General features: G+C 46.5%; 97 protein-coding genes, 2 rRNA genes, 1 pseudogene and 3 riboswitches (2 of these 103 only partly in view). Of the genes and pseudogenes, 64 read left to right on the top strand and 36 right to left on the bottom strand.

Annotated features, from left to right (window positions below; genetic code table 11):
• Positions 1–1,205 (top strand): 23S ribosomal RNA (locus ACYCS5_RS16805) (it extends 1,723 nt beyond the left edge of the window).
• Between the two features lie 149 nt (positions 1,206–1,354).
• Positions 1,355–1,471 (top strand): 5S ribosomal RNA (gene rrf, locus ACYCS5_RS16810).
• A 180-nt stretch (positions 1,472–1,651) separates the two neighbouring features.
• Here the strand turns inward: rrf and ACYCS5_RS16815 are convergent.
• Positions 1,652–1,810 (bottom strand): hypothetical protein, encoded by a 159-nt coding sequence (locus tag ACYCS5_RS16815; protein ID WP_165147892.1) that lies wholly within the window; start codon positions 1,808–1,810, stop codon positions 1,652–1,654.
• 295 nt (positions 1,811–2,105) lie between these two features.
• On the opposite strand from ACYCS5_RS16815, the gene ACYCS5_RS16820 reads away from it, so the two are divergent.
• The 5 genes from ACYCS5_RS16820 (at position 2,106) to ACYCS5_RS16840 (ending at position 8,387) form a co-directional block, all read left to right on the top strand.
• Entirely contained in the window at positions 2,106–3,437 is a 1,332-nt protein-coding gene (locus tag ACYCS5_RS16820) for an extracellular solute-binding protein (RefSeq protein ID WP_459759806.1), read from the top strand.
• Positions 3,438–3,665: 228 nt separating this feature from the next.
• Positions 3,666–4,556: a carbohydrate ABC transporter permease gene (locus ACYCS5_RS16825; RefSeq protein WP_029514651.1), complete on the top strand. Its 891-nt coding sequence runs from the start codon at positions 3,666–3,668 to the stop codon at positions 4,554–4,556.
• A 5-nt stretch (positions 4,557–4,561) separates the two neighbouring features.
• On the top strand, positions 4,562–5,395 hold the full coding sequence (locus ACYCS5_RS16830) for a carbohydrate ABC transporter permease (RefSeq protein WP_459759807.1): 834 nt from the start codon (positions 4,562–4,564) through the stop codon (positions 5,393–5,395).
• A 30-nt stretch (positions 5,396–5,425) separates the two neighbouring features.
• Positions 5,426–7,222: a cache domain-containing sensor histidine kinase gene (locus tag ACYCS5_RS16835; protein ID WP_459759808.1), complete on the top strand. Its 1,797-nt coding sequence runs from the start codon at positions 5,426–5,428 to the stop codon at positions 7,220–7,222.
• Positions 7,203–8,387, top strand: a complete 1,185-nt coding sequence (locus ACYCS5_RS16840) for a response regulator (protein WP_029514654.1) — start codon at positions 7,203–7,205, stop codon at positions 8,385–8,387. The genes ACYCS5_RS16835 and ACYCS5_RS16840 overlap by 20 nt, the downstream gene beginning before the upstream one ends.
• A gap of 72 nt (positions 8,388–8,459) precedes the next feature.
• Here ACYCS5_RS16840 and ACYCS5_RS16845 read toward each other — a convergent pair whose 3' ends face one another.
• Complete coding sequence (locus tag ACYCS5_RS16845; protein ID WP_029514655.1) at positions 8,460–9,365, bottom strand: LysR family transcriptional regulator; 906 nt, start codon at positions 9,363–9,365, stop codon at positions 8,460–8,462.
• Between the two features lie 160 nt (positions 9,366–9,525).
• Between ACYCS5_RS16845 and ACYCS5_RS16850 the strand changes: the two genes are divergently transcribed.
• The 6 genes from ACYCS5_RS16850 to ACYCS5_RS16875 all read left to right on the top strand — a co-directional run bounded on the left by ACYCS5_RS16850 (position 9,526) and on the right by ACYCS5_RS16875 (position 16,241).
• Complete coding sequence (locus ACYCS5_RS16850) at positions 9,526–10,116, top strand: flavin prenyltransferase UbiX (protein ID WP_029514656.1); 591 nt, start codon at positions 9,526–9,528, stop codon at positions 10,114–10,116.
• A 28-nt stretch (positions 10,117–10,144) separates the two neighbouring features.
• The gene (locus tag ACYCS5_RS16855; RefSeq protein WP_029514657.1) at positions 10,145–11,563 is read left to right on the top strand and encodes a non-oxidative hydroxyarylic acid decarboxylases subunit C; all 1,419 of its coding nucleotides are present in this window, start codon (positions 10,145–10,147) and stop codon (positions 11,561–11,563) included.
• Between the two features lie 42 nt (positions 11,564–11,605).
• A complete protein-coding gene (locus tag ACYCS5_RS16860; RefSeq protein WP_029514658.1) occupies positions 11,606–11,830 on the top strand; it encodes a non-oxidative hydroxyarylic acid decarboxylases subunit D in 225 nt (74 codons plus the stop codon).
• A 71-nt stretch (positions 11,831–11,901) separates the two neighbouring features.
• Complete coding sequence (locus ACYCS5_RS16865) at positions 11,902–12,363, top strand: hypothetical protein (RefSeq protein WP_029514659.1); 462 nt, start codon at positions 11,902–11,904, stop codon at positions 12,361–12,363.
• Positions 12,364–12,527: 164 nt separating this feature from the next.
• Positions 12,528–13,688, top strand: a complete 1,161-nt coding sequence (locus ACYCS5_RS16870) for a serine hydrolase domain-containing protein (RefSeq protein ID WP_029514660.1) — start codon at positions 12,528–12,530, stop codon at positions 13,686–13,688.
• 216 nt (positions 13,689–13,904) lie between these two features.
• Positions 13,905–16,241: an Ig-like domain-containing protein gene (locus tag ACYCS5_RS16875; protein ID WP_029514661.1), complete on the top strand. Its 2,337-nt coding sequence runs from the start codon at positions 13,905–13,907 to the stop codon at positions 16,239–16,241.
• A 160-nt stretch (positions 16,242–16,401) separates the two neighbouring features.
• Here ACYCS5_RS16875 and sdaAA read toward each other — a convergent pair whose 3' ends face one another.
• Both sdaAA and sdaAB read right to left on the bottom strand, forming a co-directional pair.
• Positions 16,402–17,301 (bottom strand): L-serine ammonia-lyase, iron-sulfur-dependent, subunit alpha, encoded by a 900-nt coding sequence (gene sdaAA / locus ACYCS5_RS16880; RefSeq protein ID WP_459759809.1) that lies wholly within the window; start codon positions 17,299–17,301, stop codon positions 16,402–16,404.
• On the bottom strand, positions 17,291–17,980 hold the full coding sequence (sdaAB, locus tag ACYCS5_RS16885) for an L-serine ammonia-lyase, iron-sulfur-dependent subunit beta (protein WP_069010729.1): 690 nt from the start codon (positions 17,978–17,980) through the stop codon (positions 17,291–17,293). Before sdaAB ends, sdaAA begins: the two co-directional genes overlap by 11 nt.
• 211 nt (positions 17,981–18,191) lie before the next feature.
• A riboswitch (glycine riboswitch) is annotated at positions 18,192–18,307 on the bottom strand.
• A gap of 337 nt (positions 18,308–18,644) precedes the next feature.
• Here sdaAB and ACYCS5_RS16890 point away from each other — a divergent pair.
• The 7 genes from ACYCS5_RS16890 (at position 18,645) to ACYCS5_RS16920 (ending at position 27,298) form a co-directional block, all read left to right on the top strand.
• Positions 18,645–20,249 carry a DUF6359 domain-containing protein gene (locus tag ACYCS5_RS16890; protein WP_459759810.1) on the top strand — a complete coding sequence of 535 codons (1,605 nt, stop codon included), beginning with the start codon at positions 18,645–18,647 and terminating at the stop codon, positions 20,247–20,249.
• A gap of 328 nt (positions 20,250–20,577) precedes the next feature.
• A complete protein-coding gene (locus ACYCS5_RS16895; protein ID WP_069010731.1) occupies positions 20,578–21,609 on the top strand; it encodes an ABC transporter ATP-binding protein in 1,032 nt (343 codons plus the stop codon).
• The gene (locus ACYCS5_RS16900) at positions 21,587–22,513 is read left to right on the top strand and encodes an ABC transporter ATP-binding protein (RefSeq protein WP_209949239.1); all 927 of its coding nucleotides are present in this window, start codon (positions 21,587–21,589) and stop codon (positions 22,511–22,513) included. Before ACYCS5_RS16895 ends, ACYCS5_RS16900 begins: the two co-directional genes overlap by 23 nt.
• Positions 22,514–22,526: 13 nt before the next feature.
• A complete protein-coding gene (opp4B, locus tag ACYCS5_RS16905; RefSeq protein WP_459759811.1) occupies positions 22,527–23,495 on the top strand; it encodes an oligopeptide ABC transporter permease in 969 nt (322 codons plus the stop codon).
• A gap of 28 nt (positions 23,496–23,523) precedes the next feature.
• Positions 23,524–24,432, top strand: a complete 909-nt coding sequence (locus ACYCS5_RS16910; protein ID WP_029514668.1) for an ABC transporter permease — start codon at positions 23,524–23,526, stop codon at positions 24,430–24,432.
• 42 nt (positions 24,433–24,474) lie between these two features.
• The gene (gene opp4A, locus ACYCS5_RS16915; protein ID WP_318627675.1) at positions 24,475–26,295 is read left to right on the top strand and encodes an oligopeptide ABC transporter substrate-binding protein; all 1,821 of its coding nucleotides are present in this window, start codon (positions 24,475–24,477) and stop codon (positions 26,293–26,295) included.
• A gap of 43 nt (positions 26,296–26,338) precedes the next feature.
• Entirely contained in the window at positions 26,339–27,298 is a 960-nt protein-coding gene (locus ACYCS5_RS16920; protein WP_459759812.1) for a LysR family transcriptional regulator, read from the top strand.
• Positions 27,299–27,325: 27 nt separating this feature from the next.
• Here the strand turns inward: ACYCS5_RS16920 and ACYCS5_RS16925 are convergent, their stop codons facing one another.
• From ACYCS5_RS16925 to ACYCS5_RS16940, 4 genes are all read right to left on the bottom strand, one after another.
• Positions 27,326–27,976: an amino acid ABC transporter permease gene (locus ACYCS5_RS16925; protein WP_340884134.1), complete on the bottom strand. Its 651-nt coding sequence runs from the start codon at positions 27,974–27,976 to the stop codon at positions 27,326–27,328.
• A gap of 14 nt (positions 27,977–27,990) precedes the next feature.
• Positions 27,991–28,650: an amino acid ABC transporter permease gene (locus tag ACYCS5_RS16930; protein WP_307351781.1), complete on the bottom strand. Its 660-nt coding sequence runs from the start codon at positions 28,648–28,650 to the stop codon at positions 27,991–27,993.
• Positions 28,651–28,721: 71 nt separating this feature from the next.
• The gene (locus ACYCS5_RS16935) at positions 28,722–29,552 is read right to left on the bottom strand and encodes a transporter substrate-binding domain-containing protein (protein ID WP_459759813.1); all 831 of its coding nucleotides are present in this window, start codon (positions 29,550–29,552) and stop codon (positions 28,722–28,724) included.
• Positions 29,553–29,595: 43 nt separating this feature from the next.
• Positions 29,596–30,354: an amino acid ABC transporter ATP-binding protein gene (locus ACYCS5_RS16940; protein ID WP_069010735.1), complete on the bottom strand. Its 759-nt coding sequence runs from the start codon at positions 30,352–30,354 to the stop codon at positions 29,596–29,598.
• A 305-nt stretch (positions 30,355–30,659) separates the two neighbouring features.
• On the opposite strand from ACYCS5_RS16940, the gene ACYCS5_RS16945 reads away from it, so the two are divergent.
• Positions 30,660–31,127 carry a cupin domain-containing protein gene (locus ACYCS5_RS16945; RefSeq protein ID WP_029514674.1) on the top strand — a complete coding sequence of 156 codons (468 nt, stop codon included), beginning with the start codon at positions 30,660–30,662 and terminating at the stop codon, positions 31,125–31,127.
• Between the two features lie 89 nt (positions 31,128–31,216).
• On the opposite strand, the gene ACYCS5_RS16950 is transcribed toward ACYCS5_RS16945, so the two are convergent.
• The 3 genes from ACYCS5_RS16950 to ACYCS5_RS16960 form a co-directional block, all read right to left on the bottom strand.
• Complete coding sequence (locus ACYCS5_RS16950) at positions 31,217–31,882, bottom strand: class D sortase (RefSeq protein WP_029514675.1); 666 nt, start codon at positions 31,880–31,882, stop codon at positions 31,217–31,219.
• A gap of 116 nt (positions 31,883–31,998) precedes the next feature.
• Positions 31,999–35,508 carry a collagen binding domain-containing protein gene (locus ACYCS5_RS16955; protein WP_029514676.1) on the bottom strand — a complete coding sequence of 1,170 codons (3,510 nt, stop codon included), beginning with the start codon at positions 35,506–35,508 and terminating at the stop codon, positions 31,999–32,001.
• Between the two features lie 194 nt (positions 35,509–35,702).
• Positions 35,703–35,783, bottom strand: a riboswitch (cyclic di-GMP riboswitch).
• A 50-nt stretch (positions 35,784–35,833) separates the two neighbouring features.
• Entirely contained in the window at positions 35,834–36,715 is an 882-nt protein-coding gene (locus tag ACYCS5_RS16960) for an AraC family transcriptional regulator (protein ID WP_029514677.1), read from the bottom strand.
• 594 nt (positions 36,716–37,309) lie between these two features.
• On the opposite strand from ACYCS5_RS16960, the gene ACYCS5_RS16965 reads away from it, so the two are divergent.
• The gene (locus ACYCS5_RS16965; RefSeq protein WP_069290903.1) at positions 37,310–38,566 is read left to right on the top strand and encodes a DUF445 domain-containing protein; all 1,257 of its coding nucleotides are present in this window, start codon (positions 37,310–37,312) and stop codon (positions 38,564–38,566) included.
• 33 nt (positions 38,567–38,599) lie between these two features.
• Complete coding sequence (locus ACYCS5_RS16970) at positions 38,600–38,980, top strand: TIGR02328 family protein (protein WP_029514679.1); 381 nt, start codon at positions 38,600–38,602, stop codon at positions 38,978–38,980.
• A 102-nt stretch (positions 38,981–39,082) separates the two neighbouring features.
• Here the strand turns inward: ACYCS5_RS16970 and ACYCS5_RS16975 are convergent, their stop codons facing one another.
• Positions 39,083–39,757, bottom strand: coding sequence for an NAD(P)H-dependent oxidoreductase (locus ACYCS5_RS16975; RefSeq protein WP_029514680.1), 675 nt, complete (start codon positions 39,755–39,757; stop codon positions 39,083–39,085).
• 188 nt (positions 39,758–39,945) lie between these two features.
• On the opposite strand from ACYCS5_RS16975, the gene ACYCS5_RS16980 reads away from it, so the two are divergent.
• Positions 39,946–40,329, top strand: coding sequence for a winged helix-turn-helix transcriptional regulator (locus ACYCS5_RS16980; protein WP_023986690.1), 384 nt, complete (start codon positions 39,946–39,948; stop codon positions 40,327–40,329).
• Between the two features lie 99 nt (positions 40,330–40,428).
• On the opposite strand, the gene ACYCS5_RS16985 is transcribed toward ACYCS5_RS16980, so the two are convergent.
• Positions 40,429–41,676 (bottom strand): stalk domain-containing protein, encoded by a 1,248-nt coding sequence (locus tag ACYCS5_RS16985; RefSeq protein WP_459759814.1) that lies wholly within the window; start codon positions 41,674–41,676, stop codon positions 40,429–40,431.
• Positions 41,677–41,939: 263 nt separating this feature from the next.
• On the opposite strand from ACYCS5_RS16985, the gene ACYCS5_RS16990 reads away from it, so the two are divergent.
• The 4 genes from ACYCS5_RS16990 to ACYCS5_RS17005 all read left to right on the top strand — a co-directional run bounded on the left by ACYCS5_RS16990 (position 41,940) and on the right by ACYCS5_RS17005 (position 45,891).
• On the top strand, positions 41,940–42,074 hold the full coding sequence (locus tag ACYCS5_RS16990; protein ID WP_256026043.1) for a hypothetical protein: 135 nt from the start codon (positions 41,940–41,942) through the stop codon (positions 42,072–42,074).
• 72 nt (positions 42,075–42,146) lie between these two features.
• Entirely contained in the window at positions 42,147–43,622 is a 1,476-nt protein-coding gene (locus ACYCS5_RS16995; protein WP_459759815.1) for a radical SAM protein, read from the top strand.
• Positions 43,619–44,128, top strand: coding sequence for a hypothetical protein (locus ACYCS5_RS17000; protein WP_069010745.1), 510 nt, complete (start codon positions 43,619–43,621; stop codon positions 44,126–44,128). Before ACYCS5_RS16995 ends, ACYCS5_RS17000 begins: the two co-directional genes overlap by 4 nt.
• A gap of 20 nt (positions 44,129–44,148) precedes the next feature.
• Positions 44,149–45,891, top strand: a complete 1,743-nt coding sequence (locus tag ACYCS5_RS17005; protein ID WP_459759816.1) for an ABC transporter ATP-binding protein — start codon at positions 44,149–44,151, stop codon at positions 45,889–45,891.
• 106 nt (positions 45,892–45,997) lie between these two features.
• On the opposite strand, the gene ACYCS5_RS17010 is transcribed toward ACYCS5_RS17005, so the two are convergent.
• The 4 genes from ACYCS5_RS17010 to ACYCS5_RS17025 form a co-directional block, all read right to left on the bottom strand.
• Entirely contained in the window at positions 45,998–46,744 is a 747-nt protein-coding gene (locus ACYCS5_RS17010) for a YcnI family copper-binding membrane protein (RefSeq protein WP_459759817.1), read from the bottom strand.
• 55 nt (positions 46,745–46,799) lie between these two features.
• On the bottom strand, positions 46,800–48,518 hold the full coding sequence (locus ACYCS5_RS17015) for a copper resistance CopC/CopD family protein (protein ID WP_459759818.1): 1,719 nt from the start codon (positions 48,516–48,518) through the stop codon (positions 46,800–46,802).
• Between the two features lie 272 nt (positions 48,519–48,790).
• On the bottom strand, positions 48,791–50,641 hold the full coding sequence (locus ACYCS5_RS17020; RefSeq protein ID WP_459759819.1) for a bifunctional diguanylate cyclase/phosphohydrolase: 1,851 nt from the start codon (positions 50,639–50,641) through the stop codon (positions 48,791–48,793).
• 282 nt (positions 50,642–50,923) lie between these two features.
• Entirely contained in the window at positions 50,924–51,517 is a 594-nt protein-coding gene (locus ACYCS5_RS17025) for a DUF5317 domain-containing protein (RefSeq protein WP_069010750.1), read from the bottom strand.
• A 201-nt stretch (positions 51,518–51,718) separates the two neighbouring features.
• Here ACYCS5_RS17025 and ACYCS5_RS17030 point away from each other — a divergent pair, with 201 nt between their 5' ends.
• Complete coding sequence (locus tag ACYCS5_RS17030; protein ID WP_459759820.1) at positions 51,719–52,948, top strand: multidrug effflux MFS transporter; 1,230 nt, start codon at positions 51,719–51,721, stop codon at positions 52,946–52,948.
• A 69-nt stretch (positions 52,949–53,017) separates the two neighbouring features.
• On the opposite strand, the gene ACYCS5_RS17035 is transcribed toward ACYCS5_RS17030, so the two are convergent.
• Positions 53,018–53,476 carry a hypothetical protein gene (locus tag ACYCS5_RS17035; RefSeq protein ID WP_069010752.1) on the bottom strand — a complete coding sequence of 153 codons (459 nt, stop codon included), beginning with the start codon at positions 53,474–53,476 and terminating at the stop codon, positions 53,018–53,020.
• A 264-nt stretch (positions 53,477–53,740) separates the two neighbouring features.
• Here ACYCS5_RS17035 and ACYCS5_RS17040 point away from each other — a divergent pair, with 264 nt between their 5' ends.
• The 6 genes from ACYCS5_RS17040 (at position 53,741) to nfsA (ending at position 59,455) form a co-directional block, all read left to right on the top strand.
• Positions 53,741–54,322, top strand: coding sequence for a sigma-70 family RNA polymerase sigma factor (locus ACYCS5_RS17040; protein ID WP_238794844.1), 582 nt, complete (start codon positions 53,741–53,743; stop codon positions 54,320–54,322).
• On the top strand, positions 54,312–55,112 hold the full coding sequence (locus tag ACYCS5_RS17045) for a DUF3600 domain-containing protein (protein ID WP_165147927.1): 801 nt from the start codon (positions 54,312–54,314) through the stop codon (positions 55,110–55,112). Before ACYCS5_RS17040 ends, ACYCS5_RS17045 begins: the two co-directional genes overlap by 11 nt.
• Before the next feature lie 130 nt (positions 55,113–55,242).
• Positions 55,243–55,593, top strand: a complete 351-nt coding sequence (locus tag ACYCS5_RS17050; RefSeq protein WP_029514687.1) for a metal-sensitive transcriptional regulator — start codon at positions 55,243–55,245, stop codon at positions 55,591–55,593.
• A gap of 55 nt (positions 55,594–55,648) precedes the next feature.
• Positions 55,649–55,849 (top strand): copper ion binding protein, encoded by a 201-nt coding sequence (locus ACYCS5_RS17055; RefSeq protein WP_165147930.1) that lies wholly within the window; start codon positions 55,649–55,651, stop codon positions 55,847–55,849.
• 115 nt (positions 55,850–55,964) lie between these two features.
• The gene (locus ACYCS5_RS17060) at positions 55,965–58,421 is read left to right on the top strand and encodes a heavy metal translocating P-type ATPase (RefSeq protein WP_318627666.1); all 2,457 of its coding nucleotides are present in this window, start codon (positions 55,965–55,967) and stop codon (positions 58,419–58,421) included.
• 290 nt (positions 58,422–58,711) lie between these two features.
• Positions 58,712–59,455 (top strand): oxygen-insensitive NADPH nitroreductase, encoded by a 744-nt coding sequence (gene nfsA / locus ACYCS5_RS17065; protein WP_029514690.1) that lies wholly within the window; start codon positions 58,712–58,714, stop codon positions 59,453–59,455.
• Between the two features lie 179 nt (positions 59,456–59,634).
• Here nfsA and ACYCS5_RS17070 read toward each other — a convergent pair whose 3' ends face one another.
• The 5 genes from ACYCS5_RS17070 to ACYCS5_RS17090 all read right to left on the bottom strand — a co-directional run bounded on the left by ACYCS5_RS17070 (position 59,635) and on the right by ACYCS5_RS17090 (position 64,142).
• A complete protein-coding gene (locus ACYCS5_RS17070) occupies positions 59,635–60,447 on the bottom strand; it encodes a TatD family hydrolase (RefSeq protein ID WP_459761321.1) in 813 nt (270 codons plus the stop codon).
• Between the two features lie 55 nt (positions 60,448–60,502).
• Positions 60,503–61,453, bottom strand: coding sequence for an ABC transporter ATP-binding protein (locus ACYCS5_RS17075; RefSeq protein WP_459759821.1), 951 nt, complete (start codon positions 61,451–61,453; stop codon positions 60,503–60,505).
• Positions 61,454–61,497: 44 nt separating this feature from the next.
• On the bottom strand, positions 61,498–62,274 hold the full coding sequence (locus ACYCS5_RS17080) for an ABC transporter permease (RefSeq protein WP_029514693.1): 777 nt from the start codon (positions 62,272–62,274) through the stop codon (positions 61,498–61,500).
• Positions 62,271–62,564: an MTH1187 family thiamine-binding protein gene (locus ACYCS5_RS17085; protein WP_016818835.1), complete on the bottom strand. Its 294-nt coding sequence runs from the start codon at positions 62,562–62,564 to the stop codon at positions 62,271–62,273. Before ACYCS5_RS17085 ends, ACYCS5_RS17080 begins: the two co-directional genes overlap by 4 nt.
• Positions 62,565–63,098: 534 nt before the next feature.
• Complete coding sequence (locus ACYCS5_RS17090; RefSeq protein WP_459759822.1) at positions 63,099–64,142, bottom strand: ABC transporter substrate-binding protein; 1,044 nt, start codon at positions 64,140–64,142, stop codon at positions 63,099–63,101.
• A 193-nt stretch (positions 64,143–64,335) separates the two neighbouring features.
• Positions 64,336–64,445: riboswitch (TPP riboswitch) on the bottom strand.
• 270 nt (positions 64,446–64,715) lie between these two features.
• Between ACYCS5_RS17090 and ACYCS5_RS17095 the strand changes: the two genes are divergently transcribed.
• The 6 genes from ACYCS5_RS17095 to ACYCS5_RS17120 all read left to right on the top strand — a co-directional run bounded on the left by ACYCS5_RS17095 (position 64,716) and on the right by ACYCS5_RS17120 (position 72,298).
• Positions 64,716–65,150: a pyridoxamine 5'-phosphate oxidase family protein gene (locus ACYCS5_RS17095; protein WP_029514695.1), complete on the top strand. Its 435-nt coding sequence runs from the start codon at positions 64,716–64,718 to the stop codon at positions 65,148–65,150.
• Between the two features lie 222 nt (positions 65,151–65,372).
• The gene (locus tag ACYCS5_RS17100; RefSeq protein WP_459759823.1) at positions 65,373–67,475 is read left to right on the top strand and encodes a bifunctional 2',3'-cyclic-nucleotide 2'-phosphodiesterase/3'-nucleotidase; all 2,103 of its coding nucleotides are present in this window, start codon (positions 65,373–65,375) and stop codon (positions 67,473–67,475) included.
• Between the two features lie 269 nt (positions 67,476–67,744).
• Positions 67,745–68,806: an EAL domain-containing protein gene (locus tag ACYCS5_RS17105; RefSeq protein WP_029514697.1), complete on the top strand. Its 1,062-nt coding sequence runs from the start codon at positions 67,745–67,747 to the stop codon at positions 68,804–68,806.
• A gap of 360 nt (positions 68,807–69,166) precedes the next feature.
• Positions 69,167–70,180 carry a zinc-dependent alcohol dehydrogenase family protein gene (locus ACYCS5_RS17110; RefSeq protein WP_069010760.1) on the top strand — a complete coding sequence of 338 codons (1,014 nt, stop codon included), beginning with the start codon at positions 69,167–69,169 and terminating at the stop codon, positions 70,178–70,180.
• Positions 70,181–70,333: 153 nt separating this feature from the next.
• Entirely contained in the window at positions 70,334–71,491 is a 1,158-nt protein-coding gene (locus ACYCS5_RS17115) for an SMP-30/gluconolactonase/LRE family protein (RefSeq protein WP_069010761.1), read from the top strand.
• Between the two features lie 18 nt (positions 71,492–71,509).
• Positions 71,510–72,298: an SDR family oxidoreductase gene (locus ACYCS5_RS17120; RefSeq protein ID WP_459759824.1), complete on the top strand. Its 789-nt coding sequence runs from the start codon at positions 71,510–71,512 to the stop codon at positions 72,296–72,298.
• 302 nt (positions 72,299–72,600) lie between these two features.
• On the opposite strand, the gene ACYCS5_RS17125 is transcribed toward ACYCS5_RS17120, so the two are convergent.
• Positions 72,601–73,692 carry a hypothetical protein gene (locus ACYCS5_RS17125; RefSeq protein ID WP_459759825.1) on the bottom strand — a complete coding sequence of 364 codons (1,092 nt, stop codon included), beginning with the start codon at positions 73,690–73,692 and terminating at the stop codon, positions 72,601–72,603.
• A gap of 272 nt (positions 73,693–73,964) precedes the next feature.
• On the opposite strand from ACYCS5_RS17125, the gene ACYCS5_RS17130 reads away from it, so the two are divergent.
• Positions 73,965–75,665 carry a glycoside hydrolase family 13 protein gene (locus ACYCS5_RS17130; RefSeq protein WP_029514702.1) on the top strand — a complete coding sequence of 567 codons (1,701 nt, stop codon included), beginning with the start codon at positions 73,965–73,967 and terminating at the stop codon, positions 75,663–75,665.
• Between the two features lie 152 nt (positions 75,666–75,817).
• Here ACYCS5_RS17130 and pdaA read toward each other — a convergent pair whose 3' ends face one another.
• Positions 75,818–76,615, bottom strand: a complete 798-nt coding sequence (gene pdaA, locus ACYCS5_RS17135; protein WP_459759826.1) for a delta-lactam-biosynthetic de-N-acetylase — start codon at positions 76,613–76,615, stop codon at positions 75,818–75,820.
• 262 nt (positions 76,616–76,877) lie between these two features.
• On the opposite strand from pdaA, the gene ACYCS5_RS17140 reads away from it, so the two are divergent.
• Both ACYCS5_RS17140 and ACYCS5_RS17145 read left to right on the top strand, forming a co-directional pair.
• A complete protein-coding gene (locus ACYCS5_RS17140; RefSeq protein WP_025722905.1) occupies positions 76,878–77,900 on the top strand; it encodes a methionine ABC transporter ATP-binding protein in 1,023 nt (340 codons plus the stop codon).
• Positions 77,897–78,562, top strand: a complete 666-nt coding sequence (locus tag ACYCS5_RS17145; protein ID WP_029514704.1) for a methionine ABC transporter permease — start codon at positions 77,897–77,899, stop codon at positions 78,560–78,562. The genes ACYCS5_RS17140 and ACYCS5_RS17145 overlap by 4 nt, the downstream gene beginning before the upstream one ends.
• A gap of 1 nt (position 78,563) precedes the next feature.
• Here the strand turns inward: ACYCS5_RS17145 and ACYCS5_RS17150 are convergent.
• Positions 78,564–78,853 (bottom strand): annotated as a pseudogene (locus ACYCS5_RS17150) (MerR family transcriptional regulator).
• 99 nt (positions 78,854–78,952) lie between these two features.
• A complete protein-coding gene (locus ACYCS5_RS17155; RefSeq protein WP_165147951.1) occupies positions 78,953–79,933 on the bottom strand; it encodes an aldo/keto reductase in 981 nt (326 codons plus the stop codon).
• A 273-nt stretch (positions 79,934–80,206) separates the two neighbouring features.
• Between ACYCS5_RS17155 and ACYCS5_RS17160 the strand changes: the two genes are divergently transcribed.
• The 3 genes from ACYCS5_RS17160 to ACYCS5_RS17170 all read left to right on the top strand — a co-directional run bounded on the left by ACYCS5_RS17160 (position 80,207) and on the right by ACYCS5_RS17170 (position 88,021).
• Positions 80,207–83,407 (top strand): S-layer homology domain-containing protein, encoded by a 3,201-nt coding sequence (locus tag ACYCS5_RS17160; protein WP_459759827.1) that lies wholly within the window; start codon positions 80,207–80,209, stop codon positions 83,405–83,407.
• Between the two features lie 159 nt (positions 83,408–83,566).
• Positions 83,567–86,713, top strand: a complete 3,147-nt coding sequence (locus tag ACYCS5_RS17165; protein ID WP_459759828.1) for an ATP-binding protein — start codon at positions 83,567–83,569, stop codon at positions 86,711–86,713.
• Between the two features lie 156 nt (positions 86,714–86,869).
• Positions 86,870–88,021, top strand: coding sequence for a response regulator (locus tag ACYCS5_RS17170; protein ID WP_069010770.1), 1,152 nt, complete (start codon positions 86,870–86,872; stop codon positions 88,019–88,021).
• A 141-nt stretch (positions 88,022–88,162) separates the two neighbouring features.
• Here the strand turns inward: ACYCS5_RS17170 and rpoN are convergent, their stop codons facing one another.
• Positions 88,163–89,482, bottom strand: coding sequence for an RNA polymerase factor sigma-54 (rpoN, locus tag ACYCS5_RS17175; RefSeq protein WP_459759829.1), 1,320 nt, complete (start codon positions 89,480–89,482; stop codon positions 88,163–88,165).
• A gap of 251 nt (positions 89,483–89,733) precedes the next feature.
• On the opposite strand from rpoN, the gene ACYCS5_RS17180 reads away from it, so the two are divergent.
• The 6 genes from ACYCS5_RS17180 (at position 89,734) to ACYCS5_RS17205 (ending at position 95,891) form a co-directional block, all read left to right on the top strand.
• On the top strand, positions 89,734–92,526 hold the full coding sequence (locus ACYCS5_RS17180) for a sigma-54-dependent transcriptional regulator (RefSeq protein WP_459759830.1): 2,793 nt from the start codon (positions 89,734–89,736) through the stop codon (positions 92,524–92,526).
• A 200-nt stretch (positions 92,527–92,726) separates the two neighbouring features.
• Positions 92,727–93,146 (top strand): PTS sugar transporter subunit IIA, encoded by a 420-nt coding sequence (locus ACYCS5_RS17185; protein ID WP_013369099.1) that lies wholly within the window; start codon positions 92,727–92,729, stop codon positions 93,144–93,146.
• A gap of 2 nt (positions 93,147–93,148) precedes the next feature.
• Entirely contained in the window at positions 93,149–93,637 is a 489-nt protein-coding gene (locus tag ACYCS5_RS17190) for a mannose/fructose/sorbose PTS transporter subunit IIB (RefSeq protein ID WP_013369100.1), read from the top strand.
• Positions 93,638–93,668: 31 nt separating this feature from the next.
• Positions 93,669–94,439, top strand: coding sequence for a PTS mannose/fructose/sorbose transporter subunit IIC (locus ACYCS5_RS17195; RefSeq protein ID WP_459759831.1), 771 nt, complete (start codon positions 93,669–93,671; stop codon positions 94,437–94,439).
• An 11-nt stretch (positions 94,440–94,450) separates the two neighbouring features.
• Entirely contained in the window at positions 94,451–95,293 is an 843-nt protein-coding gene (gene manZ / locus ACYCS5_RS17200; protein WP_269203258.1) for a PTS mannose transporter subunit IID, read from the top strand.
• Between the two features lie 445 nt (positions 95,294–95,738).
• Positions 95,739–95,891 (top strand): hypothetical protein, encoded by a 153-nt coding sequence (locus ACYCS5_RS17205; RefSeq protein ID WP_176715694.1) that lies wholly within the window; start codon positions 95,739–95,741, stop codon positions 95,889–95,891.
• A 131-nt stretch (positions 95,892–96,022) separates the two neighbouring features.
• On the opposite strand, the gene ACYCS5_RS17210 is transcribed toward ACYCS5_RS17205, so the two are convergent.
• Entirely contained in the window at positions 96,023–97,825 is a 1,803-nt protein-coding gene (locus ACYCS5_RS17210) for an alpha-glycosidase (protein ID WP_459759832.1), read from the bottom strand.
• 151 nt (positions 97,826–97,976) lie between these two features.
• On the opposite strand from ACYCS5_RS17210, the gene ACYCS5_RS17215 reads away from it, so the two are divergent.
• The 5 genes from ACYCS5_RS17215 to ACYCS5_RS17235 are packed head-to-tail and all read left to right on the top strand — an operon-like array spanning position 97,977 to position 102,499.
• Positions 97,977–98,651 (top strand): response regulator transcription factor, encoded by a 675-nt coding sequence (locus ACYCS5_RS17215; protein WP_459759833.1) that lies wholly within the window; start codon positions 97,977–97,979, stop codon positions 98,649–98,651.
• Positions 98,651–100,081, top strand: coding sequence for a HAMP domain-containing sensor histidine kinase (locus ACYCS5_RS17220; protein ID WP_459759834.1), 1,431 nt, complete (start codon positions 98,651–98,653; stop codon positions 100,079–100,081). Before ACYCS5_RS17215 ends, ACYCS5_RS17220 begins: the two co-directional genes overlap by 1 nt.
• Before the next feature lie 59 nt (positions 100,082–100,140).
• Positions 100,141–101,058, top strand: a complete 918-nt coding sequence (locus ACYCS5_RS17225) for an ABC transporter ATP-binding protein (RefSeq protein ID WP_459759835.1) — start codon at positions 100,141–100,143, stop codon at positions 101,056–101,058.
• Positions 101,055–101,771, top strand: coding sequence for an ABC transporter permease (locus tag ACYCS5_RS17230; protein WP_029514716.1), 717 nt, complete (start codon positions 101,055–101,057; stop codon positions 101,769–101,771). Before ACYCS5_RS17225 ends, ACYCS5_RS17230 begins: the two co-directional genes overlap by 4 nt.
• Positions 101,771–102,499 carry an ABC transporter permease gene (locus tag ACYCS5_RS17235; RefSeq protein ID WP_165147975.1) on the top strand — a complete coding sequence of 243 codons (729 nt, stop codon included), beginning with the start codon at positions 101,771–101,773 and terminating at the stop codon, positions 102,497–102,499. The genes ACYCS5_RS17230 and ACYCS5_RS17235 overlap by 1 nt, the downstream gene beginning before the upstream one ends.
• A 71-nt stretch (positions 102,500–102,570) precedes the next feature.
• On the opposite strand, the gene ACYCS5_RS17240 is transcribed toward ACYCS5_RS17235, so the two are convergent.
• Positions 102,571–103,527 (bottom strand): L-lactate dehydrogenase, encoded by a 957-nt coding sequence (locus ACYCS5_RS17240; RefSeq protein WP_165147978.1) that lies wholly within the window; start codon positions 103,525–103,527, stop codon positions 102,571–102,573.
• A gap of 534 nt (positions 103,528–104,061) precedes the next feature.
• Here ACYCS5_RS17240 and ACYCS5_RS17245 point away from each other — a divergent pair.
• The 3 genes from ACYCS5_RS17245 (at position 104,062) to ACYCS5_RS17255 (ending at position 105,855) form a co-directional block, all read left to right on the top strand.
• Positions 104,062–104,883: a MerR family transcriptional regulator gene (locus tag ACYCS5_RS17245; RefSeq protein ID WP_340884179.1), complete on the top strand. Its 822-nt coding sequence runs from the start codon at positions 104,062–104,064 to the stop codon at positions 104,881–104,883.
• Positions 104,884–105,022: 139 nt separating this feature from the next.
• Entirely contained in the window at positions 105,023–105,589 is a 567-nt protein-coding gene (locus tag ACYCS5_RS17250) for an RNA 2'-phosphotransferase (RefSeq protein WP_459759836.1), read from the top strand.
• Between the two features lie 146 nt (positions 105,590–105,735).
• Positions 105,736–105,855 carry a hypothetical protein gene (locus tag ACYCS5_RS17255; protein ID WP_013369112.1) on the top strand — a complete coding sequence of 40 codons (120 nt, stop codon included), beginning with the start codon at positions 105,736–105,738 and terminating at the stop codon, positions 105,853–105,855.
• Between the two features lie 162 nt (positions 105,856–106,017).
• On the opposite strand, the gene gntK is transcribed toward ACYCS5_RS17255, so the two are convergent.
• From gntK to ACYCS5_RS17270, 3 genes are all read right to left on the bottom strand, one after another.
• Entirely contained in the window at positions 106,018–107,565 is a 1,548-nt protein-coding gene (gene gntK / locus ACYCS5_RS17260) for a gluconokinase (RefSeq protein ID WP_459759837.1), read from the bottom strand.
• A gap of 41 nt (positions 107,566–107,606) precedes the next feature.
• Positions 107,607–108,968, bottom strand: a complete 1,362-nt coding sequence (locus ACYCS5_RS17265) for a GntP family permease (RefSeq protein ID WP_318627650.1) — start codon at positions 108,966–108,968, stop codon at positions 107,607–107,609.
• Positions 108,969–109,099: 131 nt separating this feature from the next.
• Positions 109,100–109,798, bottom strand: coding sequence for a GntR family transcriptional regulator (locus ACYCS5_RS17270; RefSeq protein ID WP_165147990.1), 699 nt, complete (start codon positions 109,796–109,798; stop codon positions 109,100–109,102).
• A 193-nt stretch (positions 109,799–109,991) separates the two neighbouring features.
• Between ACYCS5_RS17270 and map the strand changes: the two genes are divergently transcribed.
• Positions 109,992–110,738 (top strand): type I methionyl aminopeptidase, encoded by a 747-nt coding sequence (gene map, locus ACYCS5_RS17275; RefSeq protein ID WP_013308498.1) that lies wholly within the window; start codon positions 109,992–109,994, stop codon positions 110,736–110,738.
• 831 nt (positions 110,739–111,569) lie between these two features.
• Positions 111,570–112,532, top strand: coding sequence for a glycoside hydrolase family 26 protein (locus ACYCS5_RS17280; RefSeq protein WP_318627649.1), 963 nt, complete (start codon positions 111,570–111,572; stop codon positions 112,530–112,532).
• Between the two features lie 156 nt (positions 112,533–112,688).
• Here ACYCS5_RS17280 and ACYCS5_RS17285 read toward each other — a convergent pair whose 3' ends face one another.
• Both ACYCS5_RS17285 and ACYCS5_RS17290 read right to left on the bottom strand, forming a co-directional pair.
• On the bottom strand, positions 112,689–113,186 hold the full coding sequence (locus ACYCS5_RS17285) for a CcdC family protein (RefSeq protein ID WP_459759838.1): 498 nt from the start codon (positions 113,184–113,186) through the stop codon (positions 112,689–112,691).
• Between the two features lie 167 nt (positions 113,187–113,353).
• Positions 113,354–113,830 carry a disulfide oxidoreductase gene (locus tag ACYCS5_RS17290; protein ID WP_039270297.1) on the bottom strand — a complete coding sequence of 159 codons (477 nt, stop codon included), beginning with the start codon at positions 113,828–113,830 and terminating at the stop codon, positions 113,354–113,356.
• Between the two features lie 236 nt (positions 113,831–114,066).
• Between ACYCS5_RS17290 and ACYCS5_RS17295 the strand changes: the two genes are divergently transcribed.
• Positions 114,067–114,693 (top strand): nitroreductase family protein, encoded by a 627-nt coding sequence (locus tag ACYCS5_RS17295; protein WP_069010781.1) that lies wholly within the window; start codon positions 114,067–114,069, stop codon positions 114,691–114,693.
• A gap of 105 nt (positions 114,694–114,798) precedes the next feature.
• Here ACYCS5_RS17295 and mprF read toward each other — a convergent pair whose 3' ends face one another.
• On the bottom strand, positions 114,799–115,343 hold the 3' portion of the coding sequence (gene mprF / locus ACYCS5_RS17300) for a bifunctional lysylphosphatidylglycerol flippase/synthetase MprF (protein ID WP_459759839.1). Its footprint extends 2,098 nt past the window's final position; 545 of the gene's 2,643 nt are visible here — the last part of the coding sequence; its start codon lies off the right edge, out of view; it ends in the stop codon at positions 114,799–114,801.

The raw sequence follows: 115,343 nt of genomic DNA on the forward strand, positions 1-115,343 counted from the left end.
AAAATGACCCCGTAACTTCGGGAGAAGGGGTGCCTCGGTAGGGTGAATAGCCCGAGGGGGCCGCAGTGAAAAGGCCCAAGCGACTGTTTAGCAAAAACACAGGTCTGTGCGAAGCCGCAAGGCGAAGTATACGGGCTGACGCCTGCCCGGTGCTGGAAGGTTAAGGGGAGTGGTAAGCCCTTCGGGGCGAAGCTATGAACCGAAGCCCCAGTAAACGGCGGCCGTAACTATAACGGTCCTAAGGTAGCGAAATTCCTTGTCAGGTAAATTCTGACCCGCACGAATGGCGTAACGACTTGGGCGCTGTCTCAACGAGAGATCCGGTGAAATTTTAATACCTGTGAAGATGCAGGTTACCCGCGACAAGACGGAAAGACCCCATGGAGCTTTACTGCAGCTTGATATTGAATTTGGGTACGATCTGTACAGGATAGGTGGGAGCCGTTGAGCCTTGAGCGCCAGCTTGAGGGGAGGCATCCTTGGGATACCACCCTGATCGTATCTAGGTTCTAACTTGGTACCGTGAACCGGTGCGAGGACAGTGTCAGGTGGGCAGTTTGACTGGGGCGGTCGCCTCCTAAAGAGTAACGGAGGCGCCCCAAGGTTCCCTCAGAATGGTTGGAAATCATTCGAAGAGTGCAAAGGCAGAAGGGAGCTTGACTGCGAGACCTACAAGTCGAGCAGGGACGAAAGTCGGGCTTAGTGATCCGGTGGTACCGCATGGAAGGGCCATCGCTCAACGGATAAAAGCTACCCTGGGGATAACAGGCTTATCTCCCCCAAGAGTCCACATCGACGGGGAGGTTTGGCACCTCGATGTCGGCTCATCGCATCCTGGGGCTGAAGTAGGTCCCAAGGGTTGGGCTGTTCGCCCATTAAAGCGGTACGCGAGCTGGGTTCAGAACGTCGTGAGACAGTTCGGTCCCTATCTGTCGTGGGCGTAGGAAATTTGAGAGGAGCTGTCCTTAGTACGAGAGGACCGGGATGGACGTACCGCTGGTGTACCAGTTGTTCCGCCAGGAGCACCGCTGGGTAGCTATGTACGGAAGGGATAAGCGCTGAAAGCATCTAAGCGTGAAGCCCCCCTCAAGATGAGATTTCCCAATTAGTAAGACCCCTTGAAGACGACGAGGTAGATAGGTTGGGGGTGGAAGTGCAGTAATGCATGGAGCTGACCAATACTAATCGGTCGAGGGCTTATCCTAAGATAAAACGCAAATAAGTTTCGGATCCAGTTTTCAAGGTGTAACCTTGAAGGTATGTAGAAATACATACGAAATACGCATTGAAATTCATTCACACAGCTGTGATGAATCGAGTTTCAATACGGTAGAATTTGCATAGCAAATTCATGTTTGGTGGCGATAGCGGAGGGGTTCCACACGTACCCATCCCGAACACGACCGTTAAGCCCTCCAGCGCCGATGGTACTTGGATCGCAGGGTCCTGGGAGAGTAGGACGTCGCCAAGCACGATAAAAAGAGCACAGCCCGTTAAGGCTGTGCTCTTTTTCCTATAACCGATTTATTTATCATTCACCTGAAAGATCATCATCATGGATTCGGTCAAAAGTTTTACGGTATCTTGGTTGTCCTTTATATAGTGGTGCCTAGTCAGCATTTTTAACTGAGGACAGTATTAACTGGGGGAGTTAATCTATTTCAACCTGTTCTGTCTGAAGGACACTCAAGGCTTGAAGTTTACGGGTAATTTCTTTTTGCCACTTGGTATCTCCGACTTGTACGGCAAGATTGAGAAGGTCCAAATAATCATCAATATGCAGGGAGGTTTTACTGAAAGTTTCTTTCACTGCGGTCCTTCCTCCTTTAAAGTCTATGTGTATTTATCATTTAATAATGATAATCATTATCAAAAAAACGATCTTATTCATATTATGCCTGTGTTCTAGATAAATTGCAAGTTATGATATGAATGAATTTTGAAGCACGCAAATGAGGGCTTGAAAAAACAAACCCTTCTCCTTAAGTTCACGCATTGTTCACGTCTTTTCTATGGAACATAATGAAAAGAACAAGCGGGCATTGAGTGTCCACCAATAAGGAGGGCAAATTGCGCAATGCTTCAACAAGAGGAGGAAAAAGACCATGAGCAGAACAAAAATGAAAGCGTTTGCTATTATGATGGCGAGCGCCTTGGCATTGACGCTGGCAGCTTGTAATAACGGACAAAGCGCAAGTCAGGGAAATTCAGGAGAACCGAGCAAAGGCACCGCAACGAAAGATGTTACGATTACCTTTCAGAACATCAATCCTGATCCGAGCACCCCTTCGTACAAAATGATTAAGCAAATTGTAGGTCAATACGAGCAGGATCATCCTCATGTCAAAATTGAATTGGATTCGCTAAATACAGATCAACAAAAGCTTAAGCTGAAAACACAGGCAGCGGCGAAGGAAGTGCCTGATATCACGATTGTAAACCCTGCTGCACAGATGAAGCCATTCGTAGATGCCGGGCTGCTAGCTCCATTAAACGATGTGGCTGATAAAGAGGGGTTAAAAGATACGTTCCAGAATGGACTTCTTAATTACTATAGCTTCGATGATAAGCTCTACGCTTTTCCGGACGGCAACAATATAGAAGTGGTGTTTTACAATAAGGAACTGTTCAAGCAGGCGGGAATCCAGAAGTTGCCGACCACCTTTGACGAGCTGATTACGACGGTCAAAACGCTGAAGGCGAAGGGAATTACTCCGATTGCCATTGGGGAAAAGGATTCATGGACGGGGTCCCTCCTTTTTATGAACATTTTGTTGCGTACGAATGAAGGACCGAATTTTCTCAATGATGTATTGGACGGTAAGAAGACGTTTAACGACCCGGCTTTTGTGGAAGCGGTGGATGCATTTCAGGAATTGGTGCAGGCAGGAGCTTTCCCGGATGGAGCTACGTCTATTGACTACAATGCAGGTGGTAATATTTTTAAAACAGGAAAAGCCGCGATGTATATCATGGGTACATGGGAAACGGGGTCAATTGATGCTTCTTCGGTAGCGGGTAAGGTAGGAGCGTTTCAATTCCCTACGGTGAATGGCAAGGGTGATGTGAATGAGTATGTAATTGCGCCGGGCAGCGCATTTGCGGTATCTGCGAACAGTGAACATTTACAGGAGACGAAGGATTTTCTGCATTATTTTGTTAAGGAGATGCCCAAAATTCAGTTTGATCTGAAAAATGCGATTGGCAGCGGTCAGAAAATGAAAGGTGATCTGAAGGAAGCGGGCTACTCCGAGTTAGCGATTAGTCTTAATGAGCTGTTCAAGAATGTAAAAGGGGGCGATCTCGCTTTTGATAATACGATGAATCCGGCTATTGCGCAGGCGCATCTGAGTAGCATTCAAAACCTGTTCGTACAAAAAGAAGACTCCGCACAAGTTGCCAAGGAACATCAAAACACTTTTGAAGCGAATAAATAAGTGAGGATTTTACAAAAATCCAGTAAGCGACTTCCGATGAACAGTATATAGATCGAAATGGCCTAGTTCATCTAGATATTGCACTTTGGAATGACTGGAATGGAATTTTGCAAAATCCCGAAGTAGCAGGCACTAGGGAGGGGGCGGAATGCTTCTTCCCTGATCGGAAATCATGTAGGTTGTACATCCTCAGAAGATGTTCAGAATCAACATAAAGGAGATTAGAGCATGAATGTACTGAAGGTGCCAGCACGTACCATTGCCGTTTTCGTGCTACCCTGCCTGTTGTTGTATACCTGTATGGTATTTGTTCCAATTTTGGTGTCGGTATATTGCGGATTGCTGGATTGGAACGGAATCGCCAAGGCAAAGTTTGTGGGGCTGGCTAATTTTGAGCGGATTTTCACATCAGATTCAGTGTTCTGGCCATCCGTGAAACGGACTATGATGTTCGCTGTGTTTTCCATGCTGGAAATTCCGTTTTGTCTGCTGCTGGCGATCTTGCTTAATCGCTATGTGCGTAAGGCCAATACGCTGGTAACGATGTATTTTCTGCCGGTTATTCTGTCGGTGGTCATTATCGGGCAGCTGTGGAAGACGATCTATAATCCAGCCTCGATGGGTGGAATGCTGAACGGTATTTTGCTGGCGATTGGGCTGGAAAGCTGGACACGCTCATGGCTGACGGAACCGCAGATCGCGATGTACGCCCTCTATTTTGTATCGTTATGGCAGTATTTTGGCTATCATTTGCTTATCCAGTTTACCGGGGTACAAAATATACCGAATGAGCTGTACGAAGCAGCCAAAATTGATGGAGCTGAAGGATTCAAAGCAGACCGCTATATTACGCTGCCGCTCATTGTACCTATTTTCAAGATATCAATTGTATTAGCATTTATCGGCTCCCTGCAATCGTTTGATTTGATTTGGGTGATGACGGGTGGAGGACCAGCCCATGCGACGGATACAGTATCTACGTATATGTACAATATGTCCTTTTTATCGATGAAATACGGATATGGCAGTGCATTGGCTTCAATTCTCGTAGTGATTTGCTTGTCATTTACAATTGTGATAAATTTTGTTTTCAAACGAATCGAAAATAAGGTAAGCTAAAGGAGATGGAACTGTTGAATGTCTTGAAGAAAACGGGAGTCTTTTCCTTATTGGCAATCTTGATTGTCACGCAGCTGTATCCACTCTTTTGGCTTCTGACCTATTCGTTGAAGACAAATGAAGAGATATTGAGCTCAAGCTTCTTTGCACTCCCTCAAGTGCCTCAGTGGCAGAACTATCAGGAAGCCTATGAATCAGGGAGCTACTTGCGTTATTTAGGAAACAGTGTGCTGGTAACCGGGGTTACGATGATTTTCGTCATTTTATTAAGCTCGATGACTGCTTATGCGATTACACGTTTTCGTTGGCGCTTCGGGGCTGTTGTGCTGACCATGTTTCTAATCGGGATGATGATCCCGATGCAAGCTACACTGCTGCCGCTGATGGTGATGTTTAAAAATGTCCATATTCTGAATACGTATTTCTCACTGATTTTACCCTACATTGCTTTTCAGACACCGATTGCGGTCTTCATCCTATCCGGCTTTATGCGGTCCATTCCCCACGAAATTGAAGAGTCCGCTTACATTGACGGAGCGAGCATTTATCGTATTTTCCGCAGTGTAATCTTACCCATCTCGATTCCGCCTACCATGACGGTATGTATTTTAACTTTCATTAATATCTGGAATGAATACATTATGGCTGCCACCTTTATCTCGTCCGAGAAGCTCAAAACTCTCCCTTTCGGCGTATATACGTTCGTCAGCCAGTATTCTGTGAACTACGGTAATATTGGTGCTTTTCTAGTCATGGGTGCCTTACCGGTCATTATTATTTATTTTGTTCTGTCCGAAAATATCACCAAGGGCATGGTTGCGGGAGCGGTTAAAGGATAGGCGGCCGATGCGAAAGGAGCGCAGGGAGGTATGATGCGCCGTTTTCAATCCATTCAATACCGCTTGTTTGTTCTGTTCCTATTAAGCATGTCGGGCATTGTGCTGGCGGTCAGTCTATTATTTTACAATCGTACTACGGTGCAGTTCCATGATAAGGTCAGCGAGCTGGCGCGTAAAAATGTATCCCAGACGGCAGGACTGTTCGAATTGTTGCTCGGCAGCTATAATAGTCTCTCCAAATCAATCAGCAACAATATGGATTTGGTTCGTCTGTTGACGACGGATAATAGTGATTTACCTGCTGTCAATTACATCAACGAACGTACGATTACGAATATTCTGGGGGCTATCTATTATTCGCGTGAAGATCTGATTGGCATCCATGTCATCACAGACACAGGCAAGGTATATAACTATGGCAATTATATGAATGTCATTGATACTCATTACGAACAGACGGAATGGTATAAGGAAATTCGAAAGTCGGCGGGAAAAATTGCATGGCTGGGCGTGTATCCTCACTCTGTCATTGATCAGGTGGAAACCAGACCCGTGTTTGCGTTTGGACGGCAGCTCTATGATTTGGATGAGCACAAGCCGATTGGTATTGTCCTGTTTGAGGCTGAGCCGGGTTCTGTTTTGTCGGCTCTCCACAATTTGCGGTTAGGTACCAATAGTCAGGTATATCTGCTGGGTCATGAAAATCGAATTGTGTCGGCCACTTCCCCTGATCCGCCACCGGATTTGCGAAATCTAGAGCAGCAGGTGCCAGAGGGGGAAGTTATTGTAAATCGAAGTAATGAGAATGTTGTAATCGCTTCCAAGTTGCCGTTTGCCGATTGGTCTGTGATTAGTGTGACACCTAGTGAGGATCTGAACGTGGAGCTGGTGCAAAATCAAAGGTACCTATTTATCGTGGTACCTATACTTATTATTGTGTCGGCGTTAATTGCGTCCATCGTCTCCAGAAGCATTTCCCTTCCGCTCAAGCGAGTCATTCGGGAGATGAAGCGAGTAGAGACAGGGAATTTCCGCCATACGGTAAACACCAAATCCTATGAAGAAATCAATCAGTTAGCTACTTCCTTTAACCATATGGTAAGACGAATTGCAGAGCTAATCGAGCTGGTGCGTATATCATCGGTCAGTGAAAAAAATGCGGAGCTACACGCGCTACAGACGCAGGTCAATCCACATTTTCTGTATAATACGCTGGATATGATCTATTGGATGCTGGACGAAGAGGGACAGGATCAGCTCGGAGAGGTGATCCTGTCCTTATCCCATATGTTCCGTTACAGTAGCCATTGGGAAGAGGGGGCTGATGTAAGCCTTCGTGAAGAAGTGGAGCAGGTTGGCCACTATCTCACCATTATTCAAGCTCGGCTGGAGGGCAGGGTATCTGTAGACATTAGCATTAATGAACGATGGATGGATATCCGCTTGCCAAAAATGACCTTACAGCCCTTGATTGAAAATGCGGTGAAGCACGGACTGGAGCCTCTTCATGCGAATACAGGTGGCAAGCTGCTCGTCAGAGCGGAGGAATATGAGGGTGTATTGAGCCTGCACATCATCGACAACGGTGCAGGGATGGAGTACGAACGATGGGAGGTGGTCCAGGTCTCTTTGGCAGAACCCGGCAAACAGGCGGGCAGCGGGCAGGCGGGAGGCATCGGCCTGCAAAACCTAAATTTACGGCTACGGCACATGTTCGGAGAAGAGTACGGCCTACGGATCTCTAGCGCACCTGGGGCCGGAACAACAGCCACTGTAAGTGTGCCTCTGCCACAGAAGGAGGAGAAACATGAATATTCTGATAGCTGACGATGAAAGTATGATACGGCAGGGGATTCGGCGTACCATTGGCCAAGCTCTACCCACCTGCGGCATTCATCTCGCTGCTTCCACCGAGGAAGCAGCAGGCATTCTGGCGGAGCATCCTGTAGATATTGTATTAACTGATATCCTGATGCCTGGCATGGATGGTCTGGAATTCATGCGTATTTCTAAGCGAAAGCATCCTCATCTGCAGTGGGTTGTCATTTCGGCCCATTCCGACTTCCATTATGCACAAAGAGCAGTAAAGCTGGGTGCCAAAGACTACCTGTTAAAGCCGATTGGTAAAAGAAAGCTGCTGGAATGCATTGAAATGTTGGCAGCCGAGGCGCTTGTAGCCTCGCAGCAGGCGAACGAGGGTAGGCTTCTCAAATCCAATATGGTTTATTTGCGTGAGGCCGTTTTCCAGCGCTATGCCCTTGGATTGGATACTGGTAAGCTGGATATACAGCCTTTTGTCGAAAATTATCCGGAATTCCATCTCTTCATGGTTCGCATGGAACCTGATCACAAGCAGACACATCTGGAGCATTTTATGATTGAAAATGTACTGTCCGAACTCGTTGAGGCAGGGGGCAGCGGCTTTGTCGTTAGTCTAGACCGCCATAGTCTGCTGGGCATTGCAAGGCTAAGGAGTGAGGCAGAGGCCGCACGGCTAGAGACGTTGCTCGAATCCCATTTGAAGCGTTATGTGAAGGTGCCCCTACAAATTACACGTTCGGGTGTTCATCACAATTTTGCTTCCATACCTGAAGAGGTGGCGCGGCTAAGACGTACGCCAGAGGAGATTGCAGCCGCAGCAACGGATACAGGAGAATGTCTCCGCAAAGGCATGCATACGGTAGATGTGGCGTTGCAATACATTCGGGCTCACTTTACAGAGGAGCTGTCACTTGAAAAAGTGGCCTCAATTGTATTTTTAAATCCGGTGTATTTTAGCCAGTTATTTAAGCAAAAGACGGGACAAGGCTATAAGGATTACGTCATTTCCTTGCGTATGGAGGAGGCGAAGCGGTTGCTCAGTGATCCTCATTTGCGGCTGGCTGATATTTCAGAGCGGATCGGCTATCAGGATATGCGGCATTTTACACAGGTATTCCGGCGCAAATGTGGAATGACTCCAACCGAGTATCGACATCAGGGAGTCAAGTAAGGCGATATCAACGACCGAATGAAGGAAGTTTATCCAGCATCAGACTGTTTCAGGAGTAGAGCGGTAGAGCATCTACTCGGGAACAGTCTTTTTTGTGTTTTCAGCTTGTAGCAGTTCAACCAATTTGCGAGCTGCATTGGATAAATAACGATCCTTGCGCCATACGACGGCAGGCCGTGTGAAGGGGAACGGCTCCTTAATGGAGAGTGTGCGAAATCTGTCCCCGTATTCTTGTCCCAAGCCAGCGTCTGGAATGATGGTAATTCCCATGCCTGTGGAAACGAGCGAGAGAATGGTCGATATTTCAGGACAGTCCAATACGACGCGCGGAACAAGATGGTGTTCCTGAAATTTGCGTATGACGGTTTCGTATAGTCCGTGTCCCTCTGTTCGGCGTCCCAGCAAGAGGTCATAGTTGGCAGCTTCTTGTAACGTAATTTCCCCACTGGGATGACGATCTGCCCATTCAGACGGAAGTACGGCAACAAAGGAAACGCCCTCCAACTCAATTGAATGGTACGATTTGTCATCTACCGGAAGCAGCAACAGGGCCAGATCCACTTTATTTTGGTGCAGCAGCTCTTCCAGATGATGTGTGTCTCCGTGTCCTATTTTAATGTATACCTCTGGATAATCCTGATGAAAGCGGCTGAGTTGTTCAGTAATCAGAGACATACAGGCGGATGACGTGCCTATAGCAAGTGTGCCGGTTACTTTGTTTTCAAACTCCCCAATTTCTCTACAGGTGTCCTCCATTTCAGCCAATAATCGTTTGGCGCGTGTATACAGTGTATACCCGGCCTCGGTAACTTCCCACTTCTTTCCTTCACGGTAAATCAGCTTTACGCCAAGCTCGTCCTCCATATTTTTGAGTTGTTGACTCAGTGGAGGCTGGGCCATGTTGAGCGTTCTGGCAGCCTTGGTGATTTGCCCATCCTCCACGATGACACAAAAGTAATGCAGATGCTTCATATCCATTGGGATTCCTCCTTATTTCTAAACAACGCTTCAATTAGGATACTTTTAAAGTATGTATTACATATATTATATATATTTTTCGTGTGCAGGGAACAGGCGTATAATTTTTGACAGTAATGCATGGGTGAACATAAAACGATGGAGTGGAAGGAGGGGACATATGAAAAAAATGATTGTAGGAATATCGGGAGCGACAGGGTCGATCTTTGGTATCCGTATATTGCAACAATTACGAGAGGCTGGAGTTCAAAGCCATCTGGTACTATCCCCGTGGGCTATCGCGAACATTCCCTATGAGACAGGCTATACGGTGAAGGAAGTGGAGGCAATGGCGGATGCAGTCTACTCGTATAAGGATCAGGCTGCGCGTATTTCCAGCGGCTCCTTTCGGGTAGACGGTATGGTCGTCGCTCCTTGCAGCATGAAGACTCTTGCCTCTATTCGTATCGGTATGGCGGACAACCTGCTCACCCGATCAGCGGATGTGATGCTGAAGGAGCGAAAGAAGCTACTGCTCATGACCAGGGAAACACCATTAAGCAGTATCCATCTGGAAAATATGCTGGAGCTGTCACGTATGGGCGTGATGATCCTGCCGCCGATGCCTGCCTTTTATAATCATCCTGCAAGTATCGAGGAATTGGTAGATCATATTGTTTTTCGCGTATTAGATCAGTTCGGTATCGTCACAACCGCAGCCAAACGATGGGATGGAATGAAGCAAACTGACTCCAGACTGCACCAGAATTGAGAAATCGAAAGACGAAGGAGAATGAATGATGGCTTATAAAGACTTTCGCGATTTTCTAAACACCTTGGAAAAGGAGGGACAACTACTCACGATCAGCGACGAGGTAAAGCCGGAGCCAGACCTGGCGGCAGCTAACAAAGCATTAAGCAATCTTGGAGATAAGACACCTGCTCTCTTTTTCAATAATATCTATGGATATACGGATGCTCGTATTGCAATGAATGTGATGGGCTCCTGGCCCAATCATGCCCTTATGATGGGAATGCCAAAAAATACGCCGCTGAAGGAGCAGTTTTTTGAATTCGCCAGACGCTATGAACAATTTCCGGTGCCCGTGAAGCGGGAAGAAACCGCTCCTTTTCATGAAGTCGAGATTACAGAGGATATTAATTTGTTTGATATTTTGCCGTTGTTTCGTTTGAACCAGGGGGACGGAGGATTTTATCTGGACAAAGCGATTTTAGTTTCACGCGATCTGGATGACCCGGACACCTACGGTAAGCAAAATGTCGGCTTGTACCGGATGCAGGTGAAAGGCAAGAACCGTTTGGGCATCCAGCCTGTACCACAGCATGATATTGCGATCCATATCCGTCAGGCTGAGGAACGCGGCGAAAATCTGAAGGTGGCTATTGCCCTCGGATGTGAGCCTGTGATTACAACGGCTGCTTCTACACCGCTGCTGTACGATCAATCCGAATATGAGATGGCTGGGGCCATTCAGGGTGAGCCTTATCGTGTGGTCAAAGCGAAGGACGCAGATCTGGATCTGCCTTGGGGAGCCGAGGTCATTTTGGAGGGCGAAGTGTTGGCAGGTGAACGTGAGTATGAAGGTCCATTCGGTGAATTCACAGGTCACTATTCCGGCGGTCGCGCGATGCCAGTCATCCAGATTAATCGTGTATATCACCGCAAACAGCCTATCTTTGAGCATCTGTACATCGGGATGCCTTGGACGGAAACGGATTATATGATCGGTGTGAATACAAGTGTACCGTTGTTTCAGCAGCTTAAGGATGCTTTTCCTAATGAAATCGTAGCCGTTAATGCTATGTATACGCATGGGCTGGTTGCTATTATTTCCACGAAAACCCGGTATGGCGGCTTTGCGAAGGCTGTGGGAATGCGTGCGTTAACGACTCCGCATGGATTGGGGTATTGCAAGCTGGTGATTGTGGTGGACGAGGGGGTCGATCCGTTCAATCTGCCGCAAGTCATGTGGGCTTTATCCACCAAGCTTCATCCAAAGCATGATGCTGTCATTGTTCCTGGCTTGTCTATTTTACCGCTTGACCCCGGCTCTGATCCGGCAGGTATGACGCACAAAATGATACTGGATGCGACGACACCTGTAGCACCGGATATTAGAGGCCATTACTCGCAGCCGCTCGATTCCCCGCTGGGTGTAGCGGAATGGGAGAAAAAGTTGAGCCAAATGCTTCGCTAAATATTTTTAAAAAACAAAGAAAGATTAAAGGAGTGCTGACAGATGCATATTTGTCCCCGTTGTGAGTCCAATCGTTCAGAAGTTGTTTCCCATTCGCCGGTTAAAGATGCCTGGGAGGTTTTGTTGTGCCCTGTATGCCTGTTCACATGGCGAACCTCAGAACCGGATAGCATTACGGATCCAGCAAAGTATAAATCGGCGTTCAAGGTAAACCCCAAAGATATTCCGAATGCTGCTCATGTTCCTCCTATTCCAGAGCGGTTATAGGGTCGTTCGTAAGTAGCCGTAAATTATGGTACTTTGAAGTTATAGGCCAAAAGTAAAGGGGATTATACTTCATGCAGACACCAAGGATCGGTAAGGAACTGTTCACGCTACTGGACGGCAAGGCATTGGAGAACAAGCAGCATGAAGCCATGATGCTGCTGACGGTCACGGAAGATCAGTGGCCGCACATAGCGATGATTAGTGTGGGCGAAGTTGTAGCGCTGGACGAGGGGAATTTGCGTCTGGCCCTATGGCCGGGTACAACCACGACGGGCAACATGATCCGCACTGGGAAGGCGACGCTTGCGGTGTTTACCGGGGGGAAGGCGCATTATGTGCGGTTGTCACTGGAACATCTGCCTGCTTTGCCCGGAGCCAAGCATGTACGTGAGCGATTTGCGGCTCATGTTTTTGCAGCCAGAGAGGATTCGGCCCAATATGCGGATATTTTGACAGGTGTCACGGTTCGTCTCAAGGAACCGGAATCGGTGATTCATCGCTGGAAGGAAACGGTGGCTGAGCTGTTAATGTAAAGCCATCTGATTATGATAAATAATCTATGTATTTACCAAGTTTACCGTTAAAATAAATGCGAGGGAATAAGCGCTTACAAGAAATCACGCTGAACTTGTTGGAACAAGAATTAGAGCGCGAGGGGAAGCTTGTTTCTTTTGAAGGAAAAATAGGAGGGATGAATATGTCTCGTTTTGACAAGGTAGATCAGCTATTGCAACAATTTATAGTAAATGGGCCGGCAGGTTGCGGTTGTGCCATTGCCCAGAATGGTGAAGTGTTGTATGAAGGGTATCATGGATATGCTGATCTGGAAGCCGGAAAGCCAATCACTGAGGATACAGTGTATCGCTTGTTTTCCATGACAAAGGTTGTTGTCTGTGCGGCTGCACTTATGCTGTACGAACGTGGGCAATTTTTGTTGAATGAACCCTTGTATGAATATTTTCCCGAATATCGTAATGCGCATGTATTCAAAACCGCTCCTAACGGATACACCTACGTGGATAAGGCAGAGAATCCCATTTTAATTAAGCATATATTCAATATGAGTATGGGTCTTCCTTACGCTTCCGATTCTTCAGAAACAGGAAAAGCTATGCAGAAGGCCATTGCAGGATTAAAGGAAAAGCAGGGGAAATATGACCTACGCACAGAAATTGAAGCGCTTTCTGAAGTTCCACTTGCGTTTGAGCCCGGAACACGCTGGTTATACGGATATGGACATGATTTTGTTGCAGGTCTTATTGAAGTGATTTCAGGTAAATCAGTAGGACAATTTTTAAAGGATGAAATCTTTGATCCACTTGGAATGAACAATACAGGTTACCGTTATCGTGGAGATATTGAATCGCGGATGGCCTCCATGTATCAACGGAAAGACGCCGGAAAACTTGAAAAAATGGAGGGTTTCCTGGATGAATATCATCAGCCAGATGCTATATATGAAGGCGGAGGCGCAGGTTTATATTCGACAGTCAAAGATTACCTCACATTTGCACAAATGATGTCAAATGGCGGCACGGTAAACGGTGTGAACTTATTGGGGAGAAAAACCATTGATTTAATGCGCACCAATCATCTGAATACAGCTCAACTATCGGATTTCACCAATTCATACCATACAGGTTATGGCTATGGACTTGGTGTGCGCACGTTAATGGATAAAGCGGTTGGGCATGCAAACAGCTCGATTGGAGAATTTGGCTGGACGGGAATGGCAGGCACCTGGGTTTCTATAGATCCGAGCGAACAATTCTCCGTCGTATATATGCATCAGCTCGATCCCAATATGGAAGAGTACCATCATTTGAGAGTTCGCGCGGCAGCTTATAGCTGTTTATAAATGCGGGATTGTGGATCTGTTGTGAAAACTCTTCACTATGGCCCTGAAGATACACAAATTGTAATGTCTAAATCTTTATCAGAAATGATCTAGTTAATAAGGACCAAATTTCCCTTGAAGCCTAAACTATTCTTTTCCATATGACGACATAAAACGTAGGTATAAGGATTTTGCGAAATCCTTAATTTAAGTTTTGAAATGGGAGGGAATTAGATTTTGAAGAATAGATGGTCCGGTTTTCTGGCGTTGGTCATCCTGATTTCAAGTTTTACATCATATGCAGGGTTTGCATCTGCAGCAGAAGCAGTGCTTTCCAAGATTGTCCTTTCGTCTAACGAGGTAACTTTGCAACAGGGGGATACAGCTGCATTGACGGCTACGGCTGTTTTTAGTGATGGGACAACCTCAAATGTAACCGTAAGCACGGATTGGAAAAGTGATAACACAGCTATTGCTACTGTGTATAATGGTACAGTTTCGGCCAAGGCTGAAGGGGAAGCCACCGTGGTTGCGACCTATAAAGATAAGGTACAATCGGTTCAGGTACATGTAACGAAAAAGGTTAAGGCGCTGACATCTAGTGTACAAAGCCTGAACTTGCGTTCAAGCGGTACAGGACAGGTTGATTTGACAGCGACATACAGTGATAATACAACAGCTCAGGTTTCGGGTGATGCTACTTGGACCTCGGATAATCAAAAGATTGCAACTGTAGTTAACGGTTTGGTTACCGCTCAGGGAGCAGGTACAGCCAATATTAAGGCCGTATATGGTCAGCAGACCGTAACCATTGCTGTACAGGTAGAGCAAGTTAAACGTCTTGATGTCAGTTCATCAGAGGTTTCTCTTTTGCTGAAGGATACTGAGAAGGTTAAACTTTCAGCGACGTTCCCGGATGGATCGGTACAGGACGTGACAGAGTCCGCTGAGTGGAGCTCCAGCAATGCAGCTGTGGCGGATGTACTGAAAGGCACCATTACCGGCTATAGCGCGGGAAAGGCGACAATTACAGGTAAATATGGCACGATGTCCGCTACGATTTCGGTGGATGTCGATCAAACGAATAAGCTGAAAGCCAGCGAATCCAATATTTTTCTCCGTTTGGATGAATCTAAAAAAATACAGGTTTCTGCTGTTTACCCGGATGGAACAGTAACGGATATCACGGATAAAGCTACTTGGGCATCAAGCGATGAAAAAATTGCAACGGTGAATAAAGGAACGATTATGGCCATCGGTGCGGGTTCGGCAACGGTGACCGCTAAGTATGGAGATAAGACCGTTTCGATCAAGACAGATGTCGAAACCTCTAGATTTCTGGATTTGAGCGAGGACAAGCTGAGCTTGAATGCCAAGGAATCCAAAAAGCTCAAGCTGACCGCAACGTACGTAACAGGTACGGAAGAAGATATCACAAGTAAGGCAGAGTGGAAGTCCAGCAATGAAGATATCGCTTTTGTCAGCGCGGGGGAAGTCACAGGTTATAAAACAGGTGAGGCTACCATCACCGCTTCTTATGGCGGCAAAACAGCTACAGCTACGGTATCCGTAAATGTACCCGGGGATCTGTCTCTGTCCTCCAAAACGGCAACAATTGATATTAATGAGGACTATACTGCAACTTTGACGGCTACTTATGCGGATGGGCGTAAGGAAGATGTAACACAGGATGCAGAATGGGCTTCAAGCGCGGAAGATATTGCCTCTGTGTCCAAAGGAACGATTACGGGTAAATCTGCTGGTAAAGCGGTTATTACAGCGACCTATAATGGCAAAAAACTAACAATTAACGTACAAGTGGGCCTTGTAGACCGTCTGGAAACAGACTCGCGTGTAATTGCGCTTGGTGCTCAGGAAACGAAGCAGCTGAAAGTAACAGGAGTTAAGAGTGGTGGTACAAAAACAGATGTAACCAAGGATGCCACCTGGACAACTAGCAATGTAAAAGTGGTTGAAGTTAGCGAAGGTTTGATCAAAGCGAATGGTAGTGGTAAGGCAACTGTGACTGCTTCATATGGCAAGCAAAACATTACGTTTACGGTAGAAGTGGACGTAGCGCAAAAGATTGAAGCGGATGCAATCGCGCTATCGCTCAAATCTGGAGATCAAAAAACCATCGCGATTGTGGTTAAATCGAGCGATGGTAAAGAAAAGGATGTTACAACCCAAGCTGAATGGAAAACGTCCAATTATAAGGTAGCCACTGTTAAAAAGGGTCAGGTTACCGCGGTCAGCTACGGTAAAGCTAACATTCAGGCGAAGTTCGGCGGGAAGATCATCAGCGTACCTGTAGATGTTGATACGCTTAAATATTTGCAAACAGACGAAGTCGCCTTGAATTTGAAGGCAGGACAGCTGGCTAAGGTTACGGCTACAGCCACGTATAAGGATGAGTCGGAGAAGGATGTTTCCAAACCGGCTGTCTGGTCCTCGTCCAGAATTATTGTGGCGACCGTCAAAGACGGTAACATTAAGGCACAGGGCAAGGGCAAAGCAGTAATTACTGTGAAATATGCAGGTAAAATGACGAAGATACAGGTAACCGTTCAGTAATCTGTAACCCGACTAAAAAGAAAAAGAGCAAGCATACGTCCAGCGACGATATGCTTGCTCTTTTCTTTATAAGGGCGAATTCTCTTTCCCTAGGACAATGTAGGGGAGAGGTAGTCGCCTTGTTTTATAGAGGAAAAGTAATTGGTTTAAAGCTTAGAAATTACGACTTATTCTTCTTGATTGATGGGTTGCGTGTAAGTGATTCGGTCAAACGCTTGCCAGTCGGCGTCTGAGCCAAGCCGCCTTTGGCGGTCTCGCGGTGCTTCGACGGCATCGCGCTGCCGACTTCAAGCATCACGTCAATGACTTCGTCAGACGGAATAGCGCTGCGCACACCCGCCAAAGCCATGTCCGCTGCGGCAAGCGCAGTCACGGCTCCCAGCCCGTTGCGCACGATGCACGGAATCTCCACGAGTCCGGCGACGGGGTCGCAAATCAGGCCGAGCGTGTTCTTAAGAGCGAGGCCCACGGCGTGAACAGCTTGTTCAGGCGTACCACCGCGCAGCTCGACCATAGCGCCAGCGGCCATCCCGATAGCTGAGCCAATCTCAGCCTGACAGCCTCCCTCCGCGCCAGAAATGAAGGAGTTGTTGGCGATCACGTAGCCAATGGCTCCAGCGGCGAATAGGCCGTTCACCATATGCTCATCATCCCAGCCGAACCGTTCCTGCGCACTGATGAACACACCAGGGATAACTCCACATGAGCCTGCGGTAGGAGTGGCGACAATGCGACCCATAGATGCATTAACCTCCGACACGGAGAGGGCATAAGCCATGGCGAGCGCGGAGGCATCACCGGAGCAGGTCTCCCCTGACCGCAGATACTCGGCCAGGCGCTTGCCGTCGCCGCCCGTCAATCCACTGCGGGATACGGTGTCTTGTGTCTGACCGCGATGAACAGCTTCCTTCATGATTTCATAATAATCAGACATTTGGCGAAAGATTTCTTCCTCCGTTGTATTCGTTTCTTGTACCTGCTCTTGAATCATCAAGCGGCCAATCGTGGTGGATTCTTCAGCGCATAAAGCGCTGATCTCATGCAGATGGCTAAACCGCATCGGATTCAGCTCCTTTTTTCAAATTAATCATCTTAATTTCATACATATGAGGTAAAGAACGCAGTTCCGCAATCAGTTCAGCTGGAGCAGAACTGTCCGTTTCAATGGCGGTGAGTGCTTCACCATCCCGGCCTTTGCGATCTACGTGCATATAGGCAATGTTAATGTGGGCCGCGCCCAGCGCTGAAGTTATTGCGCCCAATGTACCGGGCTTATCCGAGTGGAGAAGCACCAGCGTAGGCAGCTCCCCGGTCAGATTGACCCGGAATTCGTTGAGTTGCTGGACATGGATGCTGCCGCCGCCGATGGAGGAGCCCAGCAGTGTGCGCTGATCCTCGCCCTTCCACAACTCGAAACGGACGGTGTTCGGATGAGGAGCGGGGAGTCCACTGACGGCGAATTCCACGGTCATCCCGGCTTGCTCGGCCCATTGCTCGGCATCTGGAATCCGGTGATCGTCCGTATCGTAATTAAGCAGTCCTGCGATGAGCGCCAGATCCGTACCGTGTCCTTTATACGTATCGGCAAAGGAGCCGTACAGTGTCATACGGGCACGGTCAGGCTGCGCCCCGAGCCAGTGCCGGGCAACGCGTGCGAGTCGCACCGCGCCTGCAGTGTGTGAACTGGAAGGTCCGGTCATGGCCGGGCCGATAATAGAAAATACATCTTTGAAACGCATGGTGTGGCCCCCTGTGTGTTCTAATACCATACTATATGGTATTTCCGCGTCTTTGCGCGGTTATGACGGTTCCTAATGCTGACGCACAATGTGAGCACAAAAAAGGACAGGATAAGGAAGTTTCCCTTATCTCTGTCCTCGTTACCTGAGAGTTTCGTGCGGTGTTCTTACCGCCTTACCCCTTGGGTGGCTTGCGCTCTCTCCAGAGTTGCGTCAGATGACGATACATGGACCTGAGAGATTATCCGCCAGCCGGGTGCTGGCGTCTTGCTCCTTCGGTGCCGCCAGAGTGTAAGCCTCCTGGACAGACTCTCCCGTCATCTTCATTCGCGTATACCGTTCTACATGTCTTTCTTAGCGTAATGTATGACGTGCTCGGTGTCAATCACAGGGTTCAATTTTTACATAAACGAGGATTTTGCAAAAAACCAATAAGCGACTTCCAATGAACAATATATAGATCGAAATGGCCTAGTTCGTCTAGATATCGCGCTTTGGAGCGATTGGAATCGAATTTTGCAAAATCCTGAAACAGGTGCATTTCCAATAAAAAAGATTAAAGTTTACATAATTGTGGATGAAATCAGGAAGGAATTAGAAGATTGGCGGCTAATCTGATAGAGGACAAGTACATTTATGGAAATCATAGGAGGGATATTGACGTATGGTAAAAGGCTTGCGGTTCACAGGTTCACGCTTAAAAGGGATGCTGCATCTAGCAGCGATCGTTTCACTGCTGATCGGGATCTTCGTTCCGTTCGGTCAGGTCAAGGCAGAGGGAGCATTGACAGTAGCCGAAGCACTTCAGGGCCAAAGCAGTGGAGGTACGGTGACGGTAGAAGGTTATATCGTCGGACATGCTACCGGATCGAAAACGGCTAACTTTTCTTCTCCGTTTGCGAATGATTTTAACGTACTGATTGCCGACCAGGCCAATGAACGTAGCACGTCTAATCTATTGGATGTGCAGCTGACATCTGCGTACAGAGGGCAATTTGGGTTAACAGGTCATCCTGGACTGGTCGGCAGCAAAATTCGCGTGACAGGTACGCTTGGTGCCTACAATAATTTTGGTGGAGTAAAAAGTCCAAGCGCTGTGGAACTGGTGAGTGGAAGCGAGCCGGGGGAACCAGGTGAACCTGGCGAACCTGAACCTGGCAACCCGGGTCAACCCGGTACTACACTGCCGGATGGAAAAGGCAAAAAGGTGCTGTTCGATAATACGCACGCACAGACGGCTGGTGCAGCAGATTGGGTCATTGAAGGCGCCTTCTCCGACTTTGCCAATGGATTACGTAATGTAGGCTTTACTGTGGATCAATTGAACCGCCCTATTCCTTTTACTTATGGAGAACAGGCCATAACCTATGATAAGCTGCGCCAATATGATGTGTTCATCATCGGTGAAGCGAATGTGGCCTTTAAGGCATCCGAGCAGGCTGCCCTGCTGCAATATGTGAATAACGGGGGAAGTGTCTTCTTCATCTCCGACCATTATAATGCCGACCGTAACAAAAACCGTTGGGATTCCTCCGAGGTTATGAATGGCTACCGTCGTGGAGCCTATACTAATCCGGCCAAAGGCATGACTGCAGAAGAAGCTGCATCGCCGGCGATGCAAGGGCTAACTAGCTCTGATTGGCTGGCAAACAACTTTGGTGTTCGTTTCCGTTACAATGCGCTTGGCGATGTAAATGCTACGGACATCGTAGCCGCAGATCAATCCTTCGGCATTACCAAGGGTGTACGCTCGATTGCCATGCATGCGGGATCTACGCTGGCTATTATTGATCCTACCAAAGCCAAAGGAATTGCCTATATCCCGACAGGTACAAAAAAATGGGGCAATGCAGTAGACCAAGGAGTCTATAACGGCGGAGGCCGTGCGGAAGGACCTTATGCCGCTATCTCCAAGGTAGGCCAAGGCAAGGCAGCATTCATCGGTGATTCTTCCCCTGTAGAAGATGCTACACCTAAATATGTGCGTGAGGAAAACGGACAGTCAAAGAAGACATATGATGGCTTCAAAGAAGTGGATGATTCCACCTTCCTGGTGCAAACGGTCCAATGGCTTGCATGGAAGCAGGACTACACGAAATTGTCTGATGTGGCAGGTTTGACTCTGGATCAACCAACGAAGCTTCTGCCATTCGAGGAACCAGCGGCTTCCACGGAACCGCAACCTGAGCCTTGGTCTGCTCCTGCAGCAGGCTACAAATGGTACGATCCTAGAACATTCAAGTCTGGCTCCTATGGAGCGGCTTCGTAAATTATATTGTCAGGAGCTCAATGTGAGCTTGGGTTAGTTAGTCGTTTGATCCCTGCTGAGGGATCAGGCGACTTTTTTTGTGATGAAAATTAACCTGTGGTTGGTTATTTCATTACATTTTGTGCCAGAAAGGCCGCACTATTGCTGGATCATTGATTTTTTAAATGATGTTGATAGCATAATCTTAATTGATATATCCATATACTGGTGATAGGATGTATTCAAATTATTCCGACAAAAACGGTATGTAATGTTCATGAGAGGTTTTAAACATCAAACATGGTGAGAATAAGCGGGACAAGACCATGGAGAATGGAGGAAGCGCGCATTGAATACCGAACCTGTGTTGGAAATTAAAGGATTATCCGTATCTTTTCGCATCCAGGATCAATATCACCCCGCAGTCGACCATCTGGATCTGACGGTCAACCCCAATGAAGTGCTGGCTGTAGTCGGAGAATCCGGCTGTGGCAAAAGCGCGTTAGCGCTTTCGATCCCGCAACTGCATGACATGGAACGCACGCGTGTAGAGGGGGAGGTCTTTTTTAAAGGAACGGACTTGAACCGTCTTTCCTCAGGGCAAATGAATAAAATCCGCGGAGCGGGAATTGGCATGATCTTTCAGGACCCGTTGACAGCACTCAACCCGTTGATGAGCATTGGCAAGCAGATTGAGGAAAATCTCGATTATCATACGTCACTATCTACGAAGCAAAAAAGGGAACGTGTGCTTGAGCTGCTGGAAAGTGTAGATATACCGAATCCAGTGCGTGTGTATGATCAGTATCCGCATGAACTGTCAGGAGGGATGCGGCAGCGTGTGATGATCGCGATTGCCATAGCTTGCCGACCTTCTCTTATTATTGCAGATGAGCCGACGACTGCGCTCGATGTAACGATCCAATCGCAAATTCTCGACTTGCTCAAACAGCTTCAACAGGAGACTGGGAGCGGTATTATCCTGATTACGCACGATCTTGGTGTTGTGGCAGAAGTAGCCGACCGCGTGGTGGTCATGTATGCCGGAGAAATCGTGGAGAGCGCTGATGTTTTTGAATTATTCAGGCATCCACAGCATCCGTATACGCGTTCTTTGCTTGCTTCCATGCCGGGATCGCATACCAAGGGGGAATCACTGCATGTCATCGGCGGCATTGTTCCCTCATTACAAGATATCCCCCGCAATAGCTGCCGCTTTGCTCCACGTATTCCCTGGATTCAGCAGAGGGTGCATGAAGACCATCCCCAATTAAATGAAATTTCCCCTGGACATTGGGTCCGTTGTACATGTTATCAGCATTTCCATTTTGAAGACGAGGCAAAGGGGGAGGCTGCTCATGGCACTACTGGAGTTAAATGATTTGAGGGTGCACTATCCGGTGCGCGGTGGTTTCTTCCAGCGTGTTATCGATCAGGTGAAAGCAGTGGATGGCGTGTCGATCAGCATTGAGGCAGGCCAGACCTACGGGCTGGTGGGGGAATCTGGCTGTGGGAAAACGACGACAGGCAGGACGATCATCGGTCTAAATAAGCTGACGAGCGGACGGATTTTGTTTAAAGGAAAGGACCTTGCAGCTCTAAGTAGTAACAATCGTCATCCATTGCGTAGAGATATTCAGATGATTTTTCAGGACCCATACTCTTCGCTTAACCCGCGTAAGCGCGTATTGGATGTCATTGCTGAACCGCTGCGAAATTTTGAAAGGCTGAGTAGTGAGGAAGAGCGGAGAAAAGTACAGACGTTGCTGGAAAAGGTCGGCTTGAACGCCGATGCAGCCTATAAATATCCGCATGAATTTTCCGGGGGGCAACGACAGCGGATCGGGATCGCGCGTGCGCTGACATTAAACCCCAAGCTGATCATTGCTGATGAGCCAGTGTCAGCACTGGACGTTTCCGTGCAGGCACAGGTGCTTAATTTTATGAAGGATGTGCAGCAGGAATTTAATTTGACGTATTTGTTCATCAGCCATGATTTAGGTATTATCCGCCATATGTGCGACCAAATCGGTATTATGTATCGGGGCCGTCTAGTGGAGCAGGGGAGCGAGCAAGATATTTATGAGCGTCCACAGCATCTGTATACCCAGCGCCTCATTGCAACCATTCCCAATATTGATCCTACAAAACGGCTGGAAAATGCTCAAAAAAGGCGAATGCTTTTATCCTCCTACAAAACAGAGCTACCCAAACATCTAGACGCGAGTGGAAAACCGTTTGCACTAAAATCAGTAAGTCCATCCCATCAAGTCGCACTACCATAAGGGGGGTACAGAAATGTGGAAATTTACACTGCGTCGGCTACTGGTTATGATCCCTCAACTTTTTGCACTGAGCGTGCTTATATTTTTCCTAGCTAAGGCTATGCCGGGGGATGCCCTGACAGGACTTATTACCTCGACACCCAATCTGAATCCGGCCGCACTGGAAGAACAGCGACAAAGACTGGGACTGAATGATCCGGTGTGGGTGCAGTATGGGAACTGGCTCGTCCAGCTTGCTCACGGGGATCTGGGCAAATCTTATGTACATAAAATTAGCATTACCGATCTGATTGGCAGCCGTCTGGGGAACACGTTCTTTCTGGGCGTAGTTATTCTGGTTCTGACGTATCTGATCGCCATTCCGCTCGGCGTACTCAGCGGTCGTTATCAGCATAGTCTGCTGGACAAAACCGTCGTGGGCTATACCTATCTCAGCTTTGCGACACCTCTATTTATACTCGCGTTGCTGCTGCTGTATGTATTCGGCTTCAGGCTCGGCTGGTTTCCAACCAGCGGCAGTGTGGATGTAGGTGTGGAGCCGGGGGCATGGTCATATTACGTGAACAAGTCGTATCATCTCATTTTACCGGCGGTTACAGGCGCATTGCTCAGTACAACGGCTACGATTCAGTATTTGCGCAATGAGGTCATTGACACAAGACTGAAGGATTTTGTGAAAACAGCGCGTTCCAAAGGGGTGCCCGAAGGTAAAATTTATTCCCGCCATATTTTCAAAAACTCTCTATTGCCGATTGCTGCCTTTTTGGGCTATGACCTGACGGGAGTCATTGCAGGCAACATTTTTCTTGAATCTATTTTCGGTTATCCGGGGTTGGGCCAATTATTTCTTCAGTCCATCACTCAACGGGACTTTTCAGTCGTGAACGCGCTGGTCATGATTTCTGGCTTCTTGGCACTATTAGGGACCCTTTTATCTGATGTCATCCTGAGCAAGGTCGATCCCCGCATTCGAATTGAATAGCGAACAAGTCTAGAGAAAGGGAGGGATTATGGTGTCTATACAGGTGGAGGAGGTCTTCACGCCGGAAATCATTCATAAATCACCATCCAGTTGGTCTGTACTGCGTCGTGAGCTGGTGCGTGACAAAATGGCCTTGGTTTCCATTGGCTTTGTGATTCTGTTCTTGATCTTTATATATGCCTCTGTCCTGTTTGTAAATCAGGATGTAGTCACGACGGTCGATTTGGGCGCGATTCGTGAAGCTCCAGGCTCAGTGCATTGGCTGGGGACAGATCGAGCGGGCAGAGATATTTTCGGCCAACTGGTCATTGGAGCCCGCAATTCCTTCACTATTGGCTTTACGATTACATTGTTATCCGCCGCTATTGGCTTAACATTAGGTTTACTGGCTGGTTTTTATGGGGGAATGGTCGATAACATCATCATGCGAATCATTGATTTTATCCTGGTGCTTCCATTCTTGATGCTGGTTATCGTATTTGTCAGCATTGTACCCAAAAGCGGCATAGGGTCCTTTATTTTTATCATGACTGCCTTTTTATGGATTGGAAAAGCACGCCTGATCCGGGCCAAAGTGTTGTCGGAGCGCGAACTGGATTATGTGCAGGCTTCCAAAACCCTTGGCACACCCAATTGGAAAATCATCTGGTTTGGCGTGCTGCCCAATCTTAGCTCGGTCGTGATCGTCAATCTGACCCTCAGTCTCGCGGGAAATATCGGGATTGAGACCGGGCTTTCTTATCTCGGCTTTGGCTTACCGGAATCTACGCCAAGCTTGGGTACACTGGTGAGTTATGCCAATGACCCGGATGTTTTGCAGAATAGCTGGTGGATGTGGTTACCTGCCTCACTGCTTATTTTGGTGTTAATGCTGGCGATTAACTTTATTGGCCAGGCGCTCAAACGCGCCACGGATGCCAGACAACGATTGGGTTAACTGAAGTTCAAGGATAAGGATAATGACAAGGAGGGATTTACAATGGTTAAACACTGGAAAAAAGGGATTCTGCCTGTTCTATCTGCAATTTTAGTACTTTCATTGGCGGCATGCAGCGGTTCGCCTTCCGCTTCAAATGGAGGGAAATCGTCTGACGGTACAGGCGGCTCAGGGTCCGACAGCAAACAGGTGAATGCGACAGCGCTGGCGAAGGCGGTCAAGAACGATAAGGCACCGATTAAGGGTGGCATCATCAATTATGCACTCGTGTCTGATACCCCCTTTGAAGGCATTCTGAATCCTGTATTTTATGATGGCAATCCTGATTTTGAAGTCTTCCAGTTTTTTTACCCTTCTATGTTTTCGATTGACTCCAATCTGAATATTGACAATAAAGGGGCGGCGACGATTTCCTTTTCCCCAGACAATAAGGCGGTGACTGTGAAAATTGATCCCAAACTGAACTGGACGGATGGTAATCCCGTAACGGCGGAGGACTATGCTTTTTCCTATGAAGTGATCGGTCATAAAGACTACGAAGGTCCGCGTTATGATAGTTTTATGACGAATATTGTGGGTATGGAAGATTATCACTCGGGTAAGGCCAAAACCATTTCTGGCATCAAAGTGCTCAATGAGAAAGAGGTTACCATTCATTTCAAGGAACCTAATCCTTCGGTGAAATCGGGACTTTGGTCTACACCCCTGGAGAAAAAGGTGTTTCAGAATATCCCCGTGAAAGATATGGCCGGATCAGACCCTGTCCGTAAAAATCCGATTGGCTATGGGCCGTTCAAAATTAAATCCATGGTTACAGGTGAATCTGTGGAATTTGTCAAAAATGAGGATTATTTTCACGGTGTACCCAAGCTGGATGGCCTTCATCTGAAGGTGGTGAACCCGAATGTCATTACCGAGGCGCTGAAAAGTGGAGAAGTCGACTGGGCCAGCTATCCAACCACCCGTTACAATGAGGCCAGCAATCCAAAAAATGTACAGTTTCTCGGTCAGGAGGAATTATCTTATAGCTATGTAGGCTTTAAGATGGGCAAATTCGATCAGGCCAAGAGTCTAAATATCATGGACCCGAACGCCAAGCTGGCGAACAAGTCATTACGTCAGGCCCTCGGCTATGCGCTGAATAACGAGCAGGTTGGCAAGCAGCTCTATCATGGGCTTCGGACTCCTGCGACATCCTTGGTCCCGCCCGCCTTTAAGGGATATCATGATGTGAATGCGAAGGGCATTGCGTATGATCCGGACAAGGCAAAAAAGCTGCTGGACGAGGCAGGGTATGTGGACACCAATGGAGATGGATACCGTGAGGACCCTAAGGGCAAGGAACTGGTGCTCCATTATGCGGCAATGAGCGGGGATGCGACAGCCGAATCGCTGGCGAAGTTTTATTTGCAAAATTGGAAGGATGTCGGGCTTCATGTCGAGCTGGTGGACGGTCGTCTGCTTGAGTTCAATTCTTTCTATGACCGTGTGCAGAAGGATGACCCTGGCATTGATATTTTTGGCGGCGCATGGAGTACAGGTACAGATGTAAACCCTAGTGGGCTGTATGGACGCGGAGCCAGCTTTAACTACTCGCGCTTTACCAGTGAAGAGAATGATAAGCTGTTGCAGGAAGGGGTGTCTGTGAAAGCCTTTGACGACAATTATCGTAAAGATATATACAATCAGTGGCAGGCGTATATGAGCGAGGAGGCACCCATTGTACCGACGTTATTCCGTTACTCGTTGGAGGCAGTGAATAATCGGGTAGCCAATTACGATATTACCCGTGGCAAGGAGTATGATGCAGATACGTTTGCGAATATTACGTTGACTGCGGAAAAAGCAGAAGTAGCCCAATAATCTAAAAAAAGCGCAATAACCTGAAGAAGAAGCGCGAACCGGTTTGATCCGATTTTGCGCTTCTTTTGACCTTTTATGCAATCATTCTGGGGATTCTCGAAGGGAGAGAAGGAAGACGGAGATACGTCAGCTTCAATACTTCATTGCGGTATGCGAAGAACTGCATTTTACGAAAGCTTCGGAAAAGATCGGAATCTCCCAACCCACACTTAGCTTGCAAATTAAGGCGTTGGAAGAGGAATTGGGCATGACTCTTTTTGACCGTGCAGGCAAGAAAATTAAGATGACAGATGCCGGGAAATTGTTGCTGCAACACAGTGTACATGCGCTCAAGGATTTACAGCAAGCAAAGGCTTCCATTGAGGAGTTGCGCACCGAGCAACGCGGGAGTTTGCGGATTGGTATCGCATTACCGGAGCTGGAGGAACCATTACAAGAAATGTTTATCCATTTTCATCAGTCATTTCCTAGAGTCAGCTTGCACATCCATCCATCATTTGATGTCACAGAACAGCTGCTGGATAACCGAGTGGATGTTGGCATCACGCTGCATTCGGGTACGGATGAAAGGCTTGTCCAGCTTCCTCTTCGTACGGAGAACTACTGTCTTGTTGTTCCGGTAGAGCATGTGTTTTCCAACCGTTCTTCCATTACGCTGGACGAATTGAGGCATGTACCCTGGGGGATGCAGCCAGAGTGTCATCCCGGCAGGAAACTGATTGAGAAGTGCTTCCGTGATCACGGGTATCCCTTTGCAACTGTCTTGGAGACCAATTCCATACCTTCCATCCTGCGATGGGTGCAGGATGGACTTGCCGTAACCCTACAGACGGAGTCCCTTGCAACAGAATTGGATCACTCACAATTTTGCACTGTACCTATTTTGTGCGACGTGCTCCAGGGTCAGCTAGAGCTGGTTTATCGGTCTGGCCGTTATCAGGGAGAAGCGTTGAAGCAATTGATTAAAGAGATACAAGCTGTACTAACCGTGCGTTCCAACTAGTGGCAACCCTGATGAGTATCACGAGCTTTAATGTGTACGAACTTCCAGCCTGCGTGCAATCAGTGACATACTGTAATTGACAGCAAAGTACAGGAAAGCTGCGAACAGCAGGGCTGGAATGACAAAGGATTGATTTTGCCCACCGACAATCTGAATATTATGCGTCAGCTCCGGCAAACTGATAATGACAGCCAGTGAGGTATCCTTGAATAGGGAAATGAACTGGCTGACAATCGGGGGCACCATGCGACGAAGCGCTTGGGGCAGAATGATATGCCATAAGGTTTGAGAATAGCTTAGACCAGAGGAACGTGCGGCTTCCACCTGTCCTTTATGGACCGAATTCAGACCGCTACGCACAATCTCGGCAATCATGGCTCCCTCGAAGATCGACAGGCCTGTAATGGCTGCCCACTTGAGGGAAATGGAAAGACCGATAGATGGTAAAACCATGCCGATGAAGAAAATAATGAGCAATAATGGAAGATTGCGAATGAGATCAATGATAAAGGCTGCAACCTGTGAAATGACAGGTAAGCGGGTATAGCGCAGGATGCCGAACATGATACCGAGAGCGAAGCTGAACACGATAGAGTAAATAGCAACCTCCAGCGTGAGCAGGAAGCCCTCCAGTATAAAACGCACATTAGGCCACACAAACAATCCACCGAAATCCATACAGGCTTCCCTCCTTAGGATGTTTTGGACAGACGCCGTTCCATGTACAGTACAAGAAAGCTAAGCGGAACTGTCAAGATAAGATACAACAACGCCGTGATGACGTAGACTGTGATGGGCAGGAAGGTATCCGAGTTAATGAGGTCCGAGTAATACATGAGATCCAGCCCGGCCACAATAGCCAGCACGGAAGAGTTTTTGACCAGATTAATGAATTGGTTGCCGATCGCAGGCAGCACAATTTTGATGGCTTGCGGTAAAATAATGCTGATCATCGTCTGGTTGTAACTCAACCCGGAGGACCTTGCCGCTTCAAATTGCCCCTTGGGCACAGATTGAATGCCGGCACGTATGGCTTCAGCAATAAAGGAGGCTGTGTATACGGTCAATCCAAGCGTTCCAGATACGAATCCGTCCAAAGGGATGCCCAAAGTGGGAAGCCCCAGATAAAAAAACAGCACGACGATCAGCAATGGGATATTGCGGATGACCTCTACATAGACGGTACCGATCCAGTTTAGCCATTTAAAAGGCGCAATTCGGAGGATGGCAATAATAGCTCCCAGAATAAAGCTTCCGATCAAGGCAATGACACTAGCTTGAACCGTATGAAGCAAGCCTTCTCTGAAACGGTCGCTATGATCGAAAAGTACGTTGATATCAAAAGTAAGCATCTACAGGTATACCTCCTTATCCAGACTTAAGAAAGGAAGGAGCTCGCAAGCGCGGCTCCTTCACAAGAATACTATTCGGGCTTAACCCCAAGCCATTGCTCGTGGAGCTTATCGTATTCACCGTTGCTTTTCAGTTCCTTGATCGTATCATTAATGGCTTGTAGGAGTTCGGTTTGTCCCTTCTTTACTGCAATGCCGTAAGGTTCCTCTGTGAAGTTCCCGCCTACAAGAATATAATTCGGATCTTGCTTCTGCATGCCGAGCAGAATAGAGTTATCGGTAGTTAACGCTTCTCCTTTACCTGCTTTGAGGGCATTGAAAGCATCCTGATAGTTTTCGAATTCTAATATCGTCGCTTCTGGTGCTTTTTCACGGATATTTTTGGCGGAAGTAGAGCCTTTCACGGCGAGCACCTTGGTATTCGGGGTCAGGGACTCCAGCCCGGTGATGGGGCTCCCCTTTTTCACGAGTAGAGATTGCCCGGCGTTAAAATAGACGTCGCTAAAATCAACCTGCTTTTTACGTTCATCCGAAATGGTCATCGTCGCGATAATGGCGTCGATGTCCCCGTTTTGCAATAAGGTGATTCGTGTTTTGGACGTGACTTCTTTTAGTTCAAGTTTGGTTTCATCGCCAAAAATATGTTTGGCTACAGCCTTGGCGATGTCGATATCAAAACCTTCTACTTTTCCGCTAGCCGGGTCTTTCAGTCCGAACAGCTTGGTATCGTATTTCACACCAATGACTAGTTTGCCACGCTGTTTGATCGCTTCCAGTCCGTTGGCTGCTGCCGGCTCATTTCCCGGCGTTGCCGCTCCTTCTTTGCCTCCGCAGCCTGCCAAGACGAGCAGACAAGATAAAGCTACCAGCACCAAAGTACTCCATTGAAATCTTTTTCTCATCAGAACATTCCCCTTTCGATTTACGCTACATTGGTAAGTCTGTTTAATGATGAATCAGACGGCTCAGGAACAGGCGGGCCCGTTCTTCACCCGGATTCTGAAAAAATTCGGCAGGTTGGCCGTCTTCCAAAATCTGTCCTTTGTCCATAAAAATCACGCGGTCCGCCACTTCACGTGCAAAGCCCATTTCATGAGTGACAATGACCATTGTGATGCCCTGATGGGCGAGCGAGCGCATAACATCCAGTACCTCTCCGATCGTTTCGGGATCAAGAGCTGAGGTAGGCTCGTCAAACAACATAATTTTTGGATTCATCGCGAGCCCGCGGGCGATCGCGACCCGCTGCTGCTGTCCACCAGACAATTGGGCGGGGTAGCTCTGTGCCTTTTCCTCGATTCCGACGCGCTTTAGATAAGTGATGGCTGTTTGAGTAGCTTCTTCTTTCGAGATGCCCAGTACCTTCATAGGTGCCAGTACAATGTTTTCAATTACCTTTTTGTGGGGATACAGATTGAAATGCTGGAACACCATTCCGATATTGCGACGGAAGGCATTAATATCAATCTTTTTGTCATGTACAGGGATCTCGTTAACGATCAGTTCCCCATCCGATATCGTTTCCAGACGATTGATGCAGCGAAGCAGGGTGCTTTTACCCGAGCCGGAGGGACCGATGATGACGACGACCTCGCCCTCCTTAATCTGAAGATTAATGTCTTTGAGTACATGAAAGTGACCGTAATGCTTGTTGACATTGCGAAACTGGATCAGAGAGCTCACCCCTTTTAGGCTTGGATACATAGCTTAGTAGACGGATTGACATGACCAAGCTCTATTAGAATTTAAAAATTTCTCTCATGATACTATAAGCTTACAATAAAAAACAAGATTTTATGTCATAAAACTTCACGTGTAATGTATTTTGGTGTGATTTTTACTAGTGAACTATTATTTATATGATGAAAATGAGTAAACATCCGTATTTTTATGTTATTAAATTTCACATAAATTATTGATCCCCGACAAGCCAAGGGAGAAACGTGACAAAAGCAACGCTATGTTTTACAGTAGGGAAGAAGGAATTTAGGGTAAAGGAAGGTTAGACAATGACGAAAGCTATTTCACCGCTAGTCACGGCATTGGGCATGGAGCCCCATCCAGAAGGCGGCTGGTACAAAGAGATGTGGAAGGCCAATTTTCAAATTCCGAAGCCTGTATTGCCGGATGTATATTCTGGTCCGCGCTTTGCAGCTTCGTCTACGTATTTCTTGCTGCATCCGGGTGAGTTCTCCGAGTGGCATGTGGTCCATTCTGATGAGCTGTGGTTATATCATAGCGGAAGCCCTGTAGAGTTGAAATTGGGTGGAAGCGGAGAAGAGCCTGGTGAAGAAACTGTGATTATTGTTGGTGCAGATGTGGAGGCAGGACAGCATCCACAAGCACTCGTCCCAGGAGCAGTATGGCAAACGGCACGTCCGCTTGGGGATGAGCCCGTACTGGTAACCTGTGTGGTTGCACCAGGATTCCACTTTGATGATTTCAAGTTGATTGCCAAGAATCCAACTGAATCGTAATGTGAACATTGGCGGGTGTATTTCTGTAAATGAACAGGAATGGCCCGCCTGATTTATTTTTACTCATAAAAATAGGCGCTTTAATGGCTTTAGGTGCTTAGTTTGGCCTGAACAATGAGACGATGGGTGGGATTTATGAGAGGGTCACATGTAATCAGGGTGAGCAGCTTTTGTTTTTTGAAGCTTTTCAGAACAGACACGTCCGTAGGATCGACCATCTTCAGGCTATAAACGCTATATACATATTGGTTACCCCGAGTGTTAACAACAATCTTATCCCCGATCTTCAATTCATTTAGACGATTAAATAAACGTCCAGAGGTGCGGGCTCGATGAGCAGCAACGGCGGCATTCCCCGCCTGTCCCAGCGTCCCCGTTTCCGGCATATGTACAGCCGCGTGTCTCATATTTATCCTCGTTGCGCCTTCCAATACAGGGAGCTTTAAAGCAATACGACTTATACTAATAGTGGCTATGGGAGTTTGTTCATTAGCGCTTCCAATGGTAACAGGGGGTGTGGAAGTATTTTGTCGTGCTTCACGAGCCGGGACTTCCGTAAGAGTAGTGGACAAGCGAGCATAGCTGTCCGTAAGACTGGGGGGCCATAGCGCATCGCTTTTTCCTGATGGTAGTTCTGCTGCTTTTAATAGCTTGCTTTGTTCCCGATCCTCATTCCATTCCGTCGCTTTAGGAAACAAAATAAAAAGTAAGCCTAACAAAATAAATACGTAGGAAAGTTTACGCAGACTCAGCAATCTCGCCTCCCCTAAGCAAAGTACGGATTATACATATTTTTTTGAAAAATGCCCCATTCCCGGCTCATTCCAATCGGAAATGGAATGAGGCGAGAGATCAGGGCAGGTGATCCATTTTATTTTTTGTTCGTCCGTGTGAATTTCAACAATACGCCCCACATAACCAACGCTATGCCTGTCAAATAGAACGGAACGGGGCTGCTTTCACCTGTTTGGGGCAACTGATGTACCGCAGGTGGATCCTCTGGCTCTTCTGGCTCTTTCCCGGGAACCTTGACACGGATCTTAGGTTTGGGATCGTCTTTCGAATCCACCGGAGGAGAAGGATCTTGATGAGGCATGACGGCTGGCGGCTCCGGCGGTATAGGTGCAGGTTCCTCCTGTAGAAGGGCTATGTCCTCCGGAGACATTGGGAATGACGGAGGAACGGTTACAGACGGAGTATCGGGTATTTCCGGATCTCTGTCATGTTTCTTACCTGAGCCTCCAGACGGGGGTGACGGGTCTGGATGAGTAGGCGTTCCTGGTTCGTTTTTCTTTTCTTTACGGTTGGTGATCACAATCTTTTTTACACCAGAGCTTTGTCGCAGTGTTGCGTCTATTTTGATCTCAAGCTTGCTCTCGGTGATTTTATAGCCCTCCGGTGCTGCCAATTCCTCCAAGATGTAATCGTCATGAAGCAAGGAGGAAAAGATGATTTTGCCTTCCTGATTGGTGGTCTGAATGAGAGGGGCTCTTTTTTGACCTTTATCATAGAGTGCAAACTGTGCGCCAGGCAGTACCTTCTCAGGCATATCCTGGTCTACCTTGGTCAACTCAAGACTTTCGGTCACACCCCCGCCGGAACCGGAGCCGGAAGACGTTCGTACGATGATTTCCTGGCTGGTTTCCCGTATCTCTGTCGTCAAGCGATCCCCCTCAAAGGCAACCTTATTACTCACTTTGGCTTTGTCCTCAGCATGAATGAATGATTGGTATTCAAGAATAAAAGCAGAGGAAATATCCTTGGCAAAAGCAAGTTCAAAAGTTTGCTGGCCTTGAGCATCTGTTTTGATATACAGCTTGTAATCTTGGTTTCTAATCAACTCGGTGCCCTTGGTGGTATTTCCGTTGGCAGCGATGATTGTAGAGTACAAATGAAAGGAATCCTCGATTAAGATTTGATTGCTGCTAGGCTGATCTATAATTTTAGCGTTGGATACATGTGACTGTCCTTCATTGATGCGGATGCTCCAGTCGATCTTATTTCCATTTTGTGTACCGACTTTAGATACATATTCTCCACCATGAGGTACCGTGACTTGCGCTGCCCATTTGGAGACTGTTTTTTGTCCATCCAGTAGAAGGGCTTGATTATGAATTTCCTTGTCAATCAGTTCTCCTTCCAATGAAGTTTGAAAGGTAATCCAGTAGGGAGTCTGTATCTGCTCCTTGAACTGGATACGCAATTCATTCCCATTTTGCTCGGAGGGAGGGATAATGGTGTATTGATCTGCCGGGATTTCAGCCCCTTTTTGTACGCCATCCCACCATCCCAGCAAGGTCATATCGTGTACTTTCACGGAGCCGGGCAGTAACTTCTGACCTTGCAGCAAGGGGTCTCTCACTTCCGCGTGGTTTAGGATCTTGCGATTGTAGTTGGCTTTAATGTCCCAGGTAATGAGCTTGGAGGTCGCATTATAGCTTCCTTGCTTGGCACCGTTTCGTTGTGTCATAAAGTCCGGCCAGATCGGGCACTCCACGGCATGCGATGATGTTTCTCCGTCTTCAAACTGGTATTCTATAATGGATTTATTACGAAACTCAGGCTTCGTCGTATCCGTTTTCCAGTCATTGTTATAGGTGGTTGAATACTTGATCGTATAAGCTTTATGAATGGTTTTATGAAATTTGAGCGTAAATCCTTGTTTATAGTCCTGTGATAGCGGAATCAGCTCATAATCCGTGGGGGCACGTAGCTCCGTTGTTCCGTCAACAGTTTGAATTTTCAGGGTGTCCGGCAACAAGGCCAAGCCCCCGTTTGGAAACACATCGTGAATGACAATATTTTTCATGGTGTACAAGTCTGTATTAATGGTAATCACCCAAGGTATGATTTTGGTGTTGTAATTGGGTGTGTCATACATTTTAGTCATAACTCCGCTTGTGATTTCTGTCGATACGATCTTCTGGATTCCATCTGAGGTTATGATGTTTATAACTTTTCCATTTTCATAGACACGGCCTCTGGCTTGAGTCTGGTATCGGATGGTATAGGCTGAATCTACGTCAAAGTTAAATTGAAGTTTGAAGCCGTTGCGGTCCGGATAATCAACTGGGATGACAGTATACGCCCACGATGGGAGTTCCTCCAGCGTGTTTCCTTTAAATACTTTCAAGGAACCGGGTAGCAATTCTTGAGTTTTGTTGAAATGATCAATTAAAAGAGCTTTGGCTTCGGGGATTTTTGTCTCGCCGAAGTTGTATCGTATGGCCCACGAGAGTGTTTGTGTGGCATGATCATATTTTTCAACCTTTTTGGACAAAAACTCACCACGTTCTACCTGAACAGTACCGGTAGCAGCAACGTTCTCTATCGCATCTCCTGAAAGCGTTGCTGTGTTGGAAAAACGAGTTTCGTCGCCAGTAATGCGCGTGGAATATTGAATCTGGTAGGCCGTGTTCATGCTATCGTCTTGAAAACGAATCACAAACCCTGTCCCGGCCTGATCTGCTTCAATGGCATATTCACTCGCATTTACTAGGTCTCGAACAACGGTCGATCCGTCGATATTGACTTGGAGATGATAGAGCCGGATAGAGTCTCTTCTGAGTTCCAGTCCTAAAGGAATTGGATCGGTGATGAAGGCATGCTTTACGGTGTTTAGCTGTTTGTTCACATCAATGGTCCAGTCGATCTGATTTGTGCCAGCTAGTTTCCCTTGTTTGCTTAGGGACGGCCCTGACTGGGGCTTTACATTCACGATGACCGTTTGCACCCCGCCTTTGATCGGAATCGCAATGATGACCTCTGTACTACCTTTCACTATTTCTTTTGTAAACTCGGTTTTGATTTGCAGTTTGCCGCTGACATTGGAATGAGTCTCTACATATGGGTTAAAGGTCATGATCACCTTGCCCTGACGATCTACTGTGAAGTATCCCACGGTTCCGTCGGTAGTGACTAACGGAGATGAGATATCAGTGTAGATGACAAACTGTTCTGGTAAGTGAAAGGTGAAAGTGTCTCCTGACTTATAGGTATTGTCAGGAAGCTCCCATTCATAGCCTAGTTGGATGGCTGATCCGATGTCGAATTGGCTGTCGGGACTATATACTGCATCAATGACATGCCCTGATTCGTCGGTCAGGCTCAACTTCGTTAGTATGCTCTGCGGAGTTGCATCATGTTGAGATTTTGAACTGACTGCTCCTTGAACGAAGGGGGGCGTATTTGAAGGAATCTCCCTGGGAGGTTCAAGGTTTGGGACACCGTATACAGTATCCGTAACGGTATGTGTAGGATCGGATACAGCACTCTGCGGCAGTTCTGGGGCTGGAGCATCTGCGTAAGCCAGTGTTGCGTTGAAAAAGCTTTGGACAATGAGCAATAAGGCAATGATCATTACATTTATTTTTGTTCTCATGCTCCAAGTGATTCTCCTATTCATCGTAATATGGCAATGCTTCGTTCGAAATTAGTATATTCAGCATGCTAGGCTGACATGACTATCCCAATAGAAAAAAAGCCCTGATCATAGCGATCAGGGCTTTTTTCGAGATAGGCATAGCAAATTGTGGTGGATCTATGTAAAAAAGGGCATAATAAAAAGCTCGTTCATCTGGTAGCTGGCTGCCATCCGGATAGGAAGGCCCTATAGTTTTGCGTCACTGCCTTTCGACAGCTTTGCCATTAACTTGAATAGCTTGTGCGTCTATCATCTATCAAACTGGTTTCATGTAACCTCTCATTTACAGCTTGGAACGGTTCCCCCACTTCTTGCGGAAGGAATGAGGTGTTTCTCCTACATGCTCCTTGAACAGGTTAATAAAATGGCTCGTATTGGGAATACCTACGTACCTTGCGATATCCACAATGGACATGTCACTGGTTTTAAGCCAGCTTTGAGCGGCCGTGATACGGACATTAATGAGATAATCAATCGGAGAGAAACCGATCTGCTTTTTGAAATTTTTAGCCAAATTAAACTTGTTTAATTCAAACATGTCTGCCAGCGAGTCCAGTGTTATTCGCTCACAGTAGGACTGATCCAAATATTGCTGTACCCGACGTACTTCGCTGAGGGTTTCAGCATTCACATGCTGGTGATCATAGGGATGCTGCAAGATGCACATCAGTATTTCACCAATGAGCCTGGACGTTAGCAGTTCAGCGGAAAGACTTCTGTCAGACTGCCCACAAATCAGAGCATGCAGTTTGTCCAATATAATATACGGATTATGCATGGATATTACCGGTTTATTATGCTTGGCAAATTGTTCGTAAAAGTTTCCGATCAGGTTGCCGTACAGGTATAAGCTGATAAACTCCCAGGCTTCATGACCGGAGGTGCTATATTGCACATACTCCTCACAATTAATAAAAAACAAATCATGAGGCTTTAAAATATATTTCTTGTCCCGGTATAGTAATTCTCCCTTACCAGACAACGTAAAAACAAGCAAAAAAGAGGCGAGTTCTTTTCTTTCCACCGTAAAAGCAGAAGTTTTTTGGAAGTAGCCTAATTCCTGAATATATAAAAGGGATTGCTTGGCAAAAGCGGAGGGAGTGCGCACAATTACGACAGGTTCGCCGTTCCAGAGGCCCTCGTTGTTTTTTTGGTCTGTTGTCATATTCAATTCCTTTACAAAGAAGCAATTTTATCTAGCTTATCTTGGTTTGATTTAACCAATATATAATGGCTGATTAAACATGATTTACTATATATAAAAGTTTATTTTATCACATGAAATATGTCTATATATCAAAATATGTTTGTAAGTTTTATAGAAGCCTCGCTCTTATGGACATCTAACCTGATCGTCCGTATAAAAGGTCGAATATTGTTGAAAGAATTCTGAGGTCATCATGGATTCAAATCCTTTCTGGGGTCAAAGATAGAATTAGTGCTGAAAAAGATATCTTACATGCCCATTCAACTTTTCCCTTCACTTCTCCTTTCGGTTTAAGAAATTTAGGACTTGGTTCTGATAAAATGGTTCGTAAGGCTTATTATTAAAAATGAGATTTTGGGCCTAGTGTTGTGATTTAGTTCACGAACATGAATGTAAAAAAGAGAGATATATGCATAAAAAATTACGCAAAAAGTGGCCTTACGCGTTTCATCAAGAGTGCTTTCAACTTTGGAAATGACACGGGCAATGATATGATGGGTAATACAGGTATAGTGCTTTACTTACTCGACAGTCAGTTTGGAGGATTACAGGATGGGAAAACCCAAAAATACGAAAACCGCAGCGGCTTGGTCGCTTGTTATTCTAGGGGCAGGCTTTGCAGCCACATTGCCCTTCCAGCAATATGGCTGGGCTCGTTTGTTAGCCGGAGCTTTTGAGGCAGGACTTGTAGGGGGACTGGCGGACTGGTTCGCTGTCACTGCTTTGTTCCGTCATCCGCTAGGCATTCCGATACCACATACCGCGCTGCTTCCTAAAAATAGGGACAAGCTCACAAATGCCTTGGTGAGTACGGTGGAAAATAACTTGCTAAACAAAGACAGCATCGCGTCTAAAATTGCAGATATTCGTTTGGCCGATTTGGTGCTGGGTGGTGTGGAAAAAGGTTTGCGCACGCCGGAGGCGGCGGCATCCATAGATGTTCTTGCCAAGCGGCTCGTCCAGTCGCTCCCGCTCGCGGAATTGGCTCCGGTCATCGTGGCAGAGCTCAAGCGGCAGATGACTGACTTTGACGCCGGACCGCTGCTGGAGGCGCTTGCTCGTCAGACCAGCGAGAAGGGTTATGATCGCCGCGCGCTGGATTACACGCTGGAACAAGCCGAGTCCTGGCTTTTGCGACCCGAAACGGGCTATACGCTGGGTACCTTAGGTATGCAGGCTGTCAGCGGTTTGCAGGTGAGCGGACTGATGCAGTTTGCCTTGAACGCATTCCTCGGCTATCTGAACGAAGAGCGTATGGGTGAAATGATTCGTCATTTTTTGCTGGATCAGGTAGCAGAACTGCAAAGGGAAGAGCACCCGCGCCGTCAGGCCGTGCTGGATGGTCTAAGAACACAGGTGACCCGATTGGCGACGAAAGATACGGTTCAGGAAGGGTTGAACGGCTGGAAGGATAGCCTTGTTGAAGCCTGGGAAGGTGATGCGTCGGTGCTGGGAAAAATGGAGGAACTGCGTATACGCTTATTGGACTACATGGAAGACGGAAGCTATGTGCAGACCTATATTTTACCGCTATTGGATCGAATGTTGACTGATTTAAGAGGGAATACCGAGCTGCTGGACAAGATTAATGTGCGAATTGTGGAAGGTATTACTGGACTGGTGGAAGCCAACCATAGTCGGATTGGTAACTTGGTGCGCGAAAATGTAGACAAAATGGATAACAAATCCCTGATTGCACTGATGGAGGACAAACTGGGACAGGATTTGCAGTGGATACGTATTAATGGCGCAGTTACAGGCTTCCTGATCGGCATTGTGCTGACAGGTATCCGTATGCTAATCCAATAGATCAGAAAAAGCTACAGATAGGGTTGTGGAAGCATGAGGCTTTGGCATGAACATTTAATCGACAAGTTACCCCGTCCGCAACTGCTGGGGCAACATCGTGAGTGCTGTGCCCTGCGCGGGAATGGGTGGGGCAAGCCACACGCCACGGTGAATTATGTGTTCGATTATCACCCCATGCTGCTGGTGCGCTATCATAGGCTCATTATGGACGAAATGAAAAGCAGAGGGTACAATGTTGACCCACTATGGGAACAGCCTTTGTATCGCGGTAAGCAGTGTGAGCCTTGGGAGGCAGAGCTGGGTGAGGAACTGGCAGGCGCGGGTGCATATGTGGAGCATGACGATGAGTATATGAAGGAGTGCCTGGATAACCTGGCTTCCAAGGGGATTTTAATAGAAATTGAAGTGACCTAAAAAAGACGGGCTGTGGTAGGTTCATCATTCAGATGAAGTGCCGCAAGCCCGCTTTTTTGATGCTTCAATGTTCATCGTTTGGGAGAGAATCGGGATATTAGATTACAGAATCCAGCGTGTGACCTTTTCCAGGGGTTGTCTGGATTTTTCACGTTTGGGTTCATGAGCGCGATAACCGAAGGCAGCAATGACTGAAATATCGAGCAGCCCGTTCTCCAGCAGTCCTTCTTCCTCCAAAATGGCATGCACCTGATCGTAGTTAAAACCCTCAATCGGACAGGAGTCAATACCGATCTGAGCCGCCGCGGTCATCATATTGCCTAAGGCAATATAGGTTTGCTTGGAAGCCCAGTCAAATAGGGTGCGTTCGTTTTCCAGCAGGTGTTGACTTTCACCCTGGAAAATCTTATAGCGACCTGGCAGTGAGGCAAATTCCTCCTCAGACATACCCTTAACCTCTTTATACATATACTCCACGTAAGGAGAATCATAACGAACATCCTTGCGCGCCAAAATCAGGATGACGTGGCTAGCCGCAGGAATCTGCTTTTGACCACCGCTGGAAACCGCAGCCAGCTTTTCTCTTAATGCCTGATTTTGTACAACTACAAACTGCCATGGTTCAAAACCGACGGAGCTTGGAGAAAGTCGCCCGGTTTCGAGAATGAACTGAAAATCCTCTTCCGGTATGATGCGATTGGGATCAAATTCTTTCGTGGCGTGCCTGAACAGAAAGGCGTCCAGAATTTCCTGTTTTTTAGCTGATGTATTAGACATAAAATGTACTCCTTTGGGTATGGGTTTAGTTGGTGCTCTATGGGTTTTCTGCTACTATAATGAGAGCTGATATCGAATATATAGTTATCATATAGAAAGTTTTTGCAGGGAACAAGTACGCACATATTTGTTCCTTGTCATACGTCTGGGGCTATTGGTTTACACATTCTACAGAAAGAAGGGTATACATGGCACAGGAGATGGAACATGCAGTTAGCGTTAATTTTGGATGTCCGGTAGCGAAAACCGTCGGGGTTATAGGCGGCAAATGGAAGGGAGTCATCTTGTATCATTTGACCACAGGACCGCGGCGCTATAACGAAATTCGACGGACCTTGCCCAATATTACACAGCGGATGCTAACCTTGCAGTTGCGCGAATTGGAGAGAGATGGCATTGTGCACCGTGAAATTTATAATGAGAACCCACCGCGTGTGGAATACTCGCTTACCCCGTTAGGAGATACGTTAAGGCCGTTGCTGGATTTTATGAGAGACTGGGGGATCTTCTATGGAGAACAGGGTTGCGAGCCTGTGACGACAACTTCCAAATCAGGCAAGCACTTTTGTTAAAGGGAATGAAGAAAGCCCGCCAGATGATTTCATAGAAGACGCATAAGAAATCATCTGGCGGGCGAAATAAGGTCGGTTTTACTTGGATAAAATGTACACTTATTTAAACTCGATGGCTTCGTTCATCTGCGCCCAGGCCGTTTCTCCAATGATGCCCAAGCGCCAGATAGCGATTCCTTTGAGGTCATAACGTTTGGCTAAACCGATCTTGGCGTTAACGGTGCTGTCTTTTTCGCTACCCATCGAAATCCCCAAAATGAGCTTGTCCCGCGAGGTTTCCTTCAAGGCCAGTTGGATGGCTTCATCCACTTTTTCCAAAGGCTCAGGTGTAGCCTTTTGTCCGTAATCATAAGCCATGATGATCAGATCGTCCGCCAGATTGCCCAGCGTTTTGTAGTCATAGCCAGAGTAAGAGCTGTTCAGCGGATGCAGAACGACGGTGAGCTTGAGCCCGGCCTGATGCGCTTTGGTCGATAGCTTTTTAATAAAGGTGTTGTAGTCTGAACGAGCTTTGGCTTTGTCGCCGCTCCAGCCCAATCCTTCCAGGTCTAGCGTAATGCCTTTAAATTGTTTGTCGGTGGCGGTGCTGACAATTTGGGAAATGGTTTGTTCTTGAAGCTGCGCATTTTCCAAAACTTTGGTCAGCTCGTGATTGCCATCTCCGGAATAGACCATCAGGTAAGGGGAAGTCCCCTGGCTGTCTGCCTCCTGCACAATGGACTCTGGCGTTACAGTTCCAGCGGCTTGAGGCCATTTGTATTCTTTGCCGTTTGTGGTAAATTGTCCGTTCGTATCAATTCGACTCCAGCCGAAGGCAACGACGTTAAAATCCGGTATTTTGGATTTTTGGTCAAAGGAAGACAGCGCATAGAAGCCTACTGTATACATCGATTCACGAGGCGATGTAATGGAGACCGTCCGTGTTCCCTGGTTCCAGTTCACCGTGGCTCCAAACTGCTGCCCGAAAAAGCCCAGCGGAATCATGGTGCTGCCGTGCACGGTTTGCGGAGCGGCTGTTAGTTGAACCGCTTGTCCGTCCACTGTGGCATTGCGGCTACCCATCTTTAGAATCACCTGCTTGGTAGCAGAATCTTGCGCTTTGGTAGCGGTGATGCTTTGGCTGGCTTGGTCCCATTTCACTGTAATGCCAAGAGCTTCAGAAATCGCACGAAAGGGAACCATGGTCGTGCCGTTCATCATGGCAGGTTGTACAGGGAACGGTAATGGATATCCGTCCAGCATAATGCTGATCTTGCCGGCTTCAGCTTGTGCCAAGGGGCTATAGATGCCCACTGTGGTACTCAGAAAAATAGCACTAGATAACAGAGCCTTATTTACGATTTTCATCCTATGATCTCCTATGCTCAATAGATTGCAATGCTATCATGTTAGAATCGTGAGGGTTCTACTATTTTACCAAAAAAATGATAGAAAGGTGAATGTGAAATGAAGATACCTCGTCGATTTATTGGAAAAAAAGTGGATTTATTTGGTTTAGTGAGATGAAAATCACTTTCTTTGTTTTTAGGAATCTATAAAATATAAATGGGATTATATTCAATATATTATATATTCTTAAAAAAATGAAAAAAATGAGGGAGGTGTTTGTGGTGAAGGAAGTTACTACATTTGAATTAGAAAATTGGGAAATGGAAGAATTATCAGTCGAAGAAGTAAAACAATTTTCTGAAGTTATCTTTGCTTCGTGTGGCATTGGATGTGGTGGAAGTAGCGGTACTCAATAATCGGCTTACTTAATAAAGGAGGTAGTAGTGAAAATTCATTACTACCTCTATTCATTGGGAGGGTGTGATAATATGTTGGAAAAGAAGTTAATGGATCAGTATCATTTTTATTTTAGTAGTAGTAATAACTTACAATGTCTTGTTTTAGACAAGATTAGTTTCGGCATATTTAGAATTCCCTATAATATAGGGAGAATACTGGAATATTTTAAAAATGTTAAGGATGTCGATTTGGTTTGCTTAAAATTCAATATCAGTACTGATCAACTTAAACAAATTCTAGTACGCTTTAAAAGCAATATCCCCAATTCACCAGAACACTTACAAAATAAAGATGATAGCGAATTACAAAGTAGTCTGAAAATACTTAGATTAGTAGTAACAAATATATGCAATTTGAAGTGTAAATACTGTTACGCGGATGAAGGTACTTACCACTCTGAGAAAAGATACATGACTAAAGAAGATGCTAAAATAATTATTGATAAAATATTAAGTGTATACAACGGAATTGAGGAAATTTGCTTTTTCGGAGGGGAGCCTCTCCTTAATATCGATACAATAGAATTTGTATGTAAATATTTAAGTGAGAAGTTTAGGGACGGCTTAATCTCTTTCTTTCCCAGATTTTCAATAGTTTCAAACGGTACTATTATGAATGACAGAATTATTAAGCTGATCAATGAATACAAAATATATACTACAATAAGTTTAGATGGTCCAAAAGAGATAAACGATGAGCTCCGCGTTGATAAGGCGGGATTTGGAAGTTTCCAACGCATCGAATCCAATATAAATCGACTACGGCAGTCTACTCCCCAGCCTTCTATGATTGAATGTACTTATACCTCTCTACATGCAGAATATCAATATACAAACAAAGAATTGCTTACATATTTTGATCAGGGCTTCGGTGTTAAAACAGTCGTTATTAATCCGGTTGAGGTTAGTGGGAAGAATGCAACTTCAAAAACATTACTGCTTAATGAATCACAAATGAAAAAAAGAGTTAGCAGTATCCCAGAACAATTCAATGAATTTTTAGAACAAGGAATTCAACATACGGGCGTTTTGAGATTTATTACTTCTCTGCATAATAAAGTAGAATCTGCGTCTTCATCATATTACTGCAATGCCGGCATACAGCAATTGACTGTAAATACTACAGGGGAGGTATATCCTTGTCAGCTATTTATCGGCCTTGATAATAATAGATTTTCAATGGGCAATATCTTGGAGGATGAAGTATACAATGAGAGTTTTAAAAATGTTCAAAAAGTACTGATTAAGAATAGCAAACAGAACTCACCCAAATGTAAACAGTGCCCGGAGAGACGTTTATGTGATTGCTGTATAGCAACTGTATTTGAAAAAAACAATGTGTTAACACCTTGTTCACCTGACTATTGTGCTAAAAGAAAACGAATTAACGAGCAATATATGGATTCTGCGCTTGGTATTTATTTAGATAAGAACAAGTTCAATCTTCTTATTAATCGTATTAAAGATTTAAAAGAAGACTTTAAATTACGAGGAATTGACTTATGAGTAATTATGATTTAGTTGTTGAAATGAATCCGCCATTGGAAATCCTTTTAAAAAAGTATTTCATTGGAGAGCAGTATGAAAAAATTGCATTAATTCCTTTTAGTATTGCTAATGAGGATAGGACCATTTTTATTACTTTGGAGAAAATAATTTATGTACCTTCTAAAGCAATGGGAGTTCCTAATCAATTTCACGTGCAGCTAGATCCCCGATTTTTAAAAAGCGCTCTTGCATACTGTGCAAGTTCACAATTACATTTTGGGATTATTCATAATCATCTTAATAAAGATATACAATTTTCTACACAGGATATAAAAGTAGAGTGTATTTTGAGAAATTATATATTTACTAAATTTAATTCAAAAATGATGTTCGCTAATTTTTTATTTTCTGAGAATAGAGTGAATATGAGGGTTTTCTTAAATAATATTCAGAAGGAAGTCGATAGATTTTTATTTGGGGGAAGGAGCGTTTTAGCGAATAATAGTACTTTGCATTTGCAATAATTAAAACGGGGTGAACATGTATGTTGAAATTTGTATTAAGGTACAAGGTTAAGCTCCTGCTTGTCGTTTTTGGGGTTATCGGAAGCAGTTTGTGTAGCATTTATATGGCTTTTGTTTTCAAACATTTGGTTGATAATATTAGTAGACCAGCGCAAGTTTTCTATACAACTGCAATATTTTCAATTTTATTTATGGTAGCCAGTACATTGATCAAATTGTGGATGCAGTATATGAAATCACTATATATGAAAAGCACAATGATTCATGTGAAAAAGGAAATATTCCATTATATAGTGCGAAAAAATGTAGCTCACTTTGCTTCAAGTAATAGTGCTAAATATGTATCTATTTTAACAAATGATCTGAAGATGGTAGAAGATGACTATTTCAAAAATATTTTTTTGTTGCTTGGGACAGTCTCTTCATTTGTGTTTGCTATAATTGGTATGTTTGCGATTAGCTATAAATTGGTTCTTTATTTGATTGTTATGGCTTTGCTTTCTGCTTTAATTCCGAGATGTTTTGGCAAAACTTTGAGCGCTTTAAAGAAACAATGCTCTGATACTCTTGAAAAGTTTACAATTAAGGTTAGTGATATATTTTCTGGCTTTGAAGTTGTTAAGAGCTTTGGTATTGAGAGAAAAATAGAACATGAACATGCAACCGTCAATGAAGATGTGGAAAATACAAAATATAGATTTAACATTCGGAGCAGCTATGTGGATGCCATAAGTGAGGTGTTTGGCGGCTTTATTTTTATGTCTATCTTTATAATTTGCGGATATTTGGTTATGCAAGGTGAGATTACTCTTGGTGCAATGATTGCCGGCATTCAGCTTACTAATAGTGTTGTGAACCCTATATGTATGAGTATTCAGCACATCACACGCATTAAATCTATGCAGGATATTTCTAAAAAGATTACAAATATAGTATCATCCGTCAATCCAGTTAAGCCGATCGATTCTGCTTTGAGTGAGGTATCATTTCTTCATTCTATTCGTTTTGAGAATGTTTCTTTTTCTTATGATGATAAGATACCTTCGTTAGAGAAGATTAACTTAGTCATTGAAAAGTCAAAAAAGTATGCCTTTGTAGGAGTCAGTGGTTCGGGAAAATCAACTTTTCTCAAACTGTTGCGCAAGGAATATGAAAATTATACTGGGAAAATTGAGGTGGATGGATGCGATCTGAAAGAAATATCGTCGGAAGATGTTTATCAATTTCAGTCTGTTCTTCATCAAAAGCCTTTTTTATTTGATAGTACAGTAAGAGATAATGTTACTTTGTTTCAGCCATATACGGATGAGGAGATTGCGGAGGCGATAAAGATTGCTGGATTACAGGAATTATTACACAAGCTGCCGTATGGTTTGGATAGCTTGGTGGGTGAGAATGGAAATCTAATATCTGGTGGAGAAAGGCAACGGATTGCACTAGCACGTACAGTTATTCGACGCATGCCGTTGCTTGTTCTTGATGAAGCGACTTCTTCTCTTGATAATGAAACTGCTGTTGCAGTGGAAGATAGTATCTTGAATTTGGAGAATGTGACTTGTGTGGTAGTTACACACAGACTGATTCCACAGCTATTGAGCCGTTATGATGAAATAATTGTGATGCGTGATGGGCGAATTGTGGAGCAGGGGGCATTTGATAAGTTAATACAGCAAAAACGACATTTTTACAACTTATATTGTGTCGCTAACGCTTCTTTACAAGATGAAAAACAGATAAATCCAGATGAAGTTGTTGGGATATAACCTAAAAAACACAAAAACCTGGCCTGAACGGCGCGGATTTTTGTGTTTTTTATTACTAGTAGCTAGTGATTTTACAATACATTTTTACCTTTATACTTAACCCAGATTACTTGCGGCGCTTGAGTGCAATGCCGACAGCTGTGGCACCAAGAACGACTGCAATGATCGAGAGAACGAGTGCTGTCGTTTGTGCAGCAGAGCTGGCTGGAGCAGAAGCGGCAGGTGCAGCTTCTATAGCATTGTTCGAAGTAGGTGCGGGGTTGCTATCTTTAGCCGTATCTGTGCTCGCGTGCCCTGCTGCCGTACCCACCGAATCGTGTCCGCTGTCTGCGGCAGGGGCAGGAGTTGCGGACGTGGCGTCCGCCGTAATTTCGGTAATGGAATGAGGATTGCTACTTCCTTCGTCGCCTGTCCATTCCACGATACTTCCGTCACTGTAATACTGGAAGGCGTCCCAGGCTGCTGCGGTATTCTGGTCTGCATTTTGCGCTACAAAGCCGAAACGCTGATACTGACCTGCTTGAATGCCGTCTTTTTCAGTCGTCCAGGTCACGGTGATTACTTTGCCAGAGCTGTCTTTTTCGGTGGCTACCTTCCAATCCGGTACAGGCTCGTATTGTTTGAAAACGACCTCATTCGGAATTTTCAAGGCGACTTTGGTGGTTGGAATGTTTTTTTCCACGGGTACTTTCAATGTGTACGTTTCCCACGCATTAGGTTGTGAAACAGAAGGCTTGACTGTCACATGTGCACTGGCCATACCTGCAAAAAGTAAGGCACCCGCTGCGATTAGACCCACAGAGGTCGCAAACCTGGAAAATCTGGATTTTGCTGTTTGAATTGTTGTATTCATATTCAATTCGCTCCTTTTAAGTGAGGATTTCACAAAATCCTGAAGTATAAAATAATTATTTTTTACCGCCTACATGCAGGGTGAATTCAGCATCAACCGCATCGAGTGAAGCCGTCAGAGCATGTACCTTTACCGCCCATGTTCCTTCGGAGGTCATCAATTCCTGACTGCGGAATGGCTGTTGCTGCTTCACAGGTAGAACAAATTCCTGTTGATCTTGGTCAGGGTCTGCTGGAGTGAGCGTTAATGTAACCTGCTGGATTCCTGAAACGGCAGCACCCTTGCTGTCCTGAACGGATACCTTAAATTCATTGCTGCCCACAGCATTGGGACTGACTGCCAGGGTAACGTTATATCCACCCGTAGTGCGAGTCTCCTCAAACGGTACAGCAGGTGCCTGACCGGGTGACAGGTGAGTGAGCACCGCAGTCAACAGCATCACGAGCAAGCCGACGGACAACTCGGCACGCAATCCCCGGGCGGCTTGCTTGCTGGGCGCCGCTTGCCGTGCGCTGCGGAACTGGCTGGCCGCGAAGGCCAGCATGACTAGCAGCAGCGCTGCCTTGCCGAGCAGAACGAGTCCATAGGACGTGTTCAGCAGCATGGAGGGAGCCGGAATGTACAGCACGGCTCCATATATACCGGTGGCGAGTAACGCCGCCACCATAGCAATGCCCCAGCCGGCGAAGCGGCGCAAGGCGGCTTGTCGTAGAGTTGCCCGCTCGGATACGGGCAACTCTGCTCCGGCAACCGGCAGGCACACGACCATGACGGCAAGTGAGCCGATCCAAAAGGCTGCTGCCGCGAGATGGACGAAGTCCGCCGCAATGGCTGGAGCTGGATGGGTAGCCGCTGCCGGGTGACCGACAAAGGCCTTGGACAGCATGAGGCATAGCGTTAGGAGAGCCGAGCTGTAGCCCCAAAGACGGCGCTGGCGACTCGAAATGCTGTAATCCAGCGCGTAAATCAGCGTTACGCTTAGGAGTAGCACGAGAATCATCTGGATAAACCAAATTTGTCCGGCTCCAGTAAACTGGAGAGCTTCTCCCAGAATCGGGAGTGAGAAGCCCTCCCTGATGGAAACCCCGGCATCCCATGAAGCCTGAAGTGGCAGGCTGATCAGAATGGCGGCAGTCGTTATGCCGTAGCCGCTCCATAGCAGTTTATTCCAGCGGGGCGATGTTTCAAAGGGCCGCTGATTTTGCTTATGCTGTTCACTTTGATTCTTGTCTTGGCTTATGCTCGGTAGGATGAACAGCCGGAAACAAATCGCTCCAAAAAGCAGCGATAGTCCTATGTAAAGGAACCAACGGACAGCGATTAAGTCGATTCGTGATGTCCCTGAGCCTTCAGGTGCGGTAGCTTGATGGGTAGGCGCATTGGAACCGCTGCCTACTTGAAATGGAATAACTCCATTAACTGGATGTCCGTCTGCGGATAAAGCTCTCCAACTAACAGAGTAAATTCCATTTTTCATCCCTGGGATCAATTGGATTTCCATGGTGGCTTTGTGATTCGGGTCAAGCTGTGCTTTTCCTGTGTCGACCCGCTTGCCTGTTTCGTCGGTCACTTTGATCGACATGAAGGCAGATTGCAAATCTTCATTGAAGGTAATGGTCACCTGAGAAGGCGACTTGTCTAAAACCTGATTTTCGGTCGGACTGGATTCAATGACAAATGCATGAGCCCACGAAGAGTGAGGAAACAGGACCAGAAGGGGGAGACACAGCAATAAAAGACAAGCCACACGGGCTGGTCTGGACGGATACAACATGCTTGTGAAGTCACCTTCTCTCGATTACTTGAAGCGAGGATATCCCCATTTATAACATTTTATACAGGAGGATTTTGCCTGACGGACAAATCCATTCCTATCTTAATCATAGTGCATATAGCGCGAATAGATGGAGCGAATTATGACATTTATATGAAATTTGAAATAATAAGCATTATACAAAATGTCAATCATATGAAAACCCCTAGCGTGGCTGAATTCAGGACGATTTCAACCACGCTAGGGGCAAAGAGGAAGAGCATATGAAGGAATTAGAGCCCTGTTTCCATAAAATCCGTGAAAGCAGGTTGCTTATGTTGAATATAGTGGATAAAAGTAGCCGTTAGTTTGGGATCGAATTGGCTACCCGAGCAAGCACGTAGTTCTTCAATGGCCTCCTCGAACGTTTTGGTGGGTTGATAGGGGCGCTCGGTTGTCATCGCATCAAAAGAGTCGATGATCGTCAGCATTCGACATAAACGTGGAATTTGCTCGCCCTTAAAGCCAAACGGATAGCCTCCTCCGTCATAACGTTCATGGTGCAGCTCCACAAAAGGAACCAAATCTATGAATCGTTCGTTGGCTTCGACAATTCGTTTGCCCCACATGACATGCGCTTGCACCATCTGCCATTCCTCACCAGACAGCTTCTCTTTTTTATTGAGGATATTCCAGGGAATCTCCAGTTTACCAATGTCATGAATGAGGGCACCTAGTATGAAACGCCGCTTATCCTCCGGTCCGAGTTGAAGCACATCGCTCATGTCTGCTGCATATCTGAACACCCGTTTTGAATGCTTGAAGGTATTAATATCCTTGTATAAGAACAAATTAAGCTGCTGCTCAAGATCACGAATATCCTGCCCCAGATCGACCTCACGCTCCACTTCATTTAAGCTTCCATGCGTATGAACGATGTTTTTGCCCTGTTTCTTGGCGTAGTACAGGGCTTTATCCGCCAGATCGACCAGCTGTGATTTGTCGTAGATGTCAATGCGGCTTTGGGCAATACCTGCGGAGAAGGACAGACAGCCATGTGGAAAAATTTCGACACCCTCATAACGAGAATCATTTAATCTTTTTCGAATAGCATTGACTATTTCATAAGCTTGTTCAGCGGTATGATCAGGCATAAGCAGGGTGAATTCTTCTCCACCGTAGCGGGATACGGTGATGGGGGTGTCGGAGGTTTCCTTCTTAAGAAACTCACCGAGAAATCCCAGTAGCTGATCGCCTTTAAGATGACCGAAATGATCATTGTATTTTTTGAAATCATCAATATCAATCAGCGCCAGACTGAGGGGAGTATTCTCGGATCTCGATATATTTAATTCAGCTTCAAGTGTATTTTCAAAGTAGCTGTGATTGTATAGCCCTGTTCTGCGATCCATGTTTGCTTTTTCTTCGATTTCCCGATACAGCGTGAACATTTGCTTGAATGCGTGAGATAGGAGCATGCTTAGCCCAAGAAACAGCAAAAGTCCTAGAATGCCATTGTTATAAATCAGTGTAGTCAATACCAAAGACAGAATGAGTGTACATAAGTATACGAGCAGGGATTCAGCCAAAAAAGCCTGTTTAAGCTCATTGAAGGACCCTTTGTATGCGATATAAAAGTAGATGCCCAGTGTGATTGTGTTCACCGCAAAGTAGCAAATTAACGCCAGCAGGTAGGAAGCGAAATGCTCTTGGTTTAAAGCTCCCTGCGTTCCGCCGCTTAGTTCAAATACTGTTGAAGACAGGAAAATGGAAAGGGCGTAAATAGAAAAATTGACGGTATGCTTCCACCAGGACAGTTCTGTGTGCCGGAACATAGCAATGATTACATTTAACAGCAAAATCAGAATAGCAATTTCGGTGCCATGCACAAAAATACAAGCCAGATACACGGAGGAATCCATGGACTGCTTGTTACTGGCCGGGGGTAGCTGGAATGTAAAATGCTCCAGAATCAGAACGGCTCCCAGTAGGGAATAGATCGTGACCCACTCTGTTGTCGTATAGTGCAAAAAGGACCATTGGTTCGTATACAGGAGGACGATCACGCCTACCATACATATGGAAAACACGTATATTCCCGTCGCGGTAACCCGTTCTTGCAGCTTTTTTATTATACTCATCATTTCTTCTCCTGCCTTGTCGTATCTTGATGTCAAAGCTACCAGGGGTGAATGGGATAATTTACAATTTTGTAATCGAAAATTTCACATGAAAAAACAGGCCGGAATCCAGCCTGTTTTGTTGAGCCTGTGCTTCCTTTTTTTCTTATCGGTGACTAGCCCCCGATTTTGTAACCGGAAGTCAAAGCAATTATGACAGAAGCCACGATAATAGCATTGATAATGACACGGGAGTATTTCAAGTTTTTCATAGGGTTCCCTCCCTTCCTTGGAATAAGGTGTGCACTAGGCGTGGCGGGGATTGGTTTCTTGCTGCTTATCCTTAGTTCTCTTCACGACCATAATGCTTTGGATAAACAGGAACATCCCGAAGTTCATAACAACATCCCCAATACTAATTACCTGCGTGCGGGGATAGGGCTTGGAGAGAGGAATAATGTCACCAAGCAATGATAGACGCGTGCTCGCATCCATCATGTAATGTTTTGAGATGACACTTCCGGATTTAAGCATATCTGTATAATAGGGACCCAGCACCTCCGAAGCGCTCAACGAGACCGGCATCCTGCCGCCATTCACCGCCATAACGATAAAATTCATCAATACGCCCATTATAATAAGTTTGAATCCCTTATGATGTCTGTTCAACCAGAGAAATATCAATCCAACCACGTAGACTCCCATAAATAGATACCCGTTAATGGCTGCCAGCCAAGCCCACTTTTCCTGGGCATAAAAAATAATGAATTGTACCAGCAGCAGCACAGGGAACATCCAGCCGGCTATAAGGCGAATTTGACTGAAACGGATCAGACCTTGCCGCCAGCCTCCTCTGAACAGACCTACAATGAGACCCAGTAGCACTCCATCATAGACCATTATCATTCTCCAGATTCCACAAATTTTTGTTTTGGTTACCGTATAATTCGACCTGAAATTGGTAAATTCCTGCCTGATATATAGCAGTTTTTAAAAAAAATTGCGGATTAGCGTGTAATTATTCGAAGCCAGACGAAATGAGTGATATCATGATGTATTGAAGTAATTATTTATATTTTTGTGAAAAGGATGATTATTATTATGAACCGGTTATCCAATACTGTTATGGTTGCCGCAGATATGACCAAATCGCGAATATTATGGATCGCCTTTGTCCTGGGTGCATTGAGTGCTTTCGGGCCGTTGTCCATAGATATGTATTTGCCGTCGCTGCCTACATTAGCCGACAATTTGCATACGACCACTTCGCTGGCGCAGCTTAGTTTGACCGCCTGTCTGTTGGGACTGGCCGTTGGCCAGATCGTTGCTGGTCCTCTTAGCGATGTGAGAGGTCGCAGAGGACTGCTGGTGATCTCGCTCATTCTGTACGCTGCTGCTTCGTTGTTATGCGTGTTTGCGCCGAATATCGGTATGCTCATTGCGCTTCGCTTTATTCAAGGGCTTACGGGCTCGGCGGGGATCGTAATTTCCAGAGCTGTAGCCCGTGATCTTTACTCGGGCAAAGAGTTGACACGCTTTTTCTCACTGCTCATGCTGGTGAACGGCGTGGCCCCCATTGCTGCACCGGTACTGGGCGGTGTCATATTGAACTTTGTTTCCTGGCGTGGTGTATTCATGGTGCTTTGTGTAGTGGGCGTGGCTATGCTGATTGCCGTCGTGTTGGGTTTGCCAGAAACGTTGCCAACGAACCGCCGCTCATCCGGTGGTTTGAAGCAGACGCTGGGGACACTCGGTCACTTGTTTGCCGATCGACGCTTTATGGGCTATGCCTTCTCACAGGCGCTGATTACGGGAGCGATGTTCGCGTATATTGCTGGCTCACCATTCGTGCTTCAGGATATTTTCGGGGTTTCCCCTCAGACGTATAGCATCATTTTTGCAGTGAATGGTTTGGGGATTGTACTGTTTTCCCAGTTAACGGGTAGACTTGTGGGTCGCTTCAGCGAACGACAGTTACTCTTGTCGGGTCTGGTCATTGCGGCTGTAGCCGGAATCAGCTTGCTTACTGTAGCCTTTACTGGAGGCCAATTGTTTGCTGTTTTAGTTCCGCTATTTTTTGTCGTTTCCTGCGTAGGGATTGTGAGTACAACGACGACTTCATTGGCAATGCAGAGTCAGCAGCGCTCCGCAGGTAGTGCGTCCGCTATGCTTGGTTTGTTGCCTCTATTGCTGGGTTCCATCGCTTCACCGCTAGTAGGCTTGGGGAGTGGAACAACCCCCGTACCCATGGCGGTCGTTATAGCTATAGCCGAGGTTGGTGCGCTAATAAGCTTTGCCGTACTTGCTAAGGAAACACGCGCGAAGGCTTGAAATTAGGCGAATTGAACTAAAAAACTCCCCTGGACTGATACGTGAACCATTTCAGTCCAGGGGAGTTTTTTACCGTTTTGCAATCGAGATATCTTCGGCTTCCTTTGCGGGCAGAGGTATCTGTTTTAAGTACATACGAGATGGTTTGTGAACCAGAATTGAAATAAGCATGCAGATATGAACGGGAAAGAAAGGGTCTATTCCGTTGATGTTCAAACCAAAAATGGATACGAAAAGCAGTAAAGTAAGGGTGAGTTTATACTTTTTTGTCGCAATAAACAGCAAGATCATTATTGTAGGAAGTAATCGAAAGAGCAATTTTCCGAATACAAATCCGACCATATGAGCGGTAGAACCTTCAAGTGGAGGTGTGATGGATAGCGTGCGGGAGGCCATATGGATTAACCGAGACTCCCCACCTGTCGGTTGGGCTGAAATAAATACACATCCTGCGATAATGATTACAAGGATTTTAAACCACAACAGGCCTTGGATAAGCCGTAACAAGGGTGTAATCTTTATTTTCATTGACTTCTAATAAGCTCCTTCGACGTATGATTTGTTATGATTGCTCGTTTGTATATATACAAGACAAATGGGAATTGCAACTTTAATATTATATCAATATATTACCAAAAGAGTAGTCCTGCTAAAGAATGATTATGCGGAGACTATTTTCCTGATGTTGAGACAGAATCGAACGATATTTTGGTTTCCTGCCAAATATATAGATGTGAGATGAAAGAAAGGGGGAGATCAGGATTGGACAACGCAAGGAGGCGGGCAAATTTGATAAAGAATGATTTGATGGTTGCTCTTGTTACGGAGACGCTGGCTGGCAGTCGTGAGGCTTACAGAGAACTGTATGATCAAACAATTCATACAGTCTATAGAACGGTGCATTTTTTGTTGGAAGAGAAAGTGGATGCTGATGATGTGGTGCAGGAAATTTATATTCATGTATATAAATCACTTGGGCAATTTGACGAAAGACGTCCTTTTCATCCTTGGCTAATGGGGGTCGTTATGCGTCAGATCCGGGCTTACCGTAGAAAACAATGGATGAGGCTACGAATCACAAGCAAAGCAAAAAGGCTCGAACTTCATACATCTCATGATTTTTCTGAGGAAATTGTGGACAAGGTTGCAAATCATGTATTGCTCCAAGCAGTTCAGCAGCTTTCGTTCAAGCTTAAACAGGTAATTGTGTTGCACTATTTGCAGGAATATTCCCAAGAGGAAATCTCCAATATTTTAGAGATACCGTTAGGCACGGTGAAATCACGAATTCACGCGGCTTTGCAAAAGCTTCGATCGAAAGAGCAGCAGGAACATTTTCTAATCGGAAAGGTGGAGAAGATCCATGAAGCTTGAGCAAGAACTACGTAGGGTGATGCAGCAGGATGATGACCACATATTGGCTCCGGCTGAATTAAAAGAAAACATTATGGGTCAAATTGAACGGCTTGAAAAAGGAGGACCTAAATCTATGAAAAGGTATATTGTGATAACTCTTCTCGTAGTGTTATTACTAATTCCAACAGGTGCTTTTGCTACTTACACTTATTTGGCGGATACAATATATGGTTCACAGGAAAAGCTAATTGAAATGGGAGGATCGTCAGAGGAATATAATAGAGTAGAATCCAAGTTGCAGCAGGTGCAGGGGCATTTAACGAAAGAGGAGTTCACTGTTTTTATAGGGTTATTGAGAGAACTCGGGGCCTATAATCTGAAAATGACGGATGAAAACGGCGCACTCCACAAGGAGCGCTTAAGCGCAGAGGAAGAGCGTGAATACGATCATATATCTGCCAAGCTGGAGCCGTATTATGACAAGTTGAATCAGGGGAAAGCGCTAACCCAAACGGACGATGGTAAAAAAGATGGCGGTGATTCTGCCATTACGGGCACATTAGATGCAAAGGCCCACGCAGGCATCGATTTACAGGTCGAGCTGGACTATGCGAAAAAGGTTCTGACTGAGGATGAATTTGTAAAGTTTCGTGTACTGTTCACGAAGTTCTACGAGTATGTACCCCGCATTACAGGGGCCAAAGGTGTACTATATCCAGATCGTTTATCTGAGAGGGATAGAAAAGATTATGAGGAACAGTTAGAGTTGCTACAGCCTTATTTTGATCAATTTAATTCGCTTGAGTAGAAACAGTGGCGAAAATCAAGGCGAAAAAGTGACATTTTCCTGGAATGTTGACATACCCCGTGGGGGTATATTATGATGGGGATATAACAAATGTTTAAATGCATATATACACCACACAGGAGGCTGATGTATGGCTGAGGAGCAATCTGCTTCCCACACTGAAGTCCATGAGAATCACTGTGGAACAGACGGGGAAAAGACAATTAGAAAAAGTCATCATTCGGCAGAGTTCAAGAACAGCCTCGTATCCCGGTTGAACCGTATTGAAGGTCAGGTTCGCGGAATTAAAGGCTTGATTGAGAAGGATACCTACTGTGACGATGTACTGAACCAGATTGCGGCTGTCCAGTCCGCGCTGAATGGTGTCGGTAAGCTGCTGCTGGAAGGGCATATGAAAAGCTGTGTCATTGAGCGCATGCAGGCAGGAGAGCAGGAAGTGATTGACGAGCTGCTGGTTACGGTCAAAAAGCTAATCCGTTAAGAGTAGTATTCATACACATTATGGGTACGGAAGTACCCCAGAGGAGGAAAAGAAAATGGCACAAGTTACATTGAATGTAGAAGGCATGAGCTGCAATCATTGCGTGAAGGCAGTAGAAGGAGCTTTGGAGAAAGTTGGCGCTACCGGCAAGGTCAGCCTCGAAATGAAACAAGTGAATGTAGAATATGACGAGTCCAAGCTGAACGTTGAAGCGCTGAAAACAGCCATTGAAGACCAAGGCTATGATGTTGTTTAAGTAATGAAGGTGTTTTATGTGTGAAAAAACTTGTTTCGAAGAGGAAGCTTCCATATTAGAAGCTTTTTCTTTTTGGATACGATATACCCCACTGGGGTATGGGAGGAGGATGGCCATGGAAAACCGTGCGACCGACGGTGACAAGCAGACAACGCTTCACATTACAGGGATGTCCTGTGCTGCCTGCGCAAGCCGTATTGAGAAAGGTTTAAAGCGAATAGATGGTGTGGCACAGGCTAATGTGAATTTGGCTTTGGAGCAGGCGTCGATATCCTATGATCCCAAGCAGGTGGAGATCGCTGAATTCCGCGATAAAATTGCTTCTCTTGGGTTTGGAACTGTAAGTGAAGAAGCCAATCTGAATGTAACGGGCATGACTTGCGCGGCCTGTGCAACCCGGATTGAAAAGGGATTGAATCGGATGCCTGGTGTAACAGGTGCCACGGTAAATTTGGCGATGGAAACCGCTCATGTGGAATATGCCGCGGGGAGTATTGCGGTTGGTGATCTGGTGAGCAAGATTGAACAGCTAGGCTACGGAGCGATCCCGCAGAGCGCTGAGGACAATATCGCGGATGTCCGCAGTAAGGATATCCATCGTAAAAAATGGAAGTGGATTGTGTCCGCAGTGCTGTCGTTGCCGTTGTTGTGGGCGATGGTGGCTCATTTTTCCTTTACATCATGGATTTATGTGCCAGAACTGTTCTTGAATCCATGGTTCCAACTAGTGCTGACAACGCCGATTCAGTTCGTCATTGGTTGGCAGTTTTATGTGGGCGCGTACAAAGCGCTTCGTAACGGCAGTTCGAATATGGATGTGTTAGTTGCACTGGGTACGTCTGCGGCTTATTTTTACAGCTTGTACCTTACTCTGCGTCCGGCTGATGTTATGGAGGGGATGGCGGGAATGCCTGTCATGACCATGCCAGAGCTGTATTACGAGACAAGCGCGGTGCTAATTACGCTTATTTTGGTTGGTAAATGGTTCGAAGCGGTAGCCAAAGGGCGTTCGTCCGAGGCGATCAAGAGCCTGATGAGTCTACAGGCGACAACGGCACGTGTAGTACGTGATGGGCAAGAGCTTGATATTCCGATTGAACAGGTACGTGTGAAGGATATCTTTATTGTACGACCCGGCGAGAAAATTCCTGTCGATGGTGTGGTCGTAGACGGACGTTCGGCAGTGGACGAATCCATGTTAAGTGGTGAGAGTCTTCCGGTTGAAAAAGAAGCCGGTTCCGCAGTTACAGGGGCGACGCTCAATAAAAACGGGGTTCTACGTATCCAGGCTGAGCGTGTGGGTGGTGATACGGCGTTGTCCCGTATTATTAAGGTCGTGGAAGATGCGCAAAGCTCCAAGGCTCCCATTCAGCGGATTGCGGATCAGATTTCCGGTATTTTTGTCCCCATTGTTGTTGCTATCGCTGTGTTGGCCTTTATCGTCTGGTTTTTCCTTGTGACGCCGACTGATTTTGCAGGCTCACTGGAGAAAATGATTGCAGTTCTCGTCATTGCTTGCCCTTGTGCGCTCGGATTGGCAACTCCAACGTCCATTATGGCAGGATCGGGACGTGCCGCTGAATATGGTATTCTGTTCAAGGGCGGCGAGCATTTGGAGATGACCCGTTCAGTCAACGCAGTGGTGTTGGATAAGACAGGTACAGTTACGAATGGCAAGCCCGAGCTGACGGATGTTATGGTTGGAGCAAGCGGCATGGCTGAAAAGGATATGCTGCGGTTGCTCGGTGCGGCAGAAAAAAGCTCAGAGCATCCGCTGGCGGAAGCCATTGTAAAGGGGATTGCAGATCGAGGCATTGAGCTGGTAGGACCGACAGATTTTGAAAATATTCCGGGTTATGGTGTGAAGGCACATGTGGAAGGTAAACAGGTATTGGCCGGTACACGCCGATTGATGAGCAGGGAAGGCATCGCAATAGATGACTTAGCTGAGCAGTATATGAACAATCTGGAAAAAGAAGGGAAAACCGCGATGCTGGTCGCTGTGGACGGTTCCTATGCCGGACTGGTGGCCGTAGCGGACACGATTAAAGAAACGTCACGGGAGGCCGTTGCTCGTCTGCGGGCGATGAACATTGAAGTCATCATGATTACGGGTGACAATGAACGGACTGCGCGGGCTGTTGCCGCCGAGGCCGGAATTGAACGAGTGCTGGCGGAGGTGCTACCTGAAGGAAAGGCTGAGGAAGTGAAACGGCTTCAGGAACAAGGCATGATCGTAGCTATGGTTGGGGATGGTATTAACGATGCGCCTGCGCTGGCTACTGCTAATATTGGGATGGCGATGGGTACGGGAACGGATGTGGCCATGGAGGCGGCGGATATTACCCTCATGCGCGGCAACCTGAACAGCATTCCTGACGCGATTGAAATGAGCCGCCGGACCATGACAAACATACGGCAAAATCTGTTTTGGGCGCTCGGGTATAACGTGATCGGTATTCCGATAGCTGCTTTGGGCTTCCTTGCCCCATGGTTGGCGGGAGCGGCCATGGCATTTAGCTCTGTATCAGTTGTGCTGAATGCGCTGCGTCTCCAACGAGTAAAGCTGTAAGTGTATGGATGTATCGGCAGGATAGCGTGCTGTCGGACTTCTGTATCGAGATAAAGTTATTATCAGAGTAGAGCAAGTACGCGCAATTGGTTTGGTTTCTCTGCGTGCTTGCTTTTTGTTGTGTTTGGTTTTTTAAAACCATTCAACTTTCATTACGTCAGGTTGCTTATCATTCGCGAAAGTTTCATAATATTTGTAGGAGTGCCATGCAAGCATGCAAGAACTTCTTCGTATACTCACAGCTTGAAGTAGATAAAGAGCTTATATCATGGATTAGGAGTGAAGCAGTCATGAATGATACGATTTCCTTGTTGATGAATCACCGGTCTGTGCGAAAATTCAAGTCAGACCCTATTACCGACGAGCAGCTCGCAGCTATTGTGGCAGCTGGCCAAATGGCTTCCTCGTCCAGCAATGTGCAGGCATATACTGTTATCGCCGTTACCGAGCCTTCTTTGAAAACAAAACTGGCGGAGTTGGCAGGAGGGCAGGCTTACGTTGAGCAATGCCCTGCGTTTTTGGTATGGTGCGCAGACCTGTATCGCTTGAAACAGGTCACGCTCCACCATCAGCCAGGTCAGCCTTCCTATGAAGGGTCCGTTGAAAATTATACGGTTGCGACCATTGATGCCGCGTTAGCTGCACAAAATGCAGCGGTAGCCGCTGAATCACTGGGCTTGGGCATCGTCTACATTGGCGGCATTCGTACTAACATAGCAGAGGTGTCTGAGTTGTTAGGGTTGCCAGAGCTGGTGTATCCAGTATTCGGTATGTGTATTGGTGTACCGGATCAGGAAACGGGCTTGCGTCCACGTCTTCCGCTGTCCGGTGTTTTGCATATGAACGGCTACGACAAAAATCAGACGATGAAAGCTGTAGAAGTATACGATCATACATCAGCCGAATATTTGAAGGAACGTACGGGCGGTCAACGCTCTACGCCATGGTCTGAGCAAATGGCCGGAAGATTGACCGAGCCAGCACGCTTGCAGTTGAAGCCATTTTTGGAACAGAAGGGTTTCTTGAAGCAATAAAATTTGAGTAGTGATAAAAAACTCTGCAAAATACAAGTAGTATTTGAGCTATATACGTTTGAAAATACAAGAACCTCCTTATTTACGTATGATGAAGTTCCGCGTAAATAAGGAGGTTCTTTGCTTTGGTTGCATGTTGTGGTTGTAAACCTTCCAGTCAGTAAACAGCGGGTATACCTTTATCCATCAGATAGTGAGTAAAAGCGTCTCGTATTTTCATAAAATAATTGACGGACGGCAGATTCATCTTGCTGGGTCAGCTTGCTGTACGCGCGAATGACGTCGGCAGTCATCCGGGGATGTGTCTGTTGTCCGGTAAAAGGACCCTCGAACGGCCAGGGACCGTCTGTCTCTGCCATGATCTGATCAGACGGATACTGCCTTGCCAAACTGCGGATCTCTTCTTCGTACAGGAGATCCGGTGTGAAGGAGACATAATAGCCGTTCCGGGCGATACGTTCGGTCGTGGCGGCCGAGCCTTTAAACCAGTGAAAATGCGCCAGCGTGACGCCGTGACGTTCCAGAAGGTCGCAAGCAATCTCAGCATCCTCATAAACGGCGTGCAGGACAATGGGCTTGCTATGCTTGCTTGCAAACTGGATGAAACGCTCCAGTAGCACTATGTAGGGAGCGAGGTCAAAAGGAGTTCCGCTCTGCGAGGCTTCTAGCCGATTGTAATAGGGTAAGCCGACTTCACCCACGGCGACCATCTGCTGTACATGTTCGTCCATCCAGTCGAACAAGAGGTCAAGCTCAGCTTGCGGTGGAAGGGCCTGTTCGGGATGAAAGCCAAAGGCTGGCCGTACTAGCCCAGGGTAACGCTCGGCTAACCGTAGATTGGCTCGGCTGGAGTCCAGATGCATCGACACGGCTATCACAGCTTGGACGCTGCTATCAGCAAGTGAAGCGAGCAATAGCTTCTGTTGTTCGGGCGGGTAGCTGTCTACATGAATGTGCGCGTCGATTAATGGAGCGGGTCTTGTTGTGGTCAAATCCAAGCCTAGCTTTGTTTGGCTGTTCCATTTCGATGCACATCGAACTTTTACGTCACTCATGCCGATTCAATTCATCTTCCGGGATATTCTTGTGAACGCTCTGAGCATTGTCCATGTCGCCGTCCAGTTTGTACTTTTCCTCACGCATCCAGCCGGTCATGGTTCGCTTCCATTCAATAAAGAGAGGATCGAGGGTGATTTCTTCCCTACGCGGGCGGGGAAAAGGGACATCTACGACATGCACCACCGAAGCAGGTCGCGCTGACAGCACATAAATGCGGTCGGAGAGCAGCAGCGCTTCTTCAATGCTGTGGGTAATGAACAGCACAGAGCGGCGGTTCTTCTCCCACATCCGCAGTAACCATTGCTGCATATCTGCACGTGTCAGCGCGTCGAGTGCGCTGAACGGCTCATCCAGCAGCATTAATTCCTGCGGGCTGAGCAGTGCGCGAAGAAAGGCTGCACGCTGTTGCATTCCACCAGACAGCGTATGTGGATACGCCTTGGCGAATTTGCCTAGTCCAACCTGCTCGAGCCATTGCAGGGCTTCTTTGCGACGTTCGCGTTCACTGGCGTACTGAGGGGGGACTGCTGTATTTTTACGTGGAGCATTTTCCTGCCCAAGCAGTACATTATCCAGCGTGGTGCGCCACGGGAAAAGGGCGGGCTGCTGTGGCATATAGCTGATATGCCCACGTTCACCAGTCATGTCTCGTCCGTGCATACGGATACGTCCCTGCTGTGGTTTGAGTAGCCCGCCGATGATGTGAAACAGCGTACTTTTGCCGCTGCCTGACGGACCGATGAGAGAAACGAATTCTCCCGGCTTGACTGTGAGGGATACATCCTGCAGCACGGGCAGTAAGCTTCGCTTTTCGCGGAAGGCGAGGCTGATCCCGTCCAATTCCAGAGCAGAAGGGGCAGTCGAAGGACTCTGCTGGTCCCCGGCTCGTTGTTCATTAGCCACGTTGTGTGATGATAAGTCAGTCGGATGCAGACTCATATGTGCCACGTCCTTTCTTTGCTGTATTTAATTCAAGGAGGAAGCTATTCCTGATCCGGTTTCCAGCGAACCAGCCATTTTTCCAGTAGTACTATGATGACAAACATCAGTAAACTGAGCGCGACAATGATGCCGATGGCGGCAAAAATGAGGTCCGTGCGATAGGCCGATTTTTGCAGCAGCATATAATATCCGATTCCTTCGCTCGCACCAATCCATTCGGCAATAATTGCGCCCATCACACTGTAGGTGGCAGCAATCTTGATGCCGGAGAATACTTGCGGCAACGAGTGTGGCAACTCCAGCTTCATAAAAATAGCCATGCGACCGGCACCCGACATCTGCATATAGTTCATCATCATACGGTCCGTCCGTGTCAGCCCGTCCATGGTCGCTACAGCCACGGGAAAAAAGCATACTAAGGTAATGACCATCAGCTTGGGCAGCATGCCAAAACCAAACCACACCATGAGCAGCGGCCCCAGGGCGATGATCGGAATGTTTTGGCTCAGGATAAGCAGCGGATACAGGGCGGATTTGAGAAAAGGAATGGTATGAAGAACGATGGCGATCAACAGTCCCGTTGCTGTCCCTATAGCGAATCCCACAAGTGTCAGGCGAATTGTAGCCCATGTATGGGCACCAAGCAGCGCCGTCTGGGCCATGCCCTCCTGTACGATGAGGGATGGAGCTGGCAGTAGCCAGGATTCAATATGTAAATAGGAAACCGCCCCCTGCCAGGCTGCTAAAAAGAAGAGGACCGCCACAAGGGGCGGCCATACGCTTTTCCACCAGGATGCGTTCTTGCCTTTCGGATTCATGGGCGATATTTCTCGGTCAGCTTGTTCATGCTGATGCCTTGTGGGTTATGTGCGATTTTGATCTGTGAAATGACGCTGGGACTGCCCGCTTCCGTCAAAGCCTCATGCATTTCTTTAACCACTTTCAGCAACTCGTCGAGCTCGCCCTCCATGGTCGTATCCAATGGGTTCACCTGATGTTTGACACCGGAGCGCTGAATGACCTCAATCGCCTTATCTACATACGGGTAAGAGTCCTCGTTATTAGGAGTTTTAGGGATTACTTGAATACTGAGCAGTGTATTAGCCATGCAAATTCACCTGTCCTTCATTTGAAGTGTTTTAGAGAAAATAGGGTGGTTTAAGGCGGGGAGACCGCTTCGCGTTTCATTTGATCTTACGATCGCTGTTGCCATGGGATTCTTTGAATAAATTTTAAAAGGTAAGAATCCCACGGCAAAGGCGAGCGCTACGCTTCTCTAGATTCAAATGAACCGCTACGCTGCCAACCGCCTTAAAAGCACTTTAATTTTTGATAGGTTGTGTGGCATTTTTACACACAAGCGCATCTGTTTTTGCGCTTTAGATACTATGAGACTAAAGAATAAACCAAGTGGAACGAGAACGAAGTGGGCGGAATGGTGCTGTACAAGCGTTAGCGTTCGCTTTAAAAGCTTTCCGTAGGAAAGCTCGCTTCGGAAGCATAACCTCCCCGGATTTCTACACTAATCATAAGTTTTTATTAAGAAATCTGGGTACAACAGCGATGGGAAGCACCATCCGACTGCGTAGTAGGGCTTCGTTCACTTCTCTAGTTCAGTCTTATTTAGCGTTTTAACAAATGGTCAGCGCTTGGGCAAGAAGTTGTTTGTGAAGGCCTTATCGACTTCCAAAGGCTTGCTGAGCAGCTTGCGTTCGTACATCCAGTCCGAATAGTTTTGCCATACCTCCGCTTTTTGCACACCCCATTGTGCGGCATCGTCCTGATAACGCGGGCTCAGCCATTTTTGGCTGGCAAGTACCAGTTTTTTATCCAGCTCCGGTACAGCTTTGCTTAAAATGTCTGCGGCTTCTTCCGGATGAGCGATAGTGTATTCATAGCCTTGTGCGGTAGCATCCATGAACGCTTTAACCAGCTCGGGATCATTTTTTATCGTTTGTTCGTTGCTCACAATTACAGGCGTATAGTAGTCGAGGCTTTTGGAATAATCTTTTACATACAGCATATCCAATGGCTCATCTCGAAGTTGGGCCTCGATTCCGGTCCATGCGTAGAAAATCCAGGCAAAGTCGATATCCCGCTTCACGGCTGTAAAATAGTCTGCATTGCCCATGTTGACGATCTTCACTTTGCTCACATCGCCTTTGTCTGAATCCATGATGGATTTCATGACCGCTTCTTCTACGGGAGAGCCCCAACCGCCGTATTTTTTACCTTCAAAATCTTTCGGGCTTTTAATTCCGCGATCTACCGGGGCTGCGAAGCCTGAGGTATTATGCTGAATCACCGCAGCGATGGATACAAGCGGCACACCTTGCGTGCGAGCCTGTGTGACGCCTTCTTGGTAGCTGATACCAAAAGGTGCAGCATTAGAAGCAACCATTTGATCGGCTCCGCCTGAACCAGGTTGAACAATTTGGACATTCAAACCTGCTTTTTCGTAAAATCCTTTGTCCTTGGCGACATAGAGTCCCGTATGATTCGTATTGGGTGTCCAGTCGAGCACGATTTTAACATCTTTGAGCCCCTTTGCCGGAGTAGACGTTTGAGTGTCGGTAGCGGAAGCTGCTTCTTGGGATGTAGGGGGACTTCCACCGCAAGCGGTCAGGGTCAGGGCCATGAGCCACAGACTGATCAGTCCCAGGCTTAATATTTTCATGCGCTTCATCGTTAGTGTTCTCTCCTTTTGATTACCCGTTATCCATCCAATCAGACAGCTTAAGTTTCCCATTTTCATAAAAATAACATCTGCCGGACGCGATCTTTCCAACAACTTAATCCTCAACAAAAAAGCGCCCCGAGTTTCCGGGACGCTTGCGCTTGTATATACCAAAGTAAGGGATGGTCCTATGTAAAGAAGGCACATCTTGCTTAAGCATTCCTACGCTGGCATTACCCAGATCAGGTTGTAAGGGTCAGTGTCTTGGGACACACTCTCAGCCGGCCGATTCCAGCACCCCTGGCATTGTATGGTTTAATGGGTTCATTTATTCGGGTTTACTACGACGATTATATGCTTTGAATGCGGGTCTGTCCAGCATGAAGGGAGAGATAACGGTTCATTTGCCGAACGACAGGGTACACTTTTACTGTGAGCTTTGATCTGAAAATGAGTATGAATCAATCCGATTCGATCCGGTCATGTTATTTTCAGAACAGCTGCGCAGGTAGGTTCAGATGGGCTGGTGCCCAATGGCATGGCCGTAGAGAATTCTAATTCGTGAAAAGGAGTTGTTGTACTGTGGGTAAAACGGAAACATTGGATCGCAACCAACTGGAACAAGCCATTGTGAAGGCTTTGGATAACAACAAATTTTGTTCGTTAGGTACGGTAGAGGGTGGCAAACCGAAAGTACGCTATATGGCCCTTTTTAACGATGGAATGAACATTCATCTGGCGACAGATCGCAAAACGCATAAAGTGGATGAGCTAAAGGACAATCCGAATGCTTATCTGCTGCTGGGTTATGAGGTTGGCGGTACGAAGGAAGTTGTTGAAGTGGAGGCTACCGTCCAAATTACAGCTGATGAGGGGCTACGCAAACAAGTGTGGAACGACTCCTTGAAGGAGTGGTTTTCCGGACCGGACGATCCCGATTATGTCATTCTGGACGTGAATCCGACTCGCATTGAGTATGTGGGTCAGCAAACGGAGCGCCAGGTGTGGAAGAAATAATACGAATATAAATGGATAAGCCAGTAAATCTCCAATTTTTTCAGGAGGTTTGCTGGTTTTTTTATGTTTGAGAAAATTAATTATTTTTTCATAAATAATTTTAAGTAAATGACTACTCTTTTGTCTGGCGTTGGATTAAAATAGAAATGGTGAGTTCAAGGCTTACATATATGTGCAAAAGTATGTATATGAGGCATACACCTTAATGAGGAGGGGTATATTTTGTTATTACGTAAAAATTGGTTTAAAGGGTTTACAGCAGCAGTTGTAGCTTGTAGCATGCTGGTGTTTTCAGCCGCTCCATCCTGGGCAGCTAGTGATTCTCGTGATAGCGCTACGGTGAATTTGCGGATCATGGAAACAACGGATATCCATGCGTCCCTGATGAACTACGATTACTATTCGGACAAAGAAACCAACGAGTATGGCTTGGTTAGTACAGCTAGCTTGATCCAGAAGGCACGTAGTGAAACAAGAAACAGTATGCTGTTCGATAATGGTGATTTGCTGCAGGGCAACCCATTAGGCGATTATATGGCCCGCAACAAAACCTTTGAGAAAGAAGGCGGTGTCCATCCGGTCTACAAGATGATGAACCTGATGGGCTATGATGCAGCTACAGTGGGCAACCATGAATTCAACTACGGTCTCGACTTTCTGGACAAATCGCTCAAGGGAGCTGATTTTCCTTATGTAAATGCGAACGTTTATGTTGATAAAGGGGGCCAAGCTACTAAGAATTATTTTACCCCTTATCAGATTCTTGATAAAACAGTAACGGACGAGAAGGGCGAAGAGCATACACTCAGAGTGGGTGTGATCGGTCTGGTCACACCTCAAATTATGCAGTGGGATGAAGCCAATTTGAAGGATAAAGTCGTTACGAAGGATATTGTGGAAACGGCGAAAAAGTTTATTCCTCAAATGAAGACGGAAGGTGCTGACATTATTGTCGTGCTTGCGCATACCGGTTATGAGGATGTGCCACAAACGCCACTGATGGAGAATGCCGTTAAGTATTTGAGCCAGGTGGACGGAATTAACGCTATTCTGTTTGGGCATGCTCATAAATCTTTCCCTGGCCCTGATTTTAAAGATATGAAGGGTGTAGATCTGGATAAGGGAACCATTAATGGGGTACCAGCCGTGGAAGCTTCCTCATGGGGCAAGGATCTGGGTATCATTGACCTGAGCCTAGAAAAGAAAAATCGCGAGTGGAACGTGACTAACTCTCAATCTCAAGTGCGTCCGGTTGTGAGCACCACTAATCAGACTGTGCAGTTTATCCCTGAATTTAAACTGATTGATGCGGTCAAAGAAGAGCATCAAGGAACGCTGGATTATATTCGCCAGCCTGTAGGAACAACGACGGCGCCAATTACCAGTTATTTTGCATTAGTGCAGGACGACCCTTCCATTCAAATTGTGACGAATGCACAGAAATGGTATGTTCAAAACCATCTCAAAGGAACTGAATACGAAAAACTTCCAGTATTGTCGGCAGGCGCTCCATTCAAGGCCGGCGGTCGAAACGGAGCCGAGTATTACACTGATATTCCTGAAGGTACGGTAGCGATTAAAAACGTGTCCGACCTGTATGTGTACCCGAACACGGTTCATGCTGTAGAAGTGACCGGTGCTGAAATTCAGGAATGGCTGGAGTGGTCTGCGGGTCAGTTCAACCGTATTGATCCAAAGCAAACTGAGGAGCAATCGCTGATCAACAAAGATTTCCCAACCTACAATTTCGATGTCATTGACGGTGTGAATTATCAGATTGATGTAACGCAGCCTGCACGGTATGATGCCAAGGGAACTATTATTGATTCTTCAGCGCATCGTATCAAGGATCTGCAATACAATGGAAAGGCTATAGATCCTGCACAGAAATTTATCGTAGCCACCAATAACTATCGTGCTTCCTCATCCAAACTGGCCAACCCAGATGGCAAACGAATTGTGATGGCAGCACCGGATGAAAGTCGTCAAGTCGTTGTTGACTATATCCGTACGAACGGAACGATTAATCCATCGGCGGATGGCAACTGGTCTATTGCTTCTTTTGGTCAGGCAAAGGTTACTTTCGAGTCCTCTCCTGATGCCAAAGACGTGCTGGCAGGCAATCAACAAATTTCATACTTGAGCAGCGCGGCAGACGGTTTTGCCAAATACAGCTTAAAAGCTGGCGCTAAGCCTAGTACAGCAACGACTTCTGTAAAGGAAGCTGTGGCTCCCGCGAAAGCAACAGCAAAGCCAGCTGTTAAAACGACCAAACCGGCGGTTGTTAAACCAGCTAAAACAACAAAGCCAAAGGCATCCAAATAACTTCGAATTTTAGTTTTCGTTTAATATCAGAATGAAGCAGCAAGTCTCTTTAACCAAGAGATTTGCTGCTTTTTTTAATATCAAAAAACAGCCCCGAATTATTATGAGTGTAAAAAGGTTTTGTTTTTGTCGAATATGTACTTAAGTCCTAAGTTATCGTTAAAAAAAGCTGCTTTTTTGTAAAAAAACGTAATTATATAGTACTTTTGTTCTAGTTATTTGTGATATAATGGTGAAAAAACCGGAAAATTGTTCCGAGGAGGACCATTATGACATGCAGCAATTGCAGCATCATATTACCTATAAAGGATCAAGGATTGCTTAGAATTAGGTATTCCAGGGTGTCGCTTACTCCAGCATTAGATGGTTTGGGCATGCTATCGGAACAAATGAAGCAGCAACATGAGCGTGAGGGCGGCATAGAGTTTCGCTATGAGAGCCGTTCAGAGTTGGAACAGCTGGTTAACGGACTGGCTCGTCTGCCGCAGGAATACTTGAACCATATACAAGTTGTGGTGACTGGCTTGCATCATGTCGAAGGATATGAGGACTGGCTTTTATTTAGTCAATTGCAAGCCAGACTGCAACATCCGGATATCGTGAGTATTATTAAGGATCAAAGTTTTTCCAGCCATATGCAGCCTATTGTTGACCACAAGCTGGATATTATCGGGTTTGAGTTTTTGCTGCGTCCGTCACATGCGGAAAGACCTTTTCAGCCTTTCCGACTGTTTGAAATCGCCCGTGAAGCTGGCTTGCATGCTCATCTGGATCGCTCGGCTCGTTTTTCCGCTATTGAAAAAAGTGCAACATGCCTTCCGGCGGGGATTAAACGTTTTATTAACTTTCTCCCTTCCACCATTTATAATCCGGCTTATTGCTTGAATCACACCTTTGAGACGATTGATCGGTTATCCATGAGTACGAAGGATTTTGTATTTGAGGTCGTAGAAACGGAAGAGATAGACGACCTTAATTTTTTGCATCATATCTTTGAGCAGTATCGTAATCGAGGAGTTTCAGTTGCCCTGGACGATGTGGGGGCAGGCTATTCTACGACAGAGCTTATGAATTGCCTTCAGCCGGATTATGTCAAAATTGACCGTAGCATAATTGACGGCTGTCATAGTAACAGTAATCAGAAGCGGCAAATCACAGGAATTGTAGAATCGGCTTTTCGTTTTGGAGGCCAAGTGTTGGCTGAAGGAGTAGAGCAGATAGAGGATTTTGAATTTTGTCGTGAAGCAGGTGTGTCACTGGCTCAGGGTTATTTGTTTGGCAAGCCGGAGCCCGGTCCGCCCTCCAATTTTATGCTTAGCAGCGTAATATAGTCAGGAACAAATTTAAGTAGATGTAGTTTATAAAAATTGGAGCTTAAATAAGGCTGTCGTATTAGCATTAATGTAAAAAACGCGAGTGCAGAGGTTATTTCACCCCTGCAACTCGCGTTTTTTGGTCATGCTTGCCCACCTGAACAAGCTCTGGCAAGCAAAGCCATCCAGTCTCCAATTTTACTTGGTAAGGGACGTTAAAAGCCCGGAAGCAGTTTACGACCGTTTTTTTTTAAAAGTAAAGATTGACGTTTTGAAGAGAATTGGATACAGTGTACTATATAAGAAACGGTGTTTCCTTGGTGATACACTGTATCTATATTAGGTAAAAGGTTTAACATTACAGGGAGGACAACCAAAATGAAAGCAGTGCAACTGAAAAACGGTTTTGGCTTTGAAGAGTTAACCTTGATGGAACTTGACACACCGGTGCCGGGACGGCTGGAAGTTCTGATCCGCATAAAGGCAGCGTCCCTCAATTACCGTGATTTGGTAGTTATCAACGGAGTCATGCCGATCGGCATTCAATTTCCCTTCATTCCGTTATCCGATGGAGCGGGTGAAATTGTAGCTGTGGGCGAAGGGGTGACAAAATTTCAGGTTGGACAAAGGGTAGCGGCAAATTTACAACAGAAATTCATTGGCGGGAGCACGAGAGCGGAGGTCTTAAAGGACAGTCTGGGAGGCCCGCTCAGTGGAGTGGCGGCTGAATATATCGTTCTGCATGAAGAGGGGGTCGTCGCCATTCCGGATCACCTTTCTTGGGAGGAGGCTTCCACCTTGCCGATTGCGGCATTAACCGCATGGAGCATGCTGATGGAATCCGGCGGGCTGCGAGCGGGGGATACGGTGCTCTTGCAAGGAACAGGCGGTGTTTCCATCTTTGGGCTTCAATTTTCTCTGATGGCGGGAGCAAGGGTAATTATCACATCGAGCAGCAATGACAAGCTGGAACGGGCAAAGGCTCTCGGCGCATGGCAGACAATCAACTATTCGGAGGTTCCAGAGTGGGATAAGGTAGCTCTGGAGCTGACAGGCGGCGGAGTCGACCATGTTCTGGATGTAGGGGGAGCGGCAACAATGGCGCAATCCATCAATGCACTTCGTACTGGAGGGACTGTGAGCATGGTCGGATTCTTATCGGGCTTGACCATTCCTGAGTTCGATGTCACCAGCATTTTGCAGAAGGCTGCGACGATTCGCGGCAGCCAGGTTGGTAACCGGGAACATTTCGAAAACATGAATCGTGCCATTTCCCGCCATCGTTTACATCCTGTCATCGACCGGGTATTCCCGCTCAGCCGAATCGGCGAAGCCTTCGCACTTTTGGCTGAAGGAAAACAGTATTTCGGTAAAATCGTCGTTCAAATATAAATGAGCATTTTGCATAAATCCCAAGAGCAATTTCAAATCAGCACTATATAGATCGAAACGGTTTAGTACGTCTATATAGTGTACTTTCGAGCGTTGGGAATTGAATTATGCAAAATGCTGAAATATTATTCACATTACATAGGAGGCACTCTAATGCCCAGTAAACCTGATTTATCTGTCAAAGATTCTCAAGGAAGAAAGAATAAGAAACCGCGTAAATGGGTACGCAGAACCGGATTATCGCTGCTGTCGGTAATCCTTCTGGGAGTGGTTATTTTTATGCTCATCCCTTCCCCTGTACAGCCTGCAAAATGGCTTGCACCTTCGGCCCCCTCTTTTGAACAAGCGGGTCCATGGCAACAAAACAACAAACTCAGCTCCGCCGAGCTTGTTACAGATGCCCCTAAGTTTCCGGAATTTATCACCTTTGACAAGGAAGGAAATTTATATACGGGAGACTCCGACGGGAAAATTTATAAGGTTGCCTTTGATACAAAGGGCAATCCGCAAAAGGCCCAGCTATATGCAGATACCAAAGGAACGCCCAATGGACTTATGTTTGATGCAAGTGGAAATCTGATCGTTACGGATGTTAAGAAGGGGCTACTGTCGGTAGATCCTTCCGGAAACGTGACGGTGTTGGCCAATCAAGTCGACGGCACACCGATCTATTTGGCCAACGAGCTGGATATTGCCAAAGATGGTACTATTTATTTTTCTGACACCTCCAATTATGGCAGTGTAGTCTTCAAAGAAATCGCCGAGAACAAGCCACATGGACGTTTGCTGAAATATGACCCGGCGACCAAGCAGACGACAGTTCTGTTGGAAGGCCTATATTTTGCGAACGGGGTTGCCTTGTCTGCGGACGAAGATTTTGTGCTTGTGGCAGAGTCGTATCACTACCAATTGACCCGATACTGGCTCAAAGGGCCGAAGAAGGGGACTTCGGATATTTTTGTGGATAATCTTGCCGGTTTTCCGGATAACATTACGCGTGATGATCAAGGCCATTTCTGGGTCGGTCTCTTCACGACACGTATTCCCTTTGTAGATCAAATGCATGGAAGCCCGTGGCTGGCTGGAATGATGGCCAAATTGCCTCAATCGCTGCTCAGCGGTGCAAGCGCACCTGTGAAGCATGGGCTTGCTGTGGAGCTTAATCCGCAGGGGAAACTCATCGGAAGCTGGCATGATCCTGAAGGCTCGCTTTATGGGGTAACCACGGCTGTAAATCATGACGGATATTTATATATAGGTACAGCTCCTGGAGGCAGCCAGGGTGTTCATCGTGTGCTTTTAACCAAATAAGCCTGGGGAGGGTTTAACATGATATTGGATGAGTTGAAATTATCCTGGAAAGCGAAGGAAATCCTGGCCGGGAAAGTAGCTTTGGTAACAGGCGCAAGCAGCGGCATTGGGGCATCGATTGCAAAAAAACTGGCAAAGCGTGGCGCGTATGTAGCTGTATTGGCGCGCCGCCAGGTGCGATTGGATGAATTGGTTCGCGACTTGCACCAAGAGGAATTGTACGAGGTCATGGCAATACCTGCCGATATCCAAAAGGCTGAAGACATACAGCAGGCGGTCCACGCCATTCTTGAACGCTGGGGGCGGCTTGACATTATCGTTGCCAATGCTGGCTTCGGGTATCGAAGCCCACTGGCAGAGGTGGAACTGGAACGCTGGGAGGAGCTTTACAAGACGAATGTGCACGGTCTTGTCCTGACACTGAAGTACGGACTTCAGCCAATGAGGGAACAGGCCAAGGGGGATGTTGTCATTGTCTCCTCTATTGCAGCGAAGGAAGTGGTTGCCGGAGGAGGACTATACAGCGCTACCAAGTACGGCGTTAGCGCCATAGCCTCTGCATTGCGTTTGGAGACCAGTACGCAAGGAATTCGTGTAACTGCGATTCACCCCGGGGCGGTGGCGACGGAGTTTTCGCAGGTGGCCGGATATCCCGAGCAGGAAATTCGGGCGTTTGCTTCGAGCGTTTTGCCGCTGCATCCCGATGATGTTGCAGAAGCTGCCCTTTATGCACTAGAGCAGCCCGAGCATGTCAATATTCCAGAGTTGACCATTATGCCTTCGAGGCAGGTCCAGCGGTTCAAATAGAGCGATATTTATTCTGACACAAACCGGGTGACCGGGTATGGTCATCGCCGATGCCGGGTATGGCGGCGAGAGGGCTCGTGCCTTCGCTTGACCATAACCTGCTCAAATGGGTGAGCATGAACCAAAGCGCGAGCTACAGGGGGGAATAACCCTTGCACTCGCGCTTTTTTATACTAATGATGAAGCGTGACTGTCCAATAAAGTTTAAAACCAGTTTTGGGACAGCTCCATTTACTATAGAGGAGACCATATCCCGTAACATTTTGGCCCCACGTTCGCTCATCCAGTCATCGTGAGCACAGCTATAGTGTAATGACGTACAGACCTAGCGGCGTAGTTGCGCTACCTGCAACCATGAAGCTGAGAGAATAGCTGGATCTGCCGGGGGGAACGCTGATATCAGCCAATCGGCATACCTTGGTATTATCTCGTAGCAAAGGGATACCATATACACGATCATTCACGCGTACAGCCCCGGCGAACGCGCCCCCACGTGGATTCGCGTAGATTCTTACGATACGTACCTCGTCACTGTCGTTAACGATGGGAATGGTCGCGTTGTATATGGTTCCGAATTGTCCGCGATTATCTAGCGCAGGCCCCAGCTCGCTGCGTGCCCCGGTAAACAGCAGATCGGCAGGAGCCTCACCGTTCAGCTTTTTGGTGGCACACGCCCGATAGTTTGCGCTCTGTCCCACCACGTACTCTGGCATCCGCGCATTCGTTTCGGAAAAGGACCACACCCCTCGTGGATGCGCCTGTGGTGGAGGTACGGGAGGAAGCGCATCCATATGAATCTGGCGCAGATCGGTCTGCGTGTCCTTGCTGATCACGGTGCGAATCACATAATCCAGCGTACCGTGGCCTTCAGCAAATTCTACGGTAAGGTCATAGATGAATCCGGCCAGCGATCCCTCGGGCAGCTCAAATTCCTCCAGCAGAGCGGTGCCTTTGCCGAATTTATGACGGTCTGCTGGCTTCACACGTTCCATCGTACCCGCCAAACAGCTTTTGGCAATAGACTGCCCGACATCAATAATCCAGTTGCCGTCCTCAGGCACAATCTTAAGAGCGCGTTCAATATGGCGTACTTCCAGTTTAGCAGCGCTCCTGTTCTCTACAGTGATGCCCAGTTTAACAGGGCTGTCGATTTTGTTATAATGCCAGCCGAAAATGCGATGTTTGACTGTTCGGGTTGTCGAGCGAACCATGTCATGCCACAGGGTGGCTTGCTCGGTAGGTACCGTCACATGGGTAAGCGTCTCCGGGTTATCGCTAAGCATCAGGCGGCGTGTTCCGCCCTCAGTGGCTGACTCCACATCCACATGGATGTTGGGCGGGATCACGGCAGTTTCCACAATCAGATCCTTTGGCTCCTTGGATCGATGGTTCATGTAAATTCCTCCTTTTATTCAAAAGTGGCACCGCTTTGGGTACATGTATATGGGCAGTTCATAAATATAGGTAACGCCAGATCCATTTATACAACCTGTTTTACAAAATATTTTTTTAAAATAAACCTCCGCAGATTATAGCGGTTCTGCTAATGCGTCGAAGCAAGCTTACAAGACTCTTGTTCCCAATTACCAACGATTCGCAGCCAGGTATTGCGTGTATGTTAAGAGCATAAGCTATTGGATGTACAGAGAAGCTACAGGAGGGAAACATGCCTAAAAAAATATGGTGGAAGGAAGCCGTTGTATATCAGATTTACCCGATCAGTTTTCAGGATTCTGACGGAGACGGTAAAGGGGACTTGCGAGGCATTTTGTCCAGGCTGGATTATTTGTGTGAACTGGGTATTGATGTTATCTGGATTTGTCCGGTATATAAATCGCCCAATCACGATAATGGATATGATATTAGCGATTATTATGCCATTATGGATGAGTTTGGAACAATGGAGGATTTTGACGAACTGCTTCACCAGGCGCATGAACGAGGTATCAAAATCATGATGGATTTGGTATTAAACCATACATCGGATGAGCATCCGTGGTTTACGGAGTCACGCTCGTCCAAGGATAATCCGAAGCGGGACTACTACATATGGCGAACAGGCAAAAATGGCGGATATCCGAACAACTGGGAATCGTATTTTTCTGGCTCAGTGTGGAAATATGACAAGCTTACAGACGAATATTACATGCATCTATATTCCGAGCATCAGCCGGATCTGAACTGGGAAAATGAAGAGATGGTGGGCGAGCTCTACCGCATGGTGGAATGGTGGCTGAAAAAGGGAGTCGATGGCTTCCGTTTTGACGCTATTGCCCATATTGTCAAAGCCGAAGGGCTGCCGGATGCCGATAATCCCGACAAACGAACCTTGGTACGGGCTTATCAGCTCTTTTCCAATCTGGAACAGGTACATGTGCTTCTACGGATGCTGAATGAAAAGGTGCTGGAATGTTATCCCTTAATGACAGTTGGCGAAACGTCTGGCTTAGGACCGGAACAGGCGCTTGATTATGTGGGAGACCAGCGGCATGAATTGAATATGGTCTTCCAGTTTGAACACATGTTTATTGATGCACAAGGGCTAGGGACGGAAAAATGGAAATCCAAGCCATGGACGCTGGTGGAGCTGAAAAAAATAATGAGCAGTTGGCAGACAGTGCTTCATCAGGAAGGATGGAATGCCAATTATCTCAACAATCATGATCAACCTCGGGCTCTCTCCAGATTTGCGAATGATGGACAATATCGTGTGGAATCCGCCAAAATGCTGGCAACCTTCACACATATGCTTGAGGGTACGCCTTATATTTATCAGGGTGAGGAAATTGGGATGACGAATATTGCATTCCCGTCGATTGATGATTATCGGGATGTGGAAACGTTAAACTATTATGAGCAGCAACGAAAGATTGGTGAGCCGGAGGAGCAGATTATGGCGGCAATCTGGCGAAAAAGCCGGGATAATGCACGCACTCCTATGCAGTGGGATGCTGGTCCTGCGGCCGGATTTACCGATGGAGAGCCATGGATGAAGATTAACGATAACTACACACACATTAATGCAGAGGCTGAAAGAAATAATCCAGGCTCGATTTTCCACTATTATCGTAAGTTGATTGCTCTGCGCAAACAACATGAGGTCATAGTCTATGGCGAATACAAGCTTCTGTTGCCACTGGATACAGAGCTGTATGTATTCACTCGTATGTTGGGAAAAGAGCGTTTGCTGGTCATTTTGAATTTCTTTGACCGTGATCCGGTGTTCCACTGGCCCGAAGGTGAGGAGCTTCCTGCCGCCAAGGCGGAACTACTTCTCTCCAACTACGAACCGGTACAAGGGGAACAACTGCATGCCTTGAAGCTGCGGCCTTATGAAGCCAGAGTGTATAAGCTAACCATGCATTAGGCTTTGCTATCTTTAGAATGGTAAAAGGAAGGGAAGGCCCATAGAGCCTTCCCTTCCTTGGAGTAAACTAAAAAGCCCAATCCACACTGGCTACCATGGGCAGGTGTGGATCGGGCTCATTATGATATGGTCTCATTAAATGTAGTTACTTTTTAGTGATAATGTTTCACCTTAAGGTCGTCTAGACTTTTAAACTCATACCCTTGCTTGCGAGCCTCGTCGATGATAGAAGCAAGCGCCTCGGCATTATCCTTGGATACGGAATGGAGCAAAATGACCGCTCCAGGGTGGAGCTGCTGTATGACTTGACGATAGGCATAGTCCGTTCCTTGCTGAATTTTTGTGTCCCAGTCCTTGTAAGCCACAGACCAGAATACGCTCGTATATCCGGCTTCTCGACAGGAAGCCAATGCTTTTTCACTAAAAATGCCGCGAGGCGGCCGGACATATTTCATTTCTTTTTGCCCGGTTAGCTCTGCCGATGCATTTCGTACCCGATCCAGCTCAGACCGGATCTCTGCTGAAGAAATGGTGCTCATATCAGGATGGCTCCATGAATGGTTGCCGATAATATGGCCCTCACTCGCCATTCGTCGCATCAAAGCTGGCTGGTCTTTTACAAAATGCCCCGTCACAAAGAAGGCGGCCGGAACCTTTTTGGCCTTCAATACATCCAGCACTTTCGGAGTATACCCATTCTCATAGCCGTTGTCGAAAGTGAGAAATAATTCTTTTTTAGTCGTATCCCCCAGAAAGATGCCACCTTGTCTTTCGATCAGGTGCATAAAGCCTTCTTGTGCGATGGAAGGCAGGTCCCCTCCTTTACTTTTTTTAAACCCAAAATGATAAGGCTGTCCGTCAACAGTCTGAGTAGCCCATGCGGGTTCCGCCGTAACTGCCAACATACCCGTTACTGCAATGCATAGCCACAAGGTAAATATTCGCTTCATCTATTTTCCTCCGCTTTCGTCCCGTTCGGGTAAGGTGTGTATGCTTCGACATATTTTCATACCATCTGCAATATCGTACTGATTTATGCAAGGACATGCTTTGACCGAATGTAAAACTCATATTGACATGAATATTAAATCGAAGTAGTATACTTTATAAAACTCACTAGAATACTCGGATTTAATTCGATCGTTTATGCCGAAGAAAAGCATCAGCTCAGAATATCTTACATACTTGTAAGAACGGAAGGAGTTAGGACTCATGATTGAACTTAGGAATGTATCTAAAACCTACGTGAGAAAAGGTCTAAGTATTGAAGCGTTAAAAAATATAAATATCAAAGTGGATAAAGGGGACATCTTCGGATTTATCGGATTCAGTGGCGCAGGGAAAAGTACGCTAATCCGTCTGGTCAATCGTCTTGAGAAAGTAACCAGCGGAGAGGTTCTTGTTGAAGGGGAGCAGTTAAATACCTATTCGACCTCTGGACTGCGGAAGGTAAGGAAAAAGATTGGAATGATTTTTCAGCATTTTAATCTGCTGGAATCAAAAACGGTGTTCGACAACATTGCAATTCCGTTGGTGCTGCTTAAGCGCAACAAACGCGAAATAGAGGGGCGTGTGAAAGAGCTTTTGGCGTTCATAGGATTGTCGGACAAGGCGAACAGCTATCCCAACGAGCTTTCCGGCGGACAAAAGCAACGTGTCGGGATTGCACGGGCGCTTGCGAGCAACCCATCCATTTTGCTCTGTGATGAGGCGACCTCGGCACTTGATCCGCAGACCACACAGTCTATTCTCGACTTGCTTCGCAAAATCAACAAGGAATACAAGATCACCATATTGATCATTACCCATGAGATGTCGGTGATTCAGCGAATTTGCAACAAGGTTGCCGTAATGGAAAAAGGGGAAATTATCGAGCAGGGCAATGTCCTGGAGGTATTCGGACAGCCGCAGCACCCGACGACGCAGAGCTTTGTACGCACGGTCATTCACGATGCAGTACCGGAGAGTGTGCTACAAACGTTCGAACAGCAAGAATCACAGCGGATTTACAAGCTGGAATTTATAGGACAGGTTGCTTCTGATCCGGTGGTTCATGAATTAATTCGGCAGCATGATATCCATGTGAACATTTTGTTTGCCAACATGACGGAGATTCAAGAAACGACGATTGGCTATATGACGATCCAACTGCGAGGTGGGCAGCATTCCATTCAGCAGGCTGTTGATTTTATCAAGAGCAAAGGAGTCCATATTCAGGAGGTAGAGAGTCTATGATGATTACAGGAACCACGATAACCTGGGATCAACTGTGGGAAGCTTTGTATGAATCCGTGCTCATGGTCAGCATATCCTTATTCATTGGCGCCCTGATCGGTATCCCTATCGGCATTTTACTCGTCATCACACGCCCGGGCGGAATTCTGGAGAACAAATGGCTGCACAATATTTTGAATCCGATCATTAACATTGTTCGTTCCTTACCGTTTATTATCTTGCTGATTGCGATCATTCCGTTAACCCGTCTGATTGTGCATACATCCATTGGGACCAGCGCGGCAATTGTCCCCTTGATTATATATATTGCGCCATATATCGGAAGGCTGGTCGAAAACTCGCTGTTGGAGGTGAATCCGGGGATATTGGAGGCAGCAGATGCGATGGGGGCGACCCCGTTCCAGGTCATTCGATACTTTTTGCTTCCTGAGGCATTCAGTTCTCTCATTTTGTCGTTAACGACAGCAGCCATTGGTCTGATTGGTGCTACTGCTATGGCTGGTGCGGTCGGCGGAGGCGGAATTGGCGATCTGGCGATCGCATATGGCTATCAACGTTTTGATACGCTGGTTATGCTGATTACCGTCATCATTCTAGTCTTGTTTGTACAAGGTGTTCAGTCCTTGGGGAACCTATTGTCCCGTAAAGCACGCAGGGGTTAAATTAGATGTTTTTTTCACCTATTGTCTGTTCGTAGCTTGTAATTTTATAATCCATGCGTTCCAATACGTTGTTCATATCTTTCATTTTTGCAATGAGCTGCTTGCGCTGCTCTATTAGGAGTTCTTTTCTCGCATACATTTAATATATTCAACCCATCTGCAATCTTCTTCCGTGTAATCCCTGATGCTACTTTTATTACGGTTCGCACGCGGAATAAGTCCGATGCGTTCATAATAGCGGAGTGTGTCCTGAGATAGTTCGAATTTTTTGCTTACTTCTGCGATCAACATGCAGACTTCACCTCCTGATTTCTGATCAAGAAACGCCCTATGTAAATGGATAGGGCGTTCTTGTCGTTTCTTATTTCGAAACTGTCATTTCATCCATATTTACTGGGCGCCAACTACCGGATGAGGAACATACGGCTCTTCCAGCAATGCGATTTCTTCAGGTGTTAACGTAATCGAAAGAGCAGCTACTGCATCTTCAAGATGAGACGTTTTCGTAGCACCGATAATCGGAGCTGTTACCGGTTCTTTCTGTAGCAACCAGGCAAGTGCGATTTGAACGCGGGGAACTCCACGTTTTTCTGCGATGGCCGCAACCTGCTCCACGATCAATCGATCGGTATCTGCAGTCGCATCGTATTTAGATTTCGCCACTTGATCGGTTTCGGAACGATGTGTTGTTTCCTGCGCATCACGCGTCAATCTTCCACCTGCAAGCGGGCTGTATGGAATCACACCGATTTTTTCTTCCTTACAAAGCGGCAGCATCTCTCTCTCCTCTTCACGATATAAGAGGTTTAAATGATTTTGCATCGATACAAACCGGGTCCATCCATTCTTCTCAGCTATATGCAAAGCCTTTAGAAACTGCCATGCGTACATGGCAGAAGCTCCGATATATCTTGCCTTCCCAGCCTTCACAACATCATGTAATGCTTCCATCGTCTCTTCAATAGGGGTAGTGTAATCCCAGCGATGAATTTGGTACAGATCCACATAATCTGTCCCCAGTCGCTTAAGGCTCTTATCGATTTCACTCATAATAGCCTTTCGAGAAAGTCCCGCACCATTGGGGCCTTGATGCATACGGAAATGAACCTTCGTTGCAAGGACAATTTCATCTCGATTCGCAAAATCTTTTAAAGCCCGTCCGACGATTTCTTCGCTAGTTCCGTCTGAATATACATTCGCGGTATCAAAAAAATTGATGCCTAGCTCTAGGGCCTTTTTTATAATGGGACGACTGCGCTCTTCATCTAATATCCATGGATGAATCCATCGTTCTGCAACCCCAAAGCCCATACACCCAAGACAAAGCCGGGATACATCCAAGCCGGTATTTCCAAGTTTCATATAGTCCATTTGATTATACCTCTCTTTCCTAGATATTGTTTTCTTCAAATGTTCTACTCCAGCTACTTACACCGGATATTATTACATTTGGAGTTCACTCCAAGTCAAGCGATTTTGTTGCGTGATGCCTTCATATAGGACTAATTGTTCAGAATCGGTTCAGTGGGGTTTCGTATAATTCTCTTAGCATAGTTCCTTGGTTGCATAATCCGTAGAACTAAACATGACTAAAGACTTTGATAAAACAGGATATATGCCAATAAATAGCGTCTAGGAGTGGAAATGTTGAAACTTATAAATCGAAATAAATGGATTGCATCTGCGATGGTATTGGGGATTGCTTCAGGCTCCATCGTATCTTTGCCTTGGCTGGGGGGCGCTCAGACTGCTTATGCAGCGACAGCAGATACACAAAGTGAAACTGGATTTGTAGCACAAGCTCGTACTTTGGGTTTGATGACAGGTGGGAATCAGGGCGATTTTATGGCACAAAAGAATTTGACCCGCGCTGAAGCGGCCAAAATTTTGTGCGGTCTGTTCCAGTTGGAAGTTAACAATCAGCCGCAGACTTCTTTTATGGATGTATCGTCCGATGCATGGGGCGCTCCCTATATTGAGGCCGTACGTGCAGCCGGGTATATGACAGGTAACGGAGAACTCTTCCGTCCGGGGGATGCCATTACCAAGGAAGAACTGATTGTTTCGCTCGTACGTGCAATGCACTTGCAGGATACAAGTACTGCGGATGCACAGCAAAATGCAGTTCAGGTTGCCCGCTCTTACGGTCTGTTAACAGAGGATGCTTCTGCAACGGATTTGAAAAATCCATTGAACCGGGAGAGTGGTGCAGAAGTATTCGTCAGCCTGCTGGATCATCCGGTAGGAGAAGTGAAATCAGAGGGCAATACCGTTCGAATCGGAAATATCCCGTACCAGTTGGAAGGATCTTTGCAAGGCTTGTTTGGTGAAAATAACAAAGCTGTATTAAAAGGGGCAAAAATCGATCTTAACCGTAATTTGCGTACACTCACAGGTGTAAATAAGCTGGAAATTAACGCAGACGGTGGTGTATTTGACGGTAAGGGTGTGTCTTTTGATGGACGCCTGATCGTCAATGGTTCGGTAACCTTGAAAAACATGTCCTCCACAGGCGTATTAGAAATCAAAGGCTCAGGGACCCAGCCTGTATCGGCCATTTTGGAAAATACGACATGGTCCGGTGTAGAACTGGGCTCCAAGGATGCCAAACTGACTGCAACCGGGACGACAAAGATTGACAACCTTACGCTGAAAAATGATGCATCGATCGGGACCGAGGGGGATGCAGCGATTAGTCGTGTTTCATTGCAACAGGGACTAGGCAAGCTGTTGGTGAGCGGAAGTATTGGTTTGCTGGATGCATCACAATATGTGGGTGTTCCTTTTATCACACTGGCCAAGGGGGCTGCAATCAACCAGCTCAATCTGCCGGAACAAAAACAGCCGCAGGATGTTATTGTTAACTATAATGCGATGAAGGAAGCAGTTAGTCTCGTAAATGGTACGAAGAACTCATCCTCTGTTGGATCGGTTGTCACGGACACAGATAGCAAAGATAAGAAAAAACGTGACAGTGATATCGTCAGTATAGACCGCAGTCAGTTGGAGACGGAAGTCCATGCAGCCAAAGAACTGTTGGAGCGTGCAGGTGAGGGGGGACTGGATCAGGCGCTTTACACGGTCGCAGCGAAGGAAAACCTGTCCATAGCAATCAATCAGGCTATGCTGGTACTGAACAATACGGCAGCTACACAGGCAGAAGTAGATCAAGCGCTCAGCACATTGAAACAGGATGTTTCTGTGTACACAACCTCAGCCACAGAGCCGGTGATTGGAACACAGGAATTAACTAGACTGGTTCAGTTAGCTTCGACTACCCTTGAACAAAACCGAATGGTTGGTGATGAATTTCCACCTCTTTGGGACGACTCACTAAGTCAAGCGATTCAATTTGGCAACAATGTGTTGGAAGGAAATGCGCCTCAAAATATTGTGGATCGGGAAGCAGAAAGCTTGCGTCGAGTAATAAAGGTATACAAAGCATCAGTAAAACTCAGAGATGCCTATCTGCATTTTGTCGATGTAACGGATCGTGTGGATAATTTGAAAACAGATAAAGCGCGTTACAAGTCCTTAGTAAGAGAAGGATCAAATGTATATGTGAATCCATTGGCTACAACTGAGCAGTTGGAAGAATGGACACAAAAAATAGATCTTGCTACAGAATCATTCTTGGCACTGCAAGCAGCGGACTTCTCGGTGCTTAAGAATACTTTACAAGAAGCGCAGGTTATCTACGATCAGAATGGTTCTCAAAATGCTGAACTAGATAACTTGATTCAGGAATATACAGAGAAGATGCACACTGCTATGACCCAGCAGGACGTATTGAACTTGAACATGGAGCTGAGTCAAAGGCTTACGGAGTTCACTGTGCCATTGCCTGCTACAACTCGGGAAAAACTGCAGCAGCTGGTTCAAGATATTCAACTAAAACTGCTGTCTAACCCTGTGGCTCGTAATTACTTGAATACGGAAATGCTGTCTTTAGAGCAACAAACAGGACAAGCCAACTTTGCACTCATTATGCCATTTACTCCTGAGGAGCAATTGGTCATCTCTTATAATCAATTAAGTCAGGCTAAAGGGACCTATCTTGAAAAATATAACGAGAAAAGACTACAATTGAGAGACAAAGTCATTGAAATGCAGACATCGATCAATGGAATTTTGGTGCAAAATTCAGGCGCATTAAGCGCTGAAGCTCAGCAAGCCTTATCTTCGGCTTCAGAGCATGCCTCTATCTTCTTAGGTTTGTCCAGCTTTGAATTACAAGACGTTGTTCCCGTATACGAGGAGTTGCAACAGGTACAGAGCCAGTACGCTGTACCCATAGCGGTGGATACCACATTGTTGTATTTCAACATAAATTTAGCTAATAATGAAGTTCAGACGTTCGGCCGTCATTATACCGAACAAGATAACGTAGAACTCCAAGGGCAAATTAATCAGGCAAACCTTGTGCTTAATACTCCGAATAGCACACAGCTGCAGGTAGACCAGGCTAACACAGATTTGATTACAGCGCTTTCGAACTACCAATCCAAGTGGATCGTAACTGATTTTGATATCCAAGAGCTCAAGAACATTGCGAACAATCTGCTTACAGCAAATGGTACAGACCCTACGACGGTCTACTTTCACAGAGTAGTGGATGCATTCAATCGTTTGGACCCGTATTATCCTATGCCGGAAGTTAAGAAAAACTACATGAATCTGGAAGATGCGATTCAGGAGTATAAAGATTTTGTAGCCAGCCAGCAACAAAACAGCGGAACAGGAAGCGGCGACAGTAGCAGTGGAGCAACGCCGCCGAGCGATAACAGTGGAGACGATTCAAGCTCGATTCCTGGCGGTAGTATTGATGGCGTTATGATTCCTTAATAGGAGAGGCTAGAAACTACAAGTACGTATTGAAGGGGACGATTCCGCACAGATTTTATCTGCGGCGGGCGTCCTTTTTTGTATGGACAACGCTTCTAATGTAGCTGAATAGAATAACCGATACAAAAGATAGACGTTATTGAAAAGAGCGGAGGATTTATGAAAAAACAGGGTGTTTTATTTTTTATTATACTTCTGCTTGCGGTTGCGTTACCAGTGTATCCGTTAGTGTCGGGTGTTTTATCCGGGAACAGTCATTGGAAAGCTCATAACGGTATTATTGATTTGCGTAATTGGGACCCTCATAAGGAAGGCCCTGTACAGCTGGGAGGGGAGTGGGAATTTTACCCTAATCAGCTTGTGCAACCTTTATCCTTTCATGAAATGCAACAAGATAAGGATTGGGAAAGTCATCAGAGTTCTTCAGAGTTGGGGATGGAAACGAGATCTTCTGCCAAGATTGTGGATGTGCCAGGTAGATGGAATCAGTGGATGCCTAAGGGACAGGCGACCGGATATGGAACCTATCATATCCGTGTGCTGTTGCCTGAAAAAGCGGAAAATCTGTACGGCATCTATATGCAAAACATTCGCAGTGCCAGCCAAGTATGGATTGACGGAGAAAACGTCGGAGCGAGTGGTATTCCCTCTGTTTCTGCCGACAAGGGTAAGCAGGGCAATGTTCCCTATGTTGGGTTTGCATCGGTAGATGGACATTCGGCTGATATTACCGTGCATGTGGCTAATTATAGCTATTCCTCTGGTGGGATTATTTATCCACTGTTATTTGGGGATTACGAGAGTATTACGCATAGCCGGGAAGTTGCAATGGCAGAGGACACCGTACTGATCGCAGGATTTTTTATTCCTACCGTATTTTTTATCATGCTATACCTTTTGCGTAAAAAGGAGAAGGCATTACTTTACTTAGGATGCTTTTGCATCGCGGCTTTATTTTATATTCTGACACATGGAGAAAAGCTGCTGGTTTGGGGAATACCGGATTTACCTTATGAATGGGTACTGAAAATACAGTCGTTCTCGTCAACGCTGTTCTACTATTTTCTGATCCGCTATGTTCATCTTTCGACGCAGATTGTTATGAATCGGATCGTGCTGCGCTTCTATCATATTACAACCGCACTGATGCTGGGTATGGGGCTATTTTTGCCTACATTGGTACTCTCATCCTTTGAATTGTTTATTCTTCTTTTTGGTGTAGTCAGTGTGGGATACGTGTTACTAATCTTGATTCGTGGGCTTCTTCAACAGACGGATGACGCTGCACTGCTAGTCATTAGTATTATGAGCATTCTTATGATTGTAGTGACTAGTTTTGTGTATATTCTGGGCTGGGGAGATGTACGTGGGGTGACAGCCTATGAAATGCTCATATTCGTATTGGCTCAAACGCTGCTGCTGGCCAAACGTTTTGTACATTCGTTTATGGAGGTTGAGAACCTGTCACGACGATTGCTCACACTGGATGGGTTGAAAAACGAATTTCTGGCGAACACGTCACATGAACTGCGCACTCCTCTGCATGGAATTATTAATATCGCTCAATCCATGCTAGACCGCTACGGGACACAATTCAATGAGCCGCAAAAGCACAATTTGGCCTTGATTGCGAATGTAGGACGCAGACTTTCTTATTTAATTAACGATATTCTGGATTTTTCTAATTTGAAAAATGGCAGATTAGCCTTAAATCGTCGGCCTGTCAATGTACAGGCAGCTGTGAATTCCGTGCTGGAGGTATTGGGGCATACGGTGGGTAAGAAAAAGCTTCAATTCGTCAAAGAATGGCCCAGTTCGTTGCCCAAAGTAGATGCGGATGAGGATCGGCTGATTCAGATTTTATACAATTTGTTGGGTAATGCGGTGAAATTTACGGAGGAAGGCAAAATCGTAATCTCTGCCAAAGCGGGGACCCGTGAAATGGAAATCAGTATAAAGGATACCGGCTCCGGTATTGCCCAGGAGCATCTTTCGCATATATTTGAACCTTTTAACCGAGGGGCGAATGCTGAGGATGAAGGATACAGTGGGACAGGGCTTGGATTAGGCATAGTCCGTCGTCTGGTGGAACTGCATGGGGGTCATATCCGGGTAGAATCTAGATTAGGTAAGGGTTCGACCTTTTATTTTACACTGCCCTTGGCGCAGACCGGAACGTTGGGACATGAAGCTCAAAAAGATGTTTCGCCTGCGGTTATATTGCAGCCTGGCGTGACGTCGGGTCAGAATGTGATTCCGCATGAAGAGGATGCACTGGAGCGAGTCCAGACTGTCCCTTACAAAGTGCTGGCTGTAGATGACGACGAGGTTAACCTTCGGGTACTGGAGGAACTATTATATGCCACAGGTTGTAGCGTGGTGGCTGTGGATCATGCCGAGGAGGCACTTCACATGCTGAATGGCCGTACCCGATTTGACCTGGTCATTACGGACTGGATGATGCCGGAAATGTCCGGTATTGAGCTGTGCCGACGGATAAGGGAACGGTATTCCCTGTCCGAGCTACCGGTGTTGCTCCTGACGGCACGCGATCTGCCCGGCGATATCCGCGCAGGTTTTATGGCCGGAGCGAATGATTTTCTACGTAAGCCTGTTGATGCTGAGGAATTAAAGGCACGTGTGCGCACGCTGCTGAACATGCGCCATTCAGCGGAGGAAGCGGTGCGTTCTGAAATGGCCTTTTTACAGGCACAAATCAAGCCGCATTTTCTGTACAATGCCTTGAATGTCATTGTTTCGACCGTAGCCGTAGACCCGGACAAAGCAGCGGAGCTGCTCATGGAGCTAAGCCAGTATTTGCGGGGGAGCTTTGATTTTCAGAACAGGGAGAATACGGTACCGTTATCCAAGGAGCTGGAATTGGTAGAATCGTATGTGGCACTGGAAAAAGCACGATTTGAAGAACGTTTGCAGGTAACCGTAGAGGTAGGGAGGAACATCCGGTCGCTCATCCCGCCGTTAAGTATTCAACCCATCGTGGAAAATGCGATACGGCATGGTGTGATGCAACGGGCAACAGGTGGAACCGTGCGAGTGGTTGTACAGGAGGATGGAACCGATTTTGTGGTCAGCGTGACCGATGACGGCGTAGGGATTCCACCGGAGCGACTGGAACAACTGCTGTCGGAGGATCATATATCTTCCAGCGTGGGACTGCGTAATATCCATCGCCGTCTTATCCATATGTATGGAGAAGGATTGAGGATTGAAAGTAATCCTATGCAAGGGACGACGGTAAGCTTCCGTGTGCCGGAAACGATTTCGCCCCGGAATACCGATGAATAAAAAAAGTACAGTACATTCGTCGGAAAAGCTAATGTCACGCCCGCGACGATACGATATATAAAATATAAGAAATTAAAATTCGTAAGGATAAAGCAGATAGCATGTAGATAGAGCATCATGATGGATGGTTGCAGCAGGAAGGGAGCACGGACACAAATGAAGGCGATTTTGATTGATGATGAGAGGTCGGCATTAACCTACTTGGAACGGTTGCTGGAGGCGGACGGACGGTTAACGGTAATGGGGAAATATACGTCTGCACAAGCGGGGCTGGATCATCTGGCGTCAGAACGTGCGGATATTGTTTTTATAGATATCGGAATGCCAGAGATGAACGGTCTGGAGGCCGCCGAGTGGATTCAACAGCTGGATTCCCATATTCATATCGTCTTTGTGACCGCGTACTCGGAATATGCTATTGAAGCGTTCGAGCTGCAAGCACTGGATTACTTGTTAAAGCCCGTTCATGCCCGGCGGCTATCCAAAACGATAGATCGGATTGCAGCCACGCTGGCTGATTCCCGTTCCTCCAGCTTGGGAGTTGCAGCAGAGCAATCCCCCAAGGTACGTTGTTTTCAAAAGCTTGAAATTTTGGAGGTTGGACAGGAAGCCGTAGGAGCGAAACCACTCAAATGGCGCACGTTAAAGTCACAGGAGCTATTTTCCTTTTTACTACACCATGAAGGGGAATGGGTGAGCAAAGAACAATTGCTGGATGCGCTGTGGCCTGAATATCATTTGGACAAGGCTGTTGTTCACCTGCACACGTCCATTTACCAAATTCGCAAGGCGTTGAAAGAACGGATGCAAGATACAAAACTAGAATACAATCTGGATCGCTACCGCTTGAACCGCAATGGCTGGATTACAGATGTAGAGCTATTCGAGCGGGGAATATCCGAATGGGCTGCATCCGGTAGCGGCGGTACGCCGCGTATTGATAGCCTGTTGGCTCTATACCGTGGCAACTACCTGGAGGAGCACGATTACCCGTGGGCGTATGCAAAAAGGGAGAAGCTGCGCAGTATGTATCTGGCATGTGCTTCTGAGCTGGCGAGAGAAGAGCTTCGCTCAGGTCGTACCCGGCAGTCTGTTCAGCGCTTGCTCAGCCTACAGCAGCGGGAGCCGTACTCAGACGATATCTGCAGTCTGCTGCTGACCGCCTATGCCCAACTGGGCGATTATACCGCTGCGCAAAAGCATTATGAAAGCTTCGTCAGAATATTGGAAGATGAGTTGGGTATTGAACCGCAGCAGGTGACGCACCAGTTGTACGTGCAATTAAAAACACAGACGCTACCTGCGTAAACGGCTGTACTGGCTCAGGTCGTATGAATAGGCCAACCAGAGATTACTGGTTGGCCTATTCTATTGGAGATTCTACGAGGGAGGCAGCCGGGAGAATGTGATAGCGCTGCTTTTTAGTTTTCACAACCGCTTGCTGAAGTTTTAATACACTTTTCTCCTGGCGGAGGATAAATACCCCAATTCTTCACGGTATTTGGCTACCGTTCTGCGTGACAGCTCTAGTCCTTCCTTTGCCATCCGCTCTGTGATTGCCTGATCTGAAAATGGTTTTTGCTTCTCTTCACTGTCGATAATCTGCTTTATCCGCATTTTTGCGCTCTCTGATGAAGTAGCATCCCCGTCTTTCGATCCTAGGGCGGAGGTGAAGAAATATTTGAGTTCAAACAATCCACGGGGCGTCTGCATGTATTTATTACTGACCGCCCGGCTGATCGTGGATTCATGCAGGCCGGTTATTCCAGCAATCTCCTTTTGGGTCATCGATTTCAGATGATAAACGCCATGCTCAAAAAATTCCCGTTGCCTATCAACAATAGCCTGGGCCACACGCATCAGGGTCAGGCGGCGCTGCTCAAGGCTATGAATAAGCCATAATGCTGTATTCATCTTCTCACGAAGAAATCGTTTCTCTTCCTCCATCGCCGGCTTTCGAAGCATACTTTGGTAAAAAGGATTAATCCCGACGCGTGGGACTGTGATATCATTAACTGTCACAACGTAGTCGTTTTTGGATTTCTCCACTGAGATATCTGCTATATGATACTGGCGTTCATATGGAGCAAATGCCGCTCCCGGACAAGGATTCAGCTTACGTATCTGATCGGTCATTTGTTGTACCATGTGAATGTCGATCCCTAGAGCATCCGCGATTTTTTGTATGCGGTTACATGAAAGATTGACCATGTGATGTCGCACGATTTCTTCCAGGTAAACATCATCATTCCCGGCATATCGCAGCTGCAAAAGAAGACATTCCTCCAGACTGCGGGCAGCGATTCCTGCCGGTTCAAAGCCTTGGATCAGGGCAAGTATATTTTCAACCTCATCGGTGGGGACGTCAAGTATTCCGGCAGCTGTATTTACATCCAGCTCAAGGTAGCCTTTTTCATTTAAATTCCCAATTAGAAACATGCCAATCATCTGTTGTAGTTTGGATAGCCCGCGGACCATCCCAAGCTGCGCTTTGAGATGTCTATATAAATTATCTGCGGGATTAGAGACAAAGTCCAGAAGGTCTACCGGATTATCATTTTTTCGTAGCGAATATTCTTCTTCTGTGTTGATTCTTTCGATGGACATATCGATCTCTGCCAAGTCAATGATCGGATTTTCATTTGCTTGCTCATGAAGATATGACATTAGATCGACCGAAGAATATTGAAGAATCGTGATGGCTTGTCGTAATTCTGGAGTTATAGCCAGCCTGAATGTTTGCTCTTGCTGTAATCCGTAGCGTATCATTTTATCTCAGCTCCTTACTGGGAAACAAAAATAACTTTTTATGCAGCTTATTCGTGAAGCTTATGCAATTATACTGCCAACCTTTGATCTTGGAAAAGAAGTGAATGGAATGGGCTGAATTTGAGTTTTGGATAGATTCAATAAAAAGGGTATCAGATTAATGATTAACTTGTCAGTTTATTTTCTTGTAGAGGATTATTTCTTTTTTTATATACTAATTAAATAAGAACTAGTCAGCATGGGGGAATACCGTGAAACGAATTGATGAGATCTTAGAGTATATTGCCAATGGGACAAAGAAACTGTCAGTAGAGGCCTTGCAGGACGGCGGTGGAATTACGGCTGCGGAAATAGCCGATCAACAGAATATGTTAAGAAATAATGTAAGCAAGGAGCTTAATAGCCTACTTCGCGCCGACTTGATTATTAAAATCAAGGGGAGACCCGTCAAGTTTTTGCACAAGCAGGTGATCGAGGAGACCTTTCGGGTTCAGCTTAAAGAGAAACAAATCCAAGTCAACAGTATTCATGAAATATTGTTGCCTGGAGAGCAAGTGGATCCGTTTCACGCCTTAATTGGTTTCATGGGGAGTATGAGGAACCAGGTTGAGCAGGGAAAAGCGGCAATATTATACCCGCCGAAGGGCCTACATACGCTGATTGTGGGACAGACTGGCGTTGGAAAAACAATGTTCGCTAGGTTGATGTATAATTATGGGAAATATATGAAGCGCTTTTCAGAGCAAGCACCGTTTATCGTATTTAACTGCGCTGATTATTACAATAACCCTCAGCTGCTACTTTCCCACATTTTTGGTCATGTAAAAGGAGCATTTACCGGGGCTGATCGGGAGAAAGAGGGGCTGGTCGAGAAAGCGGATGGGGGCATTCTGTTTTTGGATGAGATTCATCGGCTGCCCCCAGAAGGCCAAGAAATGATATTTTATTTCATGGACACGAACAGTTACAACAAATTGGGCGAGTCGGAGCGCAAGCGGGAAGCGAATGTGCTGCTCATCGGCGCTACGACCGAAGATCCCGGTTCTTCCATGCTGAAAACCTTTATCAGACGGATACCGATTACGATCAACATTCCTTCCTTGCAAGAGCGAACTGTTGAAGAGCGGTTTTTGATCCTGAAGCATCTCTTTGCAAACGAAGCCCATCGTGTGAACAAGCCTATTAGGGTTGAATTGGAAACTGTAAAAGCACTGATTGGCAGCGTAACCTATGGAAATATCGGACAGTTGAAATCGAACATTCAGCTTGTGTGTGCCAAAGGATTTTTGAACAGCATACATGAAAATAAGGAAGAGATTGAACTTGATTTTAAAATTTTGCCCGGAAATATCAAGGAAGGTCTATTTAATATGGGGAAGAACCGCAAGGAGATTGCCGAAATGGAGATGGTCAACTCCTCGCTGTATATTACTCCTGAAGGCAGCAAAGGAATGGATGAAGTAGACGCTTTTGAACTGCCGTTCAACTTGTACAAATTGATTGAAGACAAGATAGGGATGCTCAAAGAAGAAGGACTCGACGACAGTTTTATCAATAAGTTTATTACTACAGATGTCAATATTCACATCAAAAGCTTCTATAACCGATTTTATAACATCAAAGGGGGAAGGGAACGGATCCTTAAGATCGTAGGCAGAAATATCCTAGAGTTCGCTGAACAGGTGCAAGAGATGGCTCAAAAAGAATTGAACAGAAATTACAGCGACAGGTTTGTTTATGCCTTCAGTCTTCATTTAAGTGCTTTTTTAAAGCGAATCCGGGAGAAAAAATATGTCAGTAAACAAATCTATGAACCGATGAATGATCAGGATGAAGAATACAGACTGGCACTTATTATCAAGGATTTGATCGAGTCCAAGTTTGAAGTCAACGTACCCGATGCCGAGACTACCTATGTGGCGATTCTTCTGAAATCGGTAGAAGAGGAGCACCAGGGAAATGTGGGAATCATTGTAGCTGCACATGGCAACAGTACGGCAAGCAGTGTCGTTAGCGTTGTCGACAGCCTGCTGGGGAGCTCAAATATTTGCGCAGTAGACATGCCTTTGGATGTTAGCCCCAGAGAAATCCTGGAAGTTATTGTGGAAAAAGTGAGGGACATTGACAATGGCAGAGGCGTATTGCTGCTGGTTGATATGGGCTCCTTGCTCAATCTTGAAGCAACCATTATGGAACGTGTCGGGATTAAGGTGAAGACTATCGATATGGTTTCAACCCCGCTTGTGTTGGAGGCTGTGCGAAAGGCCAGTATTTTTGATATGAATATAGAGGAAATTTATCAATCTTTGAAGGATTTTCGTGGATATAACACTGGAAATGCTGGAGTGAAAGCGGAAAAGACCAGTAATAAGGTAATCGTGACGGTCTGTTCCTCCGGCAAAGGTGCCGCCGCCAAGCTAAAGGAGTTTGTAGAGAAGGTTGTTTATGACTTAACCGAAGAGAAAATAGTTGTTGTACCGGCAAAGGTCAGGGAATTGGATAAAGTGGTGAAGGATTTACGGGCCAAGCATACGCTTCTTGCGGTGATTGGGGTTAAGCGGCCAAGCGAGCTCAATGTACCGTTTATCCCTTTGGAAAAACTGATCGAGGCAAGCGGTGAACAGGCATTAAGAGAATTGTTGCTCAACAATCAGTTGCCTGTTATGCATGAACACGGAAGCGTGATCGTAAGAGATCTATGTGAGGATACGCTAAAGGAGTTTATGACTTATTTGAATCCTCACAAAATTTTGGGGATTTTGATGAAATTTATCGAGCAGCTGGAACAGGAACTGGAGGCTGATTTCCATTATGCAAAGAAGGTTCAGCTTGCTGTTCATACGGCTCATGCGCTGGAACGAATGGTCATTGGAGAAGGGCTAGTGTATCAGGAGGATGTATCCTTGCTTGACCAACAATTGCTCCATGTGGTGAACCGTTCCTGCAATATATTTGCCTCCAGTATTAACATTAAGCTGACTAATGATGAAAAATATTATATTTGCGAAATCCTAAGCGAAGTATATAACTGTATCCCCAAGTAGTGGCGCAAGTGTATAAAACGATGCTGGATGTGTATTAATCATGCGGATAAGGATAATAAGTAGTTGATGAGAAAAGGCCAAATTCCCGGAGCAGCCGAGGGTTTGGTCTTTTTTTTTGATAGTTAATCGCATCATACAGAATCTTGGCATGAGACTTGCATATAAGTATAGGCGAAGGATGCAAGGAGGGGGTGAAACAAATGATAGGTGTTATTGTTGGCACTCATGGAAAATTTTCTGAAGAGATCCTAAGATCCACGGAAATGATTTTTGGCCATCTGGAAAATGTGGTGGGTGTAACGTTTGAACCAGGTGAAAGTGTTAACGGACTTGTTGAGAAGTACAAAGCGGCCTTGGAAACAATTGATTGGACGGACGGATTGATTTTTCTCGTCGATTTGTTTGGTGGCAGTCCCTATAATGCGGCCAGTAGGATTGTGGCCAGGTATGAAAAAATGGACATTGTAACAGGGGTAAACCTGCCAATGATCGTAGACCTGCTGACTAATAGAGGGCTGGAGAACGTGGAGAATCTAAGTGATCTGGCCATCCGTGCGGGTCAGGATTCAATGAAGTCTTTTCGTGTCATCCGGGACATACAAACAGAGGAGGAATTATAGGTATGGAAATATCATTTGTTCGTATTGATGACCGTCTGATTCATGGTCAGGTAGCTACGGTGTGGGTGAAGGAAACGAAGTGTAACAAAATTATCGCCGTCAGCAATGAGGTCGCTGCGGATACGCTGCGCAAAACCTTATTGTTACAAGTGGCGCCGCCGGGGATTAAAGCTTACGTTGTCACGATTGCGAAAGCGATTGAAGCTTATAACAATCCTAAATATAACGATTTCAAGACCTTGTTCCTGTTTACCAATCCCACGGATGTACTGCGGGTTGTAGAAGGTGGGGTACCGTTTACATCGGTAAATGTAGGTGGAATGTGCTTCAAAGAAGGCAAAACACAAATTACCGGAGCAGTGTCCGTAGACAAGCAGGATGTAGAGGCATTTTATAAATTGCACGAAAAGGGGATAGAGCTGGAGATTAGAAAAGTGGCCAGTGATCCTAAAATTAATTTGATTAACAAGCTCCAAAATGTCCAGTTTTAACAACACGTACGCATAAGAGAGGGGGTCAAACATGAGTGTTTTTGAAATCGTAATGGTCACGCTAGTTGCAGCCATTTGCGGAATGGGCAGTGTTTTGGATGAAGGACAGACTCATCGTCCTATAGTTGCGTGTACACTGATCGGTCTGGTCCTGGGAGATCTCAAAACCGGTATTATTCTAGGCGGTACGCTGGAATTGTTGGCTTTGGGCTGGATGAATGTCGGAGCGTCCATGGCTCCGGATGCGGCTTTGGCCAGTGTAGTCTCAACCATATTGGTTATTGTCGGGCACCAATCGATCGGTGCGGGAATTGCCGTTGCGATTCCGATTGCGGCTGGCGGACAAGTGTTAACTATCTTTGTTAGAACGGTTACCGTGTTCTTTCAGCATCTGGCAGATAAATATGCCGAATCTTCAAATTTCAAAGGAATTGAATTATGTCACTTCATAGCCCTCCTTCTTCAGGGATTACGCGTCGCTTTGCCTGCCGTATTGGTGGCTATTGCAGCAGAAACCGGTCTGGTTACGACTTTGCTGGACGCGATCCCGGAGGTCATTACAAAAGGGCTGCAAATTGCTGGGGGATTCATCGTCGTTGTAGGGTATGCCATGGTTATTAACATGATGGCAGCCAAATATCTGATGCCTTTCTTTTTCTTGGGCTTTGTCATCGCGGCATTTACAAGCATCAATCTGGTTGGCTTTGGAATCATGGGGGCGGTTCTGGCTCTGCTGTATATCCAGCTCAATCCCAAATATAGCCATCGCAAAGATCAAGTGGGTGAAATTGAAGAGCTCTAAAGAAATTCTTAATGAAAGAGTGGGGTACTATGGAAGAAAAAAAGTTGACCAAAAGCGATTTAAACAAAATGTTTTTCCGTTCATGGTTCCTGCTGGGCTCGTTTAACTTTGAGCGTATGCAGTCGATTGGTTTTTGTGTCACCTTGATTCCGGCAATCAAGCGGCTATACAGCAAGAAGGAAGACCAAAAAGAAGCACTAAAGCGGCATTTGGAGTTTTTTAATACTCAACCGTTTATCTCTGCACCGATTATGGGGGTAACGGCCGCTATGGAGGAGCAGAAAGCCAATGGCCAGCCGATTGATAATGCTACCATAAGTGGTGTGAAAGTTGGCTTAATGGGACCTTTGGCTGGAGTAGGGGACCCTATTTTCTGGGGAACATTACGCCCCGTTCTGGCTGCATTAGGAGCTTCCATTGCGTTGTCCGGAAGCGTTATCGGGCCTGTCCTATTTTTCTTGCTTTTTAATGTTATTCGCCTGGCCACTAAGTGGTACGGACTGAAATACGGCTACCAAAAAGGGACGGAGATTGTGTCCGACATGTCCGGAAACCGGCTGCAAAAGCTTACGGAATCGGCCTCCATCCTGGGACTATTTGTTATGGGCGCCCTTGTATCCAAATGGACTACTCTGAATATACCACTCGAAGTATCCCGATATACCCGTTCGGATGGAGTAGAGGTTGTTACGACGATACAGATGATTCTGGATCAATTGATACCTGGTCTGTTACCTCTCTTGCTGACTTTTTTATGCATGAGACTGCTCAAAAAGAAAGTGAATGCTATAGCTCTGATTTTTGCTTTATTCGCAATAGGAATTATTGGATACGCTCTTGGTGTATTGGCTTAAGCAATTTGTAAAGTGATCCGGTCAAGCAGCCGTCTCTGACCGGCAACCTGCCGCTTAACTTGTAAACGCTTTAAATTTTACGGATTAAAATATTCAATTATCTACAAGCGAATCTGCTAGCGTTCAACGATAGTCATGAAAGGCTGCTGGCTTGTTGATAGCTGATATAAGCAATGATTCTATATCATCAATCACTACAGGCTCAATGATGGTTTAAAGCCACATTGAGCCTGTAAAAGCAGGTTCCGCTCTTTTGCTGTTAGTATGTTCGTTGCAATTTCTTGGAGGAGCTTTCCAGCTCGGGTACTAACAGCCTCTTTTCTCTATGATCTGATATTCGCCGAGACCTGTTTTCTTCAGCGGCATATGCATATAGCATATCTCTCCACAGTTGGGTCATATTGAGAGGTTTATGAAGCCATGAAGACTTAAGGAGGCCACTGCATTGGGAAAAAGGAGACGAACTGGCTTTAAGGGCAAAAGAATTAGGGTGGACGTTAGACAATCTTCTTCAGCTCAAACAGGGCAAGGCGGCAATCCCATTTCTATCAATGCTTCAGACGTTGGGGTAGTAAGAACAGATGTTAAAAACAAATAATCGACTTGGATAGAAGCTCATATTTAACGTAAAAAGACCACCAGGAACAAGTTAACTATCTTGTTCCTGGTGGTTTCGCTTTTTTTGCCGTATTCGGCAGGTACTTTCATCAGCATCCGCGTCTACATAGCCTATGCCTTGCTTTGCGTCTTGTTGTCGACTTCTTTTGCAGAGTTGATTGATCGCACAGGCGTTGCCTTCAGCACAGCATATCCGTAAGGAGGAAGCTCGGCATGCAGTCCCTTCGGTCCTACGGACCACTGGCTTTCGCCAAAGGCTAATTGCCATTCCTGCTCAGGAATGTCCAATTCAAAAACGTGATCCTCATCGGAACGATTGAGCAGCACGAGCAGCACTTCTTCCCCGCTGCGGCGCTCGTAGGCAAGTGAGGCACCCTCCGGCTGTGCCTCCAGGAAAGTGATGCTTCCTTGGTCACGGAGGACCGGGTGCCCCTTACGAAGCGCAATCAGCTCGCGGTAAAAGTCGAACAGCTCGTGGTCCTGCTTATCGGCATCCCACTCCATGCACTGGCGGCAGCCTGGATCGGCATCTCCATCCAGGCCGATCTCATCGCCGTAAAAAATGCAGGGTGCGCCCATATACGTGAACTGGAACAAAGCAGCCAGCCGCATCAGTCGCTTGTCGCCCCCGCACAGCGTCAGTAGGCGCGGTGTATCATGGCTATCCAGCAGATTGAAAGCAACCTCGGATGCTTGCTGTGGATAGCGGGCCAGCTGTCGTCCGATGGCGTAGGCAAAGCTTTGGGCATCGGTCGCTTTTTTGACGAAGAAATCATTCACGGCGTAGGTGAACGGATAATTCATCGTTGCATCGAATTGGTCCCCCTGAAGCCATTCAGACGATTCATTCCACATTTCACCCAAAATGTACGCATCCGGATTGGCCTGCTTGACCGTAGTGCGGAATTCCCGCCAAAAGGCGTGGTCCACCTCGTCTGCCACATCCAACCGCCAACCATCGATGCCGATTTCTTCGATCCAGTGCTTTGCCACATCCAGCAGGTACTTTTTTACCTCAGGATGTTCGGTGTTCAGCTTGGGCATCATCGGTTCCAGCCCGAATGTATCGTACGTCGGTATGCCATCCACCACTTTCAGGGGAAAGCTATGTACATGGAACCAGTCCTTGTAAGGCGAGGCTTCGCCTTTTTCCTGGACGTCGACGAACGGTTTAAAAGTACGCCCTGAATGGTTGAACACCGCATCAAGCAGCACCCGAATTCCTCGATCGTGGCAGGCATCGACCAGTTTTTTTAATGTCTTTTTGTCCCCGAAATGTGGGTCCACCTCCATATAATCCTCTGTATCATATTTATGATTGGTCGTCGCCTTGAACACAGGAGTCATATATATGGCGTTAATCCCCAGCTCGTTCAGGTGGTCCAGGTGATCCAGAATCCCCTGTAGATCGCCACCGAAAAAATTGTCTCTTTGTGGGGTTCCACCCCATGTCTCTGCACCTTCTGGGCTGATGGATGGGTCACCGTTCGCAAAGCGTTCCGGGAAAATCTGATAAAATACCGCATCCTTCACCCATGCGGGTGGCTTCAGAATATCAATCGGGTTCAAAAACGGATATTGGAACAGTTTATCTGCATTTTCGGGTTCTTGGGTAGTAAAGTCGTCCTCGTTCATCCAAATACGTTCCTCACCGTCTTCTAGCAAAAATCCATATTTCAGCCGACGGTGAGTAGGTTTTATACTGCACTCATAGTAATCAAACCTGCCATCAGTAGCGAATTTGGACATCGGGACAAGCTGTCGGGTGCGGTCCCAATCGTATTTATCTCCGGTGAGAGCATGAACGGTGTTCAGGTCATTTTTCTTCGCACGTAGCCGTAGAAATATCGTTTCATCATTATAACCAAAAGCCCAATTGCGTTTCGGGTGATGGTATATTGCTTCCAGCAGCATCGGGTAGGCCTCCTTTTTTCATAAGCATTCAAATTTGAAAATGTGAAGCGTATGTCGTATAAGATAGTTATTAACCTTTTTAAGTGGGTTATGTACCATAAATGCTATAATGCCCATTACATAAAAGAAAAACGATAAGTAGGTGCCCATGATGAAAACAAATGTGTTATACATCGAAGATGACCAGGATATCGGTGCTTGGACGCATCAGTATTTGGAAGAGCGGAATTACGCTGTAGTATGGCTTCGCTGCGGGGATGGGGCTGTGGAGGCAGCCCGTACGTGCCAACTCGTGATTTTGGATGTGATGTTACCTGGTCTGGATGGATTCACCATAGGGAAACGGCTCAAGAAAGAGTACCCGGAGCTTCCCATTCTCATGTTGTCTGCTCGTACCTCCATTGACGATAAACTGCAAGGACTGGATTTCGCCGACGATTATGTAACCAAGCCCTTTCACCCGGACGAGCTCATAGCACGTATGGAGATTTTGCTGCGCCGATCAGGAACCGTGCCCGAAGAATCCTTACAACTGGGGCATCTCTCTGTGTTCTCTCCTGATAACCGTATTGTGAACCGTGATACCGGGGAGGAAATTACACTGACAGGCAAGCAATATCACATTTTTGCTTATTTACTGCGGCATTTGGGCCAGATTATGACGAAAGAGCAAATGTATGAAGCGGTATGGGGAGATCCATATATCGACGGAGACAAAACTTTAATGGTTCACATCCGACACCTGCGCGAAAAGCTGGAGATTGATCCTGCGACACCTCGCATCATTGAGACGATCCGTGGTGTAGGATATCGGGTGAAAGCATAATGAACAGGACGCGCAAGGGTTGGAGGAGGCTGCATCCCAGCTCTAGGCCGGATCAGGGAGGTCGGTTTCGCAGTTCACTGTTGTTCCGTTATCTGGTCATCATTGTGGTTGCTATGATGCTGTTGCCCATTGTGTTGCCTGCTACAGCCTTGATATATAGCGTGTTATTCAATTGGGGGGCGGGGCCCAAGCCTAAAAACGCTTACTATCCCTCTGCTACCCATACCGAAAATAGCTGGCATCGCGAAGCTGTAGCCTTGAAGGGAGCCACACCAGAGCAAATCTCAGTCCATCTGCGCAAAATACAACAAGATATGTTCCCTAAATCCCAAATATTTTGGGTGGATACCGCAGGGTTAACTAGGTTGGAGTTACCGACCCAACCTAACCTGCCAAAACAATGGAACGCTGCGCAGGCTATAGCTTTTATGAAGCAAGCAAGCTATGAGGGGCCGTTTACGGTAGTAGCCTTTATTGGCGGGGGCAAGAATGATGTAAATCAGGGCTATATGGTATTAAAAGTGCCTCGTTCGTTCTTTGAACAGCCACCTACTGATAGTAGTATGTTGATGTACTATTTCTTTTTTATTGTATTGATTTTGGGCGCTTTTATATGCGTATCTCTTCTGTTTTTTGGAGGCATTCGGCGTAGACTGTTGCAGCTTCAGGCCGCCATGTCGCAGCGAGGAGAGGATGGCTTGCCTATTCTTGTTGCCACTGGACGCCCGGATGAAATCGGCAAGCTGGAAGAAGCATTTAATCAGATGGTCGAGCAGTTGGCAGAGAGTCGGGGACGTGAGCGTCAGGAGGAAGAGCTACGGAAGAGACTGGTCGCGGATCTGTCACACGATATTCGGACGCCGCTTACGGTCGTGCGTAGCCATCTGTATACACTAGATGGTGAAAATCTCAGCAGCAGAGGGAAACAGTCGATTACACTAATGGAAAACAAGCTAAAGGACCTTGGGAGTCTGATCGACAACTTGCTGACCTATAATCTCCTATCCAGTGGCAAATACACCATGAATAACACACCGCGTGATATCCTGCGGCTAGTGCGGGAGTGTGTAGCCAGCTGGTATCCGGTGTGGGAGAAGGAGGGCTTTGAAGTGGATATCGACCTGCCTGAGCATAGTATGGTGTGGAATGTCGATGAGCAAGGCTTCCGCCGTTTGCTGGACAATCTCTTTCAAAATGTAGTTCGTCATGCTGCCTCAGGCCGATATATTGGTATTCAAGTTCAGAAGGATAATGGGAGAGAGGCATTGGTCATTGCGGATAAAGGCCCGGGAATGGAGCAACAGTCCAGCGAAAAAGGAGCCGGGATTGGTTTGGCGATTACAGAACTGCTAGCTCGCGAAATGAATTTGGGGAGGGAGATTTTCAGTTCATCAGCCGGGACCCGAATCCGTTTTTTAAACAAAACTTAAACTCAGAGTTCCCTTGGCTTTAAACTTGGCACGTTACGATAGGTGTCGAGGTGAGGAACTTGAACGAATACATTATTGAAACGAACGGTCTCAGCAAAATATACAAAGGCCGCGCGGCGGTTAATCAGTTGGACCTGAAAATAGCTCGAGGAGATATTTACGGATTTCTGGGTCCAAATGGAGCAGGGAAAACGACAACGATCCGCATGCTGCTTGGACTTATTCGCCCAACTCGAGGAACGATTCGTATATTCGGCAAAGATATTCGCAGACATAAGCTTGATATTTTGCGTAAAGTCGGCTCGTTGGTGGAGTATCCTTCGTATTATGGTCATTTGAACGCCATTGAAAATCTGGAGGCCATTCGCCGTATTTTGAATGTACCCAAGCAAAACATTGCGGAAGTGTTAGAGGTCGTCCGACTGACCAAGCATGCCAAACGTCCAGTCAAAGGCTACTCGCTGGGCATGAAGCAGAGACTTGGTATTGCAGCAGCCCTGCTTGGGAATCCAGAAGTGCTCATTTTGGATGAGCCTACGAATGGCTTGGACCCGGAGGGTATTCAGGAAATGCGCACATTGATTCAGGCGATGCCCAAGCAACGGGGGATCACCGTACTGGTATCCAGCCATCTGTTGAGCGAGGTAGAGCATATGGCGAATACCGTAGGTATTATTCGTGAAGGAGAGCTGGTCTTCCAAAACACGATTCATAATCTCCGTCAGGAATCCGCGGGCGGAATTCGGATCGTCGTGTCGGAACCGGAAGCAGCCCAATTGATTGCGCGTGAGCAGGGCTACCATTCGGTGAAGGACGGATCGGCGCTGGAGTTCGAGAACATGAATGATGCGGCTGTTGCACTGCTGGTCAGAAGATTGGTCGAAAATACGCATGCCGTATACCGTGTGGAGGAACGCCGCAAATCGTTGGAGGATATGTTCATGCAGGTGGTGGGCAAAGGAGGGGCTTCCTTATGATGCTGCGAGCACTCACGGCGGATCTGCTCAAAGCACGCAGAAAGGGAATCTGGTTCTTGGTGTTCCTCGGTCCCCTTGGGCTGGTGGCCATGCAGGCGCTCAACTTTGGACTTCGATATGACTATCTGATTCCGCGTAACAAGGGTCATCTGTGGGAAGTTTTGATGGATAACATCGCTCTTTTTGTACCCCTTGCGCTGGTGCTAGGAGCTACTATGGTGGCTTCCATGTTGGCGAATGTGGAGCATACATCTAACTCATGGAAGCAGTTGCTGGCCTTGCCGATTTCCAAATTCAGCGTCTATATGGCCAAGCTGACGTTGGCGATTGGGATGCTGTGTGTGTCCTGTCTACTCCTGACGGTAGGGACTTGGGTGTTGGGAATGATCCTTGGCTTCGGGGGAGAACCTGCACCCGTAGGAGAACTGCTACGACTCGGATTTTGGCCCTTAGGCGGCACGTTGCCTATGCTCGTATTATTGTTGTGGTTAACAGTCACATTCCATAATCAAGCGCTACCTGTAACACTGGGCATTACGTTAGGCATCGGCAGCTTGTTTGCTTCACAGCTGTCCGAATGGTTTCCATTGGCCTGGCCTCAATTCGCCTGGGTTGCACCTCAAGCGTGGATGTTTGCGTCCGTCGGGTGCGGAACGGGTATGCTTCTCAGCCTGCTGACAGCGGCCCATTTTAGCCGAAAGGATGTGGCGTAATGTTCGGAGGATATGCACGGTTACTTTCTGTTGAACGGTTGAAAATGGCGAAATCGCCCGTCTGGCTGCTCGCGCTCGTCAGCCCGGCGATTGCCGTCCTGATTGGTTTGCTGGCGAATCCGGGAGGGAACTGGCTGTTGCTGTTGTCAGCCATGCTTACAGTTCATGCGCTGCTGTTCCTGCCGATGCTGACGGCCGTGTTTGGGTCTCTGGTCTGCCGTTTCGAGCATGGGGGCGGCGGCTGGAAGCAGCTGATGTCATTGCCATTGTCCCGCACCAGTCTGTACGCAGCTAAGCTGACTATCATTATGGCCTTGGTCGGATTGACCCAGCTACTGTTCGGGGGAGCGTTGCTGAGTGTTGGAGCTGTGCAGGGGATGAACGGACCGATTCCTTGGGCTGTGATTGCCCAAAGCCTGCTTGCGGGCTGGGTTGCTTGTCTGCCGCTGGCTGCCCTGCAACTGCTGGTCTCCTTTCTGTGGTCCAGCTTTGCTGCACCGCTTGCGTTGAATTTTGTGTTCACCGTGCCGAATATTCTGGTCGCCAATTCTCAAACCTACGGTCCGTACTATCCATGGACACAGCCTTTATTGGCGATGATGCCGAGTGGAAGAGACAACTTTGGGGCGTTCATGGTGCCAACTGATACACTATTGACGGTTATAATGGGCAGCTTTGTCGTATTTACGTTGGCGGGACTGACGGTATTTCGTTATAAAGAGATATAGGGCGAAATACGGGGATTGCAAAAACTCCTTATCCTCAATGAGGGTAAGGAGTTTTTTTCTGTGCTATTGGTTTACACTAAGTCTGAAATGGCACGGATATTATTGCTGATAAAGTGGCAAGAGGCGTCGAACTTCGCTTGTTCCTCTGGACTTAGTTCCAACTCGATGACCTCTTGAATTCCTCCGCTGCCGATAATCGCTGGAACGCCTGTGCAGACATGGGTGTGCCCGTACTCGCCGTCCAATACAGCAGAGACCGCTATAATTTTACCATCATCATTTAAAATGGAACGGGTAATGTATGCCAGAGCATTGGCAATACCAAAATAAGTGGCGCCTTTGCGGGTGAAGATTTCCCAGCCTGCATCCCTGGTTTTACGGGCAATGTCGTCCAGATCGACGTGGCTGAATCGTTCCTTATGCTGCCGTAAAATGTGTAAAAGCGGCTTACCGCCAATCGTTACGTGTGACCAGGCAACGAATTGGGATTCGCCATGCTCGCCAAGAGCATATCCTTGTACGCTGCGTGGATCTATGGAAAACACCTCAGAAAGCAACGTCTTGAGCCGGGACGAGTCGATAGAGGTGCCCGTGCCGATCACCTTGTTGCGCGGCAGACCGGATATACTTTGTACCATATACGTTACAATGTCGACAGGATTAGCGGCAATGACGAATATACCGTCGAAGCCACCCTCCATAATCGCTGTTACAATCTCTCTGGTGATAAGCACTGCGTCGTCCAGTACAGACAGGCGGTCTTGACCTGGTCTAGGGTTGGCTCCAGCCGTTATAATCACCACGTCCATATCCGTGCAGTCTGCATACGTGCCTGCACGTACCTTAGTGCGTGTGGACGTAAACTCCATACAATGGGACAGATCCAGTGCATGGGCCAGAGCCCGATCATACGTGCGGTCAATCATCATGATTTCATCACAAATGGACTGATTAACCATTGAGTAGGCACAGCTCGAACCGACCATTCCCGCGCCGACAATAGCTACTTTCCTTGCCTTCCCCTTCATCTATGTTGCCTCCTCGTTCCAGCGAACGTTAATATGCTACAAATTATGCCTGAAATCCATTTTACGTTACATAACATAACATATTGCTGATCTTTTGAAAATATCCATTTTTTTGTCTCCATTCCGGAAAATTAAAAATGAACTGTGAAAGAGGTGTCTTTCTGCGATTAATTGTAGAATGAACGTAAATTATCAATACTTTTACTGGAAGGTAGGAGAGTGCATTTCAATTTATATTTAAGGTGACCGCTGTATAAATTATAACATGAACTATGTTGATGGAAGGAATAGTGCCATAGGAATTATAAAAGTATGACATTTATGTGATGCTCTTTAAAGAGTCTTTAGTGTACATAGAACGAAGTATTCTCTGCAATGTCGTTTCTTGTATTTCTACAAAGATTCCGTTATGACAAAGGTTCTTAGCAGTCTGCAATATTAGAACATTTTTGCCAAAGGGTTTCCAATGGATTTCGCGAATTCTACATATACAAGCTTATTTCTTTCCATACCATCCGGGGAGGTAATGATTAAATGGAAGAAATCAAATCGACGACGGAAGCAGCAAAACAGTTGGGAATCGGGGCGAGTACCCTTCGTAAATATGCAGCGGCGCTGGAGGAGCAGGGGTATGTGTTTCAGCGTTCCGCGAATCAATCAAGAATGTTCAGTGCTGAGGATGTTGAGTGCTTGAAGGTGATGCGGAGGGCGTTGCGTGAGCAGCATATGACGATGGAGCAGGCTGTTCAGGTGGTGCTTGAGAGAGTGACCGCTCCCTTTCCAATGGAGGATGAAGAATTCCGCTTGCCACCCATCTCGGATGCTGAGTCACTGACCGCAACCTGGGAAGAAATAATGGCGGCGGCTGAAGGCAGGGAAGAGACGGTCATGCAGGCTCAAGTCGCTGCTACAGTTGAACTGACAGAGTTACAGGATGAAATGAATGCTCAGACACTGTCAGAAGAACCCATGCAGCTACAATTGCAGGAAGAGTTCCAGACTTTGGCATCAACTATTGAGTATAGATTGAAGCAAGCGCCTGTATCTGTACAAACACAGGAGTCCGTAGAGCCACAAGAACTGGCGCAGATGCAGGACATGGTGCAAAACGCTTTGTTGGAAATGCGGAGCCGTTTGGAGGAACTGGAAGCAGAGCATAGTCGTTTGGTGGAGAAAAATGTTAGCTTATCAAACCAACTGGAGGACCATAAACGTTGGATGAAAGAGAGGGTCGAGGAAGAACGGGATCGGCAGTTAATTACGAATTTGCGTACCTACCAGGGCAGACAACGAAAATCGCGCAGTTCGTTGTTGTCCTGGCTTGGTCTGACACCACGCAGACGCAGAGAGGCATAACTAGCATCTTTTCTGATAAAGACCATCAGACCTTCCCGGTTCTGATGGTCTTTTAGCGTATAAAGAAGAAATAAGAGGAATCCTTAATTTTATGTAGAAATATCTTTTGATCTACTATATTAAAGGAAGGAGAAATTCAATGAAGAAACAAAAGGAAGATATGAAGCTAAGTAAAATAATGAGCAAAATGCTGCGACACAAACCCGAGGAATCCGGGCTAAAGTTAGACATTACAGACGGCTCTTGTACTGTGGAACACTTACTTCAAATCATTCAAAACTTGCCAGGCTGGTCAGGTGTAAAGCAGACTGATATTGAGCGGATCGTGCGCAATTCAGATAAGCAGCGTTTTGAAATCCATAACGGTAGAATCAGAGCTAGATATGGACATAGCTATCAAAAGATAGAGTATACTCCCGGGAATCCACCAGATGTACTATACCATGGTACGAATAAGCAAGCATTGCCATTTATTATGGCGGATGGTTTAGATCCTGTTGGCAGAAAGTATGTACATTTATCTGAAAGCACTAACTTTGCAGCATTAGCAGGGAGCCGAAGAGGTGAATTGGTCATGCTCAAGGTAAACACGATTAAAGCAAGAGAAGAGGGAATCGCATTTTATTATGCAGGGCATGAGGTGTGGCTTGCTGAGTGGATTCCTTGGGACTTGTGCAGTATTGATGATGAAGAGAGCAACACTTGAGGGGTTCTATAATTTTGAGGTTAATACATAATGCTAGTCTCCAAAATAAACAGGCATTCGCCGCAAAAATGGGGGAATGCCCCCCTTACGCATTTGACCAGGTCTACATACAATGATCCTGTAAATGAGCGAAGGGAGTGTTGTAAATGAGTCATATGTGCGGAGTAGGCGGTATGGGTTGCGGCGTAGGCGCATGGACCTCTGTAGGAGCGATTCTGGTTCTGTTTATTTTGTTGGTGATCATCTCTAAAACCCTGTTTCTGTAATTTCGGTCTTGGCCGATTTCCTGTAAAATGCACGAATGCTGCTCTACGTGACGAAGGGCGCACAACAATAAAGCGAAGACCCTTGATGAGAAGGGTCTTCGCTTTACAAGTTTAAGGGCCTATGGCTTCGCTGCTGTAACTCCATTCGGTTTACCTTGTAACTCAAGACTGTAGGGACTTGGCTTGAAATTCCGCAATATCCTTGAATTCTTCTTCGAATTTACGTGAAATGCGAATATAAATCGGCAGTAAATCGCGATAAATATCCACGTGTTCTGCCACCGGTTTGTGCTGGTGAGTGGTACCAATCATACCGGACACAGCATCCAGCGAATCAATCCGTCCCAGTGCGTACAAGCCTAGAATAGCTGCACCCAGACATGAGCTTTCCAGACTTTCGGGAATAATGACTTCCTGATCAAATATATCTGCCATGAGCTGTCTCCATAGCTCCGAGCGTGCAAATCCACCCGTGGCGTGAATGACTGACGGTCTGTCGATGACTTCTTCCATGGCGAGCATGACGGTATACAAATTGAACAGCACACCCTCCAGAGCGGCGCGAATCATATGCTCTTTTTTGTGACGCAGGGACAGACCGAAGAAGGAGCCGCGAGCATTCGGGTCCCATAGGGGCGCACGTTCACCGGATAAGTACGGAAGAAAGAGCAGACCGTCGGAGCCAGGACGTACCTGTTCCGCAATTTGGGTCAGCACATGATATGGATCAAGTCCCAGTCGTTTGGCCGTTTCCACTTCGGAGGCTGCAAATTCATCCCGGATCCAGCGGAAGACTATACCTCCGTTGTTCACCGGGCCGCCGATGACCCACAGCTTTTCGGTCAAGGCGTAACAGAAAAAGCGCCCTTTGGCATCCGTGAGCGGCTTATCAACTACGGTGCGGATGGCTCCGCTGGTGCCGATGGTAACAGCGACAACTCCAGGCTTGATCGCATTCACACCGAGGTTGGACAAGACACCGTCGCTGGCCCCGATCACAAAAGGAGTCGTCTTCAGTAGGCCCATGTCATGTGCATAGGTCTCATCCAGCCCTTTGAGCACATGAGTTGTCGGCACCAGCTCGGATAGCTGCTCCTTCGTCACACCTGCAATATGCAGCGCTTCCTCGTCCCAGTCCAACTGCTGCAAATTCATGAGTCCGGTTGCAGAGGCAATCGAGTGGTCCACGACATATTGGTGGAATAACCGGGCAAAAACGTACTCCTTAATGGAAATGAATTTGTACGTCTGGGTCGCAACATCTGGTAAATCCCGTGTAATCCACATTAGTTTTGTGAGCGGTGACATAGGATGAATAGGCGTTCCGGTACGTAAGTAAATATCGTGTCCGTTGTATTCATGTTTGAGCGCTTCGGCCCATTTGGCGCTACGGTTATCTGCCCAAGTGATAGAGGCGGTCAGCGGTTTGCCGTTCTTATCCACTGCCAGTACGCTGTGCATGGCCGAACTGAAGGAGACGAACAGTACATGCTCAGCTGACACTCCGCTTTGTTTCATGACCTCTTGCACCGTCGTCACAACAGCTTTGAAAATATCTTCCGGATCTTGTTCTGCCGCATCCGGCTCAGGTGTATGGAGCGGATAGCCCACATGGTGCTGGGCGGCAATATTGCCGTTTTCTTCGAAAAGAACTGCTTTGGTACTGGTCGTACCGATATCGACGCCGATCATATATCGGGTGTCTGTCATATTCAATCTCCCCTTCACTTACCGTTATTAGCTCATTATCGTTAAGTTAACACACTCAGCAGCATAATCAAACCGAAAGCGACCAGGGAGAGGATGGTTTCCATAACGGTCCATGATTTTAGAGTCTGCGGAACCGTCATATTGAAAAATTCTTTAATCATCCAAAAACCGGCGTCATTCACATGAGACAAGATCAGCGACCCTGCTCCTGTAGCAAGGACGACCAGTTCGACATTCGCGCCGGGTGTAAGTGCCAGCACAGGTGCAACAATACCGGAGCCTGTCGTCATCGCGACTGTCGCTGACCCAGTGGCTACACGAATGAGCGCAGCGACCAGAAAAGCAAATACAATCACATTCATATGGGCTCCTGTAGCGACCGCTGCAATGGCCTGACCTACACCGCTGTTGATCAATACCGTTTTAAATGCACCACCGCTCCCGATAATTAAGATAATAGAGGCTGTTGGTGCCAGACATTCACTGGTAAAACGGGACAAGTCCTCTTTCTTTAGACCACGTGCATAGCCTAGCGAGAAAAAAGAAAACACGGCCGCAATCAGTAATGCCATAACCTCATCACCAATGAATTTGAAAAATACAGTGAGTGGATGTGTATTGGCCGGGTCTACAATTTCAGCGACTGATCCGCTAAGCATTAGAATAACAGGTAACAAAATGGTGAACAAAGTAATCCAAAAGGGAGGCAACGACCGCCCCGTCGTATTTCTGAACTGCTCGTCCAGCCTCTCGGAAGGTCTGACCATGATTCTTTTGCCAATCCAAGCGCCGAAGACCGGGCCTGCAATAATGGCGGATGGGATGCCCACGATGAGTGCATATCCTATCGTGCGTCCAATATTGGCGTTAAAGGCTTCAATCGCGATCATCGGAGCCGGGTGGGGTGGTAAAAGGCCGTGTACCGTCGATAGTCCTGCCAGCATTGGAATACCGATTTTCAGCAGAGACATGTTCATTTTACGGGCAACCGTGAACAGGATGGGAATTAATAAAATAATACCAACCTCAAAAAACACCGGAATTCCCACGATAAAGCCTACGATCATCATCGCCCAATGAACGCGTTTTTCACCAAAACGATCCATCAGTGTAGTCGCGATGCGTTCGGCACCGCCAGATTCTGCCATCATTTTACCGAGCATTGTGCCTAAACCGATCACGATGGCGATGGAGCCAAGTGTACTGCCGAGCCCTTTGGTGATGGAGGCAGTAACTTCATGACCAGGCATCCCGTTAACCAGTCCGAGAAATACCGACGAAAGCAGCAGTGAAACGAAGGGATTCCATTTGAATTTAGCAATCAGCAAAATCAAAAGAATGACGGTAACTAGCGCCCATATGAGCAGGGACGCGTTATGGCTTAAGCCGAATAATGTGTTCATGAAGGTTTGCCTCCTTATTCTTATATGTATAGCTAAATGTATACTTGTCGACAACTTCAATTAAAAGAGAGCCGCGCCAGCGAGAAACGCATAAAGCGCGGTACATCTGCTCTTTGTCACGCATATTGTGGCTAGGACGATGTCTTTCTTCTGTAGGGAGACAGGACGCTATCGTTAACCGCGTTGCGGGTATCTCGATAATGATCCTCAATAAATCCTGACAACTCCTGAGCATCCCCCTGATTTAAAGCGTTTGCAAAGGTTCGATGTTTGTGAATCGTGACTTGTGATTCTTCGATGTTGGACGCAAATCGTTGTTCTGTTGCAGCTAACATGACCGTCAGGATTAGCTGTCTCATGCCATTCCAGGTATGAAGAATACGGGTATGGCCAGCTTCCAGAACCAGAGCTTCATGAAAATTAAAATCCTGAAGAGAAAATTCAACGACATCCCTGTACTTGAGAGCGACTTCCATTTTGTCAATCATCTGATTCAAAACAGTCACCAATGTGGCATTATCACTATGTACATACCTTTGTACAACAAAATGTTCAATCAGCATTCGCACATCGAATAGCTCCTCCATATCACCGGGTGTCATGCCGACGACAATCGCCCCCATGCGCTCCAGACGGATCAGTCCTTCGCCCGAGAGTGCCTTCAAGGCTTCACGCACCGGAGAACGACTGGTACCAAAATCGGCAGCAATCTGATTCTCAGATAGCACAGTGCCTGGTGTCTGAACGCCGCGTATAATCTGAAGCCGAAGTTCACAAGCAATCCTTTCCCCAAGCGATGCGCCCTGTAACCAGGTTGTTGGATATTTCATAGGATACTCCTATCTAGGAAATGATTTTGCATACTGGTATACAAGTTATGGAATATTATATACCCCGTTTAAGATCATTGTAAACGGTATCAGTTGACATCGGTTCCATTTCGCTGCTTTTAGCGTTACAATAGAAGCAGAAAAAAGAAGCAGTGAAAAGTGGAACGAACACGGAAAAGAAGGAGACCGTTTAATGATTATCATTAAAACCAAAGAACAAATTGAAAATATGAAAAAAGCTGGAGACATTTTGGCTGCTTGCCACCGGGAAATTGCCAAAATGATCAAGCCGGGCATTACGACACTGGAAATTGACGCCTTTGCGGAATCCTTTATGAAGAAGCATGGCGCAACACCGGAGCAAAAGGGCTATAACGGCTACCAGTTTGCAACTTGTGGCTCACCTAACGATGTGATTTGCCACGGCTTTCCGAATAAGACACCGTTGAAGGACGGGGACATCGTGACGATCGACATGGTTGTGAACCTGAATGGCTGGCTGGCAGATTCCGCTTGGTCGTATGCGGTGGGTAATGTGTCTGAGCAGGCGCAAAAGCTGCTGGATGTTACCAAGGAATCGCTGTATAAAGGGATTGAGCAAGCCGTTATCGGTAACCGGATCGGTGATATTTCCCATGCGATACAAACCTACGCGGAAGCGGAAGGCTTCTCGGTCGTACGCGAATTTATTGGGCACGGCATCGGAGAAGAGATGCATGAGCAACCGCAGGTTCCACATTACGGACCTCCGCACCGTGGACCACGCTTAAAAGAGGGTATGGTCATTACAATTGAGCCAATGCTCAACACAGGCACATACCGCAGTAAAATTGATGCGGACGGCTGGACCGCACGCACGTTGGACGGCGGCTTGTCTGCGCAATACGAGCATACGCTGGCCATTACAGCAGAGGGTCCGATCATTTTGACCCAGCAATAATAAAAGCAGGCATCCACCGCAAGCATACAGACTACCGTGGTGAATGGTCTGGACATATTACAGAAAAGGGGCTGTCCAGAGGACAGTCCCCAGAGTGTCGAGAAAGTCCAACGGACTTTCCGGCACTTTATTTTTTATTTGGGGAAACTCAACTTTTAAAACAAAAATCGATTTAAAACGATCTGAGGACCCATTTTTATTTGATCAAAGTGGCCATTTTAAACCTGATTAAAAAACAGGGGGTTTCTCGACAGCCTGGGGGCTGTCCAGAGGACAGTCCCTTTTGCTACGTGCATTCTATAAAGGTCCAGTACATGCGGGGAATAATGGTTTCACCTCCAAAAACCGATTTTGGCCAAAAGGCGAATATCGGTTTTTTTCATTTCATGAGTGCCAGGCCACCATTTTAACGAAATATACACTATGCCATCAGAGTGATCAGCTTAGTTCTGGACGCTAGGATACGCTAAGTGTGTGATTATGAATCTTCTATATAGTACAAAAATAACAATAATTTGAAAACAAATTCATAAGAATGAAATGAAAAAATTTCCTTTATTACACATTTAGTCCCTACCACATTTTGCAGAAATTGTTTGTTCATTGTTATATGAATTATTTTTTTGCTCTAATAGAACTATTTCAACTTTTTTCCTTGATGTCGATGTAATTGAGGATCACAAAAACGTATTCCTTTAGGAAGATGGAGATCCACTCGCTAAAACGAAAAACATGTAGGTTGCGAGTCAGATTGTCCTAGGGGAATATCGGTCACATCTTAAGTCTTGCGATTACAAACAGCAAGATATAAACATCAGGAGGATAACCATTATGAATTCATTCAAGAAAACGAAGAGCTTGATCAGCGCCCTGACCGGGGCTGCATTATTATTCTCGCTACCAATGACGGCAGGCGCGGAGAGCAATATCAACTATACTGGCATGTTCCTGGGCTATGACGGAAGTGTAAACACCAGTCCTGTCTGGACCTACAACCCTGACATCGTCTCCTATGATCTGCTGAACTGGAACCAGGGGGGAACCGATGCAGCCTCCATTACCTCCAATAGCGCCTCCGCCATCCAAGCCTTGGGGAAAATCGTCACCGTTTCCACCCACATGCCCAATCCCCAGGGTGGAAATGTAAACGCCCCGATGTCTGATTCCGATTTCGAGATCTTGGCTAATACAGACATTTCATCCATCAATTCGTCCAGCCCCGCATGGCTGCAAAATTATAAGGCCCAGGTTGACAACGTCGTGAACGGCCTGCAAAAGTTTAACTCATCCCCCGTTTACTACAGACCCTTCCATGAAATGAACGGAGGCTGGTTCTGGTGGGGAGACAAGAACACGACGGACTATAAGAACCTGTACATCAATCTGTACAATTACATTGTGACGACCAATGGCATGTCCAACGTCAATTTTGTCTATGCTCCAAATAAAGGAGCCAACGCGGCTGCTTATTACCCCGGCTCCAGCTACGTCACCTGGATTGGCATCGACGCTTACAGCGACGATCCGTCCAATGACAATGAAATTAAGATGGCTTACAATGACATCAAAGGACTTGGCAAAACTTATGGCTTCTGCGAAATTGGACCAGCCGTGGGTGGCGACCATGTGGATCGCAACAATAATCAGCTCAAGGAATTCGATTATTCGCTTTGGAACAAGGCCCTGAATGAAATCTACACTGGAGCAAGCTTCTTTATCACCTGGGACGGCGCTTATGCTCCGCAGAACAACATAAACGGCAGCACGCTGTTTACAAAAGAAAGCTCCCAGTAAGTGCCTAGCGCCCGGCGTTCGGGCAAGACGGAAATGTAGCCTCCGATAGACTAAAAAGACGAAAAGACCAAAAAGGCACGGCCTCCTGGCTGGGAGAACGTGTCCTTTTTTGGTCTATACAGCAATATGCTAGCAAGCATGTTAAAAAACCGTTGGTCAGATGCGGACTTCTGTCTCGTCCGGAACGAATTGACGATATTGAAAATACATACGGAGCCGCCAGTGTAACAAGGTGCCGAAGGCTAGGATGAAAAATAGCCCTGCTGTCTGCGGAATGGTAATGTAATGCTGAATAAATTCATGCAGTAGCAATCGGACGATCAGCAGGCTGAATAGGATAACGAAGAAGGTACGTGAGCGTTGTACGAAAACCAGCCCTTCTTGCAACTCAAATTTGGTGCTGCGGATCAACGGGTAAGAAAAAATAAACCAGCCGACCAGAAAGGCGCCCAGCGCCCAAAGCCAGGGAACCCGTACTTCCGGCACCACGAACATCATAAAACCGGTGCTCATGCCGAGCGGAGGGATGATGATTTTTTTGGCATTAATCGGGCGATGACCTGTCTTCATACGGATGAAAATAGCCGATATAGCGATTAAGATCATACCGAAGGTTGCGCCATATTGCAGCAATGGGGTGCTAATATGAAACATGGACTGGCCCCCTCTATAAGGAATATAAGCGTTATTGGACAGACTGCAAACCTTTCACATTATACCACATATGCAATGGATATATTTAGTTACAGTCTCTCCCCCGGCAAGCGGATTATACGCCTCTTGGTGATAACACTGGCCCTATAATTGGGTCTCTTTCATACTTATGCGAGTTCTGTTGCTTGTACCTCTCCCTGAGCTGATTTTTTCTCCTTTCGCATGATATAACCCATGGCTACAATAATAAGGATAAAGGCGATTAGTGCGAGAAAAGGAATGGTGATGAAATCGAACCAGTTTAGGTAATCCTGTTCACAGGATACTCTGCCGCAGGAAGTTGAAGTTTGCGTAGCTGCCTTGGCAGCTGCATGGATGCGCTGAATGGTAAAATGATAGGCAGAAATCGCACCTCCAATGATAGCCAACGGCATGACATAACGGCGTATCCCCGAATCCCCTCGAAAATAGGCGATCCCGAGTAGAAGGGTCAGGGGATACATCAGAATGCGCTGAAACCAGCATAGCTTACAAGGCTCATACCCCAAAATCTCGCTGAGATACAGACTGCCCAAAGTTGCCACACAAGCTACAACCCAGGCGGCAAACAAAGCAATATCTGTTTTTTTAAACGATCCAATCATAGTAACGCTCCTTTTTTAATTCAAATGAGAACAAAATGAACTCATTATGTCTTGTCCCATCGGCAGGCATCTGCCGATATGTATGTCTTTATCCGTATTGTACTGTATTTTGAGTGCAGGGTCATACTTAAACATATTGACATGACTAACTATCATTTTTATAATTGCAGTAGTTTGGGAAGTTAATGAGGATTCAAGTTAGATATATATCATAAGAAATTAGGAGTGTGCCCAGAATGTCGAGTAGTCCAAAAAATGAAACCCTATCTACGATTAGTGAAAGACACGCGGTAAAGAGCTATGTTAAGGATTTTAAATTGCCAGAGGAAGATTTGGAGGCTATTTTGACTGCGGCGATAGAAGCCCCTTCCGCTTGGAACCTTCAACATTGGAAATTCCTTGTTATCGAAAGCGAAGCGGACAAGCAAAAATTGCTGCCTATCGCCTACAATCAGGGTCAAGTAGCGGAAAGTTCCGTTACGATTGCCGTATTGGGTGATTTGGAAGCGAACCGTAACACCGTCATTTATGATCAGGCGGTAGAAGCAGGCGCACTGCCAGCGGAAATCCGTGACGCATTGGTAGGTCAAATCAACGGCGCGTACCAAAACCCGCAAGTAGCTCGCGATGCAGCCATCCTGAACTCTGCTCTTGCAGCACAAAATATTATGTTGGCTGCTAAATCTCTGGGCTACGACACTTGCGCAATGGGCGGTTTCATTCCAGCACAATTGATCGAGCAATTCAATATTCCAGCGCGTTACCTGCCAACCCTGCTTATTAGTGTAGGTAAGGCACAAGTGCCAGCACGTCCATCAGGACGTTTTCCACTCTCTGAAGTTGTTGTAAAAGGCAGCTTCTAAGAAGATTTGTGAATATAAAAGGGTGTTCCAGCAACCGTTCGTGGTTGGGGAACACCCTTTTTCACATCGTGTTAGGCTACTAAAGTCCTGTTGTCAGCCCTTTGTTTAGTCCGAGCGTTTGGATACGAGATATACCAGCTCCAGCGTCAGGATCGGTAGAAAGACAGAAGCTGGATAGGCCAGATAGCGCGGCTCCCATTGCGGCTTGAACTTATCCTTAAAGCGCCGAAGCCCCTGAAAGCCGTAAAAATGTCCCCCGTATTGGAAAACAAGTCGAGCCAGCTTTTCCTCGCGCAATGCCTTTTCACTTTGTCCTACCTGGGACAGCGGTGCCATTCCCAGATTAAATGTCGTATACCCACTCTCCTTGGCCCACTCAATGACCCGTGTGAATAAATAATCCATCGTGCCATTTGGCGTGTCAGGCAAGTGGCGCATCAGGTCAATGGAAACCGTCCGTCCATGATCATAGGCAGGGGCCATCGTAGCGAAAGCGATAACCTTCCCTTCAGAGTCCTTTAGCAATGCAATCGGAGCCAACTGGAGATAGGGTTCTTTGAACCAGCCGAGTGAATATCCCTTCTCCTTGCGCCCATCCAGCCAAATATTCGAAACCTGACGCATCTCCTCAATCAGTGACGCCTCTAGAG

This window comes from Paenibacillus sp. SEL3, from assembly GCF_054602585.1.

Excerpts from the sequence above, each read along its gene's own strand:
- ACYCS5_RS16820 (WP_459759806.1), top strand. The coding sequence starts at position 2,106 with ATGAGCAGAACAAAAATGAAAGCGTTTGCTATTATGATGGCGAGCGCC.
- ACYCS5_RS16825 (WP_029514651.1), top strand. The coding sequence starts at position 3,666 with ATGAATGTACTGAAGGTGCCAGCACGTACCATTGCCGTTTTCGTGCTA.
- ACYCS5_RS16830 (WP_459759807.1), top strand. The coding sequence starts at position 4,562 with ATGGAACTGTTGAATGTCTTGAAGAAAACGGGAGTCTTTTCCTTATTG.
- ACYCS5_RS16835 (WP_459759808.1), top strand. The coding sequence starts at position 5,426 with ATGATGCGCCGTTTTCAATCCATTCAATACCGCTTGTTTGTTCTGTTC.
- ACYCS5_RS16840 (WP_029514654.1), top strand. The coding sequence starts at position 7,203 with ATGAATATTCTGATAGCTGACGATGAAAGTATGATACGGCAGGGGATT.
- ACYCS5_RS16845 (WP_029514655.1), bottom strand. The coding sequence starts at position 9,365 with ATGGATATGAAGCATCTGCATTACTTTTGTGTCATCGTGGAGGATGGG.
- ACYCS5_RS16850 (WP_029514656.1), top strand. The coding sequence starts at position 9,526 with ATGAAAAAAATGATTGTAGGAATATCGGGAGCGACAGGGTCGATCTTT.
- ACYCS5_RS16855 (WP_029514657.1), top strand. The coding sequence starts at position 10,145 with ATGGCTTATAAAGACTTTCGCGATTTTCTAAACACCTTGGAAAAGGAG.
- ACYCS5_RS16860 (WP_029514658.1), top strand. The coding sequence starts at position 11,606 with ATGCATATTTGTCCCCGTTGTGAGTCCAATCGTTCAGAAGTTGTTTCC.
- ACYCS5_RS16865 (WP_029514659.1), top strand. The coding sequence starts at position 11,902 with ATGCAGACACCAAGGATCGGTAAGGAACTGTTCACGCTACTGGACGGC.
- ACYCS5_RS16870 (WP_029514660.1), top strand. The coding sequence starts at position 12,528 with ATGTCTCGTTTTGACAAGGTAGATCAGCTATTGCAACAATTTATAGTA.
- sdaAA (WP_459759809.1), bottom strand. The coding sequence starts at position 17,301 with ATGCGGTTTAGCCATCTGCATGAGATCAGCGCTTTATGCGCTGAAGAA.
- sdaAB (WP_069010729.1), bottom strand. The coding sequence starts at position 17,980 with ATGCGTTTCAAAGATGTATTTTCTATTATCGGCCCGGCCATGACCGGA.
- ACYCS5_RS16890 (WP_459759810.1), top strand. The coding sequence starts at position 18,645 with ATGGTAAAAGGCTTGCGGTTCACAGGTTCACGCTTAAAAGGGATGCTG.
- ACYCS5_RS16900 (WP_209949239.1), top strand. The coding sequence starts at position 21,587 with ATGGCACTACTGGAGTTAAATGATTTGAGGGTGCACTATCCGGTGCGC.
- opp4B (WP_459759811.1), top strand. The coding sequence starts at position 22,527 with ATGTGGAAATTTACACTGCGTCGGCTACTGGTTATGATCCCTCAACTT.
- ACYCS5_RS16910 (WP_029514668.1), top strand. The coding sequence starts at position 23,524 with ATGGTGTCTATACAGGTGGAGGAGGTCTTCACGCCGGAAATCATTCAT.
- opp4A (WP_318627675.1), top strand. The coding sequence starts at position 24,475 with ATGGTTAAACACTGGAAAAAAGGGATTCTGCCTGTTCTATCTGCAATT.
- ACYCS5_RS16925 (WP_340884134.1), bottom strand. The coding sequence starts at position 27,976 with ATGGATTTCGGTGGATTGTTTGTGTGGCCTAATGTGCGTTTTATACTG.
- ACYCS5_RS16930 (WP_307351781.1), bottom strand. The coding sequence starts at position 28,650 with ATGCTTACTTTTGATATCAACGTACTTTTCGATCATAGCGACCGTTTC.
- ACYCS5_RS16935 (WP_459759813.1), bottom strand. The coding sequence starts at position 29,552 with ATGAGAAAAAGATTTCAATGGAGTACTTTGGTGCTGGTAGCTTTATCT.
- ACYCS5_RS16940 (WP_069010735.1), bottom strand. The coding sequence starts at position 30,354 with ATGTATCCAAGCCTAAAAGGGGTGAGCTCTCTGATCCAGTTTCGCAAT.
- ACYCS5_RS16945 (WP_029514674.1), top strand. The coding sequence starts at position 30,660 with ATGACGAAAGCTATTTCACCGCTAGTCACGGCATTGGGCATGGAGCCC.
- ACYCS5_RS16955 (WP_029514676.1), bottom strand. The coding sequence starts at position 35,508 with ATGAGAACAAAAATAAATGTAATGATCATTGCCTTATTGCTCATTGTC.
- ACYCS5_RS16960 (WP_029514677.1), bottom strand. The coding sequence starts at position 36,715 with ATGACAACAGACCAAAAAAACAACGAGGGCCTCTGGAACGGCGAACCT.
- ACYCS5_RS16965 (WP_069290903.1), top strand. The coding sequence starts at position 37,310 with ATGGGAAAACCCAAAAATACGAAAACCGCAGCGGCTTGGTCGCTTGTT.
- ACYCS5_RS16970 (WP_029514679.1), top strand. The coding sequence starts at position 38,600 with ATGAGGCTTTGGCATGAACATTTAATCGACAAGTTACCCCGTCCGCAA.
- ACYCS5_RS16975 (WP_029514680.1), bottom strand. The coding sequence starts at position 39,757 with ATGTCTAATACATCAGCTAAAAAACAGGAAATTCTGGACGCCTTTCTG.
- ACYCS5_RS16980 (WP_023986690.1), top strand. The coding sequence starts at position 39,946 with ATGGCACAGGAGATGGAACATGCAGTTAGCGTTAATTTTGGATGTCCG.
- ACYCS5_RS16985 (WP_459759814.1), bottom strand. The coding sequence starts at position 41,676 with ATGAAAATCGTAAATAAGGCTCTGTTATCTAGTGCTATTTTTCTGAGT.
- ACYCS5_RS16995 (WP_459759815.1), top strand. The coding sequence starts at position 42,147 with ATGTTGGAAAAGAAGTTAATGGATCAGTATCATTTTTATTTTAGTAGT.
- ACYCS5_RS17000 (WP_069010745.1), top strand. The coding sequence starts at position 43,619 with ATGAGTAATTATGATTTAGTTGTTGAAATGAATCCGCCATTGGAAATC.
- ACYCS5_RS17005 (WP_459759816.1), top strand. The coding sequence starts at position 44,149 with ATGTTGAAATTTGTATTAAGGTACAAGGTTAAGCTCCTGCTTGTCGTT.
- ACYCS5_RS17010 (WP_459759817.1), bottom strand. The coding sequence starts at position 46,744 with ATGAATACAACAATTCAAACAGCAAAATCCAGATTTTCCAGGTTTGCG.
- ACYCS5_RS17015 (WP_459759818.1), bottom strand. The coding sequence starts at position 48,518 with ATGTTGTATCCGTCCAGACCAGCCCGTGTGGCTTGTCTTTTATTGCTG.
- ACYCS5_RS17020 (WP_459759819.1), bottom strand. The coding sequence starts at position 50,641 with ATGATGAGTATAATAAAAAAGCTGCAAGAACGGGTTACCGCGACGGGA.
- ACYCS5_RS17025 (WP_069010750.1), bottom strand. The coding sequence starts at position 51,517 with ATGGTCTATGATGGAGTGCTACTGGGTCTCATTGTAGGTCTGTTCAGA.
- ACYCS5_RS17030 (WP_459759820.1), top strand. The coding sequence starts at position 51,719 with ATGAACCGGTTATCCAATACTGTTATGGTTGCCGCAGATATGACCAAA.
- ACYCS5_RS17035 (WP_069010752.1), bottom strand. The coding sequence starts at position 53,476 with ATGAAAATAAAGATTACACCCTTGTTACGGCTTATCCAAGGCCTGTTG.
- ACYCS5_RS17045 (WP_165147927.1), top strand. The coding sequence starts at position 54,312 with ATGAAGCTTGAGCAAGAACTACGTAGGGTGATGCAGCAGGATGATGAC.
- ACYCS5_RS17050 (WP_029514687.1), top strand. The coding sequence starts at position 55,243 with ATGGCTGAGGAGCAATCTGCTTCCCACACTGAAGTCCATGAGAATCAC.
- ACYCS5_RS17055 (WP_165147930.1), top strand. The coding sequence starts at position 55,649 with ATGGCACAAGTTACATTGAATGTAGAAGGCATGAGCTGCAATCATTGC.
- ACYCS5_RS17060 (WP_318627666.1), top strand. The coding sequence starts at position 55,965 with ATGGAAAACCGTGCGACCGACGGTGACAAGCAGACAACGCTTCACATT.
- nfsA (WP_029514690.1), top strand. The coding sequence starts at position 58,712 with ATGAATGATACGATTTCCTTGTTGATGAATCACCGGTCTGTGCGAAAA.
- ACYCS5_RS17075 (WP_459759821.1), bottom strand. The coding sequence starts at position 61,453 with ATGAGTCTGCATCCGACTGACTTATCATCACACAACGTGGCTAATGAA.
- ACYCS5_RS17080 (WP_029514693.1), bottom strand. The coding sequence starts at position 62,274 with ATGAATCCGAAAGGCAAGAACGCATCCTGGTGGAAAAGCGTATGGCCG.
- ACYCS5_RS17085 (WP_016818835.1), bottom strand. The coding sequence starts at position 62,564 with ATGGCTAATACACTGCTCAGTATTCAAGTAATCCCTAAAACTCCTAAT.
- ACYCS5_RS17090 (WP_459759822.1), bottom strand. The coding sequence starts at position 64,142 with ATGAAGCGCATGAAAATATTAAGCCTGGGACTGATCAGTCTGTGGCTC.
- ACYCS5_RS17105 (WP_029514697.1), top strand. The coding sequence starts at position 67,745 with ATGACATGCAGCAATTGCAGCATCATATTACCTATAAAGGATCAAGGA.
- ACYCS5_RS17110 (WP_069010760.1), top strand. The coding sequence starts at position 69,167 with ATGAAAGCAGTGCAACTGAAAAACGGTTTTGGCTTTGAAGAGTTAACC.
- ACYCS5_RS17115 (WP_069010761.1), top strand. The coding sequence starts at position 70,334 with ATGCCCAGTAAACCTGATTTATCTGTCAAAGATTCTCAAGGAAGAAAG.
- ACYCS5_RS17120 (WP_459759824.1), top strand. The coding sequence starts at position 71,510 with ATGATATTGGATGAGTTGAAATTATCCTGGAAAGCGAAGGAAATCCTG.
- ACYCS5_RS17125 (WP_459759825.1), bottom strand. The coding sequence starts at position 73,692 with ATGAACCATCGATCCAAGGAGCCAAAGGATCTGATTGTGGAAACTGCC.
- ACYCS5_RS17130 (WP_029514702.1), top strand. The coding sequence starts at position 73,965 with ATGCCTAAAAAAATATGGTGGAAGGAAGCCGTTGTATATCAGATTTAC.
- pdaA (WP_459759826.1), bottom strand. The coding sequence starts at position 76,615 with ATGAAGCGAATATTTACCTTGTGGCTATGCATTGCAGTAACGGGTATG.
- ACYCS5_RS17140 (WP_025722905.1), top strand. The coding sequence starts at position 76,878 with ATGATTGAACTTAGGAATGTATCTAAAACCTACGTGAGAAAAGGTCTA.
- ACYCS5_RS17145 (WP_029514704.1), top strand. The coding sequence starts at position 77,897 with ATGATGATTACAGGAACCACGATAACCTGGGATCAACTGTGGGAAGCT.
- ACYCS5_RS17155 (WP_165147951.1), bottom strand. The coding sequence starts at position 79,933 with ATGGACTATATGAAACTTGGAAATACCGGCTTGGATGTATCCCGGCTT.
- ACYCS5_RS17160 (WP_459759827.1), top strand. The coding sequence starts at position 80,207 with ATGTTGAAACTTATAAATCGAAATAAATGGATTGCATCTGCGATGGTA.
- ACYCS5_RS17165 (WP_459759828.1), top strand. The coding sequence starts at position 83,567 with ATGAAAAAACAGGGTGTTTTATTTTTTATTATACTTCTGCTTGCGGTT.
- ACYCS5_RS17170 (WP_069010770.1), top strand. The coding sequence starts at position 86,870 with ATGAAGGCGATTTTGATTGATGATGAGAGGTCGGCATTAACCTACTTG.
- rpoN (WP_459759829.1), bottom strand. The coding sequence starts at position 89,482 with ATGATACGCTACGGATTACAGCAAGAGCAAACATTCAGGCTGGCTATA.
- ACYCS5_RS17185 (WP_013369099.1), top strand. The coding sequence starts at position 92,727 with ATGATAGGTGTTATTGTTGGCACTCATGGAAAATTTTCTGAAGAGATC.
- ACYCS5_RS17190 (WP_013369100.1), top strand. The coding sequence starts at position 93,149 with ATGGAAATATCATTTGTTCGTATTGATGACCGTCTGATTCATGGTCAG.
- ACYCS5_RS17195 (WP_459759831.1), top strand. The coding sequence starts at position 93,669 with ATGAGTGTTTTTGAAATCGTAATGGTCACGCTAGTTGCAGCCATTTGC.
- manZ (WP_269203258.1), top strand. The coding sequence starts at position 94,451 with ATGAAAGAGTGGGGTACTATGGAAGAAAAAAAGTTGACCAAAAGCGAT.
- ACYCS5_RS17210 (WP_459759832.1), bottom strand. The coding sequence starts at position 97,825 with ATGCTGCTGGAAGCAATATACCATCACCCGAAACGCAATTGGGCTTTT.
- ACYCS5_RS17215 (WP_459759833.1), top strand. The coding sequence starts at position 97,977 with ATGAAAACAAATGTGTTATACATCGAAGATGACCAGGATATCGGTGCT.
- ACYCS5_RS17220 (WP_459759834.1), top strand. The coding sequence starts at position 98,651 with ATGAACAGGACGCGCAAGGGTTGGAGGAGGCTGCATCCCAGCTCTAGG.
- ACYCS5_RS17230 (WP_029514716.1), top strand. The coding sequence starts at position 101,055 with ATGATGCTGCGAGCACTCACGGCGGATCTGCTCAAAGCACGCAGAAAG.
- ACYCS5_RS17235 (WP_165147975.1), top strand. The coding sequence starts at position 101,771 with ATGTTCGGAGGATATGCACGGTTACTTTCTGTTGAACGGTTGAAAATG.
- ACYCS5_RS17240 (WP_165147978.1), bottom strand. The coding sequence starts at position 103,527 with ATGAAGGGGAAGGCAAGGAAAGTAGCTATTGTCGGCGCGGGAATGGTC.
- ACYCS5_RS17245 (WP_340884179.1), top strand. The coding sequence starts at position 104,062 with ATGGAAGAAATCAAATCGACGACGGAAGCAGCAAAACAGTTGGGAATC.
- ACYCS5_RS17250 (WP_459759836.1), top strand. The coding sequence starts at position 105,023 with ATGAAGAAACAAAAGGAAGATATGAAGCTAAGTAAAATAATGAGCAAA.
- ACYCS5_RS17255 (WP_013369112.1), top strand. The coding sequence starts at position 105,736 with ATGAGTCATATGTGCGGAGTAGGCGGTATGGGTTGCGGCGTAGGCGCA.
- gntK (WP_459759837.1), bottom strand. The coding sequence starts at position 107,565 with ATGACAGACACCCGATATATGATCGGCGTCGATATCGGTACGACCAGT.
- ACYCS5_RS17265 (WP_318627650.1), bottom strand. The coding sequence starts at position 108,968 with ATGAACACATTATTCGGCTTAAGCCATAACGCGTCCCTGCTCATATGG.
- ACYCS5_RS17270 (WP_165147990.1), bottom strand. The coding sequence starts at position 109,798 with ATGAAATATCCAACAACCTGGTTACAGGGCGCATCGCTTGGGGAAAGG.
- map (WP_013308498.1), top strand. The coding sequence starts at position 109,992 with ATGATTATCATTAAAACCAAAGAACAAATTGAAAATATGAAAAAAGCT.
- ACYCS5_RS17280 (WP_318627649.1), top strand. The coding sequence starts at position 111,570 with ATGAATTCATTCAAGAAAACGAAGAGCTTGATCAGCGCCCTGACCGGG.
- ACYCS5_RS17285 (WP_459759838.1), bottom strand. The coding sequence starts at position 113,186 with ATGTTTCATATTAGCACCCCATTGCTGCAATATGGCGCAACCTTCGGT.
- ACYCS5_RS17290 (WP_039270297.1), bottom strand. The coding sequence starts at position 113,830 with ATGATTGGATCGTTTAAAAAAACAGATATTGCTTTGTTTGCCGCCTGG.
- ACYCS5_RS17295 (WP_069010781.1), top strand. The coding sequence starts at position 114,067 with ATGTCGAGTAGTCCAAAAAATGAAACCCTATCTACGATTAGTGAAAGA.